This window comes from Amycolatopsis vastitatis, from assembly GCF_002234595.1.
Lineage (GTDB): Bacteria > Actinomycetota > Actinomycetes > Mycobacteriales > Pseudonocardiaceae > Amycolatopsis > Amycolatopsis vastitatis.
The window spans coordinates 1-89,090 of sequence record NZ_NMUL01000063.1; the positions used below are offsets into that span (position 1 = coordinate 1).

General features: G+C 71.5%; 91 protein-coding genes. 47 read left to right on the forward strand and 44 right to left on the reverse strand.

Annotation, left to right across the window (positions count from 1 at the left end; all coding sequences use genetic code 11):
• Nucleotides 1–189: FG-GAP repeat protein (locus CF165_RS42680; RefSeq protein WP_205661150.1), on the forward strand; the 189-nt coding region annotated here is incomplete at its 5' end.
• Nucleotides 190–317: 128 nt separating this feature from the next.
• On the forward strand, nt 318–2,054 hold the full coding sequence (locus CF165_RS42685) for an arabinofuranosyltransferase AftB family protein (RefSeq protein ID WP_240522064.1): 1,737 nt from the start codon (nt 318–320) through the stop codon (nt 2,052–2,054).
• A gap of 152 nt (nt 2,055–2,206) precedes the next feature.
• Here the strand turns inward: CF165_RS42685 and CF165_RS42690 are convergent, their stop codons facing one another.
• Nucleotides 2,207–2,593, reverse strand: a complete 387-nt coding sequence (locus tag CF165_RS42690; protein ID WP_093953286.1) for a DUF6086 family protein — start codon at nt 2,591–2,593, stop codon at nt 2,207–2,209.
• Between CF165_RS42690 and CF165_RS42695 the strand changes: the two genes are divergently transcribed.
• Complete coding sequence (locus CF165_RS42695; protein WP_093953287.1) at nt 2,592–2,942, forward strand: hypothetical protein; 351 nt, start codon at nt 2,592–2,594, stop codon at nt 2,940–2,942. The genes CF165_RS42690 and CF165_RS42695 overlap by 2 nt on opposite strands.
• A gap of 16 nt (nt 2,943–2,958) precedes the next feature.
• On the opposite strand, the gene CF165_RS42700 is transcribed toward CF165_RS42695, so the two are convergent.
• Both CF165_RS42700 and CF165_RS53575 read right to left on the reverse strand, forming a co-directional pair.
• A complete protein-coding gene (locus CF165_RS42700) occupies nt 2,959–3,369 on the reverse strand; it encodes a hypothetical protein (protein ID WP_093953288.1) in 411 nt (136 codons plus the stop codon).
• A gap of 15 nt (nt 3,370–3,384) precedes the next feature.
• Nucleotides 3,385–7,365, reverse strand: a complete 3,981-nt coding sequence (locus CF165_RS53575) for a polymorphic toxin-type HINT domain-containing protein (protein ID WP_158226917.1) — start codon at nt 7,363–7,365, stop codon at nt 3,385–3,387.
• Nucleotides 7,366–7,760: 395 nt separating this feature from the next.
• On the opposite strand from CF165_RS53575, the gene CF165_RS42710 reads away from it, so the two are divergent.
• From CF165_RS42710 to CF165_RS42725, 4 genes are all read left to right on the forward strand, one after another.
• Nucleotides 7,761–8,267: a hypothetical protein gene (locus CF165_RS42710; RefSeq protein WP_093953290.1), complete on the forward strand. Its 507-nt coding sequence runs from the start codon at nt 7,761–7,763 to the stop codon at nt 8,265–8,267.
• Nucleotides 8,268–8,399: 132 nt separating this feature from the next.
• Nucleotides 8,400–10,406: a trypsin-like serine protease gene (locus tag CF165_RS42715; protein WP_093953291.1), complete on the forward strand. Its 2,007-nt coding sequence runs from the start codon at nt 8,400–8,402 to the stop codon at nt 10,404–10,406.
• Nucleotides 10,407–10,462: 56 nt separating this feature from the next.
• Nucleotides 10,463–11,995: a tachylectin-related carbohydrate-binding protein gene (locus CF165_RS42720; protein WP_093953292.1), complete on the forward strand. Its 1,533-nt coding sequence runs from the start codon at nt 10,463–10,465 to the stop codon at nt 11,993–11,995.
• Nucleotides 11,996–12,136: 141 nt separating this feature from the next.
• Nucleotides 12,137–12,841: a S1 family peptidase gene (locus CF165_RS42725; protein ID WP_439098547.1), complete on the forward strand. Its 705-nt coding sequence runs from the start codon at nt 12,137–12,139 to the stop codon at nt 12,839–12,841.
• 61 nt (nt 12,842–12,902) lie between these two features.
• On the opposite strand, the gene CF165_RS42730 is transcribed toward CF165_RS42725, so the two are convergent.
• Together CF165_RS42730 and CF165_RS42735 are read right to left on the reverse strand one after the other, a co-directional pair.
• A complete protein-coding gene (locus CF165_RS42730) occupies nt 12,903–14,309 on the reverse strand; it encodes a class I adenylate-forming enzyme family protein (RefSeq protein ID WP_093953294.1) in 1,407 nt (468 codons plus the stop codon).
• Between the two features lie 31 nt (nt 14,310–14,340).
• Complete coding sequence (locus CF165_RS42735) at nt 14,341–15,324, reverse strand: hypothetical protein (protein WP_093953295.1); 984 nt, start codon at nt 15,322–15,324, stop codon at nt 14,341–14,343.
• A 216-nt stretch (nt 15,325–15,540) separates the two neighbouring features.
• Here CF165_RS42735 and CF165_RS42740 point away from each other — a divergent pair, with 216 nt between their 5' ends.
• The 5 genes from CF165_RS42740 (at nt 15,541) to CF165_RS42760 (ending at nt 18,381) form a co-directional block, all read left to right on the forward strand.
• Nucleotides 15,541–15,885 (forward strand): WXG100 family type VII secretion target, encoded by a 345-nt coding sequence (locus CF165_RS42740; protein ID WP_093953296.1) that lies wholly within the window; start codon nt 15,541–15,543, stop codon nt 15,883–15,885.
• 18 nt (nt 15,886–15,903) lie between these two features.
• Nucleotides 15,904–16,206 carry a hypothetical protein gene (locus CF165_RS42745; protein ID WP_003057455.1) on the forward strand — a complete coding sequence of 101 codons (303 nt, stop codon included), beginning with the start codon at nt 15,904–15,906 and terminating at the stop codon, nt 16,204–16,206.
• Between the two features lie 101 nt (nt 16,207–16,307).
• Nucleotides 16,308–16,694: a hypothetical protein gene (locus CF165_RS42750; RefSeq protein ID WP_093953297.1), complete on the forward strand. Its 387-nt coding sequence runs from the start codon at nt 16,308–16,310 to the stop codon at nt 16,692–16,694.
• Nucleotides 16,691–17,998, forward strand: coding sequence for a WXG100 family type VII secretion target (locus CF165_RS52230; RefSeq protein WP_093953298.1), 1,308 nt, complete (start codon nt 16,691–16,693; stop codon nt 17,996–17,998). The genes CF165_RS42750 and CF165_RS52230 overlap by 4 nt, the downstream gene beginning before the upstream one ends.
• Entirely contained in the window at nt 17,995–18,381 is a 387-nt protein-coding gene (locus CF165_RS42760) for a hypothetical protein (RefSeq protein ID WP_240522066.1), read from the forward strand. The genes CF165_RS52230 and CF165_RS42760 overlap by 4 nt, the downstream gene beginning before the upstream one ends.
• A 220-nt stretch (nt 18,382–18,601) precedes the next feature.
• On the opposite strand, the gene CF165_RS42770 is transcribed toward CF165_RS42760, so the two are convergent.
• The 4 genes from CF165_RS42770 to nadA all read right to left on the reverse strand — a co-directional run bounded on the left by CF165_RS42770 (nt 18,602) and on the right by nadA (nt 23,369).
• Nucleotides 18,602–19,765, reverse strand: a complete 1,164-nt coding sequence (locus CF165_RS42770; protein ID WP_093953299.1) for a S8 family serine peptidase — start codon at nt 19,763–19,765, stop codon at nt 18,602–18,604.
• Between the two features lie 63 nt (nt 19,766–19,828).
• A complete protein-coding gene (gene nadC / locus CF165_RS42775; RefSeq protein ID WP_093953300.1) occupies nt 19,829–20,722 on the reverse strand; it encodes a carboxylating nicotinate-nucleotide diphosphorylase in 894 nt (297 codons plus the stop codon).
• The gene (locus tag CF165_RS42780) at nt 20,719–22,362 is read right to left on the reverse strand and encodes an L-aspartate oxidase (RefSeq protein WP_093953301.1); all 1,644 of its coding nucleotides are present in this window, start codon (nt 22,360–22,362) and stop codon (nt 20,719–20,721) included. Before CF165_RS42780 ends, nadC begins: the two co-directional genes overlap by 4 nt.
• Nucleotides 22,359–23,369, reverse strand: coding sequence for a quinolinate synthase NadA (gene nadA / locus CF165_RS42785; protein WP_093953302.1), 1,011 nt, complete (start codon nt 23,367–23,369; stop codon nt 22,359–22,361). The genes CF165_RS42780 and nadA overlap by 4 nt, the downstream gene beginning before the upstream one ends.
• A gap of 112 nt (nt 23,370–23,481) precedes the next feature.
• On the opposite strand from nadA, the gene CF165_RS42790 reads away from it, so the two are divergent.
• Both CF165_RS42790 and CF165_RS42795 read left to right on the forward strand, forming a co-directional pair.
• Nucleotides 23,482–24,114: an NUDIX hydrolase gene (locus CF165_RS42790; protein WP_093953303.1), complete on the forward strand. Its 633-nt coding sequence runs from the start codon at nt 23,482–23,484 to the stop codon at nt 24,112–24,114.
• A 73-nt stretch (nt 24,115–24,187) separates the two neighbouring features.
• Nucleotides 24,188–24,904 (forward strand): LON peptidase substrate-binding domain-containing protein, encoded by a 717-nt coding sequence (locus CF165_RS42795; RefSeq protein ID WP_093953304.1) that lies wholly within the window; start codon nt 24,188–24,190, stop codon nt 24,902–24,904.
• A 221-nt stretch (nt 24,905–25,125) separates the two neighbouring features.
• Here the strand turns inward: CF165_RS42795 and CF165_RS42800 are convergent, their stop codons facing one another.
• The 11 genes from CF165_RS42800 to CF165_RS42850 all read right to left on the reverse strand — a co-directional run bounded on the left by CF165_RS42800 (nt 25,126) and on the right by CF165_RS42850 (nt 37,588).
• Complete coding sequence (locus CF165_RS42800) at nt 25,126–26,172, reverse strand: M48 family metallopeptidase (protein WP_093953305.1); 1,047 nt, start codon at nt 26,170–26,172, stop codon at nt 25,126–25,128.
• A gap of 48 nt (nt 26,173–26,220) precedes the next feature.
• Nucleotides 26,221–26,817: a DUF2567 domain-containing protein gene (locus CF165_RS42805; RefSeq protein WP_093953306.1), complete on the reverse strand. Its 597-nt coding sequence runs from the start codon at nt 26,815–26,817 to the stop codon at nt 26,221–26,223.
• A 126-nt stretch (nt 26,818–26,943) separates the two neighbouring features.
• A complete protein-coding gene (locus CF165_RS42810) occupies nt 26,944–27,585 on the reverse strand; it encodes a class I SAM-dependent methyltransferase (RefSeq protein ID WP_093953307.1) in 642 nt (213 codons plus the stop codon).
• 53 nt (nt 27,586–27,638) lie between these two features.
• Nucleotides 27,639–27,854 (reverse strand): biotin synthase auxiliary protein BsaP, encoded by a 216-nt coding sequence (gene bsaP, locus CF165_RS53105; RefSeq protein WP_093953308.1) that lies wholly within the window; start codon nt 27,852–27,854, stop codon nt 27,639–27,641.
• Entirely contained in the window at nt 27,841–28,830 is a 990-nt protein-coding gene (gene bioB, locus CF165_RS42820; protein ID WP_167441739.1) for a biotin synthase BioB, read from the reverse strand. The genes bsaP and bioB overlap by 14 nt, the downstream gene beginning before the upstream one ends.
• Nucleotides 28,831–28,995: 165 nt before the next feature.
• On the reverse strand, nt 28,996–29,715 hold the full coding sequence (gene bioD, locus CF165_RS42825; RefSeq protein ID WP_205661155.1) for a dethiobiotin synthase: 720 nt from the start codon (nt 29,713–29,715) through the stop codon (nt 28,996–28,998).
• A gap of 84 nt (nt 29,716–29,799) precedes the next feature.
• Nucleotides 29,800–31,995, reverse strand: a complete 2,196-nt coding sequence (locus CF165_RS42830) for a SulP family inorganic anion transporter (protein ID WP_093953311.1) — start codon at nt 31,993–31,995, stop codon at nt 29,800–29,802.
• A gap of 191 nt (nt 31,996–32,186) precedes the next feature.
• Nucleotides 32,187–34,433, reverse strand: coding sequence for a bifunctional SulP family inorganic anion transporter/carbonic anhydrase (locus CF165_RS42835; RefSeq protein WP_093953312.1), 2,247 nt, complete (start codon nt 34,431–34,433; stop codon nt 32,187–32,189).
• Between the two features lie 208 nt (nt 34,434–34,641).
• On the reverse strand, nt 34,642–35,922 hold the full coding sequence (locus tag CF165_RS42840; RefSeq protein WP_093953313.1) for an adenosylmethionine--8-amino-7-oxononanoate transaminase: 1,281 nt from the start codon (nt 35,920–35,922) through the stop codon (nt 34,642–34,644).
• Between the two features lie 17 nt (nt 35,923–35,939).
• Entirely contained in the window at nt 35,940–37,154 is a 1,215-nt protein-coding gene (locus CF165_RS42845) for a cytochrome P450 family protein (protein WP_093953314.1), read from the reverse strand.
• Nucleotides 37,155–37,168: 14 nt separating this feature from the next.
• Nucleotides 37,169–37,588 (reverse strand): SRPBCC family protein, encoded by a 420-nt coding sequence (locus CF165_RS42850; protein ID WP_205661151.1) that lies wholly within the window; start codon nt 37,586–37,588, stop codon nt 37,169–37,171.
• Nucleotides 37,589–37,652: 64 nt separating this feature from the next.
• Between CF165_RS42850 and CF165_RS42855 the strand changes: the two genes are divergently transcribed.
• Nucleotides 37,653–38,270 carry a nucleoside/nucleotide kinase family protein gene (locus CF165_RS42855; protein WP_093953316.1) on the forward strand — a complete coding sequence of 206 codons (618 nt, stop codon included), beginning with the start codon at nt 37,653–37,655 and terminating at the stop codon, nt 38,268–38,270.
• Nucleotides 38,271–38,274: 4 nt separating this feature from the next.
• Here the strand turns inward: CF165_RS42855 and CF165_RS42860 are convergent, their stop codons facing one another.
• The 4 genes from CF165_RS42860 to CF165_RS42875 all read right to left on the reverse strand — a co-directional run bounded on the left by CF165_RS42860 (nt 38,275) and on the right by CF165_RS42875 (nt 42,759).
• A complete protein-coding gene (locus CF165_RS42860) occupies nt 38,275–39,432 on the reverse strand; it encodes a glycosyltransferase family 4 protein (protein ID WP_205661152.1) in 1,158 nt (385 codons plus the stop codon).
• A 94-nt stretch (nt 39,433–39,526) separates the two neighbouring features.
• Nucleotides 39,527–40,582 (reverse strand): C40 family peptidase, encoded by a 1,056-nt coding sequence (locus CF165_RS42865; protein ID WP_240522067.1) that lies wholly within the window; start codon nt 40,580–40,582, stop codon nt 39,527–39,529.
• A gap of 452 nt (nt 40,583–41,034) precedes the next feature.
• Nucleotides 41,035–41,292: a hypothetical protein gene (locus CF165_RS42870; protein ID WP_093953319.1), complete on the reverse strand. Its 258-nt coding sequence runs from the start codon at nt 41,290–41,292 to the stop codon at nt 41,035–41,037.
• A gap of 69 nt (nt 41,293–41,361) precedes the next feature.
• Nucleotides 41,362–42,759: an NYN domain-containing protein gene (locus tag CF165_RS42875; protein WP_093953320.1), complete on the reverse strand. Its 1,398-nt coding sequence runs from the start codon at nt 42,757–42,759 to the stop codon at nt 41,362–41,364.
• A gap of 142 nt (nt 42,760–42,901) precedes the next feature.
• Here CF165_RS42875 and CF165_RS42880 point away from each other — a divergent pair, with 142 nt between their 5' ends.
• From CF165_RS42880 to CF165_RS42895, 4 genes are all read left to right on the forward strand, one after another.
• Nucleotides 42,902–44,605, forward strand: a complete 1,704-nt coding sequence (locus CF165_RS42880) for a DEDD exonuclease domain-containing protein (RefSeq protein WP_093953321.1) — start codon at nt 42,902–42,904, stop codon at nt 44,603–44,605.
• A gap of 270 nt (nt 44,606–44,875) precedes the next feature.
• Entirely contained in the window at nt 44,876–45,154 is a 279-nt protein-coding gene (locus CF165_RS42885; RefSeq protein ID WP_338023667.1) for an SCP2 sterol-binding domain-containing protein, read from the forward strand.
• Between the two features lie 51 nt (nt 45,155–45,205).
• The gene (locus CF165_RS42890) at nt 45,206–45,487 is read left to right on the forward strand and encodes an Lrp/AsnC family transcriptional regulator (RefSeq protein ID WP_093953322.1); all 282 of its coding nucleotides are present in this window, start codon (nt 45,206–45,208) and stop codon (nt 45,485–45,487) included.
• On the forward strand, nt 45,484–45,672 hold the full coding sequence (locus tag CF165_RS42895; RefSeq protein ID WP_093953323.1) for a YdeI/OmpD-associated family protein: 189 nt from the start codon (nt 45,484–45,486) through the stop codon (nt 45,670–45,672). The genes CF165_RS42890 and CF165_RS42895 overlap by 4 nt, the downstream gene beginning before the upstream one ends.
• A gap of 48 nt (nt 45,673–45,720) precedes the next feature.
• Here CF165_RS42895 and qcrB read toward each other — a convergent pair whose 3' ends face one another.
• The 4 genes from qcrB to ctaE all read right to left on the reverse strand — a co-directional run bounded on the left by qcrB (nt 45,721) and on the right by ctaE (nt 50,054).
• A complete protein-coding gene (gene qcrB / locus CF165_RS42900; protein WP_093953324.1) occupies nt 45,721–47,403 on the reverse strand; it encodes a cytochrome bc1 complex cytochrome b subunit in 1,683 nt (560 codons plus the stop codon).
• A complete protein-coding gene (gene qcrA / locus CF165_RS42905) occupies nt 47,400–48,554 on the reverse strand; it encodes a cytochrome bc1 complex Rieske iron-sulfur subunit (RefSeq protein WP_093953325.1) in 1,155 nt (384 codons plus the stop codon). The genes qcrB and qcrA overlap by 4 nt, the downstream gene beginning before the upstream one ends.
• Nucleotides 48,551–49,369: a cytochrome bc1 complex diheme cytochrome c subunit gene (qcrC, locus tag CF165_RS42910; RefSeq protein ID WP_093953326.1), complete on the reverse strand. Its 819-nt coding sequence runs from the start codon at nt 49,367–49,369 to the stop codon at nt 48,551–48,553. The genes qcrA and qcrC overlap by 4 nt, the downstream gene beginning before the upstream one ends.
• A gap of 61 nt (nt 49,370–49,430) precedes the next feature.
• Nucleotides 49,431–50,054, reverse strand: coding sequence for an aa3-type cytochrome oxidase subunit III (gene ctaE, locus CF165_RS42915; protein ID WP_093953327.1), 624 nt, complete (start codon nt 50,052–50,054; stop codon nt 49,431–49,433).
• A gap of 95 nt (nt 50,055–50,149) precedes the next feature.
• Here ctaE and CF165_RS42920 point away from each other — a divergent pair, with 95 nt between their 5' ends.
• The 3 genes from CF165_RS42920 to trpD all read left to right on the forward strand — a co-directional run bounded on the left by CF165_RS42920 (nt 50,150) and on the right by trpD (nt 52,076).
• Complete coding sequence (locus CF165_RS42920; protein WP_093953328.1) at nt 50,150–50,563, forward strand: hypothetical protein; 414 nt, start codon at nt 50,150–50,152, stop codon at nt 50,561–50,563.
• 62 nt (nt 50,564–50,625) lie between these two features.
• Nucleotides 50,626–51,036, forward strand: coding sequence for a response regulator (locus CF165_RS42925; RefSeq protein ID WP_093953329.1), 411 nt, complete (start codon nt 50,626–50,628; stop codon nt 51,034–51,036).
• A gap of 5 nt (nt 51,037–51,041) precedes the next feature.
• Nucleotides 51,042–52,076, forward strand: a complete 1,035-nt coding sequence (trpD, locus tag CF165_RS42930) for an anthranilate phosphoribosyltransferase (RefSeq protein WP_093953330.1) — start codon at nt 51,042–51,044, stop codon at nt 52,074–52,076.
• On the opposite strand, the gene CF165_RS42935 is transcribed toward trpD, so the two are convergent.
• Nucleotides 52,069–52,974: a DMT family transporter gene (locus CF165_RS42935; protein ID WP_093953331.1), complete on the reverse strand. Its 906-nt coding sequence runs from the start codon at nt 52,972–52,974 to the stop codon at nt 52,069–52,071. The two genes, trpD and CF165_RS42935, sit on opposite strands and share 8 nt — an antisense overlap.
• Nucleotides 52,975–53,057: 83 nt before the next feature.
• Here CF165_RS42935 and CF165_RS42940 point away from each other — a divergent pair, with 83 nt between their 5' ends.
• Nucleotides 53,058–54,017, forward strand: coding sequence for a GlxA family transcriptional regulator (locus CF165_RS42940; protein WP_093953368.1), 960 nt, complete (start codon nt 53,058–53,060; stop codon nt 54,015–54,017).
• 127 nt (nt 54,018–54,144) lie between these two features.
• On the opposite strand, the gene CF165_RS42945 is transcribed toward CF165_RS42940, so the two are convergent.
• Together CF165_RS42945 and ctaC are read right to left on the reverse strand one after the other, a co-directional pair.
• Nucleotides 54,145–54,564, reverse strand: coding sequence for a cytochrome c oxidase subunit 4 (locus CF165_RS42945; RefSeq protein WP_093953332.1), 420 nt, complete (start codon nt 54,562–54,564; stop codon nt 54,145–54,147).
• 32 nt (nt 54,565–54,596) lie between these two features.
• Nucleotides 54,597–55,541: an aa3-type cytochrome oxidase subunit II gene (gene ctaC / locus CF165_RS42950; RefSeq protein ID WP_093953333.1), complete on the reverse strand. Its 945-nt coding sequence runs from the start codon at nt 55,539–55,541 to the stop codon at nt 54,597–54,599.
• A gap of 182 nt (nt 55,542–55,723) precedes the next feature.
• Here ctaC and asnB point away from each other — a divergent pair, with 182 nt between their 5' ends.
• On the forward strand, nt 55,724–57,658 hold the full coding sequence (asnB, locus tag CF165_RS42955; protein ID WP_093953334.1) for an asparagine synthase (glutamine-hydrolyzing): 1,935 nt from the start codon (nt 55,724–55,726) through the stop codon (nt 57,656–57,658).
• 45 nt (nt 57,659–57,703) lie between these two features.
• Here the strand turns inward: asnB and CF165_RS42960 are convergent, their stop codons facing one another.
• Both CF165_RS42960 and CF165_RS42965 read right to left on the reverse strand, forming a co-directional pair.
• Complete coding sequence (locus CF165_RS42960) at nt 57,704–57,991, reverse strand: RICIN domain-containing protein (RefSeq protein WP_093953335.1); 288 nt, start codon at nt 57,989–57,991, stop codon at nt 57,704–57,706.
• A gap of 57 nt (nt 57,992–58,048) precedes the next feature.
• A complete protein-coding gene (locus tag CF165_RS42965; RefSeq protein WP_093953336.1) occupies nt 58,049–59,041 on the reverse strand; it encodes a carbohydrate kinase family protein in 993 nt (330 codons plus the stop codon).
• Nucleotides 59,042–59,188: 147 nt separating this feature from the next.
• Here CF165_RS42965 and CF165_RS51930 point away from each other — a divergent pair, with 147 nt between their 5' ends.
• A complete protein-coding gene (locus tag CF165_RS51930; RefSeq protein ID WP_167441738.1) occupies nt 59,189–59,359 on the forward strand; it encodes a hypothetical protein in 171 nt (56 codons plus the stop codon).
• 72 nt (nt 59,360–59,431) lie between these two features.
• Here CF165_RS51930 and CF165_RS42970 read toward each other — a convergent pair whose 3' ends face one another.
• On the reverse strand, nt 59,432–59,809 hold the full coding sequence (locus CF165_RS42970; protein WP_004562664.1) for a HesB/IscA family protein: 378 nt from the start codon (nt 59,807–59,809) through the stop codon (nt 59,432–59,434).
• Between the two features lie 146 nt (nt 59,810–59,955).
• Here CF165_RS42970 and CF165_RS42975 point away from each other — a divergent pair, with 146 nt between their 5' ends.
• Nucleotides 59,956–60,606, forward strand: coding sequence for a DUF3043 domain-containing protein (locus CF165_RS42975; protein WP_093953337.1), 651 nt, complete (start codon nt 59,956–59,958; stop codon nt 60,604–60,606).
• A gap of 114 nt (nt 60,607–60,720) precedes the next feature.
• Nucleotides 60,721–61,710, forward strand: coding sequence for an aldo/keto reductase family protein (locus CF165_RS42980; protein WP_093953338.1), 990 nt, complete (start codon nt 60,721–60,723; stop codon nt 61,708–61,710).
• Here CF165_RS42980 and CF165_RS42985 read toward each other — a convergent pair.
• The 3 genes from CF165_RS42985 to CF165_RS42995 are packed head-to-tail and all read right to left on the reverse strand — an operon-like array spanning nt 61,707 to nt 63,500.
• The gene (locus CF165_RS42985) at nt 61,707–61,919 is read right to left on the reverse strand and encodes a hypothetical protein (RefSeq protein ID WP_093953339.1); all 213 of its coding nucleotides are present in this window, start codon (nt 61,917–61,919) and stop codon (nt 61,707–61,709) included. The genes CF165_RS42980 and CF165_RS42985 overlap by 4 nt on opposite strands.
• Nucleotides 61,912–62,754, reverse strand: a complete 843-nt coding sequence (locus CF165_RS42990) for a phosphoribosylaminoimidazolesuccinocarboxamide synthase (protein ID WP_093953340.1) — start codon at nt 62,752–62,754, stop codon at nt 61,912–61,914. Before CF165_RS42990 ends, CF165_RS42985 begins: the two co-directional genes overlap by 8 nt.
• Nucleotides 62,751–63,500 (reverse strand): GntR family transcriptional regulator, encoded by a 750-nt coding sequence (locus CF165_RS42995; RefSeq protein ID WP_093953341.1) that lies wholly within the window; start codon nt 63,498–63,500, stop codon nt 62,751–62,753. The genes CF165_RS42990 and CF165_RS42995 overlap by 4 nt, the downstream gene beginning before the upstream one ends.
• Nucleotides 63,501–63,638: 138 nt before the next feature.
• Here CF165_RS42995 and CF165_RS43000 point away from each other — a divergent pair, with 138 nt between their 5' ends.
• Nucleotides 63,639–64,097, forward strand: a complete 459-nt coding sequence (locus CF165_RS43000) for a hypothetical protein (protein ID WP_093953342.1) — start codon at nt 63,639–63,641, stop codon at nt 64,095–64,097.
• On the opposite strand, the gene CF165_RS43005 is transcribed toward CF165_RS43000, so the two are convergent.
• Nucleotides 64,094–64,777, reverse strand: a complete 684-nt coding sequence (locus CF165_RS43005) for an IspD/TarI family cytidylyltransferase (RefSeq protein WP_093953343.1) — start codon at nt 64,775–64,777, stop codon at nt 64,094–64,096. The two genes, CF165_RS43000 and CF165_RS43005, sit on opposite strands and share 4 nt — an antisense overlap.
• A gap of 136 nt (nt 64,778–64,913) precedes the next feature.
• On the opposite strand from CF165_RS43005, the gene cobT reads away from it, so the two are divergent.
• Entirely contained in the window at nt 64,914–65,990 is a 1,077-nt protein-coding gene (gene cobT / locus CF165_RS43010; RefSeq protein ID WP_093953344.1) for a nicotinate-nucleotide--dimethylbenzimidazole phosphoribosyltransferase, read from the forward strand.
• 50 nt (nt 65,991–66,040) lie between these two features.
• Here cobT and CF165_RS43015 read toward each other — a convergent pair whose 3' ends face one another.
• The gene (locus CF165_RS43015) at nt 66,041–67,144 is read right to left on the reverse strand and encodes a branched-chain amino acid aminotransferase (protein ID WP_093953345.1); all 1,104 of its coding nucleotides are present in this window, start codon (nt 67,142–67,144) and stop codon (nt 66,041–66,043) included.
• Nucleotides 67,145–67,240: 96 nt separating this feature from the next.
• Between CF165_RS43015 and CF165_RS43020 the strand changes: the two genes are divergently transcribed.
• Entirely contained in the window at nt 67,241–67,540 is a 300-nt protein-coding gene (locus CF165_RS43020) for a hypothetical protein (RefSeq protein ID WP_093953346.1), read from the forward strand.
• Here CF165_RS43020 and CF165_RS43025 read toward each other — a convergent pair.
• Together CF165_RS43025 and CF165_RS43030 are read right to left on the reverse strand one after the other, a co-directional pair.
• The gene (locus tag CF165_RS43025) at nt 67,497–68,171 is read right to left on the reverse strand and encodes a ribonuclease FAU-1 family protein (RefSeq protein WP_205661153.1); all 675 of its coding nucleotides are present in this window, start codon (nt 68,169–68,171) and stop codon (nt 67,497–67,499) included. The genes CF165_RS43020 and CF165_RS43025 overlap by 44 nt on opposite strands.
• Nucleotides 68,164–69,012, reverse strand: coding sequence for a hypothetical protein (locus tag CF165_RS43030; RefSeq protein ID WP_093953348.1), 849 nt, complete (start codon nt 69,010–69,012; stop codon nt 68,164–68,166). Before CF165_RS43030 ends, CF165_RS43025 begins: the two co-directional genes overlap by 8 nt.
• A 112-nt stretch (nt 69,013–69,124) precedes the next feature.
• On the opposite strand from CF165_RS43030, the gene CF165_RS43035 reads away from it, so the two are divergent.
• From CF165_RS43035 to CF165_RS43055, 5 genes are all read left to right on the forward strand, one after another.
• A complete protein-coding gene (locus CF165_RS43035; RefSeq protein WP_093953349.1) occupies nt 69,125–70,624 on the forward strand; it encodes a leucyl aminopeptidase in 1,500 nt (499 codons plus the stop codon).
• A gap of 125 nt (nt 70,625–70,749) precedes the next feature.
• The gene (locus tag CF165_RS43040; RefSeq protein ID WP_093953350.1) at nt 70,750–72,714 is read left to right on the forward strand and encodes a TRAP transporter permease; all 1,965 of its coding nucleotides are present in this window, start codon (nt 70,750–70,752) and stop codon (nt 72,712–72,714) included.
• A complete protein-coding gene (locus CF165_RS43045) occupies nt 72,711–73,688 on the forward strand; it encodes a TAXI family TRAP transporter solute-binding subunit (RefSeq protein WP_093953351.1) in 978 nt (325 codons plus the stop codon). The genes CF165_RS43040 and CF165_RS43045 overlap by 4 nt, the downstream gene beginning before the upstream one ends.
• Before the next feature lie 10 nt (nt 73,689–73,698).
• Nucleotides 73,699–74,691 (forward strand): SMI1/KNR4 family protein, encoded by a 993-nt coding sequence (locus CF165_RS43050; protein WP_093953352.1) that lies wholly within the window; start codon nt 73,699–73,701, stop codon nt 74,689–74,691.
• 10 nt (nt 74,692–74,701) lie between these two features.
• Nucleotides 74,702–75,154 carry a GNAT family N-acetyltransferase gene (locus CF165_RS43055; protein WP_093953369.1) on the forward strand — a complete coding sequence of 151 codons (453 nt, stop codon included), beginning with the start codon at nt 74,702–74,704 and terminating at the stop codon, nt 75,152–75,154.
• Here CF165_RS43055 and CF165_RS43060 read toward each other — a convergent pair.
• Nucleotides 75,151–75,495: a hypothetical protein gene (locus CF165_RS43060; RefSeq protein ID WP_014466777.1), complete on the reverse strand. Its 345-nt coding sequence runs from the start codon at nt 75,493–75,495 to the stop codon at nt 75,151–75,153. The two genes, CF165_RS43055 and CF165_RS43060, sit on opposite strands and share 4 nt — an antisense overlap.
• Before the next feature lie 184 nt (nt 75,496–75,679).
• On the opposite strand from CF165_RS43060, the gene lpdA reads away from it, so the two are divergent.
• From lpdA to lipB, 6 genes are read left to right on the forward strand one after another with little or no spacing between them, the layout of a single operon-like run.
• Nucleotides 75,680–77,053, forward strand: a complete 1,374-nt coding sequence (gene lpdA / locus CF165_RS43065) for a dihydrolipoyl dehydrogenase (protein ID WP_093953353.1) — start codon at nt 75,680–75,682, stop codon at nt 77,051–77,053.
• Between the two features lie 55 nt (nt 77,054–77,108).
• Nucleotides 77,109–78,893 (forward strand): 2-oxoglutarate dehydrogenase, E2 component, dihydrolipoamide succinyltransferase, encoded by a 1,785-nt coding sequence (gene sucB / locus CF165_RS43070; RefSeq protein WP_093953354.1) that lies wholly within the window; start codon nt 77,109–77,111, stop codon nt 78,891–78,893.
• Nucleotides 78,894–78,897: 4 nt separating this feature from the next.
• Complete coding sequence (locus CF165_RS43075; RefSeq protein WP_093953355.1) at nt 78,898–79,239, forward strand: hypothetical protein; 342 nt, start codon at nt 78,898–78,900, stop codon at nt 79,237–79,239.
• A 17-nt stretch (nt 79,240–79,256) separates the two neighbouring features.
• Entirely contained in the window at nt 79,257–80,129 is an 873-nt protein-coding gene (locus CF165_RS43080; RefSeq protein WP_093953356.1) for a TIGR01777 family oxidoreductase, read from the forward strand.
• On the forward strand, nt 80,126–80,749 hold the full coding sequence (locus CF165_RS43085) for a phosphatase PAP2 family protein (protein ID WP_093953357.1): 624 nt from the start codon (nt 80,126–80,128) through the stop codon (nt 80,747–80,749). The genes CF165_RS43080 and CF165_RS43085 overlap by 4 nt, the downstream gene beginning before the upstream one ends.
• Nucleotides 80,746–81,489: a lipoyl(octanoyl) transferase LipB gene (lipB, locus tag CF165_RS43090; protein ID WP_093953358.1), complete on the forward strand. Its 744-nt coding sequence runs from the start codon at nt 80,746–80,748 to the stop codon at nt 81,487–81,489. Before CF165_RS43085 ends, lipB begins: the two co-directional genes overlap by 4 nt.
• 96 nt (nt 81,490–81,585) lie before the next feature.
• Here lipB and CF165_RS43095 read toward each other — a convergent pair whose 3' ends face one another.
• Together CF165_RS43095 and CF165_RS43100 are read right to left on the reverse strand one after the other, a co-directional pair.
• Entirely contained in the window at nt 81,586–82,521 is a 936-nt protein-coding gene (locus CF165_RS43095) for an LLM class F420-dependent oxidoreductase (protein WP_093953359.1), read from the reverse strand.
• Between the two features lie 4 nt (nt 82,522–82,525).
• Complete coding sequence (locus tag CF165_RS43100) at nt 82,526–83,137, reverse strand: TetR/AcrR family transcriptional regulator (protein ID WP_093953360.1); 612 nt, start codon at nt 83,135–83,137, stop codon at nt 82,526–82,528.
• A gap of 130 nt (nt 83,138–83,267) precedes the next feature.
• Here CF165_RS43100 and CF165_RS43105 point away from each other — a divergent pair, with 130 nt between their 5' ends.
• From CF165_RS43105 to CF165_RS43130, 6 genes are all read left to right on the forward strand, one after another.
• Nucleotides 83,268–83,789, forward strand: a complete 522-nt coding sequence (locus CF165_RS43105) for a hypothetical protein (protein ID WP_093953361.1) — start codon at nt 83,268–83,270, stop codon at nt 83,787–83,789.
• Nucleotides 83,790–83,861: 72 nt separating this feature from the next.
• Nucleotides 83,862–84,809 (forward strand): oxidoreductase, encoded by a 948-nt coding sequence (locus CF165_RS43110; RefSeq protein WP_093953362.1) that lies wholly within the window; start codon nt 83,862–83,864, stop codon nt 84,807–84,809.
• 25 nt (nt 84,810–84,834) lie between these two features.
• Nucleotides 84,835–85,836, forward strand: a complete 1,002-nt coding sequence (gene lipA / locus CF165_RS43115; RefSeq protein WP_093953363.1) for a lipoyl synthase — start codon at nt 84,835–84,837, stop codon at nt 85,834–85,836.
• 45 nt (nt 85,837–85,881) lie between these two features.
• On the forward strand, nt 85,882–86,529 hold the full coding sequence (locus tag CF165_RS43120) for a DedA family protein (RefSeq protein ID WP_093953364.1): 648 nt from the start codon (nt 85,882–85,884) through the stop codon (nt 86,527–86,529).
• 38 nt (nt 86,530–86,567) lie between these two features.
• Nucleotides 86,568–87,437, forward strand: coding sequence for a patatin-like phospholipase family protein (locus tag CF165_RS43125; RefSeq protein ID WP_093953365.1), 870 nt, complete (start codon nt 86,568–86,570; stop codon nt 87,435–87,437).
• Between the two features lie 104 nt (nt 87,438–87,541).
• Nucleotides 87,542–88,753: a L,D-transpeptidase gene (locus CF165_RS43130; RefSeq protein WP_093953366.1), complete on the forward strand. Its 1,212-nt coding sequence runs from the start codon at nt 87,542–87,544 to the stop codon at nt 88,751–88,753.
• Nucleotides 88,754–89,090 lie beyond the last annotated feature (337 nt).

The following is an 89,090-nucleotide window of genomic DNA, read 5'->3' on the forward strand; positions in this document are numbered from 1 at the left end:
ATCCCCGCGGTCGGCGACTTCACCGGCGACGGCAAAGACGACATCGCCACCTTCACCCGCGGCACCGCAGCCGACGTGTACATCGCCACCTCCGACGGCACGAAGTTCGTCGGGGACAGCATCAAGTGGCACGACGCCTTCGCCTACAACAGCGAAGTCCCACTGCCACGAGCGATCACCATCCTGTAGAACATGGCCGGGCCGGGAATCTCTCCCGGCCCGGCCCTGTTTCCCGGGGCGAGTAAGCTCACGCCCAGCGGCGGATGATCATCCCGAGCCGCGCACTTCGCCCCGTGGGCACGAGGAGCTTCCTGCAGATGAGCACGACCGTCGCCGACGAGTCGCCCGTCGAAACCAGCACGCCCGACCGTGCTCCCCGGCCACGAGCCTGGAACTGGCTCGCCTTGGGACTCACCGTCGCGGTGTTCGCCGTGCTCGCCTGGAACCGGCGGTGGATGAGCGACGACGGCCTGATCGTCCTGCGCACCGTCCGCCAGATCCTCGCCGGCAACGGACCGGTGTTCAACGCCGGCGAACGAGTCGAATCCAACACCAGCACCCTCTGGACCTACCTGCTGGTGGCGTTCGGCTGGATCCCCGGACTGCGCCTGGAATGGCTCGCCGTCGTCCTCGGCCTGCTCTGCGCCGCCGGCGGCCTGCTGCTCGCCCTCGACGGCACCCGCCGCCTCACCGGCTCCACGCTCGTGGCACCCGCCGGCGCGCTCGTGCTCATCGCCCTGCCGCCGTTCCGCGACTTCGCCACCTCCGGCCTCGAAACCGGCCTGATCACCCTGTGGCTGGGCACCACCTGGTGGCTGCTCGTCCGCCACGCGCGCCGCACCCCCGCCTGCCCGGTCTGGGTCACCGCACTGGTGATCGGCCTCGGTGTGCTCGTCCGGCCCGACCTGGCCCTGTTCAGCGCCTTCGCTGGCGCCGGGCTGCTGATCCTCGAATGGCGCGGCTGGCGCCCGGCGCTGCTCTGGCTGGCCGCGGCCGCCGCCCTGCCCGTCGCCTACCAGATCTTCCGGATGGGCTACTACGGCCTGCTCACCCCCAACACCGCACTCGTCAAAGAAGCCTCCGACGCCCTCTGGGACCACGGCTGGGACTACCTCACCGACTTCGCGACCCCCTACTACCTGTGGATCCCCCTCGTTCTGTGCGCTCTGCTCGGCGCGGTGGTTCTCTGGCGCACCCCGATCGACCGCGCGATGGCGGTCGTGGTGGCGGTCCCCCTGCTCGGCGGGATCACCCTGGCCCTCTACGTCATCCGCGTCGGCGGCGACTTCATGCACGGACGGATGCTCCTGCCCGCACTGTTCAGCCTCATGCTGCCCGTGATGGTCGTCCGGCTCACCAAAACCACCGTCCTGCCGGTCATCGCCCTCGGCATCTGGGCCATCATCGCCGGAACCTGGCTACGCGCCGGCTACACCACCGCCGACAAACCCATGGACCAAGTCCGGCGCATCGCCGACGAACGCGCCAGCTACGTCGCCGCCAGCCACCACGAACACCCCATCCTCGCCGAGGACTTCGACGAGTTCACCGCCGTCACCGGCCCCCTCAACGCCATCCTCGCCGCCCGCCCGGAACCCGCGGTCTTCGTCCAGACCGAACAAGGCGAATGGCACCACTACCCCACCACCAACGGCCGCACCATCTCCAGCTTCTACAACATCGGCGGCCCCGGCATGCTCCTGCCACTGGACATCTGGGTCCACGACCCCATCGGCCTGGCCAACCCCATCGCCGCCCACACCACCCCCCTGCCCGGCCGCCGGATCGGCCACAACAAATACGCCCCCAGCGCCTGGGAAGTCGCCGTACAGGCCCGCGAAACACCGCTCGAACTAAGCCGCTACGGCGACTTCAACCCCGACACCATCGACGCCATCCGCGGCATCTTCGCCTGCCCACCCAACCGCGAAATGCTCGACTCCGTCCAAGCACCCCTCACCCTCGCCCGGTTCCGGCACAACCTCCTCCACGCCGCCGGACGCACCAGCCTCCGCTACGACCACGAACCCCGCAACGCCCAGCACTGCAACTGACCGAATTCGACCAACGGTGACCGAGTTCGGCGGCTCGCCCCGGGCTGGGGGACTCTGGTGTCTCGGGACCGGACTCGTCCAGGTCGCGGATGGAAGCCGGAGGTCGCCGGATCGACGTTTTCCATCCTCCGCCGCGCGAAAACACGCCGGGACTACATCAACGCCGCGTGGGCCGCACGGGCGTCGAACAGCTCTCGCTGGGCTTCGCCCTCCGGCTCGAGCACCACCCCTGCCCGGTCCAGCAGAACCAGGCAGGTCACGAGGAACCCCCGGGCCAGCTCCCGGTACATCGGGTTGGCGGCCACCGACCCCGCCAGCAGCGTCCGGACGAAGCCGGCCAGTGCCGGTGGATCCACGTAGTAGTAGTCGCTCGCCATCATGGTGAAACCCGCCGACGCGAGGTCGGCCCCCGAGTTGTCCGCCAGCGTCCCGGCCACGCTGATGAACAGCTTGCCGATCCGCAGCGCCGGGCTCCAGACGACCTCGCCGTCGAGCTTCCCGATGTCGTCGGCGGCGCCCTTGATGCCGTCCATCGCCATGGCCCAGCCCGCCGAGGATCGACGCGATCCCGCCCGCGATGGCAGGCGCGCCCGTGAACGCGCAGGCGACCACCCCGCCGAGGAAGCCGATCGCGGCACCGGGGATGGCGCCGACGCCGCCCTCCGGCAGGCCGAGGAGGGCACCCGCCGTGGTGGCACCGGCGATTTCCTCGCCGCAGGTCGCCGCCCCGGCGGCCACCTCGCCCGCCCCGGCGACCGCCAGGCCGATGCCGCCGCCGATCTCGAGCAGGTGCGCGATGAGCGCCAGCAGCTCGCCGGCGTGGTCGCGCACGTAGTCGAGCGTGCCCCGCGCCATCGCGTCGATCAGGGCCAGCACGCGGTCCGGTGAGCCGGCGGCCCGATTTTCAGAGCTCGTCGAGGTCGACGGCGAAGCCGGACCCTTCGTCGTAGGGGACGACCTCCCAGAGCGCTTTCGCCGCGCGCCAGACCGCCGAGACCACAGTCCAGTCCACTTCCCCCGACAGGGTGAGCGTGACGATGGAGTCCGCGTCGGACACCCGGCCCGACGGATCGTCCGCCGCCACGCCGGCGACCATCGCGGCCACGAGCGGCGACCCGGCGCTGAACTGGACATGGCACCCGGCGGCGCCACCGGAGACGGGATCGAGCTGTGCCGCCACCCAGCCGTCGCCGGAGCTGCGGTCGCTCAGCCGCAGCTCCGTGCCGTCCGCCGACGCCCCCGACACCAGGCTGTCGAATCCCGCGTCGGCGGCGATGCCTCCGGTCGTGCAGTACAGCTGAACCTCATACGCCATCCGTGCGCACCACCATTACGGAACGAACCTCACCACATCGATGTTGAATCCGTACTGCTGCCGCAGCCAGGCGTCCTTGGCCTGCTGCGCGGCGTCGTACGGGGCGCCGCCGGTCTTGGCTTCGACGTAGCCGAGCAGCTTCCCATCCTTGTCCCAGACGCCAAGATCGAGCGTACGTGGGCCGTAGGGGGTCTGGAACGTCAGGGCAGCCTTGTTTTCGGCGTCGGTGATCACCGTACGTCCCCGCTCCCGGAGGAAGACCGCGACGTCGTCCCGGAAGCCATCACCCACGGCCTTGTTCAGCAAGATCTGGGCCTGCGGGCCCTCGAGGTCCTTGATCACGCCCTTCGAATCGACCACGAAGCGGACGCAAGCCGCGTTGTGCACCAAGAGCGGCTTGTCGCCGGCGTACACGAAATACGTGTGCAGGTCTTCGACCGTGAGGTTGTAGACCTTGGCCGTCACTTGACGAGCGGCCGTGCCGGAGACGGCGACGGATCCACCGTCGGCCGTCTGCAGCCGGTCACCCGGCGCCAAATCCGCGGCCTCGCGCCATCGCTGTGCCGCACCGACCCAGAACGGGTGGCTGCCGGTCGCTTCGACCGTGCCACCGCCTGCCCCGCCGACGGAGACCGAAACCAGGTTCTTGACGCCCTCACCGACGATGAGGTTGGACACCAGGTGATTGCCGACGCGGCCGGTCAGCGGGTCGGCGGCCCGGACCGAGTCACCGATGCGGACCTGGGCGATCGGCCGGCGGGACCCGTCTCCCATCAGGACGGCTGTGCCTGGTGTGAAGCTGTTGGTGCAGGCCGCTCCGGTGCCGAAGAGGATGTCCTTGGCCTTCTTGATCAGCTTCTGCGCCCGGTCGGACTCCTCCAGGAACTTCCCGATCCCGCGGCCGATCTTCCACAGTGCGCGGCCGACTTCGAACGCCTTGGTGAACGCCAGCCCGAGCGACGCGATATCGATCGCGCCCATCAGGCAGTTCAGGAAGCCCGGGTCTTTGATGCACGACTTGATGCCGCCGATGAAGAGATCGACGAGGATCTGGCCGCCGTTCTCGATGATCCAGTCGATGACGCTCTTGTTCGCGAGGTCGAGTGCCTCGTGGTACTGGTCGACGAGTTCCTGTCCGCCGGCCGCACGAAGCGCGGCGTCGTCCTCGGGGGTCGGCGTGCCTCCTCGTTTGTCCTCTTCGGCGCGACGCTGAGCTTCCTCCTGGTGTTCCTTTTCCGAAGCGATCCGCTTGGCGTCCGCGGCAGCCGCCGCGGCTTCGTCAGCGTCCTTGCCCGCGGCGATCGCCGACGCGCGGGCCTGCTCGGCATAGGTGCTCGCGCTGGCCGCCGCCTGGTCGGCACGCGAAGCGGAAGTGCGGGCCTGCGCCGCCGAGTGTGCGGCGGCCTGGGCGTCGCGGTTGGCGTTCTGAGCCGCGGAGCGCGCTTGCCTGGCCGACTCGGCAGCCTGGTCCGCGGACCGCTGGGCGTCGGCTGCCGATTGGGCTGCCTGATCGGCGTAGATCTTCGCTTGATCGGCCTGCTTACGGGCTTCGGCAGCGGCCTGCGTCGCTTCGTCGGCGGCGTTGCGGGCCCGAGCGGCCGCTTCGGCGGCCAGCGCGGCGTTCGCCTGGGCGGTCGCGGCCGTGCTCGCCGCCTCCGTCACGTAACGGTGAACGTCCGCGGCATGGACCGCCGTATCGATGTCCCGCTGCTGCGCGTCGAACTTTTCGGTATGCAGGAACTTCCGGAGGTAGGACACCGGGCCGGCGAGGGCCGCCTCGGCGGCGGCCTTCACCTCCGGTCCGCCAGTCGTCATCGCCACCGACACGGCGATCCGGTCGTCGTGCTCAGCCGCGACGAACTGCCCGGTCCGCAGGAACTCGGCGATGTCCGCGGGCGTCCCGCTCAGGGCACGATTGGCCGCTTCCTTGGTCGCCGGTCCACCGTTGTTGAGGATCAGCTGAACCGCGACCCGGTCGTCATCGGCTTTACCGGGGTAAGCCTGGGTCTGCAGGAACGCGGTGACGTCATCGCCGGAACCGGCGAAGGCGTCCGTCGCGGCCTTCTTGAAGCGAGGGTTGTCCGAGGTATCACCAAGGGTCGCGACGCTCGCCCGGTCATCCTGCGCTGTCGCGCTGCGCAGGTCGGACCACAGGAACTGCTTGAGGCCGGCTTCGTCACCGCTCAGGGTCGAGGCGGCGGCGGCCTTGGTCCACGGGCCGCCGCTCTGCATCAACTGGACGGCAGCCTTGCGGATGTCGAGGATCACCGTTTCCGGTGCGGTGGCGGGGTTTGCGGCTTCGTCCAGCAGCCGCTGGGTTTCCGCCGCCCGCTTCGCCGCCTCCCCCGCCTTCCAATCCCCCGCCGCCGTACGCGCATCCTCAGCCTGCTTGGCCGCTTCCGCATCCGCGATCGCCTGGGCCTTCTGCGCCTCCAGGCGCGCCGCATCCGCATCGCGGGAGGTCTTCTCCAGTGCGGCAGCCTGGGTCGCTGCCGTGGTCGCGGTGTCCGCCGACACCTTCGCCGCCGCCGCATACCGACCCGCGGCATCCGCATCCTTCTTCGCCTGATCCGCCGCCGCAGCCGCCTGATCCGCCGCAGTCGCGGCCGCATCCGCATGCGCCGCCGACGCATTCGCCGCATCCCGCGCCTGCCGCGCCGCCCCCGCAGCCTGACCCGCCAACGACTCCGCCGCACTCGCCGCCCGACTCGCCCGCGCCGCCGCCGCCCGCGCTGTCGCGGCCGCTTGTTCGGCCTGAGTGGCGTTCGCCCCCGCCGACCGCGCATACCCGGCCGCCTCATCCGCCGCCGACGCCGCCGCGTCGGCGTTCGAACTCGCACTCCGCGCCGCCCCGGCGGCCCGCCCGGACGCATCCGCCGCCTGCCCCGCCGCGTTGGCCGCCTCCGCCGCCGCCCGCGCCCCCGCGGCGACGTTCCGGGCGTCCTGCGCCGCCTGCCGGGCCTCCGCCGCGTGCGCACCATCCGCCGCCGCGGCCGACGCCGCCGAATACGCCCGCGAACACGCCTGCTCCGCCAACGACGCCGCCGTCGCCGCCTGCGCCGCCGCATTCGCCGCGACGCGGGATGCCCGGTTCGCCTCCGCCGCCGCCCCGATCGCCGTCTTCGCCGCATCGGCGGCACCCCGCGCCGCACTGGCCGCCCGCGCCGCCGCCCCCGCCGCCTGCACCGAGGAGTCCCTCGCCGCCTGGGTTTCCGCCGCCGCCCGCTGGGCCGCTTCCTTCGCCCGCGCCGCCGCCGCGATCGCCCGATCGGCCGCGTCCTGGGCCTGCTTGGTCTGCGCCGCTGCCCGCGCCCCGGCGTCCCGCGCCAGATCCGCGAGGTGGGCGACGGTCGCGGTTTCCTGATCGCGTTCGGCGGCCAGCGCGTACCCGGTCTCGAGGAACGCCTGGATATCCTCGACCGTGCCGCTCAACGCCCGCTGCGCCGCCCGCGCCACTTCCGGGCCGCCGGTCGTGGCCAGCTGACTGACCTTGATCCGGTCGTCGTCGTTCTGCGCCTGCTGCCGCCCCGAATCCAGAAACCGCTGCACGTCGGCTTCGGTGCCGTTCAGTGCGGCCTGCCCGGCCACCTGCACCCAATGCCCGCCCGTGGTGACATACCGGGACACCTGCACCCGGTTGTCATCCCGCCACGGCTGCTGCCAGCCGGTCGCCAGGAATGCGTGGACATCGGCGGCGGTGCCGCTGAGCGCCGCCTGCGCCGCCCGCCGCAGTCCGGACCCGGCCACCGTCAGCAGCTGACTGACCTTGATCCGGTCGTCGTGCTCGGCCGCCACCGCCTGGCCGGTGGCCAGGAAGGTGTGGACCTCCGCATCCGAGCCCACCAACGCCGCCGCCGCGGCGTCCTTCGTGGCCGGGCCACCCGCCTGCCACAACGCGACAACCTGCGCGCGTTCCTTCGGACCCGGAACCGGCTCCGCGGCCTGGGCGGGCACCGCCACCGCCCCCGAAGCCACCGCGGCCACCACCGTGGCCACCAACGCGGTCCGCGCTCTCCCGACGATCGATCCCCGCAACCGCACCACGCCCAAGCCCCTCCCGTGCGCACGATGAAAACCCCAGCCACGAGGGGAAACACGCACACGAGCACCCACGAAGTGCACGAAAGAAGAGAGCGCTTACCGCTCTGGATCTCCCCCCAAAGCCGTCGAAAAGTAGCAGAGACACCGAACCGGCCGGAAGCCGCAAACGGGTGAGCACCACCTCACGGATCAACCTGACAGACATTCATTGACGCCACGCCCGGAACGTGATTAGAGTCCGGATCGCGTCCGCTCGGGGTCGGCCGCGACCTTCTTCACGTCCGCACGCGGCGAAACACTTCGCCGCCGACCGGCATGCCGTTTTCCGAAACCGCAGGGGGAAACAAACCATGCGCACACCCGCGCGTATCACCACTGTCGCCGTCGCCGGCGCCGCACTCGCCGCCACCGGATCCGCCTCCAGCCTCACCGCCACGGCCGGAGCCGCACCCACCGACGACACCCCACCACCGATCGTCGAGGACTACTCCTACCCCGGCGCCGCCCAGATCTTCCAGGACCGCGCCATCAAACTCATCAGCGGCGACGGCCACATCACCCTCATCACCTGCGGCAGCCAGACCGGTCTGCTCGAACTGCACGCCTACAACTCCGCCGACCACGACCGCGACCCCGGCCACTACTGCTTCAAGGTCAACGCCCCCACCGGCTACCTCCGCCTCGAAGTCCCCAACGCCTACCAACTCCTCGGCGACAACCAGCACACCATCCAGGCCACCATCGAAATCAACGGCCAGACCAGCACCGTCCCCATCGCCAAAACCGGCTGGACCGGAATCGGCGAAGGCGCCGGAACCGACCCCTCCACACTTCTCGAACTGCGTGCCTCCGCCTGACCGGCAATCGGAGTAAACCGTTGCGGCATTCGCGTGCCGCAACGGTCTCTTTTCCGACCCGTCACACCCCGGACGATTCCGGGTGATTCCGCATGCCCGCGCACCGGCCGGGCACCATGAGGGGACTTTCGTATGCCTTTCCAGCCGAAGCGGGTGGCGGCGCTCGCCGTCACCCTGCTCGCCGGCGGCCTGCTGACCGCCGTTCCCGCCGACGCCGTTTCCGGGGGCACTGCCGCCACCGCCGGCGCCTATCCGTATGCCGCCAAGCTCACCGCCGACGGCCGGGCCTGCGGTGGCGCGCTCGTCGAGCCCGACCTCGTCCTCACCGCCGCGAGCTGCTTCCCGGAGAACCCGCAGGGCGGCGTGCCCGCCAAGGCGACCACCGCGACCGTCGGGCGGACCACGCTCAGCGGCACCGGCGGCCGGGTCGCGCAGGTGACGAACGTCGTCGTCCGCGCCGACCGTGACGTCGCCCTCGCCCGGCTCGGCACGCCGATCACCGACATCGCGCCGATCCCGCTCAGCACCATCCCGGTCCTGTCCGGCGAACAGCTGAGCCTGGCCGGGTACGGCCGCACCGACAGCGAGTGGGTGCCGGACACGCTGCACGTCGGCAGGTTCACGGTGCCGTCGTCGACGGCGACCACGCTGGCGCTGACCGGGACGAACGGCACCGACGCCTGCCGCGGCGACGCGGGCGCGCCGATCTTCCGGGACGCCGGCGGCCGCACCGACGTCCTCGCCGTGACGAGCACGTCGTGGCAGCACGGCTGCTTCGGGGAGACCACGACGCGCCAGGGCACCACCGCGGCCCGCATCGACGACATCGCCGGCTGGATCCGTCAGCAGGCGCTCGCGCCGTCGGCCAAGGCGGTGGGCCACGCCATCACCGTCACCTGGCACCCGCTGGCCACCGCCGACAACGCGCGGTACCACGTGTACGGCTCGGCCACCCCGGACGTGCCGATCGACGCGGCGCACCTGCTGGGCAGCACCGCCGCCCCGGCGTACACGCAGACCACCTTGCCGGCCAAGCAAACCCGCTACTACCGCGTCGTCGCGGCGACGGCGGACGGCTGGACGAGCACGGCGACCGACGCCGTGTCCGCGACCACCCCGGTGTCGGCGGGCAACGACTTCACCGGCGACGGCCGGGACGACGCGGGTGCGGCCTACGACCTCAAGAACGCCCGCACCGGCGTGTACGTCTGGCCGATGACCGCGACCGGCGTGGACAACCCGCAGCTGAAGTGGAGCGCCGACGGCTGGGAGGCCGCCAAGGCCCGCTGGGTCACCGGTGACTTCAACGGCGACGGCCGCACCGACATCGCCGCGTTCTACGACTACCTCGACGGCGGCACCAACCTGTTCCTCTGGTACGCCAACGCCTCCGGTGGCTTCGACAGCCAGGGCATCAAGTGGAGCGGTGCCTTCCGGCCGCTGAACGCCAAGTTCACCGCGGGCGACTTCGACGGCGACGGCCGCACGGACATCGCCGCCGCCTACGACAACGGCAACGCCGACATGAGCATGCTGACCTGGCACGCGACGGCGACCGGGTTCGACGCCCCGGTCACGCGGTGGCGCACCGGGCCGGGCAACTGGAACCTCGCCCAGTCCAGCTGGCGGGGCGGCGACTTCAACGGCGACGGCCGGGCCGACCTGGCCGCCTTCTACGACTACCTCGACAACTCCACGAACCTGTTCCTCTTCTACGGCAACGCTTCCGGCGGGCTCGACTCGCAGGGCGTCAAGTGGAACGGCGGCATCCCGTCCGGCAAGGCGCAGTTTCTCTCCGGGGACTTTGACGGCGACGGCCGCACCGACCTGGCCGCCGGGATCGACCTCGGCGGCGCGAACCTGACGTTCCGCACCTGGCACGCCACCGCCACCGGCGTCGACGCGCCGGTCACGCAGTGGACGACCGGGCCGGGCAACTGGAACCTCGGCCAGTCCCGCTGGACCGTGGGCGACTTCGACGGCGACGGACGCACCGACCTGCTGGCCACCTACGACTACGGCGGCTCGAACACCAACCTGTTCCGCTGGCACGCCAACGCTTCCGGTGGCTTCGACAGCGAAGGCATCAAGTGGAGCAGCAACGGCACGTTCAACCCCGCCCAGTCGACGATGTTCTGACCACCAGGCCGGCGGCGCGCTCGCGCCGCCGGCCTTTCCCCTTCCCGAGGATTCCCATGCGCCGATTCACCGCGCTTTCCGTGACCCTGCTCGCCGGCGGTCTGCTGACCGCGGCCCCCGCCGAGGCCCTGTCCGGCGGCACCGCGGTCCCCGCCGGCACCCACCCGTTCCTCGCCCGCGTCGCCACGCCGGCCAAGGCGTGCTCGGGTGCGTTGATCGACCCGTCCTGGATCGTCACGTCGGCGACCTGCCTGACGGCCACGGACTCCGGTGCCCCGAGCGAGGCCGCGACCGTCACGGTCGGCGACGTCGACCTGAGCACCGGCGCCGGCTTCACCGCGAAGGTGACCAAGGTCGTCCGCCGCACCGACCGGGACGTCGTGCTCGCGAAGCTGGAGAAGCCGGCGACGGGCGTCCCGCCGATCGTCCTCGGCAGCGCCCCGCAGGCCGGGGAAACCCTGCAGGTGGCCGGGTTCGGCCGGACCGCGACCGAATGGGTGCCCGCGCGGCCGCGCGTCGCGCCGTTCACCGTCTCGGCCGTCGACGGCGTGACAGTGCCGGTCTCGTCGGCCGGCGGCCTCGACACGTGCAAGGGCGACGCGGGCGGCCCGGCCTTCCGCGTTTCCGGCGGCACCGCCCAGCTCGTGGCGGTGAGCAGCGCGTCGTGGCAGCACGGCTGCCTCGACGTCACCGAAACCCGTTCCGGCGGCACCGAAACCCGCGTCGACGACCTCGGCGACTGGATCCGCGGGCAGATCGTGCCGACGCCGGTGTCGTGCCCGGCCGGGGCGGCGATCTGGACCGCCCGCACCGACGGCAGCCTCTGGCGCTACGTCCACCTCGGCCCGGCCGACGGCGCGGTCAGCTGGTCGCAGCCGAGCAGCCCGATCGGCTCCGGCTGGACGGGCCGGGTGCTGGCCGGCAAGGGTGGCGTGATCTGGGACATCCACCGCGACAACGGTTCCGGCGATCCGTACCCGAACGGCACCCTGAAGCGCTGGGTGTACTCGACGAGCACCGGCTGGAGCGGCGGCGGCCAGGTGGGCAGCGGCTGGGCGCGGTACCTCACCCCCGAGTACGCGAACCGGGTCACCGTCGACGAGAAGAACCGCATCTTCATGATCGACGACCAGGGCCGCCTGCGCGTCTACGTCTGGAGCGACACCACGAACTGGTGGGTCGACGGCGGCGGCGAAACGCTCGACACGGGCTGGGCGCGGTTCGACTCGATCACCGCGGCCGGCGACGGCGTGCTGTACGCCCGGAAGCCGGGCGGCGAGCTGTTCCGCTTCAAGTACGACTTCGCGGCTTCGGCGTGGGCCCAGAAGGACAAGGCGGTCGGCGTCGGCTGGCAGATGTTCAGCGAGATCTTCTCGCCGGGCGGCGACATCCTGTACGGCCGGGGCAGCACCGGGACCAGCCCGTTCAACGGCCAGACGGGCCCGGTGCTGCGCTGGTACCGCTACTCCGACAACACCGAGACGTGGGCGCCGTCGGGCCCGGACCACATGGGGGTCACCATCGGTTCGGGCTGGAACACCGAGATCCACGTGACGTCCGCGCCGGACTCCTGCCGGCTGAGCGGCTGACACGGCCCGCTCCCGGGGCGCGTGTCCCGGGAGCGGGTTACCGACTTCGGTAGGTTCCGCAAATCCTTCACGGCTCCTAACTTGGGCTGGTCGTCCCGTTCGGGACGGATATCCGGATCACCTGGGCCGAAGGGCATTTACATGCGAATGTCGAGGGCTGTTGCCGCGGTGGGGGCTGCCGCCGCGGCGCTGAGTCTGGTCTCAGCGGGGGTTGCGGACGCCCAGCAGGACATCATCGGCGGGAGCACGGTCTCCTCCGCGCCGTGGGGCGCCCAGATCTACTGGAACAACGTGACGACGTACGGCGGTTTCGAGTGCTCGGGGACGATCATCGCCCCGCAGTGGGTGCTCACCGCCCGGCACTGCCTGAACTCGCCCGGCATGCACGTCAAGGTCGGTAGCGTGACGCTCCAGCAGGGCACGAACGCCACCGTCGACCAGCAGAAGGCCTCGCCCAACGGCGACATCGCGCTGCTGCACCTGACGACGGCGGTGAACACGACGTACATGAAGCTCGGCACCGGCAACCCGCCGACCGGGTCGACCAACCAGATCTACGGCTGGGGCCGCACGCAGGGCAGCAGCCCGCCGTCGAGCACCCTCAAGACCGCCAACGTGCGCGTGACGGGCCTCAGCTCGGACGCGTTCGGCGGCACGGCGATCGCCAGCCAGGGCGTCAACGGCTCGGCGTGGCACGGCGACTCGGGCGGCCCGGAGCTCTACAACGGCGTCCAGGTCGGGGTGTGCTCCACGGGCTCGAACTCCGGCTCGAACCCCCAGGGCACGCAGAACTACGCGAGCATCGCCGCGAGCCGCAGCTGGATCCGCACCACCACCGGCGTCTGAGGTCCCGCCCGGTTGTGAGTGAGAAACAGTGTTCTAACGCTGTTTCTCACTCACGACCACCTCAGTCCACAATGGACGCGCGCAGGGCCGCCTTGTCCGGCTTGCCCGACGGCGCCACCGGAACCGACGCCACCAGGCTGAACCGCGCCGGGACCGCCGCCTCCCCCAGCTCGGCCGCCACCGCCTTCCGCAGCGCGCCGGAGTCCGGTTCCCGCCCGGGCACCGGGACGACGAAGGCGTGCGCCGCCTCTCCGGTCAGCGAGTCCGGCACCGCCACGACGTACGCCTGGTCGACGTCCGGGTGCGCGGCGATCGCCCGCTCGATCGGGCCGGTGTAGTGGATGATCGCGTTGACGATCACGACGTCACGCGCGCGGCCGGACAGGTGCAGGTAGCCGTCGCCGTCCACGAAACCGAGGTCCTGGGTCCGCACCCAGCCGTCGCGCAGTACCTCCGCCGTCGCCGCGGGATCCCGCCAATAGCCCGCGAACGCCGACGGCGTGCGGACCCACACCTCGCCGTCGCGGACGTCGATTTCGACGGTGTCGCAAGCCTTTCCGACCGAACCGATGCCCTCGTCGGCCCGGCAGATCGTCAGCATGCCGGTCTCGGTCTGCCCGTACGCGTGGTGCATCGCGGGCCCGATCCGCCCGGCCGCCTCGGCGAGCGTGTGCGGCGGTACCGGCGAGCCGGCCACGATCAACGTCCGCAAGCCGCTCAGGCCGACCTCCTCGCCACGCAGCACGTCGAGGATCTGGTGCAGCCGCGGCACCGTCGTCAGCGCCGCCGTGATCCCCAGCCGCGACAGCACCCACGGGAAGTCCGGCAGCTCCTCGGGGATCACCGCGGTTCCGCCCGCGAACAGGCACACCGCCAGCTGCTCGACCATCACCGCGCTGGCGAGCGACCCGAACAGCAGGTACCGCCCGAAGCCCGCGCCCAGCCGCTCGTGGGCCGAGCCCGGCACCGGCGGCCGCCACACCCGGCCTTCGGTCAGCGCGCGGTAGCCGTAGGCGACCCCCTTCGGGACGCCGGTGCTGCCGCTGGTGAACACGACCGTCGCGATGTCGTCGAGCTGCCCCCTCGGCACCGGCTCGGCGTACGCCGCCGACCGAAGATCCCCCACCCGCAGCACCGGCACCCCGGCGTCCCACGGCTCGTCGGTGATCAGCGCGTCGACGTCACCGAGGATGTGCCGCAGCTGGGACTCCGGCAGCCCGGCCCGCACGGCGACCGCGCGGGCGCCGAGCACGTGCACCGCCACCAGCGCGGCGAACCCCTCCGGCGTGACGCCGGTGGCGATGCCGACGCCGTCCCCCGGGCCGAGGCCGGCGGCCCGCAGGCCGGCGGTGAACCGGCCGATCAGCTCCCGCAGCTCGCCGCGGGTCGTCACCCGCGAGCCGCGTTCGAACGCGGGAACGTCCGGGGCGCGGCGCAGCTCGTCCAGCAGTGCCTGCGGGTGGACCATCTCGACCGCCTTTCGCCCGGAGCGTTCCGGTCTACCGGGCGGATCTCAGAATTTCGGCAGAAACCACCGGCCGCGGCGCGCGCAGCGAGAGCGTGCCCACGACGGCGACCGCCGCGATCAGCGCGGTGGCGGCCGTCAGCGTCCAGAAGTCCGGGTGCACGATCGACTGGCCGCGCTGGGCCTGCCAGGTGAGCAGCGCGATCAGGCCCGCGTAGCCCGCGCCCGCGGTCCGGACCAGCCGGCGGCGCACGACGTCGGACTCGAGCACCGGGTGGCGGCGGGCCAGCAGGAGCAGTCCGAACGCGACCAGCGGCAGCGCCTGCAGGCCGTGGATGCCGACGAAGTGCGGGATCCGCATGTCTCCGCCGACGGTGCTCCAGCCCAGCACCGGCAGCCCCGGGCCGCCGTCTTCGATGCCGACGGAGTGCGCGCCGAACGTCGAGGGCTTGCTGCCCGCGTCGAGCACGGCCTGCTGCGCCGGGGACGGCGAGAACATCAGCATGGCGACGGCCATCCCGGCCACGGCGAGCCCGGCGCCCCAGCGCACCGCCGAGTTCAAAGCCTTGTCCGGCAGACGCTGGAACAACAGCAGGACGGCGACGGCGGCGGTCATCAGCCACGCCGCGTAGGCACCCCCGGCGACGACGTTGTTGATCGCGACGTCCGCGGGCGTCGCCTTGTTGAAGTGCAGCGTCCGGTCGCGGAAGATCATCTGCACCACGATCAGCCCGACGTCGACGCCGATGCCCGCGGCGAAGACCGTCCCGAACCACCAGCCGGCGCGCCGCCCGCGGCGCACGTGCGTCAGCAGCCACGCCAGCGTCAGCGCGTACATCCCGATCGACACCGAGAACTTGAAGGGCTTGAGCCAGATCGGCGCGTTGACGAGCGTGCGATCATCGAGCAGGAGCCCGAGCAGCGACGCCGCGCACAGCACCCCCATCGCCCCGGCGAGCACCACCAGCGGGCGGTGCCACGACCGGAGCGTGACCAGCGGATTTCCGTTGTCTGCCATGGCATACAGCCTCGCGCCGCCGACGGGGGCGAGCACTGGAGCGCGCCCCCGTCCGCCGGGTGGGGAGGGCCCTACCGCCGCGCTGTGGGTAATAGTGCCGTCAGTGCGACCGGCAGTTGTGCCGTTTGACCACACAGGCCTCTTTTCTAGCGTGACTTTCACACGCGCGGACCACCGCGCCAGGGGAATTCGCTTCAGGAAGGAGGTGGCCCGTCGATGTCCAGTCCGGGATTCCAGGCAGATTCCGCTGCCATGACGCGCGCCGTCCAGGGTTTCGAGGAAACCGCGACGAGCGCCAAGTCCACGATGGCCAGCTTGGAGTCCGAGCTGACCGAGGCCCTGCGCAACTACAAGGGTGACCAGGCCGTGGCGTTCTGGGACCTCCAGCGGCGGCTGCAGGAGAAGATGACCGCGGCGGTGAAGGAGCTCGACACCATGTCGCAGCTCGTGCACACCAGCCACGCGAACTACGGCCGTGGCGACGCCGACGTCCACCAGAGCTTCCAGGGGGTCGGCAACTCCCTCGAGGGCTCGGGCGTGCTCCCCCGCCTCAACCCCTGACCCGAGAGGACGCCCACCATGGCCGACGTCGTCGAAATCAACTTCGCCGCGCTGCAGCACAGCTCGGCATCCCTGGCCGCCAAGGCCAAGGCGCTCACCTCGCAGCTGGAGCAGCTGCACCAGAACCTGCAGCCGATCACGGCGACCTGGTACGCCTCCGGCAGCTCCGCCGGTGACGCGGCCCGCCAGGCCGAGACGCGGCTGCGCCAGGCCACCGCGGACATCGTCGCGATCATCGCGCAGTTCGGCGGCAAGGTCGGCGAGGCCCACGACCTCCAGCAGTCGCTGGAGAACCGCAACCAGGGGCTGTTCGCGGGCTGACCCGCGCCCAGGCGCCGGTCGGCCAGTGCGGGAACCCCCCGCTCGCACCGGCCGACCGGCTTTCCCCTTCCGCGTTCGTGCGACAAGAGAGCCGGGATCCGATGCACGACCAGTCGTACTACGTCCACCTGGAATCGCTGAAGGACTTCGTGCGGGAGCTGGAGACCCAGATCCACGCGATGGCGAAACCGAACGACTTCCTGCTCACCCTCGGCGAGGAGCCGCTGCTGTTCGGCGAGTTCGGCGAGGCCGGGTCGCTGGCCGACGCCCACCGCGCCGCCGTCTCGGAGATGCAGGGCCTGCTCGACCAGGTCCGCAGCGCGATCGGGTTCGCCCAGGACGTCACCACCACGGTCGCCGACGGTTACCAGAACGCCGACCAGGTGGTGGCCGGGGACCTGCACGCTTCGGGCGCCGTCACCGGCCTGCTCGACCCGGTGCTCGGCCTGCTCGGCTCGGGTGACAGCGACGGGAGCCACAAGGGATGACGAACACCGCGCACACGAACTTCGCCGCGTACAGCCACCAGCAGCTGTACGCGATGCTGCAGGCGGGCGACCCGAACAGCGCGCGGCACGCCGCCGACAAGTGGAAGTCCGCGGCGTTGCACCTGCACGAGCAGGCCCACAACCTGAACTCGGAGCTGACCGAGTTCAAGGAGCAGTGGACCGGGGGCGCGGCCGAGCAGTACCAGCGGATGATCGTCGACCTGGCGAACGGCATCTCCAAGGTGGCGCAGACCGCCGAGGCGATGAACGTGATGCTCGGCGACGCCGCCGACGCGCTGGTGAAGGCCAAGAAGGAGATGCCGCCGCCGGTCGCGGTACCGGACGTCTCCCCCGCCGACGTCGCGCTCGCGGTGAACCCGCCGCTGCTGTCGCCGGACGCTTCGCCCGCCGTCGTGCAGGCCGCGGCGCAGCAGCGCCAGCAGGCCATCGCGAACGTCGAGGCGCAGCAGGCCGCCGCGAACGCCGCGGGATCGGCGCACGGCAAGGCCGTCGTCGTCATGACCGAACTGGCCGGCGAGTACACGGTCGCCGAGGAGTCGATCCCGGCGTCGCCGAACGCGGTCCAGACGCCCACGACCCCGCCCGCCGGCGGTGGCGCGGGCAGCGTGGGTTCGCCGGGGCTCGTCGGCAACGGCATGTCCGGTCCCGGCGTCATCGTCACGCCGACGGACGGCCACCCGCTGCCTTCGACGAACATGCCGCGGCCGCCGGGGACGACGGTCCCGACGTCGAACCCGCTGTTCGGCGACATGTTCACCGCCGGGCTCGCCGCGGCCTCGGCCGCCGCGTTCGGCCGGTTCGGCTCGATCATGCCGAAGGTCCCGTCGTGGGCGACCGGCAAGGATCCCAAGGACAAGAAGGAAGAACCGCCCGGCACGAAGCTCGGCGAGGGCGGTGGCGGTGCCGGCGTCGAAGGCGGAGCCGGGGGCGGCATCCCGATCGGCGGGGGCGAGGCACCGTCGCTGGGCGGCGGCGTCCCGGGTGGTGGTGGCGGTCTCGCGATCGGCGGCGGCGCCGAAGCACCCGCGGCGCACTCCGGCCTGGCCGGCGACGGCGGCGCGGGCAACGCGCTCAGCGGGCTCGCCGGCGGTGCGGCCGGAGCCGCGGGCGCGGCCGCCGCCAAGGGCGCGATGCCGATGATGCCCATGATGCCGATGGGCATGGGCGGGGGCGGCGACATGGGCTCCGGGCGCCGGATCCCGGCGTGGCTGGTGGAGACGGAGAACGTCTGGGGCCAGTCGGCCCCGGTCGCCCCGCCGGTGATCGGCGAAGACGCCTCATGACGGCCGCTGGATATCGCGTCGCCCCGGCCCGCCTCGACGCGGCGGCCGGGGAGTTCGGCGCACGCGCCGACGTGCTTTCCCCGGTCCAGTCCGCGGTGGCGGCTTCGAAGCTCCCCGCCGCGGCGTTCGGCCAGGTGAGCGAGTCCGCCGCAGCGGCAAAGACGTTCGAAAAAACGATGACCGACCTGGCCGCGGAACTCGAGTCCCACCCCACCCGGCTCCGGAAAGTCCAAAAAGGACTGACAACGTCCGCGGCGGGCTACCGCAACACCGACGCCCAGGTAGCAGCAATGTACCGAGCCCTGCTCCCCGCGACCCCCTCCCGCCGCGCCCGCCCCCACCCCACCGTGATGCCCCTCCAATCACGAGTGATGCCCCTCTAATCACGCGAGATGCCCCTCCAATCACGTCAACCGACTCTCCAGGTACGCGAACCGACCCTCCAGGTACGCGAGTTCACCGTTCCGGTACACCGAACTCGCGTGCGTGGAGGGGCATCACTCGTGATGGGGGAGGCATCTCGCGTGATTGAAGGGGCATCACTCGTGATTGAGGGGTCGACTCGCGTACCCCGACGGTCGGCTCGCGTGCCTGGTGGGTCGGTTACGGGGTGAAGCGGGAGGGGCGCCAGCCTCGGCGGCGGGCGCGGCGGACCGCCGCCACCGTCACCCCCGCGGCGGCCGCGAGAGCGACGCCGGCCAGGGCGATCACGCCCGCCGCGACGTCCGGCGGACGCGGCGCGGGGGCCGCGGCCGGGACCACCGCCGGAGCCGAGGCGGGCGCGGCGGCCACGCCGGGACCGGCGACGTCGGCGGGCAGGGTCGAGGACACCGCCGCGTAGGCGTCCAGGACTCCCCAGCCCAGCCGCGGGTCGTGGCCGCCGGAAGGCGGGCGGTGGGCGGTGAGCGTGAGCCGGGTGACGACCTGGTCGCCGGTCAGGTCCGGGTGGTAGGCCCGCACCAGGGCCGCGACGCCCGCGGCGTACGCCGCCGCGAGCCCGGGGTCGGTGACCGGCCAGCGGTGCGCGACCGCGCCGCCCGCCCCGGCCGACGTGCTGACCAGGTCCGCGCCGGGCGCCGCGACGCCGACGTAGTCCCCCGCCTCGGTCTGCACCGGCTCGCCCGCGGCATTCACCGAACCGACGGCCAGGACCCCGGACGTCGCCGTCGGATAACTCCGCGCGCCTTGCTGGGTCGCCGACGCCGCCGAGACGACCACCGCGCCGGCCGCACGGGCCCGGGAAACCGCCCCGGACAACGCCGGGCTGTCGGAAACCGCGGGGACGGCGATCAAGACCACGCTCGCGTGCCGGTCCACCGCCGTGTCGATCGCGTCGGCCAACGCTCCGGGGTCGCCGTCGCCGGACGGCGTCGAGCGGATCGGCAGCAGGTGCGCGCCGGGCGCGACACCGGCGAACGTCGTCGACGGATCCGGTTGCGCGCCGACGATCCCGGCCGCGATCGTGCCGCGGCCGTCGCAGTCGGACCGCTCGGTGCCGGCCCCGCCTTCGAGCTGCCCGGGCGCGAACTGGCCGTTCTGCCCGTCGACGCCGGTGCCGAGCACGGCCACCAGCTGTCCCTCGCCCCGCGTCAACGGCCACAGCCGCGCGGGGTCGATCAGGCGCTGCCCCCACGGGACGGCGCCACCGTACGTGCCGGACGGGTTCGCACACTGCGCTTGGGGAGCAGCAGTAGCAACTGCAGGGGCGGACGCGGGCAGGCCGAGCGCCACGAGGCTCGCGACCGCCAGCGCCGCCGGAAACCGCACCCGATCCTCCCGGGAAACCCAAGAACGGAAACAACTTCCGCCAGTTTACCCGGGAAAGGCCGGTCAGCGAAGGTCCATGCCCAGATCCAACGCCGGTGAAGAATGGGTCAGCCCGCCGACCGACAGATAGTCCACACCGGACTCGGCGTAGGCCCTAGCACGGTCGAGGGTGAGCCCACCAGAGGATTCCAGCCGCGTCTTCGGGGAAACTTCGTCGCGGCGCGCCACCGCCCGGCGGCACTCCTCGGGGGTGAAGTTGTCCAGCAGCACCTCGTCCGCCGCGGCGGCGAGCGCTTCTTCGAGCTGCGCGAGCGTGTCGACCTCGACCTCGCAGGCCAGTTCCGGCGCGTGTTCCCGGGCCGCGGCCAGCGCCGCGGTCACCGAACCGGCCGCGACGACGTGGTTGTCCTTGATCAGCACCGCGTCGCCCAGCCCCAGCCGGTGGTTGACGCCGCCACCGCGGCGGACGGCGTACTTCTGCAGCAGCCGCAGCCCCGGCAACGTCTTGCGGGAGTCCCGGATCGCACACCCGGTACCGTCCACTTCGGACACCCAAGCGGCGGTCGCGGTCGCCACCCCGGAGAGGTGGCACAGCAGGTTCAACGCCGCGCGCTCGGCGGTCAGCAGCCCGCGGACCGGCCCGCACAGCACCAGCGCCGGTTCCCCCGCGACCAGCCGCTCACCGTCTTCGCGCCCGGCCAGCACCTCGTACCCCGGTCCCAGCACGACGTCGAACGCCGCGAGCGCGGCCGGCAGGCCGGCGATCACGCCGTCGACGCGCGGAGTCAGCTCCGCCAGCGCCGTCGCGGAGGCGGGCACGGTGGACGCCGTCGTCGCGTCCGGCCCGTACCGCAGGTCCTCGCCGAGCGCCGTGGTGACCACGCGCTCGACGTCGTCGACGTCCAGCCCCGAGGCGGCGATCAGGCGGCGGACCGGTTCGGAGATCGGAAACGTCATGCCACGCCCTCCAGGGGAATCGGGTCGGCCAGCACCGGCTGGCCGGACGGGCTGAGCCGGATGTGCTGGCTGCGCCGCCAGCCGTCGTCGCGCGACGGGAAGTCGGACCGCACGTGGCAGCCGCGCGACTCGGTGCGCCGGACGGCCGCGGCGAGCAATGCCTGCGCCACCACGGTCAGCGCCGCGTCCTCCACCGCCGCGTGCGTCCACAGGGGACTGTCCTGAACGGACAGATCGAGGACCGAACCGGTCGCCGCGAGCCCGTCGGCGTCCCGGCCGATCGCGGCGTACCGGCTCATCACGCGCTGCAGCGAGTCACGTTCGGCCGTGCGCGCGGTGGTCCACGACGGCAGCAGGCCACGCGCCGGGTCGGCCAGCAGCCCGGCCGCGAGGTCCGCCGCGACGGCCTCCGCGACGCGCTGCCCGACGACCAGCCCTTCGAGCAAGCTGTTGGACGCCAGGCGGTTCGCGCCGTGCAAACCGGTCCGCGCGACCTCACCGGCGGCGTAGAGCCCCGCCACCGTCGAGCGTCCGTCCACAGTGGTCACCACGCCGCCGCACGAGAAGTGCGCCGCCGGCGTCACCGGGATCGGGTCGACGGTCGGGTCGAGGCCCAGCGCCGCGCACGCGGCGAACACCGTCGGGAACCGCCGGGCGAACCCGGCGATCGACGTCGCGTCGAGGAAGACGTGGTCGTCGACGCCGCCCGGCGCGGTCAGCATCCGGCGCGTGATCGCCGCCGACACGACGTCGCGCGGCGCGAGGTCGCCGAGGGGGTGCACCCCGTGCATCACCGGCAGGCCGGCGCCGTCGACCAGCGTCGCGCCTTCGCCGCGCACCGCCTCGGTGACCAGCGGGCAGCGGCCCCGCGCACCCGGCGTGTAGAGCACGGTCGGGTGGAACTGGACGAACTCGATGTCCGCCACGGTCGCGCCGGCCCGCAGCGCGAGCGCGAGCCCGTCGCCGGTGGCGATCTCCGGGTTGGAAGTCGCCTGGTAGAGCTGCCCGATGCCACCGCTGGCCACCAGCACGGCCGAAGCCCGGACCACGCCGGGCACGCCGTGGCGGTCCAGCACGGTGACCCCGGCGACCCGCCCGCCCGGCGTGCGCAGCGCGTCGACGGCGATGTGGTGCTCCAGCACCGGCACCCCCGCCTGCCCGGCCTGCGCGACCAGGGCGCGTTCGACTTCGGCGCCGGTCGCGTCGCCGCCCGCGTGGATCACGCGGAACGCGCTGTGCCCGCCTTCGCGGCCCCGCGCGAGCAACCCGGAAGCCGCGACGTCGAACTTCGCGCCGTCCGCCCGCAGCCGGGCGACCGCGGCCGGGCCACCGTCGATGATCGAGCGCGCCGCCACCTCGTCGCACAGGCCGGCACCCGCGGTGAAGGTGTCCTCGGCGTGCTTCGCGACGGAGTCGCCGACGTCGTGCTGGTCCTCCATGACCACCGCGACGCCGCCCTGGGCCCAGCGCGTGTTGCCGTCCGTGACGGCTGCCTTGGTCACCACGAGGACGTGCAGCCCGAGGGCCTGCGCGCGCAGCGCCGCGGTCAGCCCCGCGACGCCGCTGCCGATCACGACCAGGTCCGCACGGGCTTCCCAGACCGGGGTTTTCGCCTGTGAATCAGTAACCGGCGGAGTCATTCGCCGCCGCCGGACTGTCCGATCTCGATCATCCGCTGCACCGAGGCGCGGGCCTTGGCCGCGGTTTCGACGTCGACGTGGACCTCGTCGAGGCCGTCACGCAGGCACCGCAGCAGGGCGGCGGGCGTGATCATCTTCATGTACCGGCAGGACGCACGGTCGTTCACCGCGCGGAAGTCGATGTCCGGCGCGGCCTTGCGGAGCTGGTGGATCATGCCGATCTCGGTGGCCACCAGCACCGACTTGGCCTTCGTGTCGCGGGCCTCGTGGACCATGTCGCCGGTCGAGAGGATCTTGACCCGGTCGGGCGCCACAGCACCCTCGCCCGCCAGGTACAGCGCCGACGTCGCGCAGCCGCACTCCGGGTGGATGAACAGGTCGGCGTCCGGGTTCTCGGCCGCGCGCTCGGCCAGCTCGGCGCCGTTGATGCCCGCGTGGACGTGGCACTCGCCGGCCCAGATGTGCATGTTCTCCCGGCCGGTCACGCGCTTGACGTGCGCACCGAGGAACTGGTCCGGCAGGAACAGAACCTCCTGGTCAGCGGGGATGGAGGCGACGACGTCGACCGCGTTGGACGACGTGCAGCAGATGTCGGTCTCGGCCTTCACCTCGGCCGTGGTGTTGACGTAGGAGACGACGACCGCGCCCGGGTGCTCGGCCTTCCAGGCGCGCAGCTGCTCGCCGGTGATGGAGTCGGCGAGGGAGCAGCCGGCCCGCGCGTCCGGGATCAGGACGGTCTTTTCCGGCGAGAGGATCTTCGCGGTCTCGGCCATGAAGTGCACGCCGCAGAAGACGATGGTGGACGCGTCGCTGCTCGCCGCGATGCGGCTGAGGGCGAGGGAGTCGCCGGTGTGGTCGGCGATGTCCTGGATCTCCGGGACCTGGTAGTTGTGCGCGAGCAGGACCGCGTCGCGCTGCTTCGCCAGGCGCCGCACCTCCTCGGCCCAGGCCGCGTTCGCCTCGACCCCGCCGTAGGGGGTGAGGTCCTGTTCGAGCGTGGAAGTCATGCTGGCCCTCCTGGACCGGTCTCCGGTTTTCGCCTTATAATCGAAAACCGTGCGAAGTCATCTTAACACCCAGGCCCCCCTCGCCCACGAGGTTTTGGGAGCGGTCCTGCAAGTGCGCTCGGACACACTCCGGGTGCTGCTGTGGCGGCGCGCGCTCGACCCGCACCTCGGCCGCTGGTCCCTCCCCGGCGGCCGGCTGCGCCTGGACGAGGACGTGGAGACGTCGATCCGGCGCCAGCTCGCCGAGAAGGTGGACGTCCGCCAGCTCAAGCACGTCGAGCAGCTCGCGGTGTTCAGCGACCCGCACCGGGTGCCGGGCCCGCGCGTGGTGGCGACGGCGTTCCTCGGCCTGGTCCCCTCCGACGTCGACCCCGAGGTGCCGGAGGACACGGAGTGGCACGACGTCGCGAAGCTGCCGCGCACGGCGTTCGACCACGAGGCGATCGTGCTGCGCGCCCGCGACCGGCTGCGCTCGAAACTCTGTTACACGAACCTCGGCTTCGCCCTCGCGCCGGAGGAGTTCACGATCTCCGCCCTCCGCGGGCTGTATTCGGCGGCACTGGGCTACCGGGTCTCGGCGACCAACCTCCAGCGGGTGCTTTCCCGGCGCGGCCTGCTGCTCCCCACCGGCCACACGGCCGCCCCCGGCCGGTCCGGCGGCCGGCCGGCGGCACTGTTCTCCTTCGCCGGCAAGGGCATGCAGATCACCGACCCGTTCGCCGTGTTCAGGCCACCGAACCGGTGACCACGTCCGTTTCGGGGGGTTCGGACGGCGGCACCGTACTGCGGTGGGGACGTTCTCCCCTTACGGTGGACGCGTGAGCGAGCCGGAACCGGAAAGTGAAGCGACGACGACGATCCTGCCGTTGTTCCCGCTGCAGACCGTGCTGCTCCCCGGCGCCAAGCTCCCGCTGCACATCTTCGAACCGCGGTACCGGCAGCTGACCGCGGACCTGGTCGGCGGGACCGTGCCGGGCCGCGAATTCGGCGTGGTCGCCCTGCGGTCGTCACTGACCCGCGAAGTACGTGGTCTGGACCAGTTGCACGAGGTCGGCTGCAGCACGGTGCTGCGCGAGGCGAAACGCCTGCCGGACGGCCGTTTCGACGTCGTGACGGAGGGACGGCGCCGCTTCCGCCTGCGCGACCTCGACTGCGTTTCGGCGCCGTACCTGATCGCGTCGGTGGAGTGGGTGGACGACGACCCGGTGACCCCGTCCGGCGGCATGGCCGAGAGCCTGGCGACGGTGGCACGCGCGGCCCACCGCCGCTACTGCGAAACGGCGTGGCGCAGCGACGACTGGCACACCCCCGAGGCGTCCACCACGGTCGCCGAACTGGCCTACGCACTGGCGGCGGACTGCCTGCTGCCACTGGAGGACCGCCAGCGGCTGCTGGAGGAACGCCACCCGCTGCGCCGCCTCCGCATCGCCTGCCGGCTCCTGACGCGGGAGGCGGGCTTCCTGAACAAGCTGGGCGCGGTGCCGCTGCCCCCGGGCGAGCTCACCGACCTCAGCCGTCCGGCCAGCTTGAACTGACGCAGGTCGCCGGAACAGGCCCACCCGCGCCGGGCAGGGTTCCGGCGAAGTTGTGCGCCGGACCGCCCGAAGCGCACGTCCGCTCGCCGTGTGAGGCGGCCGCTGCGATGTCATGAATGAGTCATTCACGTCACCAGGCGACATGAATGACTCATTCATCTCGTCGAGCGTCGCCCGGCCCCTTGACGCTGGTCGCCCAGGGCGAAGCCCCCTGGGGACAATCAGTCGGCGGCCTCCGAACCGTTGCCGTTGCCGTTGCCGAACTTGTTCCACACCTTGCCCGCCGCGCCCGACACCGCTTCACCCACGTCGCTGAACACCTTCGTCAGCGGGTCGGCCGACGAGTTCCACGAGTCCTTGTACGACTTGGCCGCCGACTTCAGGTCGTCCTTCCAGTCCGATGACGGCGTGTCGTCTTCGCGGCGCGGGTAGTCGCCCGCCAGGATCGCGCGGTACTCCTCCGACGCCGCCCACCGCTGCAGCTGGGCCGCGCGGACCACCGCGAACGGGTGCGTCTCCGTCTCGACGAACTTGAGCTTGAGGAAGCTGTCGCGGATGTCGTCGACGGACTCGTACTCGGTCGCCTGCTGGAGGAACGACGGGACGTCGATGCGCGACGGGTCGATGCCGCCGGCGACCTGGATCTGGGCGCGCAGTGCCGCCGTCGGGTCCTGGCCGCACAGCAGTCCCGCGCGGTCGCACGACAGCTCGGCCTTGCGGAACCACTCGCGCAGCGCCGCGATGATCGCGCGGATGCCGAGTGCGCTGACCGGCGTCCACGACATCGACATCTGCAGGCCGATCAGGCGGACCATGATCGTGCGGTACACCGCGTGCCCGGACAGCACGTGCCCCATTTCGTGCCCGAGCGCGAACCGCAGCGACTCGTGGCTCATCAGCTCGACGAGCCCGGTGCTGACCCGGATGAACGGCTCGTCCATGCCGACGGCCGACGCCTGGATGCGGGGGTCCTGGTAGACGAACACGTTCGGCACGGACGGCAGGTCGAGCGTCTCCGCGCATTCGTGGCGCAGCCGGTCGATCTCCGGGTACTGCTTCGGCCCGACGCGGATCGACGACGCGAGCGCCATCAGCCGCTCGCCGCGTTCGTTGTAGAAGCCCGAAACCGCCTTGACGACCTGGGCGAAGCCCGGCACCGCACGCAGCGTGGCGAGCGCGCCGCGGTCCGCCGGGTGCTCGTAGGCGCGTGGGCTGATGCCGGGAAAGCGGACGGCGTGGTGCCGCGAGACCTCGATGTCCTCGGTCACTGGTGGAACCCCCCCTGTAGTCGAGGTCACCACCTTAGGGGAAAACGCTCAGCCGAGGCGGCGGCCCAGGTCGTCGTGGCCGTTCCAGGTGGCCAGCAGGCTGTAGGTCACCGACACGCCGAGCGGACCGGTCAGCAGCACCCACCACGATTCCAGGCGCGGCGCGAGCTCGATCACCGAGCCGACCGCGGGCGGGCTGGAGATGGCGTAGTGGCTGTTCGCCCAGCCGACGCCCAGCAGCATGGCCAGGACGCTCGCGAGCGCGACGCCGAGCACGGCGGCGAGGAACACGACCGGTCCGCGCCGTTCGCGCAGCAGCCAGACGACGACGCCGACGACGATCCCGAGGCCCAGGGCCAGGAACCCGAAGACGGCCAGGTCGTCGAAGCGGTGCCAGCTCTCCAGCTCCAGGGCGCCCTGGGTGCCGTCGGCGGAGAGGATGCGCACCCGCTCCGGCGGCGCGAGCCGCGACCACGCGAAGGCGAGCGGGAAGCTCAGCAGGCTCAGGGTGCCGAGCACGCTCACGGCGGGCAGCAGGTCGGCCTTGACGACGACGCGGGGCCGCCGCTCCCGGACCAGCACGGGTACCGACCACGGGCCGGCCACGGCCGACGGCCGGTGCGCGGGCCCCGACGACTCACTCACCCGGACTCCCTCCTGCGACGTGCCACCGAGCGTAACCGGTCGATGCGAGGACACGGTGAGCCGCTCGCCGTGTCGCCGTCGCCGGGTGTGGTGAACACCCGGGAGCACGTGAACGATCTGGTGCGGTCAGGCGTCGCTGCGCGCGAAGATGACGGCTCCCGGACCGTCCTCGTCCGGCCCGATGACCAGTTCGGCCTCGATCGTGAACCCCGCGTCACGAAGCCAGCCCGCGACCTTGCCCGGGCTGCGGTGGTGGCTGTCGACGTTGATCGGGCGACCCGTGTAGCCCTCGGACGTGTGCCGTGTCTCGTCACCGACGTGGAAGCCGACCAGCAGCGGGCCCCCTGGACGCAAGACCCGGCGAAACTCGTCGAACACGCCGGGCACGGCGTGGTCGGGCACGTGGATCACGGACCAGAACGCGAGCACGCCGGCGACCGAGCCGTCCGCCAGGTCGAGGTCGGTCATCGTCCCGACCTCGAAGCGCAGGCCGGGGTGTTCGCGCCGCGCGATGGCGATCATCTCGGGCGAGATGTCGATGCCGAACGCGTCCACTCCGAGTTCGTGGAGGTGGCCGGTGACGTAGCCCGGCCCGCAACCGACATCGGCGACCGGCCCGCCTCCGGCACCGTGCACCAGCTCGGCGAACAACGCCAGGCTCGCGCGGAGGTAAGGCCGCTCACCGAGCAGCCCCCGCACCTTCTCGAAGTATCCGGAGGCGTCGGCGTCGTACGAGGAACGGGTATCGGACAGCCAGGTCTCGGACATGGGCGACATGGTAGGCAAATCCGTCGGCCGCCGGCGCCGTCACAGCGCCGGCGTCAGCCGCTCGCCGTCTCGCCGTGACGGCTGCACCGAGCCGTCCAGCCGAGCGGGCTCACCTGGACCACCAGCCGCCGCGCGCAGTACGTGCAGTACCGCGGCGGCTCCAGCGCCGTCCTCGGGTTGTGACACGCCGGATGGTCCGCACCCCCGGTGGACGGCTGTCCACAATGGACGCAGTAGGACGCGGAAACCGGAGCGTCAGAGGCTGTCACTGAGGGCCTTGATGGGCATCTTGAGCTCGTCCAGCATCTCCAGGTCCGCGGAAGCCGGCCGGCCGAGGTTGGTCAGGTAGTTGCCGACGATGATCGCGTTGATGCCGCCGAGCATGCCCTGTTCCGCGCCGAGGTCGCCGAGCGTCAGCTCGCGGCCGCCGGCGAAGCGCAGCATGGTGCGCGGCATCGCGAGCCGGAACGCCGCCACCGTCCGCAGCGCGTCCTTGCCCTCGACGATCTCGTAGTGCTCGTACGGCGTGCCCGGCTGCGGGATGAGGAAGTTCATCGGCACCTCGTGCGGGTTCAGCTCGGCCAGCTGCACGGCGAACTCCGCGCGCTGCTCGACCGTCTCCCCCATGCCGATGATGCCGCCGCAGCAGACCTCCATGCCCGCGTCGGCGACCATGCGCAGGGTGTCCCAGCGCTCTTCCCACGTGTGCGTCGTCACGACCGACGGGAAGTGCGAACGCGCCGTCTCGAGGTTGTGGTTGTAGCGGTGGACGCCCATGTCGACGAGCTCGTCGACCTGCTCCTGCGTCAGCATGCCCAGCGAGCAGGCGATCTGGATGTCGTTGCCGTCTTCGCGGATGGCGCGCACGCCCTCGCGCACCTGCGAGAGCAGCCGCTGGTCCGGGCCGCGGACGGCGGCGACGATGCAGAACTCCGTCGCGCCGGTCTCGGCGGTCTGCCGGGCGGCCTTGACCAGGTTCGGGATGTCGAGCCACGCCGAACGCACCGGCGTCGGGAAGCGGCCGGACTGGGAGCAGAAGTGGCAGTCCTCCGGGCAGCCGCCGGTCTTGAGGCTGATGATGCCCTCGACCTCGACCTCGGGCCCGCACCAGCGCATCCGCACCTCGTGCGCCAGGGCGAGGAGGTCCGGCAGCCGCTCGTCGGGCAGCCGGAGTACGTCGAGGACCTGCTGTTCGCCGAGGCCGACGCCGTTTTCGAGGACCTGCTCGCGTGCGAAGGCGAGCAGGCTTTTCGGGGGCTCCGGGTGGCGGAGCCCCCGGCCCGGGGCGGAGCCCCGGCTGTCACTGACATCGGTGTCCGGGACTGCGGTCACGGCGTCTCCTAGATCTTGGTGGTGCGGAAAGCGTCCCTCATCGTGCACGAAGGCACCACGGGGCGACAGCGACGCAGGTCACTTCTCGGCGGAAGCGCATCCCGCGAAAAGCTCGGGGTCGAATTCGCCGCCGAACCACGGCGAGAGCCCGGCTCGCGCGGCGGTGAGGAACTCCTCGCGCGACGCCGTGCCGAGCCCGGCGGGCAGCACGCCGAGCAGCGGCGCCCCGGCCGCGACCGGCAGGTCTTCGAGGTTGGACAGCGCCGCGAGGTCCGGCTCGGCCGGCCAGGCGCCGATGATCACGCCGGCGATGGTGAGCCCGCGCTTGGTGGCGACCTCGGCGGTGAGCGCGGTGGCGTTGAGGGTGCCGAGGCCGGGCTCGGCGACGATGATCACCAGCGAACCGAGCGACCAGGCGACATCGGCGAGGCTGGCGCCGGTGCGGTCGAAGCGCACCAGCAGCCCGCCCGCACCCTCGATCAGGGTGAGGTCGTGCGCGGTGTCGAGGTCGGACGCGGCCTGGGCGATCTCGCCGGGGTCCAGCGTCGGCAGGCCGCTGCGGCGGGCGGCGGCCTCGGGCGACAGCGGATCCGGATAGCGACGCAGTTCGCGGGTCGTGACGTCGCCACCGGCGAGGCGGACGACGTCTTGGAGGTCACCGGGCTCGTCGGGGCGCACACCGGTCTGGGCCGGCTTCAGCACGGCCACCCGCTGCCCCCCGGCCACCGCCAGCGCCGCGATCGCCGCCGTGGTGATCGTTTTGCCGACCCCGGTCCCGGTTCCCGTCATCACCAGCATGGTCACGGACCATCAACTTAGTGACTCCGGCCCCGGCCGCGCACGCGGGCCGTGCTCGGACGAGCACGGCCCGCGTGCCGGCGGTCAGGCGCCCGGCACCGCCACCGGCGCCCCGGCCGGGCGGAACGTCCGCTCCGCCGCGTCGAACAGGTACACCTGGGCGTCGCCGACGTGGAAGTACATGCCGGTCAGCTGCAGCTTCCCGGCCGACTCCGCCGCCGCCACCGACGGGTACTCGCGCAGGTGCTCCAGCTGCTGGAGCACGTTGTGCAGCGCGAGCCGGTCGCCGTCCCGGTCGGGGACGGCGCCGTCCAGCGTGGCCGAGCCGAGGCGGTGGGCGCTCGGCTCCGCGTGGCGGAGCCAGACCGACAGCGGCCCCGGCGGCGGGCCGTCGGCCAGCGCCGCCATCGCGCCGCAGCTCGAGTGGCCGCACACCACGATCTCCTCGACGCCGAGGACGCCCACGGCGTACTCGATGGACGCGTTCATCGACGGGTCCGCCTGCTGGGGCGGCACCAGGTTGCCGATGTTGCGGATGGTGAACAGGTCACCGGGGCCGCTGGTGGTGATCAGGTTCGGCACGATCCGGGAGTCGCCGCAGGTGATGAACAGCGTGCGCGGCCGCTGGCCGTCGGCGAGCCCGGACAGCGTGTCGCGCAGCAGCGGCGCGGCCCGGCGGTGGAACTCCGTGGCCCCGCGGCGGGTCTGCTGGGCCGGGATGTCGACCTCTTCAGCCGCCTGCCACTCCGACCACGGCGCGAGCCAGCGCGGCACCGCCCGGCTCGCGGCGATCCGGGACCGCGTCGGGCGGCCGGCCTTGCCTTCGCCGAACCACGGGTGGCCGACCTCGTCGACCTCCACCGTGCCGCCGGCGCGCTCGTGCGCCTGCTGCCAGGTGTGCAGGCTCTCGAACGCGGCGTGGTCGAGGTAGTCGACGACCAGCTCGAGCCGCACGGTGACGCCGCCCGGGACACTCCCGAGCACCTTCGACAGCCGGGGCACCGACAGGAACGTCAGGACGCCTTCGACGACGACGCGCCAATTGTCGCCTTCGCGCCCTGTGCTTTCCCTTTCGATGTGAATGCCCGACCAGACCGTGCGGCGCAGCATGAGCACCAGTGCCAGCCCGATCCCCGCGAGCACGCCGGTGAGCAGGTCGAACACGACGACCCCGGCGAGGGTGAGCAGGTACACCGGCAGGTCGCCGTGGGCGAGGACGGTCTTCATGTGCCCGGGGTTGACCAGCTTCGCGCCGACGTGCACCAGCAGCCCGGCCAGCGCTGCCAGGGGGATGCTCTGGATCAGCCCGGCGAGCAGGACGACGAACAGCAGCACCCAGACGCCGTGCAGCACCGCCGACGCCCGGGACTTGGCCCCGGCGGTGACGTTGGTGGAGCTGCGGACGATGACGCCGGTCACGGGCAGGCCGCCCAGCGCCCCGGAGATCATGTTGGCCGTGCCCTGGCCGACCAGTTCGCGGTCGAGGTTGGCGCGCGGCCCGGTGTGCATGCGGTCGACCGCGACCGCCGAGAGCAGGCTCTCCACGCTGGCGATCAGCGCGATCGTGACGACGGCCAGGGCGAACCCGCCCCAGCCGTCCGGCAGCTGCGGGACGAGGTGGATGTTCAGCAGGTCACCGGGCAGTTCGACGCGCGGGAGCGTCATCCCGAACACGACCGACACCACCGTGGCCACCGCGATCGCGGCCAGCGGCCCCGGCACCTTGCGCACGGCTTCCGGCAGCTTCGGCCAGAGCAGCAGGAGCCCGATGGTGATCAGGCCGACGATGGTGGCGGAGTCGTGGTGGGCGACGATCTGGGCGGGCAGCTCGGCGACGTTCTCCACGGCGGAGCTCTGGGCCTTGCCGCCGAGGATGACGTGCAGCTGGCCGAGCACGATCGTGACGCCGATGCCGGCCAGCATGCCGTGGACGATCGCCGGCGAGATGGCCAGCGCCGCCCGCGCGATGCGGCTCAGCCCCAGCAGGATCTGGCACGCGCCGGCGGCGACGGTGATCGCGCAGGTCACGGCCCAGCCGAAGGTTTGGATGGTTTCGGCCATGACCACGGTCAGACCGGCGGCCGGCCCGCTCACTTGGAGCGCGGAGCCGCCGAGCGCGCCGGCGACGACGCCGCCGACGACGGCGGCGACGAGCCCGGCGGCGACCGGGGCGCCCGAAGCGAGGGCGATGCCGAGGGACAGGGGGACAGCTACGAGGAAGACGACCAGTGAGGCCGGCAGGTCGTGTCGGAGCACGGCGAGGGGTCTCATGATCACCATGCAACCGGAGATCGTGTGAAATGTCCGCTATGCACCACCCGATCGAGTGAATAACTCGCCACATTTAGCCTGTATGTCACAAATCGGACAGCCCGTTAACGCGCCGTTCACAGGCCGTCCGCGCGTCGAACGTCATGAACGACTCGTTCATGACGTCCGACGACATGAACGAGTCGTTCAAGACACCGCGGTCAGTGCTCCAGCGCGCCCGCGGGGACAAACCCGCGCGCGGCACCATCCAAAAGGGACACTTGCGCGGCGCCGACGTCGAAGTACATCCCGGTGAGCCGCAGCGCGCCCCGCTCCAGGGCGGCGGCGACCACCGGGTAGCCGCGCAGGCTTTCCAGCTGCTGCACCACGTTCTGCAGGGCAAGCTGGTCGGCCTCGGCGGCCGGCCGCTCGCCGCCGAGCAGCAGCGGCGCCTCGCGGCGACGGCGCCGGACGGCGGCTTCGCCGTGCCGCAGCCAGCTGCCGAGCTGGTCGAGCCCTTCCGGCGCCTGGCCGAGCAGCGCCTTCATCGCCCCGCAGCCGGAATGCCCGCACACCACGATCTCCGCGACGCCCAGCACCCCGACGGCGTACTCGATCGCCGCGCCGACCGACGAGTCGGTGCCGTCCGGCGGTGGCACGAGGTTGCCGATGTTCCGCACGGTGAACAGGTCGCCCGGCCCGCTGGTGGTGATCAGGTTCGGCACGATCCGCGCGTCCCCGCAGGTGATGAACAACGTGTGCGGCCGCTGGCCGTGCGCCAGGCCGCTCCACGTGTCGCGCAGCAGCGGCGCCGTGCGGCGCTGGAACTCCGACGCGCCGCGGCACAGCAGCGAGCTGGCCGTGCGCTGGGCGGGCAGCACAACGTGCTCGGCCTGCCACTCCGACCACGGCGCCAGCCACCGCGGGACGACGCGCGCGGCGACGCTGCGGCGCACGGTCGGCTCGCCCGACCGGCCGCGTTCGAACCACGGGTGCCCGATCTCGTCGACCGTGACCGGCCCGGCGTGCGCCTGCTGCCAGCCACGCAGGCAGTCGAACGCGGCGTGGTCGAGGTAGTCGACGAGCAGTTCCAGGATGACCTCGGCGTGCGGCGGCACCTCGGCGAGCACCCGGGTCAGCCGGGGCACGGACAGGAACGTCAGCGCGCCTTCGATGACGACGCGGTGACGATCGCCGTCCTTCCCCGTGCTTTCCCTTTCGACGTGGATCCCGGAGAAGATCATCCGCCGCAGCATCATCGCGAGGGCCAGCAGGACCCCCGCCGCGACACCGGTGAGCAGGTTCACCGCCACCGCACCCGCCAGCGTGACGGCGTACACCGGGAGGTCGCCGTGGCGCCGGACCTCCTTCAGCCCGCTGACGTTGACCAGTTTCGTCCCGACGTACACCAGCAGCGCGGCGAGCGCGGCCAGCGGGATCAGCCGCAGCATGCCGGTGAGCAGCAGGCAGGCGGCGAGGATCCAGGCGCAGTGCAGGATCGCCGACGTCCGCGTGCGCGCCCCCGCCTCGTAGTTGGTCATGCTGCGCACGATGACGCCGGTGACGGGGAACCCGCCGAGCGCGCCGGCGGCGACGTTCGCCGCGCCCTGCCCGATCAGCTCGCGGTCGAGGTCGGTGCGCGGGCCGCCGCGGAGCTTGTCCACCGAGACCGCGGACAGCAGGCTCTCCAGGCCGGCGATGAGCGCGATGGTGAGCGCGGCCAGCGCGAACCCGCCCCAGCCGCCGTCCGGCAGCCGCGGGACGACGTGCAGCGCGGGCAGCCCGGCCGGGAGGTCGACGCGCGGCAGCGTCATGCCCGTCGCGACGGACAGGCCGGTGCCCAGCGCGACGGCGGCCAGTGGCGCGGGCACGCGGCGGACGGCTTCCGGGAGGCGCGGCCAGGCCAGGAGCACCCCGAGGGTGACCACGCCGACCAGCACGGCCTGGTCGTGGTGCGCGGCGACCTGTCCCGGCAGCGCGAGGACGTTGGCGAGCGCGGAGCCCTGTGCCGAGCCACCGAGCACGACGTGCAGCTGGCCGAGCACGAGCGTGACGCCGATGCCGGCGAGCAGGCCGTGCACGATGGCCGGCGACACGGCGAGCGCGGCGCGGGCGGCCCGGGTGAGGCCGAAGAGGATCTGGAGCAGGCCCGCGGCGACGGTGATCGCGCAGGTGACGGGCCAGCCGTGGGTGGCGATCGTGTCGGCCAGCACCACGGTGAGGGCGGCGGACGGGCCGCTGACCTGCAGCGGCGACCCGCCGAAGACGCTCGCGACCAGCCCGCCGACGACGGCGGAGATCAGGCCGGAGAGCAGCGGCGCCCCGGCGGCGAAGGCCACGCCGAGGGACAGGGGGACGGCGACGAGGAAGACGACTATCGAAGCGAGGACATCGTGCTTGAGGTTCTCCAGGTGCTGGGCGTTCTTCGGGGGTCCGGTGTCGTGCTCTCCACGAACGATCTCGATCATGGGGGCAGGATCGCCGAAACCACGCGAAAAGTCCGCTACGCAAGGATTTCTCGTGTTTGTCCGGGTACGGGATCGATGACGAGAACCGGACTTTTCACACTTTCCGCCTCCGCCGTTCGCGTGGTGTGGATCTTGGTCCGCCACCCAGCGCGACGATGAGAGACCTTCGGGTCTCGCTGTGCCCGCGGTCACACCCGATGTGCTGAATTCAGGCCTTCGCGGCGACGGCGAGCATCGCCCGGGTGATCACGGCGAGGTCCGCGTCCGTCGCGACGTACGGCGGCATCGCGTACACGAGGTCGCGGAACGGCCGCAGCCACACGCCGTTCTCGGTCACGACGTCGGTCGCCACCGCCATGTCCACCGGGTGGTCGAGCTGCAGCACCCCGATCCCGCCGAGGACCCGGACGTCGACGACCGCGGCCAGGTCCCGCGCCGGGGCCAAGCCGTCCAGCAAACCCTTCTCGAGCCGCGCGACGTCCTGCCGCCAGCCGCCGTCGGCGAGCAGGCCGAGCGAAGCGTTCGCGACGGCCGAGGCCAGGGGGTTGCCCATGAACGTCGGGCCGTGCGCGAGCACCGGGAGCTCGCCGCGCGAAATGCCGTCGGCCACCTCCGGCGTGCACAGCGCCGCCGCCATGCTCAGGTAGCCGCCGGTCAGCGCCTTGCCGACGCACAGCACGTCCGGCGTCACGCCCGCGTGCTCCGCGGCGAACAACGCGCCGGTGCGGCCGAAGCCGGTCGCGATCTCGTCGAAGATCAGCAGCACGTCGTGCGCCTCGGTGAGTTCCCGCAGCGCGCGCAGGTAGGCGGGGTGGTGGAAGCGCATGCCGCCGGCGCCCTGCACGACCGGTTCCACGATCACCGCGGCCAGTTCCCCGGCGTGGGCGCCGATCGCGTCCGCCAGAGTGTCCAGATAGGACTGATCCGGCGGGGTGCCGAAGCCGGACGGCGGCGCGGGCACGAAGACCTGTTCGGGCAGGACACCGCGCCACAGCGCGTGCATGCCGCCCTCGGGGTCGCAGACGCTCATCGGCGTGAACGTGTCGCCGTGGTAGCCACCGCGCCAGGTGAGCAGCTTCCGTTTCTCCCCCAGCCCGCGCGAACGCTGGTACTGCAAGCACATCTTCGCGGCGACCTCGACCGACACCGACCCCGAGTCGCAGAGGAAGACGTGCTCCAGGCCGTCCGGGGTCAGGTCGGCCAGTGTCTTGGCGAGGGTGATCGCCGGTTCGTGCGTCAGGCCGCCGAACATGACGTGGCTCACCCGCCCGGCCTGCTCGGCGAGCGCGGCGTCGAGCACCGGGTGCCGGTAGCCGTGGATGGCCGACCACCACGACGACATCCCGTCCACGAGCTCACGGCCGTCGGCGAGCTTCAGCCGCACCCCGCTCGCCTCGGTGACCAGCAGCGAGGGCACCTTCGCCGGCATCGGCGCGTAGGGGTGCCACACGTGCTGGGCGTCGAGGGCGAGCAGGCCGGCGGAGTCCATCCGCCGACCTTACGAGGTCACCGCAGCCGGACTGGAAGCGCCTCCAGGCCGTGGACCAGCGAACTCTGCCGGTACACCAGCTCGTCCGGCTTCGCGTCCAGCGCCAGGTCCGGGAACCGCGCCAGCAGGCTGCCGAGGGCGATCTCGGCCTCCAGCCGGGCCAAAGGCGCCCCGACGCAGTAGTGGATGCCGTGCCCGAACGCCAGGTGGCCGCCCGCCGCGCGGGTGATGTCCAGCCGGTCCGGCTCCGGGAAGCGCTCCGCGTCCCGGTTCGCGCCCAGCAGCGAGACGAGCACGAACTCGCCCGCCGGGATCGTCACCCCGCCCGCCTCCACCGGCTCAGCGGTGAACCGCAGCGTGGCCAGGTGGATCGGGCCGTCGAAGCGGAGGAACTCCTCGACCGCGCCGGGCATCAGCTCCGGCTCCGCGCGCAACCGGGCCAGCTGCTCCGGCTCGCGCAGCAGCGCCAGCACGCCGTTGGCGATCAGGTTGACCGTGGTCTCGTGGCCGGCGACCAGCAGCAGGAACGCCATCGACACCAGTTCGGGCTCGGACAGCGAGTCGCCGTCGTCGCTCGCGTGCACGAGGTCCGACAACAGGTCCTCGGCCGGCTCGGCGCGTTTCTGCGCGATCAGGCCGGTCAGGTAGGCGAACATGCTCTGCGCCGCGTTCTGCGCGTCCTCCGGCCGCACCGCCGCGTTCAGCAGCGTCTTGGACCAGTCGGAGAACTCCGTGCGGTCCTCCTCACGCACGCCGAGCAGCTCGCAGATCACCGTGATCGGCAGCGGCGCGGCGAACGACGGCACCAGGTCGGCCCGCTCCTGCCCGGCCAGCGCGTCGAGCAGCTCCGCGGTGATCTCCTCGACCCGCGGCCGCAGCCGGGCCACCGTCCGGGAGGTGAACGCCTTGTTCACGAGCTTCCGCAGCCTCGTGTGGTCCGGCGGGTCGGAGTTGAGCATGTGCCAGTTCAGGTCCTGGCCCACGCTGTTCTGCGGAGCGTCGGGCGGCAGCTTCGCCTCGAACAGCTCGCGGATGCCCTGGCTGTTCTTCTGCAGCCGCGGATCGGCCAGCAGCGCCCGCGCCTCCGCGAACCCGGTGACGAGGTAGCACTGCAGCCCGCGCGGTGGCAGCCGCACCCGGCGGACGGGACCGCCTGCCCGCAGCAGCTCCGCGAACAGGTGCGCGTCCTGCGTGTAGTCCTCCGCCACCTCGACGATTTCGTCGGTCGTCATGTCGCCCCAGTTTCTCAGCGTCCGCGTTCGGCGAGTGCCGCCACCACGCGTTCGGTCACGTCCTGCCAGTATGCCCGTTGTTCCTCGCGTTCTTCCGCGTCCGCGAGCCATTCCTGGTGGAACCGCAAGGTTGTCTTGGCGCCCGAGCCGCTCAGCCGCACCTGCACGGTGGAATCGTGGTCCCAGTCGCTCGGCCGCCACGTGAGCCGGACCCGGTCGCCCTCGACGAAGCTGCGGATCTCGCCGACCGTGCCGTTCACCGTTTCGTACTCCGCGCCCGCCTCGCGCGGCAGCTCGACCCCGGGCCCGAGCCAGACCGCGACACCCTCGCGGCTGACCAGGAAGTCCCAGACCGTCGCGGCGGGGTACGGCAAAGTCCGCGAAACACCGATGTTCCACCCCACATCGGCCGTCTTCCCCACTGAAGAACTCATGCCCCCATCTTCCCACCGGGGTAGGACAAAATCGCCCACCGGTCCGGGTGGAGGATGGGAACCCGTGCGCTACCGCCCGATTTCCCCCGCCATCCTGGCCGAAGAACTGGCCGACCGCATCGACGCGCTCGCCGGGCCGCGGCGGATCGCGGTCGCCGTCGACGGCGCGGCAGGGGCGACGGAAACCACGGAACTCGCCGACGCCCTCGTCGACCCGCTGCGGTTGCGTGGCCGCGCGACCCTGCGCGTCTCCGCGCGCGATTTCCTGCGCCCCGCGTCACTGCGGTTCGAACACGGCCGCACCAACCCCGACGCCCGCTACACCGATTGGCTCGACCTCGGCGCGCTCCGCCGCGAAGTCCTGGATCCGCTGAAGGGGTCCGGCGAAGTCCTGCCGTCGCTGTGGGACGCCGAACGCGACCGCGCGACCCGCGCCGAGCGGGTGCCGGTCCCCGAAGGCGGGGTCATGCTGCTCGACGGCGAACTGCTGCTCGGCGCGGGCCTGGCGTTCGACCTGGCCGTGCACCTGTGGCTCTCCCCCGCCGCGCTGCGCCGCCGCGTGCCGGACGCCTGGGCCGTCCCGGCCTACGAGCGCTACGAGGAAGAGGTCGATCCGGGCTCGCTCGCCGACGTCGTCGTGCGCGTCGACGATCCGCGGCACCCGGCGCTCTACACGCCGTGACGGCTCAGCGGACCGCGGCCACCGGGTCGCCGTCCAGCAGGCCGGACAGCCGCCGTGCCATGACGTCCCAGCGCCAGTTCGCGGTCACCCAGGCCCGCCCGGCCTCGCCCATCCGCCGCGCGCGCACCGGGTCGGCCAGCAGGCTGACGAGTGTCTCGGCGAGCTGGCCGGTGTCCCGGCCCTCGACGACGTGCCCGGTGACCTCGTCGAGCACCGCTTCGGGAGCCCCGCCGGAGTTGCCCGCCACCACCGGCAGGCCGGTCGCCGAGGCCTCCAGGTAGACGATGCCGAGCCCCTCCACGTCGAGGCCCTTGCCGCGGGTACGGGCCGGCATCGCGAAGACGTCGCCCACCGCGTAGTGCGCCGGCAGCTCCGCCCACGGCACCGACCCGGTGAGCACGACGTCGCGCTCCAGCCCCAGTCCGGAGACCATTTCGGTGAGCTTCTTCCGGTAGGGACCGCCGCCGACGAGCAGCAGCGCCGCGTCCGGCACGCGCTCGCGGATCTTCGGCAGCGCGCGGATCAGCTGGTCCTGTCCCTTGCGCGGGACCAGCCGGGACACGCACACGATCGTCGGCCGGTCGCCGAGGCCGTGCCGGGCGCGGATCTCCGCGCGGGCGGCCGGGTCCGGCCGGAACACCTCGGTGTCCACCCCGGACGGCAGCAGCTCCAGCCCGGCCATCGGGCCGAACGCGGCGGCGAACCGGCCGCGGGTGTACCGGCTGACGTAGGTGACGACGTCCACGGTGTCGCCGATGCGCCGCAGCGCCTGCCGCGAACCGGGGAGCATCGACCAGCCGACCTCGTGGCCGTGCGTCGACGCCACGACGCGCCGGGCCCCGGCCCGGCGCAGCGGATGCCCCAGCAGCGCGAGCGGGGCGGCGGCGCCGAACCAGACGGCTTCGCAGTCTCGCGCGCGCATGATCTGCTTCGCCCGGCGAAGCACGTCAGGTGTCGGCAGCATCAGCGATGTCGGGTGCCGGACCACTTCGAACGGCGCCTCGGCGTCGAACTCCTCGTGCGACCCCGTCCGCGACTCCCACGACGGCGCGTAGACGACCAGGTCGTCCGCCGGCAGCCGGGTGGCGAGGGAGTTCAGGTAGTTCTGGATCCCCCCGGGCCGGGGCGGGAAGTCGTTGGTCACGAGCAGGGTCTTGAGCACGCCCCAGAGGCTAGCGGCCGGCACCGACAGCGAAGGGGCGGCACCGCGTGTGCGGTACCGCCCCCTCCGGAGTGCTGCATTGCCGCTCGAGGACTTACGCCGTCGGGCGGCGCGCTCCCGCGTACTGGCTCTGCAGCGGCGAGATCTTCACGACGTCACCGGTGTCGGGCGCGTGGACCATCTGACCGTTGCCGATGTACATGCCGACGTGCGACACGGGCGAGTAGTAGAACACGAGGTCGCCCGGCTGCAGCTGGTCGCGCGGCACCGCGGCGCCGAACGTGGACTGCTCGCGGCTGGTCCGCGGCAGGGTGATCCCGGCCTGGCCGTAGGCCCACAGCATCAGGCCCGAGCAGTCGAACACCGTCGGCCCGGCGGCACCGTACTTGTACGCGGCACCGAGCTTGCTCAGCGCCATGTTCAGCGCCGTCTGGGCCGCCGCGGTGGGGGCCTTGATGTTGGCGGGCGGTGTCGCGCCGCGGTCGCGCTGAGCGGCCTTGTCCGAGGCGCTCAGGTTCTTGTTGGCCGCCTCGAGCTGGTCGATCTGGTCGTTGAGGGACTTCTGCTTGGCCTTGATGTCCTCGGTCAGCTTGGCGGCCGCGTCACGGGCGTCCTGCGCGCGCTTCGCGGCGTCGGCGGCCTTGTTGGTGGCATCATTGGCCTGCTGGAAGGCGCCGGTGAGGTTGCCCATCGCGGCGTTCTTGCCGGTCGCGATGACCTCGAGCGCCGAGGAGCGGTCCAGGAAGTCCTGGGTGGACGTCCCGGCCAGCAGGGCCGACAGCTTGTTGAGCTGGACGCCGCTGGTGAACGAGGCACCAGCGAACTTGTCGACCTCGACCTGGTACTTCTTCTCGCTCTCGGCGGCCTTCGCGGCCTGGTCCTTCGCCGCGTTGACGTCGTTGGTGGCCTTGTCGAGCTCGCCCTGCTTCTTGTTCAGGTCGTCCTGAGCCGAAAGCAGGTCTTCGTTGAGCTTCTCGGCCTGCGCCGCGAGGTCGCGGTACTTGGCGAGGGCGTCGGAGCCGGTGGGTGGGGCCTGGAGGACGGGGATGGGGGCGGCGGTGGCCATCGGCTGGGCCAGGGTGACGAGGGTGATCACCGAAGCCGCTGCGAGGGCACCTGACACCACGCGCCTGACTGGATGCGACTGCACGGTCGCGCGGGTCTCCTTTGCGTCTCGGCCGCCGTCGGGGACCGGGGCACGAAGAGGCCGGGGAGTCCTCTTCGCCGCTGTCCCCCACCGCGTGACCCATTCCGCTTTGGGACGAGCGGAGCTGCAACAGGTAAAGCTGCAACATTACGAGCACGCAGTGGTGGTTCCGGTTCCCAGCTTCCCGACAAAGCTGTAGCCGGCGGCGATCTCGCGTCGCCGCCTCATCGGCGGCCGGGGGCCACGAGATCTCGGACAGGTTACGAAAAGACCGCCACCGCGTCCACCACCTCCCGGCCAAAAACTCTGCGTGACACCGCTGAACACCATCGGACCAGGGAGGGAGAAGACTGTGAGAGGCATTACACGCTGGGGTTTCTCCGAGGCCGTTTCGACTACTGACCGTTCACCTGATCCGATCGACCATTCGGCGCGCCGTCACGAAAGGGGACGATTTAGGCGGTGCGGCGGACCGGTTCTTCGACCATGCGGAGCCGCGGCACCATTCCCGCTTCGGCCAGCGCGTCGACGGCGCGGCGCTCGTCGGCGTCCCACACCACCGCCGGTGGCGCGCCGAGCAGCACGCTCACCACGCAGTCGTGGCACGAAATGCCGCGCACCACGCAGCGGTCGCAATCGACCACCAGGTTCTCGATGTCCGAAACCGCGATGTGCGAGACGTCCACCGCGGACAGGTCGGGGGTGTCGCTCACGTGGTCCTCCTCACGCCGGAAACTGACTTGAGGAGGACGGTAGGCGCCACCACCGACAGTTTTGCGGGATCAGACCCGCGAAAGGCGGCTGACCAGCACCGCGGACGGCGTCGGGTGGGCCCCGCCGCCCCGCACCGAGTCCGCGACCGCGCGGTCGGACGTCGCGACGACCATGGGCCGCCCCGCCGGCTCGGCGGCGACGAGGTTGCGGATCACGTCGTCGGCGAGGACCCCGCGGTCGGAGAACAGCACCCGCACCCCGCGCGGCGACGAAGCCGGGACGGACAGCACGCCGGCGCCGTCGAAGACGACGGTGACCTCGGCGGACGTGCGCGCGGCCAGCGCGGACAGCTGGTGGACCAGCCGGTCGCGCTGGTCGGCGAGGGCCAGTTCGGGATAGCCGGTCTTGGTGACGTTGTAGCCGTCGACGATCAGGTGCACGTTGGGCAGCGCCAGATAGCGGTCCAGGGTGGACACGTCGGCGATCTTGCCGCCCTGGCCGGTGCCGGAGCTGGCGCCGCGGACCATGTCCGCGGGGCGGGCACCGCGCGCGCCGAGGGCCAGTTCACGGCGGAGGCCGGTGACGGCGCCGTCGATGGTGTCGATGAGCAGGGCGAGCCGCACCTCGTCGGCCTGCCGGGCCTCGCGGGCGGACTGGCGGGCGATCTCGGCGTCGGCGACGGCGCGCTCGGCGCGGGCGCGCTCGCTGGTGACGCGCTGGCGCTCCCGTTCGAGCTGGGCGGTGAGGGCGGCGATCTCGTCGGCGCGGGCCGCCGAGCCGCGTTCGGCCTCGGCGGAGGCCGCTTCGACCGCGTCACGGGCCTGGCGGAGCTGGACACCTTGCTCGCGAAGGCGCTTCAGGAGCTTCTCGACTTCGCCCTCACGCTCGCCGCGGGCGTTCTCGGCCGCATGCTTCGCCTCGGCGAGTTCGGCGCGGACCTGCGTGAGTTCGGCTTCGAGCCGCTGGGCGCGGGCGAGCGCGGCATCGCGTTCGGCGCGGAGGGCGTTTTCCTCGGCGTTCTTGGCCACCAGCCGGACGCGCCCGGCGGCCCCGGACTCCCCGAGCAGGACGGCCGCGGCCGCCGCGGCCACGGAGTCGGCGGCGTTGGGGTCGAGGACGTCGGTGCGGTGTTCGCGGAGCCATTCGATGACGGCCGTGCGGAACTGGGAGGACTCGCCGAGGGCGGCCAGCAGGGCGGCACCGCCGAGCTTCGCGCGCTTGGCGGGGGCGAACTTGGCGACGGGCCGCAGCTGGCGGGGGACGTCGGTGCCGGGCAGCTTGGCGACGGCGGCCGCGGCGAGCTCGGCGATGCGGTCGCGGACCGGTTCGGGCAGGGTCGGCCAGGTGGCGGGTTCGGGCCGTCCGGCCTGGTCGGCGGCATCCTCGGCCTGCTCGGGGCGCGACGCGACACCCGAGGGACCGACGGGGTCCCCGGGCGGCTCCGGCACGAGCGGCTGCGGGTGCATTGGTCCAGGGTAGGCCCCACCCCCGCATCCCGCCCCGCGCGCCACACGGACCACACCCCGACCAGCGGATCCGGCCACCGGCACCCGTGCCGGCGGCACCGGCCGGGCAAAACTGTCGGTGCGAGCCTCTAGGGTCTCGCTCATGCGTTCGGTCCAGGCACAGCTCGCGTTCGACGAGCTCGGAACTCCGTTGCGGGACACCACTTTCGTCGTCTTCGACCTCGAGACGACCGGAGCGCCCCCCGGACCGGCGGCGATCACGGAGATCGGCGCGGTGAAGGTCCGCGGGGGCGAAGTCCTCGGCGAGTTCGCGACGCTGGTCAACCCGGGCACGGTGATCCCGCCGCAGATCGTGTCGCTGACGGGCATCACGCAGGCGATGGTCTACGACGCGCCGCCGATCGAGGAGGTGCTGCCGGCGTTCCTGGAGTTCGTCGGGGGCGCGGTGCTGGTGGCGCACAACTCGGGGTTCGACACGTCGCACATGCGGGCGGCGTGCGAGGGCCACGGGTACGTGTGGCCGAAGCTGACCGTGGTCTGCACGGTCCGGCTGGCGCGGCGGGTCGTCCCGCGGGACGAGGTGGGCCGGTACAACCTGACGGCGCTGGCGTTGCTGTTCGGCGCGAAGACCCGGCCGAAGCACCGGGCGCTGGACGACGCGCGCGCGACGGTCGACGTGCTGCACGGCCTGCTGGAGCGGGTCGGGAACCTGGGCGTGCACTCGCTCGAAGAGCTGATGGGGTACCTGCCGGAGGTGACCGTCGCCCAGCGGGCGAAGCGGCACCTGGCGGCGGACCTGCCGTCGGCTCCCGGCGTCTACCTGTTCAAGGGGCCGAAGGACGAGGTGCTGTACGTCGGCACGGCGAAAGACCTGCGCCGGCGGGTGCGGACGTACTTCACGGGTTCGGAGGGGCGGAGCCGGATCCGCGAGATGGTCGCGCTGGCCGAGCGCGTCGACCACGTGGTGTGCGCGCACGCGCTGGAAGCCGAGGTGCGGGAGCTGCGGCTGATCGCGGCGCACCGGCCCGCCTACAACCGGCGGTCGAAGAACCGGCACCAGGGCTGGTGGATCGGGCTGACGGACGAGGCGTTCCCGCGGTTGTCGGTGGTCCGGCTGCCGCGGCCGGGCGTCCTCGGCCCGTTCCGCAACCAGGCGGACGCGCGGACGACGGCGGACACCCTGGCCGGGGCGTCGGGCCTGCGGACGTGCACGCAGCGGATCTCGCCGCGTTCGGCGAACGGGACCCCGTGCGTGCTGGCGGAGCTGGGACGCTGCGGGGCGCCGTGCGCCGGGCGGCAGAGCGTGGAGGCGTACAGCCCGGCCGTCGAGTCGGTGTCGGGGCTGATCGCGGGCCTGGACGGCCGTCCCCTGCACACCGCCGCCGCACACGTGGAGCGGCTGGCGGCGGGCCGGCACTACGAACAGGCGGCCCGGCACCGCGACGAGCTGGCGGGCCTGATCCGCGCGCTGGGCTGGGCCCACCGGCAGGCGTCACTGGCGTCGATCGGCGAGCTGATCGCGGCGGGCCCCGACGGCGCGGGCGGCTGGGAGCTGGCGGTGATCCGCTACGGCAGGCTGGCCTCGGCGGGCGTCGCGCGGCGCGGGGTGCCGCCGATGCCGGTGGTGGAGACGCTCGTGGCGTCGGCGGAGACGGTCCTGCCGGAGCCGGGCCCCCTGCACGGCGCGCCGCCGGAGGAGGTCGGGGTGCTGCTGCGCTGGCTGGCCCGCCCGGGAGTCCGCCTGGTCCGCACGACCCGCCCCTGGGCCGAACCGGCGGCGGTGGCGGGCTGGCAGGGCTGGCTGAGCCTCGTCGCGGACGCCCACTCACTGGAACACGTCGGCTGAGCCGCCCCGCGCGAACACCCCGTCCACCGCTCCGCAAGGGTCGGCTGGCGTACCGGAAGAGTCGGCTGGCGTACCTGAATAGTCGGCTCGCGTGCCTGAAGAGTCGGCTCGCGTGCCTCAAGGGTCGGCTCGCGTGCCTCAAGGGTCGGCTCGCGTGCCTCAAGGGTCGGCTCGCGTACCCGAAGAGTCGGTTCGCGAGCCGACCGTCCGGGTACGCGAGCCGACCTTCCAGGTACGCGAGGCGACCATCCGGGTACGCGAGGCGACCAGCTGGGTACGGGGGGCGGGGAGCCTCAAGCCCGGCTCGCCGAACTGCGCGGCACCGGCCAGACCCTCCGGCTGGCCCCGGACGACGGCCCGGGCTGGCTGGTCACCCGCACCCCCGGCGGCGTGCGGTGGTCGCGGGCCGCCGGAACCGCGGACGTGACGCTGGCCGGTCCCGTGGAAGACCTCCTGCTCGTGCTGACCCGGCGCCTGCCCGCGGACCGCGTCACGATCACCGGCGACCACGCCCTCGCCCAGCACTGGCTGGCACACACCGCGGCGTAGGGCTCACTAGGATCGCGGGCGACACCCGAAGACGAGTCTTGGAGGACCCAGGTGATCACCGCGATCGTGCTGATCCAGGTAGAGGCGGAGGCGATCCCGGACGCGGCGCAGGCGATCGCCGACATCGAGGGTGTCGGCGAGGTCTACTCGTGCGCCGGGGACGTCGACCTCATCGCCACCGTGAAGGTGTCCGCGCACGAAGAGCTGGCCGACCTGATCCCCGGCCGGATCGGCAAGGTGCCGGGCGTGCTGGACACCGTCACGCACATCGCGTTCCGGTCGTACTCCCGCGCCGACACCGAGTCGGCCTTCGCGATCGGCGTCGAGGATTGACCGAGCTCCCCGGGGAACTGACGGCCGCGCTGGCGGCGGCCCCGGACGCGGCAGCCGCGTTCGAGGCCCTGCCGCCGTCGCACCGGCGCGAATACGTCCAGTGGGTCGCGGAGGCCAAGAAGCCGGAAACGCGCGTCTCACGAGCCCAGAAGACCGTCACCCGGCTTCGCGGCGGCAAACCCTAGAAACGTCGAAGGCCCACCTCGTGCGAGGTGGGCCTTCGACGTTGCGGCTCAGTGTTCGGAGCGCTTGGCGGCCTCGGCCGTCTCGATGCTCTCGAACTCGCCAGGCTCGCCCTGGGTGACCGAGTGGCCGTTCCCGTGCCCGTTGCCGTGGGCCCGCTCCAGCGCGGCGGTCTCCTCGGCGGGGTCCGGCGACCAGAACGTGCCCGGCACGGCCTGACCGGCCGAGCCCAGCTTGTTCATCTTCTTCGGCACGGACGCGCCCTGGTACTCGAGCGGGATCGCGTGGCCGTGGCTGTCGACACCGGCGAGCGGCTGGTGGATCTCGATGAACTCACCGTGCGGCAGCCGCTTGATGATGCCCGTCTCGACGCCGTGCTCCAGCACCTCGCGGTCGGCCCGCTGCAGGCCCAGGCAGAGGCGGTAGGTGAGGTAGTACGCGATCGGCGGCACGATCAGCACGCCGATGCGGCCCGCCCACGTCGTCGCGTTCAGCGAGATGTCGAAGCTGTCGGCGATGATGTCGTTGAAGCCGGACAGCTCGATGACCATGAAGAAGCCCAGCGCCATCGCGCCCAGCGCCGTGCGGACCGGGGCGTCCCGGGGCCGCTGGAGCAGGTTGTGGTGCGCGGTGTCCTTGGACAGCTTCCGCTCGATGAACGGGTAGGCCAGCAGCAGGCCGATCAGGAGCGGCATGCCGACCGCGCCGGGGAAGAACACCGCCGGGATCGTGTAGTTCCCGAGGTAGACCTCCCACGCCGGCCAGATCCGGAGCATGCCGTCGGCCCAGGCCATGTACCAGTCGGGCTGCGAGCCCGCCGACACCTGCGCCGGGTTGTACGGGCCGAAGTTCCACACCGGGTTGATCTGGAACAGGCCCGACATCAGCGCCAGCACGCCGGTGACCAGCGTGAAGAACGCCCCGCCCTTGAGCGCGAAGTACGGCATGATCCGGACGCCGACGACGTTGGTCTCCTTGCGGCGCACGCCGGGGAACTGCGTGTGCTTCTGGTACCAGACCAGCGCCAGGTGTGCACCGACCAGGGCGAGCATGATGCCCGGCAGCAGCAGGATGTGCAGCGTGTACAGGCGCGGGATGATCTGGTCGCCGGGGAACTCCCCGCCGAACAGCGCCCAGTGGATCCAGGTGCCGGCCACCGGCACCGAAAGCACGATGCCCGACAGCGTCGCGCGGATACCGGTGCCCGACAGCAGGTCGTCCGGCAGCGAGTAGCCGAAGAAGCCCTCGAAGCAGCCCAGGATCAGCAGCAGGCCGCCGATCACCCAGTTCGCCTCACGCGGCCGCCGGAACGCGCCGGTGAAGAAGATGCGCAGCATGTGCACGGCCATGGACGCGACGAAGATCAGCGCGGCCCAGTGGTGCAGCTGCCGCATGAACAGGCCGCCGCGGACGTCGAACGAGATGTCCAGCGTCGTGCGGAACGCCTGGGACATCTCCAGGCCCTGCATGTTCTTGAAGCTGCCGTGGTAGACGACCTCCTGCATGGAGGGGTCGAAGAACAGCGTCAGGTACACACCGGTGAGCAGCAGGATGATGAAGCTGTAGAGCGCGATCTCGCCCAGCAGGAACGACCAGTGGGTCGGGAACACCTTGTTCATCTGGTGCCGCAGGCCCTTGGCCAGGTGGTACCGCTGGTCGGCGTTGTTCGCGGCGTCGCCCAGCGCCTTCTCGACCGGGCTCGACCCCTTGGTCGGCGTGGTGAGTGAACTCATGACTTACGCTCCCAAAAGGCCGGACCGATGGCCTCGATGAAGTCGCCTCGCGCGATCAAGTATCCCTCGTCGTCCACCGTGATCGGTAGCTGGGCCAGCGGCCGCGTCGCCGGGCCGAAAATCGGCTTGGCGTAGTGGAGGGCGTCGAACTGCGACTGGTGGCACGGGCACAGGATGCGGTTGGTCCGCTGCTCGTACAGGGAGGTCGGGCAGCCGACGTGGCTGCAGATCTTCGTGTACGCGTAGTAGTCGCCGAAGTTGAAGTCCTCCTGGCCGGCCCGCTTGACCACCTTGGCGGCGTCGGTCGAGCGCAGGCGGATCAGCATGACCGGGTTGTCGACGCGGGTCAGCGCCGCGGCCAGCTTCTTTTCGTCGTGCGCCTCGGTGTCGCGGTACGGGAAGACCGTGACCATCGCGCCGGCGTCGAGGTCCTCGGCCTTGACGCGGCGGACCTCCTTGACGTCCTCCTCGATCGAGCCCGAGACGGTGCGCAGGTAGACCTTCTCGCCCGGGTAGTTGGGCTTCCAGCCGGTGTGCCACAGCGAGTCGCGGGACTCGCTGTTCTTCCACGGGTTCTTGATGAACGACGCGACCGGCAGCGCGGCGGCCGCGAGGCCGAGCGCACCGGCGCCGGCGATCGCCGAACGCTTGATCAGCGAGCGGCGGGCGATGGTGCTGCGGGACCCGGCGTCGGCCAGGTGCGCGAGGATCGTCGCGCGGTCGACCTCGGCCGACCCCTCGCCCTGGTTGTCGCTCCGCTGCTGCACGGCGACCTCGGCGGGCACGAACTTCTTCGTGTACAGGATCACGCCGATGCCCAGGCCGAGGATGGCCAGGCCGAGCGTGATGCCGAGCATCGGGGTGTAGAGGCTGTACCAGAAGTGGCCGCTCTCGTTGTCCGGCGCCTCGTACTGCCACGGCCACCAGATCAGCGAAACGACGAACCCGATCCCGGCCAGCGCGGACAGGCCGAACCAGAACGCGACCAGGCGCTCGGCCCGCTTCTCCGCGCGGGTGCCCTCCACGGGCCACGGAGTCGGGTACTCGACGATCTCGACGCCGTCGAGCGCACCGCCCAGCTTCACCAGCTGGTCACGGTCCATCTCAGCCAGCTCCGCCTCCGACGGCGGCTTCGGCCCCTCGGCACTCATGCCTTCGATCCAATCCACAACGTCACGCCGATCAGCGCGGCGATCCCGACGATAAAGGCGATGACGCCCTCCGAAGCGGGGCCGACCCCGCCGAGGCCGTTACCACCCGGGTCATTGTTGCCGTCCGACACCGACTTCACGTAGGCGACGATGTCCTTCTTCTCCTCCGGCGACAGCTGCCGGTCGGAGAACTTCGGCATGTTCTGCGGGCCGGTGAGCATGGCCGTGTAGATCTGCTCTTCGCTGGCCGGGTCCAGGTTCGGCGCGTACTTGCCCGCCGACAGGGCACCGCCGCGGCCGGTGAAGTTGTGGCACGACGCGCAGTTGAGGCGGAACAGCTCGCCACCGCGGGCCGGGTCGGACCCGCGCAGGGCCTCGCCCTTCTCGGCGGGGCGCTGGACGCCGCCGCCGTGCGCCTGGATGTAGGCGCCGACCGCGTCGATCTCGGCCTCGGTCAGCTTCGGCGGCTTCCGCTCGATCTGCGCCTCCTGGCGCGCGGCGGGCATCCGGCCCGAAGAAGTCTGGAAGTACACCGCGGCGTCGCCGATGCCGATCAGGCTCGGCCCGCGGTCCTTCACGCCCTCGAGGTTCGCGCCGTGGCAGGCGATGCAGGTGTTGTTGTAGACCTGCTCGCCGAGACGCAGCTGCGCCGGCGTGCCCTGGGCCTGCGCGGTCTGCGGCTCCGGGGCGAACACGGCGTACAGGGCGCCGGCGCCCACCAGCGCGATACCGAGCGCGAGCAGGCCGGCGAACCGCCTCCGCAGCTTCGACCGCGCGCGGTAGCGGCGCTCCGAGGACTTGGTGCTGGTGGTCATCTTGCGGCAACCCTTGCTGTCAGTTCAGGCCGATGGTGAAGGTGGTGGCGGCTGGGCGGACCTACGGGAGGAGGTAGATCACACCGAACAGGCCGACCCACACGATGTCGACGAAGTGCCAGTAGTAGGACACGACGATCGCCGACGTGGCCTGGGCGGGCGTGAACTTGCTCAGTTTCGTGCGGATGAGCAGGTACACGAAGGCGATGAGCCCGCCGATGACGTGCAGGCCGTGGAACCCGGTGGCGAGGTAGAAGACCGTGCCGAACGGGCCCGACGGGATCGTCATGCCCTCTTCGACCAGGTTGTGGTACTCGTTGGCCTGGCCACCGACGAAGATCGCGCCCATGATCAACGTGATGATGTACCAGCGGCGCAGCCCGTAGACGTCGCCGCGCTCGGCGGCGAACACGCCGAACTGGCAGGTCAGCGACGACAGCACGAGGATCACCGTGAACGGGATCGCGTACGTCACGTTGAGCGTGAACTCCTCGCCGTGCAGCGGCGGCGGCCACTGGCCGGACGAGTTCTGCGCCTTGACGGTGAAGAACATCGCGAACAGTCCGGCGAAGAACATCAGCTCGCTGGACAGCCACACGATGGTGCCGACACTGACCATGTTCGGCCGGTTCAGCGAGTGGACCCGCTGACTGATGGTGGGAGCTGCCGTTGTCACGCGTCGCATTATGTCCTCTCGCACCGCCGCTCCGCCGGGTGGGTCCACGGCGAGCCGTCTGCGTAACCGATCACACCGGATGCCCGGGAAGGTGAGAGCTACTCATGGGTTTACTCGACCGCCTGCTTGACCTGGTCAAGAAGCGGGAAACGCCCGGTCTGAGCGTCGACGCGCCCGGACTGAAGATCGTCGCGGAGGCCTTCGACCCGGTCGTCGCGGACTCCGCCGTGCTGGCCGGTTCACCCGCCTGGGTCAGCACGGCACCGGCCGTCCTGCGGCACCACCTGCTGCTCCCGCCGGACCGGCTCGCCGAGGCCGCGGCGATCCTCGCCCAGGACGGCTATGAGCTGCGGGAACAGTCCCCTTCGGCGGATCCGGCGCGCGTGCTCGCGGTCCGGGTGCAGGTGCTCGACGCCCTGCACTGCGCCCAGGAACGGTCCCGGATGGCGGGCCTGGCGCAGCGGCTGGGCGGCGACGCGCTGGGCTGGGACGCGCTCCAGCCGGAGGCGCCCGCGTGATGTCCGTCTCGGCCGATACGATCGCCGGAGACGTGCGGTGATGAAACGGAGGCGTGTCCAACATGGGCGAGCGGTCGATGCGGGTCCTGGTGTTCAGCCACAAGCCGGAGGTGCGCGAGGCGATCGTGAACGCGGTCGGCCGGCGGCCCGCCGCCGATCTGGCGCGCGTGGACTACGTCGAGGCGGCCGGCATCGCCGACGTGCTGTCCGAGGTGGACGCGGGGAACGTGGACCTGGCGATCCTCGACGGCGAGGCGCAGCCGACCGGCGGCATCGGCCTGTGCCGCCAGCTCAAGAGCGAGATCACCGACTGCCCCCCGATCGTGGTGGCCGTGCGGCGCCGGGACGACCGGTGGCTGGCGACCTGGTCGCAGGCGGACGCCGTGCTGGTGCACCCGCTGGACCCGCTGACCGCCGCGGAGACCGTCGCCGACGTGCTGCGCGCGCGACGGGTCCCCGTCGTGAACGGCTGAGCCCGGTGACCACCCCGGTCCCCCGCACCTGGCCACCCCTGCTCAAGCAGCTGATCGCGGGCACCGACCTCGCCGCGGAGGACACGGCGTGGGCGATGGACCAGATCATGAGCGGCGCGGCGAGCCCGGCCCGGATCGCCGGGTTCGCGGTGGCGCTGCGCGCCAAGGGCGAGACGCCCGAGGAGATCGCCGGGATGGCGGCCATGATGCTGGCGCACGCGCGGCGCGTCGAGCTGGACCGCCCGGCGGTCGACATCGTCGGCACCGGCGGCGACGGCTCCAACTCGGTCAACATCTCGACGATGGCGACGATCGTCACGGCGGCGGCCGGCGCGCCGGTGGCCAAGCACGGCAACCGCAGCGCGTCGTCGAAGTCGGGCGCGGCGGACGTGCTGGAGACCCTCGGCGTGCGGATCAGCCTGCCGCCGGAGGACGTGCAGCGAAGCCTCACCGAGGTCGGCGTCGGGTTCTTCCTGGCGTCGGCGTTCCACCCGGCGCTGCGGCACGCCGGCCCGGTGCGCAGCGAGCTCGGCATCCCGACGACGTTCAACCTGCTCGGCCCGCTGACCAACCCGGCCCAGCCGGGCAGCGCGCTGATCGGCTGCGCGTACCAGGACAAGACGCGGGTGCTGGCGGAGGTGTTCGCCCGCCGGGGCACGAGGGCGCTGGTGGTCCGCGGCGACGACGGCCTCGACGAGATCACCACGACCACGACGTCGACGGTGCTGGTGGTCGTCGACGGCACGGTCACCGAGCGCACCCTCGACCCCGCCGGGCTGGGCATCCCCCGCGCGACGGCCGAGGACCTGCGCGGCGGCGACGCGGCGGCGAACGCCGAGGTCGTCCGCGAGCTGGTGGGCGGCAAGCCGGGCCCGGTCCGCGACGCGGTCCTGATCAACGCCGCGGCCGCGTTGGCGGCCTTCACGGGCTTCTCCGAGTCCCTCGAGGACGACCTCCGCGCCGGCCTGTCCCGGGCCGCCGAAGCGATCGACTCGGGAGCCGCCGCCGCGCTCCTGGACCGCTGGATCGCCTTCACCTGACCCGGGTCACGGCCGGCGGGCCGGTTTCCGGAGCCGGCTGGGTGCGGCGCTGCGGGGCCAGGGCGGCGGCGAGGACCGCGAGCATGCCCAGCGCTTCCGGCCAGCTCGGGCGGTGGCCGTAGAAGGCGATGTCGACCAGCACGGCCACCACCGGGTACAGGTAGGACAGCAGCGCCACCGTCGTGGTGGGCAGCTTGCCGATGCTCGCGTAGATCAGCACGTACATGAGTGCCGTGTGGACGGTCCCGAGCAGGACCAGCCAGAGCAGCCCCGAAGTCGTCGTGGGCAGGGGCGTGACGAGCAGCAGGGGTGCGAGCACGAGCGCACCGACCGTCGTCTGCACGGCGGCCAGCAGGTGCGGGCGGATGTGCTTCAGCTGCTTCGCGACGAATGACGCGCCGGCGTAGAGCACGGCCGCGCCGAGGGCGAGGCCGATTCCGGCCAGCTGCACGGGTTTGCCGTCCTCACCGTGCGCGGACAGCGAGATCAAGGCCACACCTCCGAACGCGATCCCGGCCCGGACCAGGTGGCTCTTGGCGAACTTCTCGCCGAGGAACGCCGCCGCCAGGCCGACCAGGATCAGCGGCTGGGTGTGGTAGACGACCGTGCTGACCGAGATCGACGACAGCGCGTACGAGGCGAACAGCAGCACCCAGTTGCCGACGAGGAACAGCCCGCCCAGCACCGCCAGCCCGAGGTCGCGGCGGGACGGCCGCCAGGCCTGCAGCCAGCCGCGGGACAGGCACCAGAGCACCAGCAGCGCGCCGCCGACGAAGCAGCGGGCGAACGCGACGGCCGGGGCGGCCGCGCCGCTTTCGAGGACGACCGCGCCGATCGTGCCGGACATCGCCATCGCCGCGGACCACTGCAGGAGCGGGCGGGTTTCCGAGTTCATCATGACGACCAGGTTCGTCGCCCCTCTCGCTACCGACCAGTGTCAGAGGTGACAACGACCGCAAAACTTGTGACATGCTGGCGGCCATGGACGTCAACCGGGTCGCGGTGGTGCTCGCCGACCGTGTTTCGCCGTTCGAGCTGGGTGTCGCGTGCGAGGTGTTCGGCACCGACCGCAGCGCCGACGGCATCGACGGCTGGGACTTCGCCGTGTGCTCACCAGGCGGCGGCGCCGTCGAGAGCTGGTCGGGCTTCGGGCTGTCCGGCCTCCGCGACCTGGACTTCGCGGCTTCGGCGGACCTGCTGATCGTGCCGACGTGCGCGCCCCGGACCGCGCCGCCGCCGCCACCGGTGCTGGACGTCCTGCGCGACGCGGCCGGGCGCGGGGCGTGGGTGGCGGGGTTCTGCGCGGGCGTGTTCTCCCTCGGCTACGCGGGCCTGCTCGACGGCCGCCGGTGCACGGTCCACTGGGTGTACGAGGCGGAGTTCCGGCAGCGCTTCCCGGCCGCCGAGGTGGACCCGCAGGCGCTGTACGCCGACGACGGCGGCATCCTGACCAGCGCGGGCACGGTCGCGGCGGTCGACCTGTGCCTGCACCTGGTCCGCCGGCTGCGCGGTGTCGCGGCGGCCACGGCCCTGGCGCGGCGGATGGTGGCGGCCCCGCACCGCGCGGGCGGGCAGGCGCAGTTCGTCCAGGCCCCGGTCCCGGCCACGGCGGCGGCCGACGACGCGGTCGTCGCGGAGGCCCTGGAGTGGGTCGAGCGACGCCTCGACCAGCCGTTCACGGTGGCGGAACTGGCCCGGCGCAGCGGCTTGGGCGAGCGCACGTTCCTGCGCCGCTTCTCGGCGGCGACCGGGACCACGCCGCACCGGTGGCTGACCGAGCGGCGGCTGGACCGCGCCCAGGCCCTGCTGGAAGAGGGGCGCCTTTCGGTGGAGGACATCGCGACGGCGTGCGGGTACGCCTCGGCGGCCGCACTACGACACCAGTTCAGCCGGCTGCGGGGCACGAGCCCGTCGTCCTACCGGGCGGCCTTCCGCGGCTGAAACGTCATGAACGACTCTTTCCTGTCATCGGATGACAGGAAAGAGTCGTTCATGACATTCGGGGCATCCGCTCGGACACGAAACCGGCCGCCACACCGAAGTGCGACGGCCGGTTTCGGAGGAAACGTCAGTCGTGCGACGGGCCCGTGTGGTACTCGAACACCAGCCCGCCGATCGTGATGAGCAGCGCGACCAGCGCGATGACCAGCAGCCAGATGTGGAAGAACGCCAGCGCGACGGCGCCGAGGGCGGCGGTGGCCGCCATGCCGATCGGCCAGTAGCTGCCCGGGCTGAAGAAGCCCAGCTCGCCCGCGCCGTCGCTGATTTCCGCGTCCTCGCGGTCCTCCGGGCGCGGCTCGATGCGGCGCGCGACGAACTGCATGTAGCTGCCCGCCAGGAACGCCAGGCCACCGGTCAGGAACAGCGCGACGATGCCGACCGGCTCGGGCCCGTGGGTCGCGGCCGCCGCGGTCCACACCCAGTACACGGCCGCCATGAACACGGCGAAGATCGCCACGATGAAGAAGATGCGGGCTTCGACCTTCATGGGTCTTTCCTACTCCTTGTACGGCTTGGCTGTCAGTTGGACGCGGTCCGTGCCGTGCGGTCGGTGTTGAACGGCTGGGTGGTCACCGCGTGCGGGGTGCACAGCTCGCCGCAGTTCATCTTCGCCAGCGCCTCGGCCGCGGTGAACGTCTGGCCGGTGGCCGGGTTCACCTGCTTGCGCAGCGCGATGTACTGGTCGAACTTGTCCGCCGACAGCGCGCGGACCTCGAAGTTCATCACCGAGTGGTAGGTGCCGCACAGCTCCGCGCACCGGCCGACGAAGGAGCCTTCGCGGTCGATCTTGTTCTGGAAGGAGCTGTCCTGGTTGTTCTTGTCCGGGTTCGGGAAGACGTCCCGCTTGAAGTGGAACTCCGGCACCCAGAAGGAGTGGATGACGTCGGTGGAGACCAGGTCGTACTGGATGGTCTTGCCGACCGGGAGCACCAGCAGCGGGATCTCGCCCGACGAGCCGACCGTGCTGACCTGGCCGCTGCCGTCCGGCTTCGCCGCGTTGGCGTCCTCGTACTTGAACTCCCAGTTCCACTGGAAGGCGACGACCTGGACCTTGACGTCCGGGTTGTCGACCTTGTCGAGGACCTTCGACTCCGTCGTCGCGGTGAAGAAGAACAGGACGCAGACCATGATCGTCGGGACGACGACCGTGAACAGCTCGAGCGGGATGTTGTACTGGAACTGCCGGGGCAGCTCCTCCGGCTCGCCGTCGGCGGTCTTCTTCTTGCGGTGGAACGTCGCGGTCCAGAAGATCAGGCCCCACACGATGATGCCGACGGCCAGCGCGGCCACCACGGCCCAGGTCCACAGCGTGCGCATCTGCTCGGCCTGGTGCGTGACGCCGACCGGCCAGCCGAACCGCAGGATCTCGTCGCCGGAGCAGCCCGTCGCGGTCAACGCGACCAGCACGGCCAGCGCGGCTACACGCGCGGTCCGCTTCCCCAGGGTGCGCTCGGGTTGTCCCACTGCGCCTCGCCCTTTCACCCAGAGCCTCCTACGACCGATCTTTGTGACAGCCGGACTCTAGCCGAGTTGGCCCATCCTGCTGACCAAGGGGTAACCATCGACGTGCGTGTTACTCGCCACGGCCTGCCCGGCATACTGGGGCCTTCCCAGCCCGATGACGCCCTGAAGGTGTGTGAGTACCCGTGTGCGGCCTGCTTGGACTGATCTGCGCGACCGAGACCGGCGCGGCGAACGCGCGTGAAGCCGTCGGCGCGGCCATGCGCTGCCAGCGCCACCGCGGCCCCGACGAGCAGGACACCTGGGCCGACGCCGAAGTCGTCTACGGCTTCAACCGCCTCGCCTTCATCGACGTCGAGCACGCGCACCAGCCGCTGGTCTGGGGCCCGCCGGAGGCGCCGGGCCGGTACACGATGAACTTCAACGGCGAGATCTACAACTACCTGGAGCTGCGCGCGGAGCTGGCCGAAAAGCACGGCGCGAAGTTCGAGACCGAGGGCGACGGCGAGGCCATCGTCGCCGGCTTCCACTACCTGGGCGCCGACTGGGTCAAGCGGCTGCGCGGGATGTTCGCCTTCATGATCTGGGACTCGCAGGAGAAGGTCGTCTTCGGCGCGCGGGACCCGTTCGGGATCAAGCCGCTGTACTACGCGGCCGGGTCCGGCGGGGTGGCGTTCTCCAGCGAGAAGAAGAGCCTGCTGGAGCTGACGGACGTCCTCGGCGTCGGTCAGGAGCTGGACCGCACGGCGCTGCAGCACTACCTGGTCCTTCAGTACGTGCCCGAGCCCGAGTCGCTGCACACGGCGATCCGGCGCGTGGAGTCCGGCACGTCGTTCGAGGTGGCCCCCGGCGGTGAGGTGAAGTTCACCCGCTACTTCCACCCGCGGTTCGCGGCGAAGCCGGTCAACGGGCCCGCCGAGGCGGAAGAGCTGTACCAGCGCATCGCCGACGTGATGCGCGACTCGGTCGGCAAGCACATGATCTCCGACCCGGACGTCACCGTGGGCGCCTTCCTGTCCGGCGGCATCGACTCCACGGCCACTTGCACGCTGGCCAAGGAGCACAACCCGAACCTGATCGCGTTCACCACCGGGTTCGAGCGCGAGGGCTACTCCGAGGTCGACGTCGCCGCCGAGACGGCCGCCGCGATCGGCGTGAAGCACGTGGTCCGCACGGTGTCGGCGGACGAGATGATGGAGCTGCTCCCGCTCATCGTCTGGTACCTCGACGACCCGGTGGCCGACCCGGCGCTGGTCCCGCTGTGGTTCATCGCCCGCGAAGCCCGCAAGCACGTCAAGGCGGTGCTCTCGGGCGAGGGCGCGGACGAGCTGTTCGGCGGCTACACCGTCTACAACGAGCCGATCTCGCTGGCGCCGTTCGAGAAGATGCCGGGCAGCGTGCGGAAGCTGCTGGGCAAGGTCTCCACGAAGATCCCGGAGGGCACCCGCGGCAAGGACCTGCTGCGCCGCGGCGCGCTGCCGCTGGAGGACCGCTACTACGGCAACGCCCGCAACTTCCGCGACAACCAGCTGCGCGCGGTCCTGCGCACCTACCGGGAAGGCGTCGGCTTCAAGGACGTCACGGCGCAGTGGTACGACGTCTCCCGCGGCTGGGACCCGGTGGCCCGGATGCAGCACGTCGACCTCTACACGTGGCTGCGCGGCGACATCCTCGTCAAGGCCGACAAGGTCACCATGGCGAACTCGCTCGAGCTGCGGGTGCCGTTCCTCGACCCCGAGGTGTTCAAGGTGGCGGCGAGCGTCCCGCTGGACCAGAAGCTCACGCACGGCACCACGAAGTACGCGCTGCGCCAGGCGCTCGCGAAGATCATCCCGGCGCACGTGCTGAACCGGCGCAAGCTCGGCTTCCCGGTGCCGATCCGGCTGTGGCTGCGCAACGAGATGTACGACTGGGCCAAGGGCATCATCAACGACTCGAAGACCGACGAGCTGCTGGACAAGAAGGCCGTGCTCGCGATGCTGGACGAGCACAAGGAGGGCCAGCTGGACCGCAGCCGCCAGCTGTGGGCGCTGCTGGTCTTCATGCTGTGGCACGGCATCTTCGTCGAGCACCGCATCAAGCCCGAGATCCCGGAGCCGGTCTACCCGGTCAAGCTCTGACCGTGAAGGCGGCCCCACCGGCGCGGGGCCGCCTTCACCGGCGCGTCAGTGCCACCACTGGTTGGTGCCGCCCGCGACGAAGTCCCACAGCTGGACCGCCGTGCCGTTCGTCCCACCGGTGGCGGCCTCGAGGTACCGCTTGGTGACGATGTTCTCGAACCGGTAGTAGCCCTCGGGGTTGCGGGTGACGTAGAACGCCTCGACCGCGGTGTTCCCGCACGGCCCGACCCACATCGGGGCGCCGTTCCGCCCGATGTCGTCCCGCGGGCCGAGGCAGCCGCCGGTTGTCCCCCTCGTCGGAGATCCGCCCCATGGCGGTCTCTCGACCGCCATCTTCCGTGCGAGGCAGGTCTCCGTCGAGCAAGTGTCCCGTCGTGGCAAAAACGCAGGTCAGGCGGCGGGCAGGACCGCCGAGATCTCCTCCGCCGCGTCCGGGCCGAAGGCTTCGCCGATGCGGGCGAGCGCGTCGGCTCGGTCGAACGTCCACTCCTGCGTGCCCACCGTCTCCAGCACCAGCACCGCGATCAGCGAGCCGAGCTGGGCCGCGCGCTCGACACCGAGGCCACCGTCGAGGGCGGCCAGGAAGCCCGCGCGGAAGCCGTCGCCGACGCCGGTCGGGTCGGCCTTGGCGCGCTCGGGGACCGCGCCGATCTGCAGGGCGACGCCGTCGGCGCCGACGATCTCGACGCCCTTCTCCCCCAGCGTCGTGATCCGCATGCCGACGTGGCCGAGGACGTCGGCCTCGGTCCAGCCGGTCTTCTGGAGCAGCAGCTCCCACTCGTAGTCGTTGCTGAACAGGTACTTGGCGCCGGCGACGAACTCGCGCGCCTGCTCGCCCGTCATCCGGGCCAGCTGCTGCGACGGGTCGACCGCGAAGGTGTACCCGCGCTGCCGGCACTCCGCGGCGTGGCGGATCATGCCCTCGGGGTCGTCCGGGCTGATCAGCACCAGGCTCAGCGCGCCGGCGCGCTCGGCGATCGGCTGCAGCTCGATGTTGCGGGACTCGGCCATCGCGCCGGCGTAGAACGTCGCGATCTGGCAGAGGTCCTCGTCGGTCGTGCACACGAACCGCGCGGTGTGCGCGACCTCGGAGACGTGCACCCCGGACGTGTCCACGCCGTGGCGCTCCAGCCAGGAGCGGTAGTCGGCGAAGTCGGCACCCACGGCACCCACGAGCACCGGCTGGACGCCGAGCACGCCGAGGCCGAACGCGATGTTCGCGCCGATGCCGCCGCGCCGGACCACCAGGTCGTCGGCGAGGAAGCTCAGCGAGACCCGGTGCAGCTGCTCGGCGACCAGCTGCTCGGCGAACCTGCCCGGGAAATGCATGAGGTGGTCGGTCGCGATACTGCCGGACACCGCGATCCTGGCCCTGTCTGCCACCGGCTGCTCCTTCGTGTTCGGCCTCACGGCAAAAGGCGCGAAGTTACCACCGGGTCATGACCCATCCGGGTAGTTCGCGCGTACCACCCGACACTACCGGCTGGTACTCCTTTCCCAGTCGAGTCGCGATCAATAGCGTTACGAATCGTGAACGCCGTCACCGAACCCGAAACCCTGTCCGAGCTGATCGCCGACTGCGCGCTCATCCCGGCAACGCTGCAGGCCGAGAGCCTGGAGCTGCCCCGTGTCACGGCCAAGCCGTGGCAAGTCGACGAAGCGTGCCACGCCCAGGTGGCCGAGCTCGGCGCCTACGTCTGAGAATTTCCGCAGCAAGCGAGAAGGCCCCGCCTCCTTTCGGGAGGCGGGGCCTTCTCGTCCGGCGCGGGTGGCTCAGTGGAACGAGTCGCCGCAGGCGCAGGAGCCGGTCGCGTTCGGGTTGTCGATCGTGAAGCCCTGCTTCTCGATCGTGTCCACGAAGTCGATGACGGCTTCCGACACGTACGGCGCGCTCATCCGGTCCACGGCGACCTTGAGGCCGTCGAAGTCGCGGAACAGGTCGCCGTCGAGCGTGCGCTCGTCGAAGAACAGCTGGTAGCGCAGGCCCGCGCAGCCACCGGGCTGGACAGCGATGCGCAGGTGCATGTCGTCGCGGCCCTCCTGCTCGAGCAGGGCCTTCGCCTTGGAAGCCGCGGCGTCGGTCAACGTGACGCCGTGGGTCTCCTCGGCGGTCTCGGCCTGCGTCGCGCCGGCGTGCTCAGCGGTCGTCATGGCACTCCCTCTAAGTTCGAACTCGCTACGGACACTCCTGGTGCTGACGTCTTCAACACCCCGGAAGTCCGATCTGTTCCCCCACCATCGTCGCACATGGATCGACCTGGTGAACGGCGGCGTGACGCCTGCAATATCCTGGTGAGGTGAGGTTCCTGCGCCGAAGCACCACAGACACCGCCGCCGACGAGCCGGAGACGGCGGACACCGTCGACGTCGCCGGCAAGGCGTACACGCCCGGTAAGGGCAAGGCTACGCCGAAGCGCCGTGATGCGGAGGCGAAGCGGCGCGGCCCGGTGGCGCCACCGCCCACCACCATGCGCGAGGCGATGAAGCGCAACAAGGAACTGCGGAAGGCCAACCCGCAGAGCAAGGAAGAACGCCGGGCGGCGACGAAGGCCCGCCGCGACGCCATGATGCGGGGTGACGACAGCGTCCTGCCGGCGCGTGACCGCGGGCCGGTCAAGGCGTACGTCCGCGACCTGGTCGACAGCAGGCGCAACCTGCTCGGCCTGTTCATGCCGATGGCCGTCTTGGTGTTCCTGTCGCTCACGTTGCAGGGGTTCCCCCAGGTGCAGACGACCATCACGTTGCTGTGCACGGTGATGCTGCTGGTGATGGCGATCGAAGGCTTCGTGAACGGCCGCAAGATCGTGAAGCTGGTGCGGGAGAAGTTCCCGAAGGAGACGGTGAGCGGCCGGACGATCGGCATGTACGCCTTCGTCCGGGCCTCCCAGATCCGGCCGCTGCGGGTGCCGAAGCCGCGGCTGAAGCCGGGCGACCCGATCCCGAACTGAGCTGGTTTCCGAGAAGCCGGGCGAAACGGTGTTTCGCCCGGCTTTTCGCTGCTTGCGGCCGGAGTCACCATCGGGTCGTTAGCCAAGCAAACGATTACCGCCTAGGCTGGCGTCATGGAGTTTCGTCGTCTCGGCCGCAGCGGCCTCAACGTCAGTGAGATCTCGTACGGGAACTGGCTCACCCACGGTTCCCAGGTCGAGGAGGACCAGGCCCACGCCTGCATCAAGGCGGCGCTGGACGCCGGCATCACCACCTTCGACACCGCCGACGCCTACGCCAACACCGCCGCCGAGTCCGTGCTCGGGCGCGGGCTCAAGGGCCAGCGGCGGGAAAGCCTGGAGATCTTCACCAAGGTCTACTGGCCCACCGGCCCCAAGGGCCCCAACGACAAGGGCCTTTCGCGCAAGCACGTCATCGAGTCCGCGAACGCGTCCCTGAAGCGGCTCGGCACCGACTACCTCGACCTCTACCAGGCGCACCGGTTCGACCGGACCGTGCCGCTGGAGGAGACCATGCTCGCCTTCGCCGACCTCGTGCGGCAGGGCAAGGTGCTCTACGTCGGCGTCTCCGAGTGGACCGCCGAGCAGATCACGCGGGGCGCGGCGCTGGCCCGGGAGCTGAAGGTCCCGTTCGTGTCGAACCAGCCGCAGTACAACATGCTCTGGCGCGTCATCGAAGACCAGGTCGTCCCGGCTTCCGAGCGCGAGGGGCTGAGCCAGATCGTCTGGTCGCCGATCGCGCAGGGCGTGCTCACCGGCAAGTACAAGCCGGGCCAGGAGTACCCCGCCGGCTCGCGGGCCACCGACGAGAAGGGTGGCGCGAACATGGTCGCCCGCTTCCTCGACGAGAACGTCCTCAAGCGCGTCGCCGAGCTGGAACCCCTCGCCAAGGACGCGGGCCTGTCCATGGCGCAGCTCGCCGTCGCGTGGGTGCTGCAGAACCCGAACGTCGCGTCCGCGATCATCGGCGCCTCGCGGCCCGAGCAGGTGCACGACAACGTCAAGGCGGCAGGCAAGAAGCTCGACGCCGACCTGCTGACCGCCATCGACGACGTCCTCGGCGACGTCGTCGAGCGCGACCCCAGCCTGACCAAGAGCCCCTAGTCCTGGTCGCTCCGGTCCTGGAACGGCACCCCGAGGTCGAGCCCGTCCTCGGGGGCCATCCGGGGCTCGAGCCCGAACCCGCGCAGGAGGCGGCCGGCCCCGGCCAGCCGGTCGCCGCCGCGGCCCGGCACGCGCGAGGGCGTGACACCGCGCGAGACGAGCAGGGTTTCGACGTCGTCGATCAGCCGGTACGGGTCGTACTCACCCACGGACCCAGGTCTTCCCGGTGATCCGCTCGTAGACCTCCGTGTAGCGCTGCCGCGTCTGCTCGACGATGTCCGCCGGGATCTCCGGGCCGGGCGGGGTCTGGTCCCAGCCCGTGCTCCGCGACCAGTCACGCACGAACTGCTTGTCGAACGCGTGCTGCGGACGGCCCGGCTCCCAGTCGTCGGCGGGCCAGAACCGCGACGAGTCCGAGGTCAGCACCTCGTCGCCCAGGGTCAGCGTGCCGTCGGCGTCGAAGCCGAACTCCAGCTTCGTGTCGGCGATGATGACACCCTGTTTCGCAGCGTGCTCCGCGCCCTTCGTGTAGATCTCCAGCGTCAGCTCGCGAAGCCGCTTCGCGGTGTCCTCGCCGATTTCGTTCAGCACCTCGTCGAAGGTCATGAACTCGTCGTGGCCGGTGTCGGAGATCTTCGTCGTCGGCGTGAAGATCGGCTCCGGCAGCTTGGCGCCCTCGACCAGCCCCGGCGGCAGCGCGACGCCCGAGATCTTGCCGTCCCGCTGGTACTCCCGCAGGCCGAGGCCGGCGAGGTAGCCGCGCGCGATGCACTCGACCTGGACCATCTTCAGCGGCTTGCAGCGCATCGCGCGCCCGGCGAACTCCGACGGCACGTCGGTGGTCGACACGACGTGGTTCGGGACGACGTCGCGCATCCGCTCGAACCACCACGCGGACAGCTGGTTGAGCAGCTTGCCCTTGTCCGGGATCGGCGTCGGCAGCGAGACGTCGTAGACCGAGACCCGGTCGGACGCGACCAGCAGGATGTCCCCGCCGTCGAGCTCGTACAGGTCGCGGACCTTGCCCGCGTGGATGTGCTTCATTCGCCGTCCTCAGTCGTGTACTCGTAGAAAACCCAGTGGTCGGGCAAGGCGGCGGATTCACCGTACTCGACGACCGTCCCGTCGGCCGCCAGGAAGGTGCTCCGGCCGAGCAGCACCGGCGATCCCGCCGGCAGCCCCAGCTCGGCCGCCTCCTCCGCGCCCGCGCGGCCCGCCGCGTGCCGCTCCTGCGTGGTCGCGATCTTCGTGCCGAGCCGGGCCGCCGCGTGGGCCGCGGTGCCCTCGACGATCCGCTCCGCCACCAGCAGCGCCGGCGCCTTGGCCGACAGCGCGCCGTCGAACCACGACGTCGACGTCGACAGCGGCCGGGAGTCCGGCCCGTAGGTGGTACGCCGTCGGCGGATCACCGGGGCGCCCTCCTCCAGGCCCAGCGCGGCCGCGGCGCGTTCGGACGCCGGCTCGAGGGCGGCCGACCGGATCACGGCGTAGTGGCCGGGCGGGTAGATCCGGCCCGTCCGGGCCGTGGCCGCGGTGCGGTCGCGGGCGGTGCGGTGCAGTCCGCCGCGGTCGACGACCGTGCCGACGCCGCGCACCGGGCGCACGAGCCCCTGCGTGCGGAGTGTGGCCAGCACCTTGGTGGCCGTGGCCATCGCGACGGCCCACGTGCGGGCGATCTCGCGGGCGGACGGCACTGCGTCGCCCTCCTGCAGCCGGCCGGACAGGATGTCGTCACGGATCCGGCCCGCGATCTGCAGGTACGGCGGCTCAGGGCGGTCGAGGGTGGGCAAGGCGGCTCCTCACAGGGACAACACGCACAAGTGTTCTAGCACGCCGGAGGGTGACACACAAAGGCCTGTTCAGAACCACCCAGGTGTACTAGTACACGCTCTGGACTGTGCTCTAGTACGCAAGTTACCCTCGAAAGTGTGTCCCCGCCCACAGCGCACTCCGGCTCCAGCGGCCCGGGCCTCGAGGAACTCCTCGAGGAACTCCGGCGCCGCAAATGGGTCCTGCACCTGTTCGGCGGCCGCGAGGCGCCGGAGGTCTACGCGGCGGTGCACCGGTGGCCGACCTGCGCGGACGTCATCATCCTCCGCGACGAGCACCGGGCCAGCGCCTACCGGGTACCGACCTTCCCGGGCACGGACGTGTTCAGCCCGCGGGTGGTCACCTGGCAATACCACGCCACCCCGGTCTGGACGCTGCGGGCGGTGCTCACCCTGGCCGAGCCCGGCACGCCGGGCGCGCCGCTGCAGGCGCTGCGCCCGCAGCCCGGCTGCCACATCCCGCTCGAGCTGCGGCACGACGTCACCATCCGGCCGACGAGCACCGCGCCCGAACCGGACCGGGAGGGGGACGACGGCGGCCCGCCCGCGTGCGCCTAGCGGGTCAGCAGCCGCTCCGCGGCCACCAGGTCGTGGGGATAGGTGATCTTGAGGTTCTCGGGAGCCCCCGGGACCCAGCGGATCGGCAGGGAGGAGAACCGCTCCATGCACGACGAAGTGTCCGTACCCACGAAGCCTTCGCGCTCGGCCTTCTCGTAGGCCTCGAGCAGCGGTCCCGCCCGGAAGCCCTGAGGCGTCTGGACGCGGATCGCGCCGGGCACCTGGGCGACCAGGTGCCCGGCATCCACCCCGACGACGTCGTCCGCGGCCAGGCCCGGCACAGCCCCCCCGTCCTCGCGTGTCCGGGCCAAAACCGCGCCGATCAGCTCGGGGTGGACCAGCGGCCGGGCCGCGTCGTGCAGCAGCACGGCGTCGACCCGGCCGCCTGTGATTCGCGGGGCGAGGTGGCGCAGCGCGTTCAGCTCGGACGCCTGCCGCGTGTCCCCGCCGTACACGATCTCGACGTTTTCGTGGCCGGCGAGCACCTCTTCGGCGAGTTCCGCGTCCTGCGGCCGGATCACCAGCACCAGCACGCCGATGCCCGGCACGCGCGCGAACGCGTCGAGGGACCACGTCACGACCCGCCGCCCGGCGAGCGGCAGGTAGACCTTGTTCAGCTTCGCTCCGACGCGGGTGCCCGCGCCGCTGGCCAGGACCACCGCGGCCGCCGTCGTCTCCACGAGCCGCGAGACTACCGGTCACCCGTGCCCGGTAGGTTGGCCACAGCGTTGTCGTGGCACAGAGTGGAAACCGGGGCTTCGCCCCGGGCCGGGGGCTTCGCCACCCGGAACCCCCACAAGAGTTGAAGGGCCTGGTGTGGAGCCGGAAAACATCGAGTTCCCCGAGATCACCCCGCCCGACGACCACGCCCGGTCGGCGGCGATCGCGCTGCACGGCAAGCTGGTCAAGCCCGCCGGTTCGCTCGGCCGGCTCGAGGAGCTGGGCGTCTGGATCGCCGCCTGCCAGGGCCAGTCGCCGCCGCGGCCGTTCACCCGGCCCCGCGTGGTCGTCTTCGCCGGCGACCACGGCATCGCCGCGAAGGGCGTCTCCGCCTATCCCGCCGAGGTCACCGGGCAGCTGCTGGGCACGATGCTCACCGGCGGCGCCGCGATCAACGTGCTGGCCGCCGCCGCGGGCGCGAGCGTCCGCGTGGTCGACCTGGCCGTGGACACCGAAGCGCCGGCGACCCGCTCGATCGGCGAGTTCAAGGTCCGCCGCGGTTCGGGCTCCATCGACGTCGAAGACGCGTTGACCGCCGACGAAGCCGAGGCCGCCGTCCGCGCCGGGATCGCGATCGCCGACGCCGAGGTCGACGGCGGCGCGGACCTGCTCATCCCGGGCGACCTCGGGATCGGCAACAGCACACCGGCGTCGGTGCTCGTCGCGGCACTGACCGGCAGCGAGCCGGTGGCCGTCGTCGGCCGCGGGTCCGGCATCGACGACAACGCCTGGATGCGCAAGGCCACCGCGGTGCGCGACGCGCTGCGCCGGGCCCGCGTGGTGCTGGCCGACCCGGTCGGCCTGCTGCGCACCACGGCGGGCGCGGACATCGCGGCGATGGCCGGCTTCCTCGCCCAGGCCGCGGTCCGCCGGACGCCGGTGATCCTGGACGGGCTGGTGGCCTGCGCCGCGGCGCTCGTCGCCGAAGACCTCGCCCCGGGCGCACGACGCTGGTGGGTGGCGGGCCAGCGCACGGCCGAACCCGCCCACGCCCTCGCCCTGGAACACCTCGACCTCGGCCCGCTGCTGGAGCTGGACGTCCGCCTCGGCGAAGGCACCGGCGCGGTCACGGCGTTGCCGCTGCTGATGATGGCCGCCCGCGTCCTCGCCGAGACGGCGACCCACGACCAGGCCGGGGTTTCCGGCCCGCTCGTCGCGGCCCCGGCTTCCTGACGAAGACGAAAGCGGCCCCCGGTGCACCGGGGGCCGCTTCGAAACCGCTCTCAGCCGAGCTTGACCATCCAGTGGTCGGCGTCGGGGTGGGTGCCCTCCTGGATGCCCGTCAGCTCTTCGCGCAGCTTCATCGTCAGCGCGCCCGGCTGCCCGTCGGCGATCGTGAACTCGCCGTTGGCGTGCTTGACGTGCCCGACCGGGGTGATCACCGCCGCGGTCCCGCAGGCGAACGTCTCGGTCAGCTCACCGGACGCCGACGCCTTCTCCCACTCGTCGGTGGAGATCCGGCGTTCCTCGACCTTGTACCCGAGCCGCGAAGCCAGCTGCAGCAACGACTTGCGCGTGACGCCGGGCAGCAGCGAACCCGTCAGCTCCGGCGTCACCAGGCGCGCGTTCTCGCCGGAGCCGAAGACGAAGAACAGGTTCATCCCGCCCATCTCCTCGACCCAGCGCCGCTCCACCGCGTCGAGCCAGACCACCTGGTCGCAGCCCTTCTCCACGGCCTGCGCCTGCGCCACGAACGACGCCGCGTAGTTGCCGGCGCACTTGGCCGCGCCGGTGCCGCCGGGCGCCGCGCGGACGTACTCCGTCGACAGCCAGACGCTGACCGGCTTGACCCCGCCGGAGAAGTACGACCCGGCCGGGGACGCGATGACCGTGTACACGTAGTCGGCGGCCGGGCTGTTGACGCCGAGGCCGGTGGACGTCGAGATCATGAACGGCCGCAGGTACAGCGAATCACCCTGCCGGGTGGGCACCCACCGGCCGTCGACGGCGACGAGCTCCCGCAGCGACTCGATGAAGACGTCCTCGGGCAGCTGGGGCATGGCGAGCCGCTCGGCCGACTGCCGGAACCGCGCGGCGTTGGCGTCCGGGCGGAACGACGCGATCGAGCCGTCCGGCTGGCGGTAGGCCTTGAGACCCTCGAAGATCGCCTGGCCGTAGTGCAGCACCGACGTCGCCGGGTCGAGGGTGAAGGGGGCGTACGGGCCGACCTGCGCGTCGTGCCAGCCCTCGGCTTTCGACCACTTCACGGTCACCATGTGGTCGGTGAAGTACACCCCGAACCCGGGGGCGGCGAGTACCTCCGCGACACGGTCCGCGCTCGCAGGACTCGGGTGCGGGACATGGGCGAACTGTGTCGTGGTCGTCATGGCTAGACGATACCGCTTGCTCGGAGGCGCGTTAGTCGGACGTCCATGTGTTCCGGGTTCTCCGCGCCCCGCTCGTGATGACTCTAGGATGCCCTTGTGACCTACCACTCCACTGAGCCGGTCCCCCGGCCCAAGAGCACCGGTGCCGACGTCAAGACGTTCGTCACCGCGGTGCTGCTGACCTTCGGCGTCGGCCTGCTCGGCATGGTCGGCTGGGCCGTGCTGGACAGCGGCTTCGGCGGGTTCCTCGGCCTGGTCGGCGGCGTCTTCGGCGTCGTCTGGTGGCGGAAGATCCACGGCAAGGCGTTCCCGAAGGTGGTCCCGACGAAGTCGGTCGTGATCCTCGCGGTCGTCAACGCCGTGCTGGCGCTGATCCTTCTCCTGACTGCGGGCTGAGCGAGGCCAGCAGGCCGGGCGGCAGCTCGGGCGCCGGCCAGCCCGGGTCCGGGCGGAAGTCGGTGTCCGTGCCGTCGAAGGGGTAGCTGCCGCGTTCGGCCAGCGCGCCGATCCGCTCGCCCTCCGCGCGCAGCCGGTCGAACTGCTCGAGCGTCAGGCGGCCGACCTCGATCGCGGCCTCGGCCTCGTCCTCGTCGTCCCAGCGCCAGCTGCCGTCCGGGTCGACGACGACGTCCAGCACGCCGTCGATGCGGTCCACCCCTTCCGGGCTCCGGCCGAGCGGGACCTCGAGGTTGACGTACCAGTTCGTGAACTTCCCGGCGGCGTCGAAGAACCACCAGACCGAGGACCACTCGTCGTCGGCGATGCGCCGCAGCGTGGACGTGCGGTGCCAGAAGTCGGGGACCGGGACCCGCGGGATCAGGAACCGCTGCTCCAGGGGCGCTTCCGCCATCAAGCGCCCGTCCACGAGCCTGCTGCCCACGATCGGCGTGCCCGCCGGCAGCCAGGCGAGCAGGACGCGGCCGTCGTCGGCGAGGACGCGCAGCGGGTGGACCTGGCCGATCGAGCCGTCCGGGCGGTGGAACCGTTCGACCACGGTCTGCCCCGGCCGCCAGCGTCGATCAGTCACGCGCCCCACTGTACCTGCGGGCGCGCACGCCCAGTAGCAGCTCGGTCACGGTCGCCAGCCCGGCGACGACGAGCACCGGCAGCACCGGCAGCAGGTACGCGGCCACTGCCGCCAAGACCAGCCCGGCGAGCCCCCGCACCCCGGTCCGCGCCCGGACCTCGGTCCCGGCGGCGAGCGCCGGCACGACGGTCGCGACGACGGCGACGGCCGTGAGCAGCGGCTGGAGGGCGTCCGCGTCGGCGGCCGACAGCAGGTCGCGCAGTGAGGTGAGCGACAGGCCGAGCCGGACCGAGCCGAGCTGGTAGAGCGCGGCGAACGCGGCCAGGACGGCGACCGCGCCGAGCAGCAGTACCCGAAGTCCGGCGTTCTCGCGCCCACCCGGTCGCAGGAACGGCAGCACCACCACGGCGGCGACGAGCACACCCGCGAAGTCCGGAGGCTGCAGGCCACCACCGACCGTCGTCACCGGCGTCACGACCACGCACAACGCGACCAGGACGAGCCCGGCGGCGAGCAACAGCCCACCCACGACGCGTACGACGATCGTCGGGATCTTCAGCCCGGCGAACCCCGCCCCGGCGACCACCACCACGAACGCCGCGGCGGCCACTTCCCGGTGCGAGGGGAAGACGTAGGCCCCGAACGCGATCGCGTAGACGGTCACCTCGGCCAGCCGCGCGACGGCGACGACAACCCGGTCCACCAGGGCATCCCCCGGTTCCGGCACCCTCGCCGTCACGCCCGCGGCCACCGCCGCCAGCACCAGGCCGGCGAGCAGCCACCAGCCCGCGCCCGCCGCCCCGGCCGCCAGCGCGACCAGCAGCCCACCGCCCAGCCGCACGCGGCCCTCCCTCTCCCTGTGTTCACCCGTGGTCGGAGTCGTCATTAGCATGGCTCACGATCCCGGCCGGGCCGGTGCCCGGTACCACCGAGAAACGCGCGAGGAGCCAGAAGTGACCGTGCCTAAGCTCGCCCTGTCCGACAACACCGGGGAGGCACTGGCCAAAACGCGCGCCGACGTGGTCGTCATCGGCACCCTGGCCGGCGAGGACGGCCCGGTGCTCGCCCCCGGCGCCGCCGCCGTGGACGCCGCCTTCGACGGCCGCCTGGCCGGCCTGCTGGCCACCCTCGGCGCGAGCGGCAAGGCCGAAGAGGTCGTCAAGATCCCGACGCTGGGCAAGCTCCCGGCGGCCGTCGTGCTCGCCGTCGGCCTGGGCAAGGAAGGCGACACCGTCACCGCCGAGCAGGTCCGCCGCGCCGCGGGCGCCGCCGGCCGCGCGCTGGCCGGCACCGACCGCGCGTTCGTCACGCTGTCGGAGCTCGACCTGCAGGCCGCCGTCGAGGGCACGATCCTCGGCTCCTACGTCTTCACCGCCTACCGCTCCGAGAAGGGCGACGCCCCGGTCGCGAAGGCCGACTTCGCGAGCCCCGCGACGGGGACCGCCCGCGAGCACAAGGCGACGCTGAAGGCGGCCGGCAGCATCGCCGAGGCCGTCATCACCGCGCGCGACCTGATCAACACCCCGCCGAACGACCTGTACCCGGCCTCCTTCGCCGACCGCGCGAAGAAGCTGGCCGAGGACAACGGCCTCGAGTTCGAGGTGCTCGACGAGAAGGCCCTCAAGCGCAAGGGCTTCGGCGGCATCCTCGGCGTCGGCGGCGGCTCGTCGCGCCCGCCGCGGCTGCTGCGCCTGGCGTACAAGCCGGCCAAGGCGGGCAAAAAGGTCGCGCTGGTCGGCAAGGGCATCACGTTCGACTCGGGCGGCATCTCGCTCAAGCCCGCCGCGAACATGGACCACATGACCTCGGACATGTCCGGCGCGGCCGGCGTGCTCGCTTCGGTCGTGCTGGCCGCGAAGCTGAAGTACCCCCTCGAGGTCGTCGCGCACATCCCGCTGGCGGAGAACCTGCCGTCGGGGACGTCGTACCGCCCGGGTGACGTGCTGACCATGTACGGCGGCAAGACCGTCGAGGTGCTCAACACCGACGCCGAGGGCCGGCTGGTCCTGGTCGACGCGATGGTGCGCGCGGCCGAGGAGAACCCGGACTACCTGATCGAGACCTCGACGCTGACCGGCGCCCAGGTCGTCGCGCTCGGCAACCGCACCGCCGGCGTGATGGGCTCGGACGACTTCCGCGACCGCGTCGCGGCGATCATGCAGGCCAGTGGCGAGAACGGCTGGCCGATGCCGCTGCCGGAGGAGTTGCGCGCCGACCTCGACTCGCGCCTGGCCGACCTGGCCAACGTGACGGGCCACCGCTGGGGCGGCATGCTCGCGGCCGGGATCTTCCTGCGCGAGTTCGTCGCCGACGGCCTCGACTGGGTCCACATCGACATCGCGGGCCCGTCGTTCAACACCGGTTCGCCGTGGGGCTACACCGGCAAGGGCGGCACCGGGGTCCCGGTCCGGACGATCGCCGCGGTGCTGGCCGACATCGCCGCCAACGGCTGACCCAGCGATGAAGTGAATGACTCATTCATGTCGTCCGGCGACATGAATGAGTCATTCACGTCGCTTCGGCCGCGGTGATCGAATTGTCGCTTTCGATGTGATCTGAGGCACAGTACCGTGGCACGGTGACGACCGAGCCGGTGGACCGCGACTCCCCCGCCGAAATCGCCGCCGAGCACGACGAAGAACGGCCCGCGCGCGCCCTCTCCCGCGTTCCCGACCGCGTCGTCTACTTCGTCGCGCTCGCCGTCGCGGTGCTCGTGCTCAAGCAGGTGTTCTTCCCGTTCGCCAAGGGCAACCAGTTCTACCTCGTCCTCTTCCTCGGCGTGACGCTGCCGCTGGTGTTCCTCTGCTACCGCCCGCGGCTGCGCGGCCGTGACGATCCGGGCTGGACGGACTGGGCGCTCGCCGTGCTCGCGCTGGCCGTCGGCCTCTACCCCGTGCTCGCCGGGTACGACGACTTCCTGAACCGGCAAGGCATCCTGTCGCCGCTGGACGTCGTCGCCGGTGCGCTGCTGCTCGTGCTGGTCCTCGAAGCCACCCGCCGCACCACCGGCCTGGTGCTGCCGATCGTCTGCCTGCTCTTCCTGGCCTACGCCTACTACGGCGGCTACCTCCCGCAGAACTGGGGCATCGCGCACGCCGGCATCGACTTCAGCCAGATCGTCAACGCGCTCTTCAACGACGCCAGCGGGTTCTACGGCACCCCGCTGGACGTCGCGGGCAGCTACATCGTGCTGTTCACGCTCTACGGCGCGGTGCTCAACGCCTCCGGCGCCGGGCAGTTCTTCGTGGACATCTCGTTCGCCGCGTTCCGGAAGTCCCGGACCGCACCCGGCCGGACCACCGTCCTGTCGGGCTTCCTGCTCGGGACGGTGTCGGGTTCGGGCACGGCGACCGCCGTCAGCCTCGGCTCGATCACCTGGCCGATCCTCAAGAAAGCCCGCTACCCCAAGGAAAACGCGGGCGGGCTGCTGGCCGCGTCGGGGATCGGGGCCATCCTCTCGCCGCCGACGCTCGGTGCCGCCGCGTTCATCATCGCCGAGTACTTGCAGACGTCGTACCTGAAGGTCCTGATCTGGGCGACCGTCCCCACGCTGCTCTACTACCTCGGCATCGTGTTCGCGATGGAAGCCGACGCGCGGCGCTTCAAGGCCGAAGCCGTCGACGTCCCGCACGACGATCCGTGGAAACTGTTGCGGCGCGGCGGTTATCACTTCTTGTCGCTGGCGATCATCGTCGTGTTCCTCGCCCTGGACATCCCGCCGTTCGCCGCGGTCGTCTACGCCACCGGCGTCGCCGCGCTCTTCGCGCTGATCGCCCGCCGCCGTGACGTCAAGGGCTGGGCGAAGGACATGGTCGACGCGCTCTCGGCCGGGGTGCGCGGGGCGCTGCCGGTGATCGCGGTGTGCGCCGCGGCCGGGGTGATCACCTCGACCATCACCAAGACCGGGCTCGGCCTCGAACTCGCGGACGCCCTGGTGGAACTGGCCGGCGCGCTCACCGACAACGGCACGCTCATCCTCATCCTGACCGTGCTGCTTTCGGCGATCGCCGTCGGCGTGCTGGGGCTCGCGGTGCCGGTCACGGCGAGCTTCATCATCGCCTGGGTCGTGATCGGCCCGGCGCTGGAGTCCCTCGGCGTCGCCGACGCCGAGCGCGCGATGTTCATCTTCTACTACGCCGTGTTGTCCGAGGTCACGCCGCCGACCGCGCTCGCCGCAGTGGCTTCCGCGGCGATCACCGGCGGGTCGGTGCTCGGCACCATGTGGCAGTGCTGGAAGTACACGCTCCCGGCGTTCCTGGTGCCGATCGCGTTCGTGCTCACCGACAACGGCGCCGCGCTGCTGCTGCAGTCCGACGCGCTGACCGTCGTCTGGGTGGCGGCCGTCTCCGCGGTGGCCGTCGCCGCGCTCGCGGTCGTGACCGGCGGCTGGCTCTTCGGGCCGGTCACCCTTCCGGTGCGGCTGCTGTTCGTCCCCACCGCCCTGTGCCTGCTCTACCTGGAGCCGGTGCCGATCGCGATCGGTGCCGCGTGCGGCGCCGCCGCGCTGCTCAGCCACGTCGTCATCAAGAGGAGGACAGCATGAAACGCGCAGTCGCCGTCGCCGCGGCGGTGCTCGCTCTGGCCGTCACCGGCTGCGGCGGGAAACAGCAGACCGACCAGGCCGCGCCCGGCGGGGCGCAGTCCTGCGAAGCGGGCGAAGGCCGGATCACCATCGCCACCGGCAACAGCGGCGGCGTCTACTACGTGCTGGGTGGCGGGCTGGCCCAGCTCATCAGCAACAACACGAAGCTGCGCGCGACGGCGGCGGAAACCGGCGCGTCGGTGCAGAACATCCAGCAGCTGGTCGCCGGCAACTACGACGTCGCGTTCTCGCTGGCCGACACCGCGGCGGACGCGGTGAACGGCAAGGGTTCCTTCGCGGGCAAGCCGCAGAAGATCCAGGCGTTGTCCCGGATCTACCCGAACTCGACGCAGGTGCTGGTCCGCACGGACTCCGGCATCGACAGCGTCGCGGACATGAAGGGCAAGCGGATCTCGACCGGCTCGCCCAAGTCCGGCACCGAGGTGATCGCGAACCGCCTGCTGCAGGCGGCGGGGCTCAAACCGGAGTCCGACGTCCAGGCGCAGCGGCTCGACCTGGCCAAGACCGCGGACGGCATGAAGGCGGGCACCCTGGACGGCCTCGTCTGGTCCGGTGGCCTGCCGACCGCGCAGATCACCGACATCACCACGGCGCTCAAGGACAAGGTGAAGTTCCTCGACATCACGCCGTTGCTGCCGAAGCTGAAGGCGGTCAACCCGGTCTACGACCAGGCCGTGATCCCGAAGGCCGCGTACGCCCAGCCGTCGGACGTGCCGACGATCGTCGTGCCCAACCTGCTGCTGGTCCGGGCGGACTTCCCGGCGGGCAACGCGTGCGCGATCACGAAGCTGATCTTCGACAAGCAGGCGGAGCTGGTGAAGGTGCATCCCGCGGCGAAGGAGATCACGAAGCAGCTGGCGACGCAGACCGACCCGGTGCCGCTGCACCCGGGGGCGAAGCAGGCCCTGGGCTAGGGTCGGCGGGGTGCAGGACTACCTCGAAGCGGCGGTCCGCGACGTCCTGACGGCGCCCGAGGCGCGCGTCGACGACCAGGTGGGTTACGCGGCCTTGCTGCTCGCGATCTCCGGCGCCCTCGACGAGGCCGACCGGCTGGTCACGCAGTGGCAGGCCCGCACGGAACGGCCGGTCGACGCGCTCGCCGCGGACCCGGTTCGGGCCCGCGCCTGGGCGATGCTCTTCGAAGCCCGGGGTGTGCGTCCGGACTGGGCCGAGGGCCTGCCGCCGCTCGACCTCGGTGCCGAGGAGCGCGCGCACACGGCTGCCCTGCGCCGCCCGGTCTCCGACCTGGACGGCGTTCTCCCGCCGGGCCTGGTCGCCGAGGTGGTCAAGCACGTCGCGCCGTCGCGCCCGGACCGGGTCCGGACCGCGCTCGCCGAGGCCGACCTGGCTCTTTGGGCTTCACTGGCCGGACCACGCCCGGACGTCGCCGCGCTCGCCGCGACGCGTGCGCTGGCCCCGGCGCTGGTGGCGGGCGCGGACCCCCTCGGCCTGCGCGACTGGGCTCCGAGCTGCGCGGGCGCGCTGATCGCGGCGCTGCACGAGCGATACCCGCCCGACCTCGGCACCTGGCCCGACCTGGTCGCGGAGATCCTGCGGCTGCGCGGCGCGGAACCGGCGGCCGGGCCGCTCCTGCGTCGCCGGGCCACGCTCCCACCCCCGGCGTCGGAAGCGGCGATCCGCTCGGCGGAGCTGCGGCTGGGCGTAGAGCTGCCCGCCGACCACCGCGATTTCCTGCGCACCTGCGACGGCCTGCCCGCCGACGTGGTCTTCCCCCGCCTGCTCGGTACCGCGGACCTGCGCGCCGAGAACGGCGTGGTGGTCCTCAGCGAACCCGCGGGCCTGCTGCTGTCGGCGGGCCACGTCGTCGAGGTCGACCCGGTCCTCGGCACGACCGTCCACGCGTCCTTCCGGGCGGCGCTGGTCAAGCACGCTGCCCTGCTCGCCCAAGCCAGCTAGCTTGGACCGGGTGACCACCCTCACCGTGGAGAAGATCACCCCCGAGAACGTCGCCGCCGCGTGCCAGCTGGCCGTCGAACCACACCAGAGGGCCTTCGTCGCCCCCGTCGCCGTCTCGCTCGCCGAGGCCTACACCCAGCCGGAGATCGCCTGGCCACGGCTGATCCTCGACGACGGCGAACCCGTCGCCTTCGTGATGGCCCGCTTCAACCCGGCGGCCGAGCTCGACTTCTTCCGCTGCGGGATCTGGCGGCTCAACGTCGGCGCCGGCGTCCAGCGCCGCGGCTACGGCCGGTTCGCCGTCGAAACCGTCCTCGACGAGGCCCGGCGGCGGGGCGAAAAGGTCGTGACCGTGCTGTGGCTCCCGGCCGACGGCGGCCCGGAGGGCTTCTACCTCAAGCTGGGCTTCCTCCCCACCGGGCAGGCCCACCACGGCGAGGTGGTCGGCCGGATCGAGCTTTAGACCTGGCCGCGCTTCTTGCGCTCGGTGTACTCGCGCATGCGCTTCGGGTAGCCGACGCGCGCGACCTCGTACACCGGGATCGAGCGGCGGTGGCCGAACTGCTGCGCGGCCTCCAGGCTGCCGATGCGCCGCCGGGTCCACTCGCCGTCGTGGGCGATCAACACCACAGTGGTGTCCGTGATGTTGGTCTTCGGCTCCACGAACGCCTCGACACCCCGCCGCGTGGCCATCCACTCCTCGAGGTGACGGGTGTCCTCGGAGCTGGCTTTCCGCAGCGTACCGGCCCGCTGCCCGCCCTTGGCCCGCCTGCGCAGCGAGTCGAAGAGACCCACCTCGACCACCCTCCCTCACGAGACTTCCGACACTCATTATCCCGATGTCCGCGTGTGGTCGGCGTCGCACACCCGGCTAGCTCGCAGCCCCGTCCGGCGTAGTGACAAGATGGCGAGTGTCGCGCGCGCGGTTATACCGGGCGCGAGCGCGACGACAGAGCATCACCCCACTGCTTGCCGAGGAGTTAATGAAGTGACCGACACCTCCGCCGACCTCGTGATCCTGGGAGGCGGATCGGGCGGCTACGCCGCGGCGTTCCGCGCGGCCGAGCTGGGCCTTTCCGTCACGCTGATCGAGAAGGACAAGCTGGGCGGGACCTGCCTCCACCGGGGCTGCATCCCGACCAAGGCCCTGCTCCACGCCGCCGAGGTCGCCGACGAGACCCGTGAAGCCGAAGCGGTCGGCGTCAAGGCCGTCTTCGAGGGCATCGACATCGCCGGGGTCAACAAGTACAAGGACGGGATCGTCGCCCGCCTGTACAAGGGCCTGCAGGGCCTGGCCAAGGCGCACAAGGTGAACCTCGTCGAAGGCAGCGGCACGTTCGTCGGCGGCACGACCGTCGAGGTGGACGGCACCCGCTACACCGGCAAGAACGTCATCCTCGCCACCGGCTCGTACTCGCGCACGCTGCCCGGCCTGGAGCTCGGCGGCCGCATCATCGCCAGCGAGCAGGCCCTCGCCCTCGACTACGTCCCCAAGAAGGTCGTGGTCCTCGGTGGCGGCGTCATCGGCGTCGAGTTCGCGAGCGTCTGGGCCTCCTTCGGCGTCGACGTCACCATCGTCGAGGCCCTGCCGCGACTGGTCCCGAACGAGGACGAGTTCGCGTCCAAGCAGCTCGAGCGCGCTTTCCGCCGTCGCAAGATCGCCTTCAAGACCGGCGTGAAGTTCACCGGCGCGAAGCAGGACGACAACGGCGTGAGCGTCTCGCTGGAGTCCGGCGAGACCATCGAGGCCGACCTGCTGCTGGTCGCCGTCGGCCGCGGGCCGAACTCGGCGGGCCACGGCTACGAGGAGGCCGGCGTCAAGATCGAGCGCGGCTTCGTCCTCACCGACGAGCGGCTGCGCACCAACCTCCCGAACGTCTACGCCGTCGGCGACATCGTCCCCGGCCTGCAGCTCGCGCACCGCGGCTTCCAGCAGGGCATCTTCGTCGCCGAGGAGATCGCCGGGCAGAACCCGCGCGTGATCGACGAGAGCGGCATCCCGCGGGTCACCTACTCCCACCCGGAGGTCGCGTCGGTCGGGCTGACCGAGTCGCAGGCGAAGGACAAGTACGGCTCGGACGTCACGACGTTCACCTACGACCTCGGCGGCAACGGCAAGAGCCAGATCCTCAAGACCTCCGGCGGGGTCAAGCTGGTCAAGGCCCCGGACGGCCCGGTCGTGGGCGTCCACATGGTCGGCGACCGCGTCGGCGAGCTGATCGGCGAGGCGCAGCTGATCTACAGCTGGGAGGCTTTCCCCGAAGACGTCGCGCCGCTGATCCACGCCCACCCCACCCAGACCGAGGCCCTCGGTGAAGCGTTCCTCGCCCTCGCGGGGAAGCCGCTGCACGTGCACAGCTGACGTCCCACCAGCAGAATCCAGACCACGCAGAACTTGGAAGAGGAGTCAGCGAACGATGGCCTACTCCGTCACATTGCCGGAGCTCGGGGAGAGCGTCACCGAAGGCACCGTCACCCGGTGGCTTAAGCAGGAGGGCGACACCGTCGAGGTCGACGAGCCGTTGCTCGAGATCTCGACCGACAAGGTCGACACCGAGGTCCCTTCCCCGGTGGCGGGCACGGTCGTGAAGATCAGCGCCCAGGAGGACGAGACCGTCGAGGTCGGCGGCGAGCTCGCCGTCATCGACGACGGGTCCGGCGGCGTCCCCGAGTCCGAATCGGACACAGCCCCCGCTCAGGAGGAGCAGAAGTCCGAGCCCGAACCGGAGCCGGAACCCGAGCCGCAGGCTCAGGCCGAAGAGAGCGCGCCGAGCAAGCCGGACACCGCACCGGCCGCCGGTGGTGAAGGCACCGAGGTGAAGCTGCCCGAGCTGGGCGAAAGCGTCACCGAGGGCACCGTCACGCGCTGGCTGAAGGCGGTCGGCGACTCGGTCGAGGTCGACGAGCCGCTGCTCGAGATCTCCACCGACAAGGTGGACACCGAGGTGCCGTCGCCGGTGGCCGGCACGGTGCTGGAGATCCGCGCGGGCGAGGACGAGACCGTCGAGGTCGGCGGCGTCCTGGCCGTGATCGGCGACGCGAACGCGGCGCCGAAGGCCGAGTCCAAGCCGGAACCCAAGCCCGAGCCGAAGCCGGAACCCAAGCCGGAGCCGAAGCCCGAGCCGGTTCAGGAGGCCAAGCCCGAGCCCAAGCCGGAACCGAAGCCCGAGCCGCAGGCCGCCCCCGCGGCCAAGGCGGCCGAAGCGGCCCCCGCCGCCGCGGCGAAGGACGGCTCGGCGGACGGCCCGTACGTCACGCCGCTGGTCCGCAAGCTCGCGTCGGAGCACGGCATCGACCTCGCGTCGCTGACCGGCAGCGGCGTCGGCGGCCGGATCCGCAAGCAGGACGTCCTGGCCGCGGCCGAGGAGAAGCAGAAGGCCGCCGCCGCACCGGCTCCGGCCGCTGCCGCTCCGGCCGCCGCTCCCCCGGCGGCGCCCGCCGCGCGTCCGGCGGCCGCGGTGTCGCCGGAGCTGGCCGCGCTGCGCGGCACCGTGCAGAAGGCCAGTCGGATCCGCCAGATCACGGCCACCAAGACCCGCGAGTCGCTGCAGATCGCCGCGCAGCTCACGCAGGTCCAGGAGGTCGACGTCACGAAGATCGCCAAGCTGCGGCAGCGGGCGAAGGCGGGCTTCAAGGAGCGCGAGGGCGTCAACCTGACGTTCCTGCCGTTCTTCGCGAAGGCCACCGTCGAGGCGCTCAAGCAGCACCCGAACGTCAACGCCTCCTACAACGAGGACACGAAGGAGATCACCTACCACGGCGCCGTGCACCTGGGCATCGCGGTGGACACCGAGCGCGGGCTGCTCTCGGTCGTGATCCACGACGCGGGCGAGCTGAGCCTGGCCGGTCTCGCGCACCGGATCGCCGACCTGGCGGGCCGCGCGCGGGCGGGCCAGATCAAGCCGGACGAGCTGTCGGGCGGCACCTTCTCGATCACGAACATCGGCAGCGTCGGCGCGCTGTTCGACACGCCGATCATCGTGCAGCCGCAGTCGGGCATCCTCGGCACCGGCGCGGTCGTCAAGCGCCCGGTCGTGGTCGCGGACGCCGACGGCAACGACACGATCGCCGTCCGGTCGATGGCGTACCTGCCGCTGACCTACGACCACCGCCTGGTGGACGGGGCCGACGCGGGCCGCTTCCTGACGACGATCAAGCAGCGTCTGGAAGAGGGCAACTTCGAGAGCGAACTCGGCCTCTGACCGCATGACCGCGAAGGGCTCCGCACCAGCTGGTGGGGAGCCCTTCGCGGCGTTCCGGGCCTGGCTCGCCGGCCACCGCGGCGACGTTTCGGTGGTCGCCGAGGACGGCGCCGGGGACCTCCGCTGGTTCTGCGGGGAAACCCTCCGCTCGTTCTTCCCCGGCGACCCGGACCTGACCGCGCGTTTCATCGCCGATCCCGCGTTCCGGCGGGAAGTCCTCGACCGCGTCCGGGGCGAGCCGATCTCCACGGACTTCCCCGAGGTGCCGCTCCCCGGGCTGGGCCTGGCGATCCTGGCCGACGTCCCGGCTTTCGCGCGGGACCTGGGCGTGCGCCCGCGACCGTGATGGGCCACGATCGAAGCATGCGAGTACTGATCGCCGGGGCGAGCGGCTTGATCGGGTCGGCGCTGGGCGAACGCCTGCGGCGCGACGGCCACGAGGTCCGCCGGCTGGTGCGGCGGGAAGCCCGCGAAGGCGGCGAGTTCCGGTGGGATCCGCCGTCGGGCACCATCGCGAGCGGCGCCTTCGAGGGCGTGGACGCCGTCGTCAACCTGGGCGGCAAGCCGCTGTTCCCCGGCCGGTGGAGCGCGATGCGCAAGCAGCAGCTCACCGACAGCCGGGTCGAGCCGACCGAGGTGCTCGCCGAAGCCGTCGCCGAACACGGCATCGGGGTGCTCGTCAACGCGTCCGCCGTCGGGTACTACGGGAACGCCGGTCCGTCCATTGTGGACGAGTCCGCGCCGCGCGGCGGGGGTTTCCTGGCCGAGCTGTGCGACGCCTGGGAAACGGCGACGGCGGGAGCCGGCGACGCGCGCGTCGTGAAGATCCGGACCGGGCTGGTGCTTTCGGCGAAGGGCGGGCTGTACGGCACGCTGCGCCCGCTGTTCCGCCTCGGCCTGGGCGGACGGCTCGGCGACGGCCGCCAGTACATGCCGTGGATCTCCCTCGAGGACGAGGTCGGCGCGATCGTCCACGTCCTGACGCACGACGTCGCCGGCCCGGTGAACCTGACCGGCCCCGAGCCGGTGACCAACGCCGAGTTCACCCGCGCGGCCGGCCGGGCGCTGCACCGGCCCGCGCCGTGGTGGGTTCCGGGGATCGCGCTCAAGGCCGTGCTCGGCCAGGCCGGTGAGGAGATGGCGCTGTACGGGCAGCGGGCCGTTCCGGCGGCGCTGCAGCGGTCCGGGTACGAGTTCCGGCACCGGACCCTGGACAGCGCGCTCGCCGCGGCATGAGTGTCCGGCTGCAGCGGTGGCTCGTCGTCGGCGCGGTGTTCTCCGCCGCGTTCGTCCTGCTCGGCCTGAGCGTCGCGCGGCACCCGCTGTTCCTCGACGTCGCGGTTTCGAACGCGCTGCACGGCGTGTACGCGGAGCCGCTCGGGCGGGTCGCGCAGGCCGGCAGCGACGTCCTCGGCCCGGTGCTCCCCTACGTCCTCGGCGTGGCGCTGCTGGCGCTGGCGCTGAGACGGCGCGAGCACCTCGGATTGTGCGTCCGGCTCGCTGCGGTGCTCCTGCTGTGCCGGCTGACGAGCTTGGTGTTCAAGCCGGTGTTCCTGCGGGCACGCCCGCGCGACTACCCGGACCTGAGCTACCCGAGCGGGCACGTCGTGTCGGTGGCGAGCACGGGGTTCGTGCTGCTCCTGCTGTGCGCGTGGCTGTGGCCGCGGCTGGTCCGCCGCGTGGCGGTGGCGGTCGCGGTGGCGGTCGTGCTGTCCGCCGCCTGCCGGGTCGTGCTCGGCGTCCACTGGGTCACCGACACGATCGGCGCAGTGCTGGCCGTGACCGGTGTCGGGCTGCTCTCAGCGTGTGCCTTGCGGCTGCTTCCGCCGGGTGACGGGCGTAGCCTCGACGGGTGAGTTCTTCCCTGACCTCCTGCCGCGCCAGCACCGAGCCCGTCGACGTCCGCGAACTCGGCACGATCGACTACACCGAAGCCTGGGAGCTCCAGCGGCGTCACCTCGCCGCCCGCGCCGACGGCACCGCGCCGGACACCATGCTCCTGCTGCAGCACCCGTCGGTGTACACCGCGGGCAAACGCACCGAGGCCGCCGACCGGCCGGTGGACGGCACCCCGGTGATCGACGTCGACCGCGGCGGCAAGATCACCTGGCACGGTCCCGGCCAGCTGGTCGGCTACCCGATCGTGAAGCTCGGCGACCCGATCGACGTCGTGCACTACGTGCGGCGGCTGGAGGAGGCGCTGATCCACGTGTGCGACTCCCTCGGCGTGACCAGCGGCCGCGTGGAAGGCCGCAGCGGGGTCTGGATCCCGGCCGACGACCGCGGCATCGAGCGCAAGATCGCGGCGATCGGCATCCGCGTCCAGCGCGGCGTGACGATGCACGGCTTCGAGCTGAACTGCAACGCGGACCTGAAGGCGTTCGACAACATCGTGCCGTGCGGCATCCGCGACGCGGGCGTGACCTCGCTTTCGTACGAGCTGCAGCGGGACGTCACGGTCGAAGCGGTGCTCCCCCTGGCCCGCGACGCCGTCCTGGCGGCGCTGGAAGGCGAGCTGCCGGTGAGCGAGGACCGCTGGCTTCCGCGTCCCGAAGCCCCGAAGGCCGCGGGCGTCACCTTCGCCCTGCAGAACTGAAGCCGTGAAGGCCACCTGTGGACACCAGGTGGCCTTCACGGTGTTCGAAGCCCGGAACTGTCAGACCGTTCCGCTAGCGTGGAAAACGGGGGCTGCTCAGTCCAGCTGCGGCGCGACCTCGGTGGCGATGAGGTCGAGCTGGTCGAGGTCCGAGAGGTCCAGCAGCTGCAGGTAGATCCGGGTGATCCCGGTCTTCTCCCGCCACTGCCCGATCCGGTCGACGACCTCGGCGGGCGACCCCGCGAGACCGTTCGCCCGCAGCTCGGTGACGTCCCGCCCGATGACCGACGCCCGTTGCGCGACTTCGGCGTCGGAGCGGCCGACGCCGATGACCAGCGCCACCGAGCGCAGGATCTCCTTCGGGTCGCGGCCGATCTCCTCCGCCGCCGCGTCGACCCGGGCGAACTGCGCGGCCGCGCTGTCGGCGTCCGCGAACGGCAGGTTGAACTCGTCGGCGAACCGCGCGGCGAGCGCCGGGGTGCGCTTCTTGCCCCCGCCGCCGATGATCACCGGCGGCGCCGGGTGCTGCGCCGGCTTCGGCAGGCCCGGCGACTCCGAAAGCGTGTAGTACTCGCCCTTGAAGGAGTACGTCGAGCCCACCGGCGTCTTCCACAGCCCGGTGACGATCTCGAGCTGCTCGGCGTAGCGGTCGAAGCGTTCCTTCAGCGGCGGCAGCGTCAGGCCGTACGCCTCGTGCTCGGCGTCGTACCAGCCCGAGCCGAGGCCGAACTCGACGCGGCCGCCGGACATCTGGTCGACCTGGGCCACGGAGATGGCCAGCGGGCCCGGGTGCCGGAACGTCGCCGCGGTGACGAGCGTGCCGAGCCGGATCCGGCTGGTCTCACGGGCCAGGCCGGCGAGGGTGATCCAGGCGTCGGTCGGGCCGGGCAGGCCGTCGGCGGAGCCCATCCTCAGGTAGTGGTCGCTGCGGAAGAAGGCGTCGTACCCGGCGGCTTCGGTCGCCTTCGCGACACGCAGCAGGTCGTCGTAGCTGGCCCCTTGCTGGGGCTCGGTGAAGATCCTCAAGTCCACGAAGTCAGCCTATAGAGACGTCGGGTTCGGTGCGCCGCAGCCGTACCAGCATGCGGACGATGACGTCCTCGATCTCGGCGCCGACCTTCTTGGGATCGGGCGAACTGGCGATTTCGGTCGCCGCGCTCGACAACGCGCCGAACAGCAGCCGGGCGGTGACCTCCACCGGGACCGGCTCGACCTCCCCCGCGTCGATCAGCGACTGCAGGCCGGAGCGCACGAGCCCGAAGCTGCACCGCTCCTCGGCCTCCCGCCAGCGTTCCCAGCCCATCACCACCGGTGCCTCGTGGATGGCGATCCGCTGGTAGGCGGGGTCGAGGCACGCGCGGATGAACGCGTTGAGGCCGCCGAGCGCCCGTTCCCACGGCGTGCCCTCGCCGGTCATGATCTTGTCGAGCCGGTCGTAGACGAGGCCTTCGACCTGCTCGAACGCGGCTTCGAACAATGCCTGCTTGCCGCTGAAGTGGTGGTACAGCGCGCCTTTGGTCACCCGGGCGCGTTTGGCGATCTCGTCGAGCGAGGTACCCGCGTAACCGCGTTTGGTGAACAGTTCGACCGCGCTGTCGACCAGCGCGGACCGGGTCGACTCGGAATAGTCGAGTCGTCTGGACCTCATTGTCGCCACCTTCACAACCTTACGCCCGGAGAATCTCCCCATACCCATGGTATGTTCGCCGTGTCAGGTCCGTACCGGGAGTATGCCGCAAACCCGTGGTATGACCCGGCCCACGGAAGGGGAGCCACAGATGAGCTGGACCGACTTCTACCGACGTCAGGAAATCCTCGAAGCCGCCGTCCGCCTGGCCGCACGCAACCCGGGCGCGCCGCTGCCGCTCGAGGAGGTGCCCGGTGCCGGAGAGCACTTCGGCACCGAGGAGAACCTCCTCACCGCCCTGCAGTACCAGTGGACGCGGACGCTGAGCGGGCGCCTGCGCACCGAGGTCGTCGACCCGGACGACGCCGACGGCCTCGGCGACCACGTCGACGCCGTCACCCGCGCCTGGCGCGCCGCTGTCGAGGAGCACGCGGACCTGCGTGCCGTCCTCGACGGTGCCTACGAGCGGCACGCGTCGCTGCGCCGGATGCACGAAGGCGAGCTGCGAATGCTCGCCGTCACGGCCGGGCTGGCCGACCCGCGCGAGCCGGCCGAGGAGATCGTCAAGGTGGGCCACGCGCTCGAAGCGCTGCTGCGCGCGAACCGTCAGGAAACCGGCCGTCGCCGTCCTGTCATGGGACATCTTCGCCGCCTGCTCGCGCCCAGTGCGTAACAATCGAGCCAGCGGCGCGAAGCGCCTCCGTTGAGGGCGGCGGCGGGGGCATGGATGGAGTTAAGTAAGCGCATGACGCGTTGGAGCGAAGCCGACATCGCCGACCAGACCGGCCGGACCGTCCTCGTCACCGGAGCGAACTCCGGTTTGGGCCTGCGCACCGCCGAAGTCCTCGCGGGCAAGGGGGCCCGCGTGCTCCTCGCCTGCCGCTCCGCCGAGCGCGGCGCGAAGGCCCTCGAACAGATCCGCGCAGCCGCCGCGGGCGCCGCACCCGAGCTCATCCCGTTGGACCTGAGCGAGCTCGCGTCGGTGCGCGCGGCGGCCGTGTCGGTGCGGGAACGCACCGGCGACGCGCTGGACGTGCTGGTCAACAACGCCGGCGTGATGGCGACCGCCCGCGGCCGCACCGCCGACGGCTTCGAGCTGCAGTTCGGCACCAACCACCTCGGGCACGCGGCGCTGACCTGGCTGCTGCTGCCCGCCCTGCGCGGCGGACGGCACGCCCGCGTCGTCACCCTGTCGAGCGTCATGGCCATCGGCGCGCGGATCGACCTCGAAGACCCCAACGCCGACCACCGCCGCTACAACCCGGCGACCGCGTACGGGCAGTCGAAGCTCGCCAACCAGGTGTTCGCCGTCGAACTCGACCGGCGGCTGCGCGCGGCGGGCGACGACGTCCTCAGCGTCGCCGCGCATCCCGGGTACACCTCGACCGGCCTCGGCGGCGGCATGGCGCGGACGTACACCAACCCGGTCGTCCGCTCGATCATCGCCGGCGGCCACCGGATCGGCGAGGCCCTGTTCGCCCAGAACGTCCGCCAGGGCGCGCTGCCGCAGCTGTACGCGGCCACGGCGGACGACGTCGCGGGCGGCGACTACATCGCCCCCGGTGGCCTCGGCGGGCTGCGCGGCAGCCCGGTCAGGACGCGCCCGCTGTCCGCCGCGCGCAGCGAGTCGCTGGGGGCGAAATTGTGGGACGTCACCGCGAAGCTGACCGGCGTCACCCCCGATCCCGCTTAGCCCGGACGGGCGTACGGTTGATGCCGTGAGTGCTGCGCCTGAAGGCCGGAAGCTGTTGCGTCTCGAGGTTCGCAACAGTGAGACGCCGATCGAGAAGAAGCCGTCGTGGATCAAGACGCGGGTGCGGATGGGGCCGGAGTTCACGGAGCTCAAGGGTCTGGTGCGCCGCGAGGGTTTGCACACGGTGTGTGAGGAGGCCGGTTGTCCCAACATCTATGAGTGTTGGGAGGACCGTGAGGCGACGTTCTTGATCGGTGGGGATCAGTGCACGCGGCGGTGTGACTTCTGTCAGATCGACACCGGGAAACCGGCTGAGCTGGATCGCGCTGAGCCGCGGAAGGTCGCGGAGTCGGTGCAGGCTATGGGTCTGCGGTATTCGACGGTGACCGGGGTGGCGCGTGATGACCTGCCTGATGGTGGTGCGTGGCTGTATGCGGAGACGGTGCGGCAGATTCATGCGTTGAACCCGGGTACGGGTGTGGAGTTGTTGATTCCGGACTTCAACGCCGACCCTGGCCAGCTCGCTGAGGTATTCGGGTCGCGGCCGGAGGTCCTTGCCCACAACGTGGAGACGGTGCCGCGGATTTTCAAGCGCATCCGTCCGGGTTTCCGGTATGCGCGGTCGTTGGAAGTGATCAGTGCGGCGCGTGAGGCCGGTTTGGTGACGAAGTCGAACCTGATCTTGGGTATGGGTGAAACCGCCGATGAGGTGGCTCCGGCGATGCGGGATCTGGTGGATGCGGGGTGTGAGATCTTGACGATCACGCAGTATCTGCGTCCTTCTGCTCGGCATCACCCGGTGGACCGGTGGGTGAAGCCGGAGGAGTTCGTGGAGCATTCGAAGGCGGCCGAGGCGATGGGCTTCGCCGGGGTGATGGCGGGGCCCCTGGTCCGGTCGTCGTACCGCGCCGGACGGCTCTACGCGCAGACCAAGGCCCACCGCGGCGAGGTCCTGCCGGAAAACCTGCAGCACCTCGCGGCCGAAGGTCCCGCGGCTCAGGAAGCCGCGTCGCTCCTGGCGCGGTGACGCACGTCACCACACCATCCTTAAAGGATCGGTAAAGTGGGTCGCATGGCCCTGGTTTCGGACCTTCTCAGCTGGCTGCAAGGACTCCCGGAACCGGGGCTCGTCGCGGTGACCGGCGCCCTGGTGTTCGCCGAATGCACGATCGGGCTGGGTTTCGTGGCCCCGGGCGAGTCCGGGCTGCTCATCGCCGCGACGACGGCGAACACCGTCCCGCGGTTCCTGGTGCTGTGGACGGTCGTCACCCTCTGCGCGACGGCGGGCGACGCGCTCGGCTACCTCGTCGGCCGCCGCTTCGGGCCGCGGCTGCGTGAGACGAAACTGATCCGCAAGTACGGCCTCGACGCTTGGGACAAGGCCACCGCGGTCCTCGAACGCCGCGGCGCCCGGGCGGTGTTCTTCGCCCGGTTCCTGCCGGTGATCCGGACGCTCACCCCGGCCGCGGCCGGCACGGCGGGCCTGCCGTTCCGCAAGTTCCTGCCGGCCGCCGCGGCGGGCGCGTTCTGCTGGTCGCTGGTCCACATCAGCATCGGCGCGGCGCTGGGCGAAGCCGCCAAACGCATCGAAGGCGTCCTGAACACGGGCGGCTTGGTCGTGGTCGGCCTGCTCGCCGCGATCGGCGTGGTCTTCCTGCTGCGTCTCAAGAAGCGCAAGGCACTCGCCGAGCCCGAGCGTGAGCCCGAACGCGTGCCCTGACAGCCCGCCCGACCTGCGGGCTTACTACATTCGGCGGTATGAGTCTCGCGGATCTCCCCCGGCCCGTCGGCTTCGTCCTCGGCGGGGGCGGCAGCCTCGGCGCCATGCAGGTCGGCATGCTGCGCGCCCTGACCGAAGCCGGGCTCGCGCCGGACCTCGTGACCGGCACGTCGGTCGGCTCGCTCAACGCGGCCGTGCTGGCCCTCTCCGGCGGCGACGCGCTCACGCGGCTGCACGGCATCTGGGCCCACATGACGCGCGACGAGGCGTTCCCCGGCGGCGTGCTGAGCCGCGTGCGGACGCTGACGCAGAGCAAGACGCACCTGTTCCCCAACACCGGGCTGGCGAGGATCATCGCCGACCACATCGGCGCCGAGACCCGCTTCGAGGACCTGGCGCTGCCGCTCGGCGTCGTCACGACGCAGGTGGAAACGGCCGAGCCGCTGCTGATCCGGTCCGGGCGCCTGCTCGAGCCGCTCCTGGCCAGCTGCGCCATCCCGGGGATCCTCCCGCCGGTCGAGCACGAAGGGCGGCTGCTGTACGACGGCGGTCTCGTCGCGAACGTGCCGATGCGGCAGGCCCTCGCCATGGGCGCGAAGTCGCTGGTGGTGCTCGACTGCGCGTTCCCGGGGAAGATGCCCGGCGCACCACGGACGTTCGCCGAGGTGATGATGTTCACCGCGATGATCAGCATGCGGAACCAGGCCGTGCTGGAAGCGCCGCTGGCCGCGGCCCAGGCGCCGGTGCTGTACCTGCCGGGCCCGGCGCCGGTGCGTGTGAACCCCCTCGATTTCGGGCACACGGAAGCACTGGCGGAACAGGCGTACACGGCGGCGCGGGAGTACCTCGACGAGGTTTCGGTGAGCGGGCCGGGGCTGTACGGCGCCCCGGGGCTCGTCATGACGTGATCCGCGTCACGCCGATGCACCGATCCGCCGGTAAGGACGTCATCGCTATCGCGTAGTTTTGATGACGAATGCCCGCCGATCCCAATTCCCCAAAAAGAGATAATATGCTCCCCAAGAAGATTTTACTTTCGGTCGCCGGAATCCTCGCCGGAGCACTGCTGCTTTCCGCCTGCTCGTCCGGTGACGACGGCGGTTCGCCCGCCGGCGGGGCACCGGCGTCGGGGTCCGCCTCACCGTCCGCGACACCGGTCGCGGTGACGTTCGAACCCGCGGGCGGCACGGGTGTGAACCCCGCGACGCCGATCGTCGTCAAGGCGGCCAACGGGAAGCTCCTCGACGTCACGGTGACCAACACCGCCAAGGGGAAGACGGTCGCCGGCAAGCTCGCGGACGACGGGTCGAGCTGGACGTCGAGCGAGCCGCTCGGCTACGGCGCGACGTACAAGATCGTCGCGCACGCCCAGGGCGCCAACGGGCAGCCGATCGAGCAGGACAACCAGATCAGCACGATCGCGCCGAAGAAGCAGGCGAACGCCAACCTGATCCCGGCCCCGGCCGCGGTCGCGAGCACGGGCGTCGGCGTGGGGCAGCCCATCGTGTTCAGCTTCGGCAAGGTCGCCGTCAAGAACAAGGCGGCGGTCGAGAAGGCCCTGACGGTCGAGTCGACCCCGAAGCAGGACGGCAGCTGGTACTGGATCGACGACTCGAACGTCCACTACCGCCCGAAGGAGTACTGGAAGGCCGGCACCACGCTCAAGGTGTCGGCGAAGATCTACGGCGTCGACTTCGGCGGCGGCGTCTTCGGCGCCGAGGACCGGACCGAGACGTACAAGGTGCACGATTCCTGGATCGCGAAGGCGGACGGGAACAGCGAGCAGATGCAGATCTTCCACAACGGCGCCATGGTCAAGTCGATGCCGATCTCGATGGGCAAGGACGCGACGCCGACCCACCTGGGCGCGCACGTGATCTCGGACAAGCAGGCGAACTACACGATGGACTCGTGCACGTACGGCGTCTGCCCGCCCGACCCGAAGGCGTACCGCTCGAACGAGAAGTTCTCCGAGCGGATCTCCAACGACGGCGAGTTCGTCCACGAGAACCCGAACAGCGTGGGCCAGCAGGGCAGCTCGAACGTCTCGCACGGGTGCATCAACCTGAACGACGCGAACGCCCAGTGGTTCTTCCAGAACATGGGCCTGGGTGACGTCGTGGAGGTCACCAACTCCGGTGGCCCGCAGCTCCCGGTGTGGGACCTGTACGGCGACTGGACGAAGTCCTGGGCCGACTGGCAAGCCGGCTCCGCCATCAAGTAACCCACCTTCCCGTCAAGGGGGTCAGGAGCTCCGCTCCTGACCCCCTTTCCTTTACCCCCACCACCCGACCCTCCAGGCACGCGACCCGACCCTCCAGGTACGTGAGTCGACCCTCCAATCACACGTGATGCCTCCTCAATCACACGTGATGCCCCTTCAATCACGCGAGATGCCTCTCCGATCACGTGAGTTCCGCGCCTGGACCCGTGTGATCCAGGCCGGAACTCGGGGAGCGGGACGGTCGGTTCGCGTGCCCGGAGGGTCGGGTCGCGTGCCCGGAGGGTCGGTTCGCGTGCCTGGAGGGTCGGCTCGCGTGATTAGGGGGTCGACACGGGGG

What these genes read in the sequence shown, in the direction of transcription:
- CF165_RS42685 (WP_240522064.1), top strand. Translation starts at nt 318, where the DNA reads ATGAGCACGACCGTCGCCGACGAGTCGCCCGTCGAAACCAGCACGCCC.
- CF165_RS42695 (WP_093953287.1), top strand. Translation starts at nt 2,592, where the DNA reads ATGGCCCAGCCCGCCGAGGATCGACGCGATCCCGCCCGCGATGGCAGG.
- CF165_RS42690 (WP_093953286.1), bottom strand. Translation starts at nt 2,593, where the DNA reads ATGGCGATGGACGGCATCAAGGGCGCCGCCGACGACATCGGGAAGCTC.
- CF165_RS42700 (WP_093953288.1), bottom strand. Translation starts at nt 3,369, where the DNA reads ATGGCGTATGAGGTTCAGCTGTACTGCACGACCGGAGGCATCGCCGCC.
- CF165_RS42710 (WP_093953290.1), top strand. Translation starts at nt 7,761, where the DNA reads ATGCGCACACCCGCGCGTATCACCACTGTCGCCGTCGCCGGCGCCGCA.
- CF165_RS42715 (WP_093953291.1), top strand. Translation starts at nt 8,400, where the DNA reads ATGCCTTTCCAGCCGAAGCGGGTGGCGGCGCTCGCCGTCACCCTGCTC.
- CF165_RS42720 (WP_093953292.1), top strand. Translation starts at nt 10,463, where the DNA reads ATGCGCCGATTCACCGCGCTTTCCGTGACCCTGCTCGCCGGCGGTCTG.
- CF165_RS42725 (WP_439098547.1), top strand. Translation starts at nt 12,137, where the DNA reads ATGCGAATGTCGAGGGCTGTTGCCGCGGTGGGGGCTGCCGCCGCGGCG.
- CF165_RS42730 (WP_093953294.1), bottom strand. Translation starts at nt 14,309, where the DNA reads ATGGTCCACCCGCAGGCACTGCTGGACGAGCTGCGCCGCGCCCCGGAC.
- CF165_RS42735 (WP_093953295.1), bottom strand. Translation starts at nt 15,324, where the DNA reads ATGGCAGACAACGGAAATCCGCTGGTCACGCTCCGGTCGTGGCACCGC.
- CF165_RS42740 (WP_093953296.1), top strand. Translation starts at nt 15,541, where the DNA reads ATGTCCAGTCCGGGATTCCAGGCAGATTCCGCTGCCATGACGCGCGCC.
- CF165_RS42745 (WP_003057455.1), top strand. Translation starts at nt 15,904, where the DNA reads ATGGCCGACGTCGTCGAAATCAACTTCGCCGCGCTGCAGCACAGCTCG.
- CF165_RS42750 (WP_093953297.1), top strand. Translation starts at nt 16,308, where the DNA reads ATGCACGACCAGTCGTACTACGTCCACCTGGAATCGCTGAAGGACTTC.
- CF165_RS52230 (WP_093953298.1), top strand. Translation starts at nt 16,691, where the DNA reads ATGACGAACACCGCGCACACGAACTTCGCCGCGTACAGCCACCAGCAG.
- CF165_RS42760 (WP_240522066.1), top strand. Translation starts at nt 17,995, where the DNA reads ATGACGGCCGCTGGATATCGCGTCGCCCCGGCCCGCCTCGACGCGGCG.
- nadC (WP_093953300.1), bottom strand. Translation starts at nt 20,722, where the DNA reads ATGACGTTTCCGATCTCCGAACCGGTCCGCCGCCTGATCGCCGCCTCG.
- CF165_RS42780 (WP_093953301.1), bottom strand. Translation starts at nt 22,362, where the DNA reads ATGACTCCGCCGGTTACTGATTCACAGGCGAAAACCCCGGTCTGGGAA.
- nadA (WP_093953302.1), bottom strand. Translation starts at nt 23,369, where the DNA reads ATGACTTCCACGCTCGAACAGGACCTCACCCCCTACGGCGGGGTCGAG.
- CF165_RS42810 (WP_093953307.1), bottom strand. Translation starts at nt 27,585, where the DNA reads ATGTCCGAGACCTGGCTGTCCGATACCCGTTCCTCGTACGACGCCGAC.
- bioD (WP_205661155.1), bottom strand. Translation starts at nt 29,715, where the DNA reads ATGCTGGTGATGACGGGAACCGGGACCGGGGTCGGCAAAACGATCACC.
- CF165_RS42830 (WP_093953311.1), bottom strand. Translation starts at nt 31,995, where the DNA reads ATGGTGATCATGAGACCCCTCGCCGTGCTCCGACACGACCTGCCGGCC.
- CF165_RS42835 (WP_093953312.1), bottom strand. Translation starts at nt 34,433, where the DNA reads ATGATCGAGATCGTTCGTGGAGAGCACGACACCGGACCCCCGAAGAAC.
- CF165_RS42840 (WP_093953313.1), bottom strand. Translation starts at nt 35,922, where the DNA reads ATGGACTCCGCCGGCCTGCTCGCCCTCGACGCCCAGCACGTGTGGCAC.
- CF165_RS42845 (WP_093953314.1), bottom strand. Translation starts at nt 37,154, where the DNA reads ATGACGACCGACGAAATCGTCGAGGTGGCGGAGGACTACACGCAGGAC.
- CF165_RS42850 (WP_205661151.1), bottom strand. Translation starts at nt 37,588, where the DNA reads ATGAGTTCTTCAGTGGGGAAGACGGCCGATGTGGGGTGGAACATCGGT.
- CF165_RS42875 (WP_093953320.1), bottom strand. Translation starts at nt 42,759, where the DNA reads ATGCACCCGCAGCCGCTCGTGCCGGAGCCGCCCGGGGACCCCGTCGGT.
- CF165_RS42880 (WP_093953321.1), top strand. Translation starts at nt 42,902, where the DNA reads ATGCGTTCGGTCCAGGCACAGCTCGCGTTCGACGAGCTCGGAACTCCG.
- qcrB (WP_093953324.1), bottom strand. Translation starts at nt 47,403, where the DNA reads ATGAGTTCACTCACCACGCCGACCAAGGGGTCGAGCCCGGTCGAGAAG.
- qcrA (WP_093953325.1), bottom strand. Translation starts at nt 48,554, where the DNA reads ATGAGTGCCGAGGGGCCGAAGCCGCCGTCGGAGGCGGAGCTGGCTGAG.
- qcrC (WP_093953326.1), bottom strand. Translation starts at nt 49,369, where the DNA reads ATGACCACCAGCACCAAGTCCTCGGAGCGCCGCTACCGCGCGCGGTCG.
- ctaE (WP_093953327.1), bottom strand. Translation starts at nt 50,054, where the DNA reads ATGCGACGCGTGACAACGGCAGCTCCCACCATCAGTCAGCGGGTCCAC.
- CF165_RS42920 (WP_093953328.1), top strand. Translation starts at nt 50,150, where the DNA reads ATGGGTTTACTCGACCGCCTGCTTGACCTGGTCAAGAAGCGGGAAACG.
- CF165_RS42925 (WP_093953329.1), top strand. Translation starts at nt 50,626, where the DNA reads ATGGGCGAGCGGTCGATGCGGGTCCTGGTGTTCAGCCACAAGCCGGAG.
- CF165_RS42935 (WP_093953331.1), bottom strand. Translation starts at nt 52,974, where the DNA reads ATGATGAACTCGGAAACCCGCCCGCTCCTGCAGTGGTCCGCGGCGATG.
- CF165_RS42940 (WP_093953368.1), top strand. Translation starts at nt 53,058, where the DNA reads ATGGACGTCAACCGGGTCGCGGTGGTGCTCGCCGACCGTGTTTCGCCG.
- CF165_RS42945 (WP_093953332.1), bottom strand. Translation starts at nt 54,564, where the DNA reads ATGAAGGTCGAAGCCCGCATCTTCTTCATCGTGGCGATCTTCGCCGTG.
- CF165_RS42960 (WP_093953335.1), bottom strand. Translation starts at nt 57,991, where the DNA reads ATGGCGGTCGAGAGACCGCCATGGGGCGGATCTCCGACGAGGGGGACA.
- CF165_RS42970 (WP_004562664.1), bottom strand. Translation starts at nt 59,809, where the DNA reads ATGACGACCGCTGAGCACGCCGGCGCGACGCAGGCCGAGACCGCCGAG.
- CF165_RS42980 (WP_093953338.1), top strand. Translation starts at nt 60,721, where the DNA reads ATGGAGTTTCGTCGTCTCGGCCGCAGCGGCCTCAACGTCAGTGAGATC.
- CF165_RS42990 (WP_093953340.1), bottom strand. Translation starts at nt 62,754, where the DNA reads ATGAAGCACATCCACGCGGGCAAGGTCCGCGACCTGTACGAGCTCGAC.
- CF165_RS43015 (WP_093953345.1), bottom strand. Translation starts at nt 67,144, where the DNA reads ATGACGACCACGACACAGTTCGCCCATGTCCCGCACCCGAGTCCTGCG.
- CF165_RS43045 (WP_093953351.1), top strand. Translation starts at nt 72,711, where the DNA reads ATGAAACGCGCAGTCGCCGTCGCCGCGGCGGTGCTCGCTCTGGCCGTC.
- sucB (WP_093953354.1), top strand. Translation starts at nt 77,109, where the DNA reads ATGGCCTACTCCGTCACATTGCCGGAGCTCGGGGAGAGCGTCACCGAA.
- CF165_RS43075 (WP_093953355.1), top strand. Translation starts at nt 78,898, where the DNA reads ATGACCGCGAAGGGCTCCGCACCAGCTGGTGGGGAGCCCTTCGCGGCG.
- CF165_RS43080 (WP_093953356.1), top strand. Translation starts at nt 79,257, where the DNA reads ATGCGAGTACTGATCGCCGGGGCGAGCGGCTTGATCGGGTCGGCGCTG.
- CF165_RS43085 (WP_093953357.1), top strand. Translation starts at nt 80,126, where the DNA reads ATGAGTGTCCGGCTGCAGCGGTGGCTCGTCGTCGGCGCGGTGTTCTCC.
- CF165_RS43100 (WP_093953360.1), bottom strand. Translation starts at nt 83,137, where the DNA reads ATGAGGTCCAGACGACTCGACTATTCCGAGTCGACCCGGTCCGCGCTG.
- CF165_RS43105 (WP_093953361.1), top strand. Translation starts at nt 83,268, where the DNA reads ATGAGCTGGACCGACTTCTACCGACGTCAGGAAATCCTCGAAGCCGCC.
- CF165_RS43110 (WP_093953362.1), top strand. Translation starts at nt 83,862, where the DNA reads ATGACGCGTTGGAGCGAAGCCGACATCGCCGACCAGACCGGCCGGACC.
- CF165_RS43120 (WP_093953364.1), top strand. Translation starts at nt 85,882, where the DNA reads ATGGCCCTGGTTTCGGACCTTCTCAGCTGGCTGCAAGGACTCCCGGAA.
- CF165_RS43125 (WP_093953365.1), top strand. Translation starts at nt 86,568, where the DNA reads ATGAGTCTCGCGGATCTCCCCCGGCCCGTCGGCTTCGTCCTCGGCGGG.
- CF165_RS43130 (WP_093953366.1), top strand. Translation starts at nt 87,542, where the DNA reads ATGCTCCCCAAGAAGATTTTACTTTCGGTCGCCGGAATCCTCGCCGGA.